97 protein-coding genes and 3 riboswitches (1 of these 100 running past the window's edge) are annotated in these 115,343 nt (G+C 44.9%); of the genes, 70 read left to right on the top strand and 27 right to left on the bottom strand.

Annotated elements, in window-relative coordinates:
- The 3 genes from RIN81_RS08030 to sinI all read left to right on the top strand — a co-directional run.
- Positions 1-1,155, top strand: partial view of an ATP-grasp domain-containing protein gene (locus tag RIN81_RS08030; protein ID WP_309089099.1) — the 3' portion only. It extends 66 nt beyond the left edge of the window; only the last 1,155 of its 1,221 coding nucleotides appear in the window; its start codon lies off the left edge, out of view; the stop codon is at positions 1,153-1,155.
- 236 nt (positions 1,156-1,391) lie between these two features.
- Positions 1,392-1,556, top strand: coding sequence for an anti-repressor SinI family protein (locus RIN81_RS08025; RefSeq protein WP_309089097.1), 165 nt, complete (start codon positions 1,392-1,394; stop codon positions 1,554-1,556).
- Positions 1,557-2,052: 496 nt separating this feature from the next.
- Positions 2,053-2,138: riboswitch (cyclic di-GMP riboswitch) on the top strand.
- Between the two features lie 19 nt (positions 2,139-2,157).
- A complete protein-coding gene (sinI, locus tag RIN81_RS08020; RefSeq protein ID WP_309089095.1) occupies positions 2,158-2,298 on the top strand; it encodes a DNA-binding anti-repressor SinI in 141 nt (46 codons plus the stop codon).
- Positions 2,299-2,385: 87 nt separating this feature from the next.
- Here sinI and RIN81_RS08015 read toward each other — a convergent pair whose 3' ends face one another.
- Positions 2,386-2,712, bottom strand: coding sequence for a helix-turn-helix domain-containing protein (locus RIN81_RS08015; protein ID WP_309089093.1), 327 nt, complete (start codon positions 2,710-2,712; stop codon positions 2,386-2,388).
- Positions 2,713-2,914: 202 nt separating this feature from the next.
- Here RIN81_RS08015 and RIN81_RS08010 point away from each other — a divergent pair, with 202 nt between their 5' ends.
- The gene (locus tag RIN81_RS08010; RefSeq protein ID WP_309089091.1) at positions 2,915-3,418 is read left to right on the top strand and encodes a VanZ family protein; all 504 of its coding nucleotides are present in this window, start codon (positions 2,915-2,917) and stop codon (positions 3,416-3,418) included.
- Positions 3,419-3,676: 258 nt separating this feature from the next.
- Here the strand turns inward: RIN81_RS08010 and RIN81_RS08005 are convergent, their stop codons facing one another.
- Positions 3,677-4,303 carry a DUF975 family protein gene (locus RIN81_RS08005; protein ID WP_309089089.1) on the bottom strand — a complete coding sequence of 209 codons (627 nt, stop codon included), beginning with the start codon at positions 4,301-4,303 and terminating at the stop codon, positions 3,677-3,679.
- Between the two features lie 148 nt (positions 4,304-4,451).
- Here RIN81_RS08005 and RIN81_RS08000 point away from each other — a divergent pair, with 148 nt between their 5' ends.
- Both RIN81_RS08000 and RIN81_RS07995 read left to right on the top strand, forming a co-directional pair.
- Positions 4,452-5,777: a M48 family metallopeptidase gene (locus tag RIN81_RS08000; protein ID WP_309089087.1), complete on the top strand. Its 1,326-nt coding sequence runs from the start codon at positions 4,452-4,454 to the stop codon at positions 5,775-5,777.
- The gene (locus RIN81_RS07995; protein WP_309089085.1) at positions 5,758-6,204 is read left to right on the top strand and encodes a YaiI/YqxD family protein; all 447 of its coding nucleotides are present in this window, start codon (positions 5,758-5,760) and stop codon (positions 6,202-6,204) included. The genes RIN81_RS08000 and RIN81_RS07995 overlap by 20 nt, the downstream gene beginning before the upstream one ends.
- Positions 6,205-6,236: 32 nt before the next feature.
- On the opposite strand, the gene RIN81_RS07990 is transcribed toward RIN81_RS07995, so the two are convergent.
- The 4 genes from RIN81_RS07990 to RIN81_RS07975 form a co-directional block, all read right to left on the bottom strand.
- Positions 6,237-6,566 carry a helix-turn-helix domain-containing protein gene (locus RIN81_RS07990; protein ID WP_309089083.1) on the bottom strand — a complete coding sequence of 110 codons (330 nt, stop codon included), beginning with the start codon at positions 6,564-6,566 and terminating at the stop codon, positions 6,237-6,239.
- 161 nt (positions 6,567-6,727) lie between these two features.
- On the bottom strand, positions 6,728-7,432 hold the full coding sequence (tatC, locus tag RIN81_RS07985) for a twin-arginine translocase subunit TatC (protein WP_375164525.1): 705 nt from the start codon (positions 7,430-7,432) through the stop codon (positions 6,728-6,730).
- Between the two features lie 68 nt (positions 7,433-7,500).
- The gene (locus RIN81_RS07980; RefSeq protein WP_050179753.1) at positions 7,501-7,695 is read right to left on the bottom strand and encodes a twin-arginine translocase TatA/TatE family subunit; all 195 of its coding nucleotides are present in this window, start codon (positions 7,693-7,695) and stop codon (positions 7,501-7,503) included.
- Between the two features lie 12 nt (positions 7,696-7,707).
- A complete protein-coding gene (locus RIN81_RS07975; protein WP_309089078.1) occupies positions 7,708-9,351 on the bottom strand; it encodes a PhoX family protein in 1,644 nt (547 codons plus the stop codon).
- 171 nt (positions 9,352-9,522) lie between these two features.
- Between RIN81_RS07975 and RIN81_RS07970 the strand changes: the two genes are divergently transcribed.
- From RIN81_RS07970 to RIN81_RS07940, 7 genes are all read left to right on the top strand, one after another.
- Entirely contained in the window at positions 9,523-9,687 is a 165-nt protein-coding gene (locus RIN81_RS07970) for a hypothetical protein (protein ID WP_242231970.1), read from the top strand.
- Positions 9,656-10,507 (top strand): prohibitin family protein, encoded by an 852-nt coding sequence (locus RIN81_RS07965; protein WP_309089076.1) that lies wholly within the window; start codon positions 9,656-9,658, stop codon positions 10,505-10,507. The genes RIN81_RS07970 and RIN81_RS07965 overlap by 32 nt, the downstream gene beginning before the upstream one ends.
- A 123-nt stretch (positions 10,508-10,630) precedes the next feature.
- Positions 10,631-12,076 (top strand): SpaA isopeptide-forming pilin-related protein, encoded by a 1,446-nt coding sequence (locus RIN81_RS07960; RefSeq protein ID WP_309089074.1) that lies wholly within the window; start codon positions 10,631-10,633, stop codon positions 12,074-12,076.
- Entirely contained in the window at positions 12,073-12,714 is a 642-nt protein-coding gene (locus tag RIN81_RS07955; protein WP_309089072.1) for a class A sortase, read from the top strand. Before RIN81_RS07960 ends, RIN81_RS07955 begins: the two co-directional genes overlap by 4 nt.
- Before the next feature lie 552 nt (positions 12,715-13,266).
- Entirely contained in the window at positions 13,267-13,656 is a 390-nt protein-coding gene (locus tag RIN81_RS07950) for a GntR family transcriptional regulator (RefSeq protein WP_309089070.1), read from the top strand.
- Positions 13,649-14,548, top strand: a complete 900-nt coding sequence (locus tag RIN81_RS07945; protein ID WP_309089068.1) for an ABC transporter ATP-binding protein — start codon at positions 13,649-13,651, stop codon at positions 14,546-14,548. Before RIN81_RS07950 ends, RIN81_RS07945 begins: the two co-directional genes overlap by 8 nt.
- A complete protein-coding gene (locus RIN81_RS07940; RefSeq protein WP_309089066.1) occupies positions 14,523-16,511 on the top strand; it encodes a hypothetical protein in 1,989 nt (662 codons plus the stop codon). Before RIN81_RS07945 ends, RIN81_RS07940 begins: the two co-directional genes overlap by 26 nt.
- Positions 16,512-16,551: 40 nt before the next feature.
- Here the strand turns inward: RIN81_RS07940 and RIN81_RS07935 are convergent, their stop codons facing one another.
- Entirely contained in the window at positions 16,552-17,277 is a 726-nt protein-coding gene (locus RIN81_RS07935; protein WP_309089064.1) for a hypothetical protein, read from the bottom strand.
- Positions 17,278-17,558: 281 nt separating this feature from the next.
- On the opposite strand from RIN81_RS07935, the gene RIN81_RS07930 reads away from it, so the two are divergent.
- The 7 genes from RIN81_RS07930 to RIN81_RS07900 all read left to right on the top strand — a co-directional run bounded on the left by RIN81_RS07930 (position 17,559) and on the right by RIN81_RS07900 (position 33,253).
- Positions 17,559-18,947, top strand: coding sequence for an O-antigen ligase family protein (locus RIN81_RS07930; RefSeq protein WP_309089062.1), 1,389 nt, complete (start codon positions 17,559-17,561; stop codon positions 18,945-18,947).
- A gap of 165 nt (positions 18,948-19,112) precedes the next feature.
- Positions 19,113-21,248 (top strand): 5'-nucleotidase C-terminal domain-containing protein, encoded by a 2,136-nt coding sequence (locus RIN81_RS07925; RefSeq protein WP_309089060.1) that lies wholly within the window; start codon positions 19,113-19,115, stop codon positions 21,246-21,248.
- Positions 21,249-21,406: 158 nt separating this feature from the next.
- Entirely contained in the window at positions 21,407-22,774 is a 1,368-nt protein-coding gene (locus tag RIN81_RS07920; protein ID WP_242231960.1) for an aspartate kinase, read from the top strand.
- Positions 22,775-23,187: 413 nt separating this feature from the next.
- Positions 23,188-24,432 carry an S-layer homology domain-containing protein gene (locus RIN81_RS07915; RefSeq protein WP_309089058.1) on the top strand — a complete coding sequence of 415 codons (1,245 nt, stop codon included), beginning with the start codon at positions 23,188-23,190 and terminating at the stop codon, positions 24,430-24,432.
- Between the two features lie 143 nt (positions 24,433-24,575).
- Positions 24,576-24,745, top strand: a riboswitch (cobalamin riboswitch).
- 141 nt (positions 24,746-24,886) lie between these two features.
- Complete coding sequence (locus RIN81_RS07910; RefSeq protein WP_309089057.1) at positions 24,887-27,112, top strand: ribonucleoside-diphosphate reductase subunit alpha; 2,226 nt, start codon at positions 24,887-24,889, stop codon at positions 27,110-27,112.
- A gap of 12 nt (positions 27,113-27,124) precedes the next feature.
- A complete protein-coding gene (locus RIN81_RS07905) occupies positions 27,125-28,165 on the top strand; it encodes a ribonucleotide-diphosphate reductase subunit beta (RefSeq protein WP_242231957.1) in 1,041 nt (346 codons plus the stop codon).
- A 147-nt stretch (positions 28,166-28,312) separates the two neighbouring features.
- Positions 28,313-33,253: a lamin tail domain-containing protein gene (locus RIN81_RS07900; RefSeq protein ID WP_309089049.1), complete on the top strand. Its 4,941-nt coding sequence runs from the start codon at positions 28,313-28,315 to the stop codon at positions 33,251-33,253.
- 34 nt (positions 33,254-33,287) lie between these two features.
- On the opposite strand, the gene RIN81_RS07895 is transcribed toward RIN81_RS07900, so the two are convergent.
- On the bottom strand, positions 33,288-33,416 hold the full coding sequence (locus RIN81_RS07895; protein WP_309089047.1) for a hypothetical protein: 129 nt from the start codon (positions 33,414-33,416) through the stop codon (positions 33,288-33,290).
- Positions 33,417-33,542: 126 nt separating this feature from the next.
- Between RIN81_RS07895 and RIN81_RS07890 the strand changes: the two genes are divergently transcribed.
- Positions 33,543-34,415 carry a CvfB family protein gene (locus RIN81_RS07890; protein WP_309089045.1) on the top strand — a complete coding sequence of 291 codons (873 nt, stop codon included), beginning with the start codon at positions 33,543-33,545 and terminating at the stop codon, positions 34,413-34,415.
- A 37-nt stretch (positions 34,416-34,452) separates the two neighbouring features.
- Here RIN81_RS07890 and uraA read toward each other — a convergent pair whose 3' ends face one another.
- Both uraA and RIN81_RS07880 read right to left on the bottom strand, forming a co-directional pair.
- On the bottom strand, positions 34,453-35,715 hold the full coding sequence (gene uraA, locus RIN81_RS07885) for a uracil permease (RefSeq protein WP_309089043.1): 1,263 nt from the start codon (positions 35,713-35,715) through the stop codon (positions 34,453-34,455).
- A gap of 557 nt (positions 35,716-36,272) precedes the next feature.
- Entirely contained in the window at positions 36,273-36,431 is a 159-nt protein-coding gene (locus tag RIN81_RS07880; RefSeq protein ID WP_309089041.1) for a hypothetical protein, read from the bottom strand.
- A 455-nt stretch (positions 36,432-36,886) separates the two neighbouring features.
- On the opposite strand from RIN81_RS07880, the gene serC reads away from it, so the two are divergent.
- The 3 genes from serC (at position 36,887) to RIN81_RS07865 (ending at position 42,705) form a co-directional block, all read left to right on the top strand.
- Positions 36,887-37,981 (top strand): 3-phosphoserine/phosphohydroxythreonine transaminase, encoded by a 1,095-nt coding sequence (gene serC / locus RIN81_RS07875; protein WP_309089039.1) that lies wholly within the window; start codon positions 36,887-36,889, stop codon positions 37,979-37,981.
- Between the two features lie 24 nt (positions 37,982-38,005).
- On the top strand, positions 38,006-39,166 hold the full coding sequence (locus tag RIN81_RS07870) for a phosphoglycerate dehydrogenase (protein WP_309089395.1): 1,161 nt from the start codon (positions 38,006-38,008) through the stop codon (positions 39,164-39,166).
- A 146-nt stretch (positions 39,167-39,312) separates the two neighbouring features.
- Positions 39,313-42,705: a S8 family peptidase gene (locus RIN81_RS07865; RefSeq protein ID WP_309089037.1), complete on the top strand. Its 3,393-nt coding sequence runs from the start codon at positions 39,313-39,315 to the stop codon at positions 42,703-42,705.
- Positions 42,706-42,757: 52 nt separating this feature from the next.
- Here RIN81_RS07865 and RIN81_RS07860 read toward each other — a convergent pair whose 3' ends face one another.
- From RIN81_RS07860 to RIN81_RS07850, 3 genes are all read right to left on the bottom strand, one after another.
- Positions 42,758-44,374 (bottom strand): M14 family metallopeptidase, encoded by a 1,617-nt coding sequence (locus tag RIN81_RS07860; RefSeq protein ID WP_309089035.1) that lies wholly within the window; start codon positions 44,372-44,374, stop codon positions 42,758-42,760.
- A gap of 103 nt (positions 44,375-44,477) precedes the next feature.
- Positions 44,478-45,734 carry an efflux RND transporter periplasmic adaptor subunit gene (locus RIN81_RS07855; RefSeq protein ID WP_309089033.1) on the bottom strand — a complete coding sequence of 419 codons (1,257 nt, stop codon included), beginning with the start codon at positions 45,732-45,734 and terminating at the stop codon, positions 44,478-44,480.
- Positions 45,735-45,752: 18 nt separating this feature from the next.
- Positions 45,753-46,415, bottom strand: coding sequence for a hypothetical protein (locus RIN81_RS07850; RefSeq protein ID WP_309089031.1), 663 nt, complete (start codon positions 46,413-46,415; stop codon positions 45,753-45,755).
- Positions 46,416-46,641: 226 nt separating this feature from the next.
- On the opposite strand from RIN81_RS07850, the gene RIN81_RS07845 reads away from it, so the two are divergent.
- From RIN81_RS07845 to RIN81_RS07835, 3 genes are all read left to right on the top strand, one after another.
- Positions 46,642-47,199, top strand: a complete 558-nt coding sequence (locus RIN81_RS07845; RefSeq protein ID WP_309089029.1) for a 3D domain-containing protein — start codon at positions 46,642-46,644, stop codon at positions 47,197-47,199.
- A 354-nt stretch (positions 47,200-47,553) separates the two neighbouring features.
- Positions 47,554-48,312 carry a LysM peptidoglycan-binding and 3D domain-containing protein gene (locus RIN81_RS07840; RefSeq protein ID WP_309089027.1) on the top strand — a complete coding sequence of 253 codons (759 nt, stop codon included), beginning with the start codon at positions 47,554-47,556 and terminating at the stop codon, positions 48,310-48,312.
- Between the two features lie 311 nt (positions 48,313-48,623).
- The gene (locus RIN81_RS07835) at positions 48,624-49,265 is read left to right on the top strand and encodes a protein kinase family protein (RefSeq protein WP_309089025.1); all 642 of its coding nucleotides are present in this window, start codon (positions 48,624-48,626) and stop codon (positions 49,263-49,265) included.
- Between the two features lie 23 nt (positions 49,266-49,288).
- Here the strand turns inward: RIN81_RS07835 and RIN81_RS07830 are convergent, their stop codons facing one another.
- Complete coding sequence (locus tag RIN81_RS07830) at positions 49,289-50,416, bottom strand: amidohydrolase (protein ID WP_242231945.1); 1,128 nt, start codon at positions 50,414-50,416, stop codon at positions 49,289-49,291.
- Positions 50,417-50,495: 79 nt separating this feature from the next.
- Positions 50,496-51,638 carry an MFS transporter gene (locus RIN81_RS07825; protein WP_309089022.1) on the bottom strand — a complete coding sequence of 381 codons (1,143 nt, stop codon included), beginning with the start codon at positions 51,636-51,638 and terminating at the stop codon, positions 50,496-50,498.
- Positions 51,639-51,833: 195 nt separating this feature from the next.
- Between RIN81_RS07825 and RIN81_RS07820 the strand changes: the two genes are divergently transcribed.
- The 3 genes from RIN81_RS07820 to RIN81_RS07810 all read left to right on the top strand — a co-directional run bounded on the left by RIN81_RS07820 (position 51,834) and on the right by RIN81_RS07810 (position 55,905).
- Positions 51,834-52,256, top strand: a complete 423-nt coding sequence (locus tag RIN81_RS07820; RefSeq protein WP_242231943.1) for a hypothetical protein — start codon at positions 51,834-51,836, stop codon at positions 52,254-52,256.
- An 80-nt stretch (positions 52,257-52,336) separates the two neighbouring features.
- The gene (locus RIN81_RS07815) at positions 52,337-54,334 is read left to right on the top strand and encodes a penicillin-binding transpeptidase domain-containing protein (protein WP_309089020.1); all 1,998 of its coding nucleotides are present in this window, start codon (positions 52,337-52,339) and stop codon (positions 54,332-54,334) included.
- Between the two features lie 125 nt (positions 54,335-54,459).
- Complete coding sequence (locus RIN81_RS07810; RefSeq protein WP_309089018.1) at positions 54,460-55,905, top strand: peptidoglycan endopeptidase; 1,446 nt, start codon at positions 54,460-54,462, stop codon at positions 55,903-55,905.
- A gap of 586 nt (positions 55,906-56,491) precedes the next feature.
- On the opposite strand, the gene RIN81_RS07805 is transcribed toward RIN81_RS07810, so the two are convergent.
- The 4 genes from RIN81_RS07805 to secA2 all read right to left on the bottom strand — a co-directional run bounded on the left by RIN81_RS07805 (position 56,492) and on the right by secA2 (position 62,540).
- Positions 56,492-57,535, bottom strand: coding sequence for a hypothetical protein (locus RIN81_RS07805; RefSeq protein ID WP_309089016.1), 1,044 nt, complete (start codon positions 57,533-57,535; stop codon positions 56,492-56,494).
- 12 nt (positions 57,536-57,547) lie between these two features.
- Positions 57,548-58,993: an MBOAT family O-acyltransferase gene (locus tag RIN81_RS07800; RefSeq protein ID WP_309089014.1), complete on the bottom strand. Its 1,446-nt coding sequence runs from the start codon at positions 58,991-58,993 to the stop codon at positions 57,548-57,550.
- Between the two features lie 292 nt (positions 58,994-59,285).
- Complete coding sequence (locus RIN81_RS07795) at positions 59,286-60,185, bottom strand: accessory Sec system S-layer assembly protein (RefSeq protein ID WP_309089012.1); 900 nt, start codon at positions 60,183-60,185, stop codon at positions 59,286-59,288.
- Between the two features lie 3 nt (positions 60,186-60,188).
- Positions 60,189-62,540 (bottom strand): accessory Sec system translocase SecA2, encoded by a 2,352-nt coding sequence (gene secA2, locus RIN81_RS07790; RefSeq protein ID WP_309089010.1) that lies wholly within the window; start codon positions 62,538-62,540, stop codon positions 60,189-60,191.
- A gap of 253 nt (positions 62,541-62,793) precedes the next feature.
- On the opposite strand from secA2, the gene RIN81_RS07785 reads away from it, so the two are divergent.
- The gene (locus tag RIN81_RS07785) at positions 62,794-63,861 is read left to right on the top strand and encodes a glycosyltransferase family 4 protein (protein ID WP_309089008.1); all 1,068 of its coding nucleotides are present in this window, start codon (positions 62,794-62,796) and stop codon (positions 63,859-63,861) included.
- A gap of 466 nt (positions 63,862-64,327) precedes the next feature.
- Here the strand turns inward: RIN81_RS07785 and RIN81_RS07780 are convergent, their stop codons facing one another.
- Positions 64,328-65,368, bottom strand: a complete 1,041-nt coding sequence (locus RIN81_RS07780) for an LCP family protein (RefSeq protein WP_309089006.1) — start codon at positions 65,366-65,368, stop codon at positions 64,328-64,330.
- An 83-nt stretch (positions 65,369-65,451) separates the two neighbouring features.
- Positions 65,452-66,090, bottom strand: a complete 639-nt coding sequence (locus tag RIN81_RS07775; RefSeq protein WP_309089004.1) for a YigZ family protein — start codon at positions 66,088-66,090, stop codon at positions 65,452-65,454.
- A 321-nt stretch (positions 66,091-66,411) separates the two neighbouring features.
- On the opposite strand from RIN81_RS07775, the gene RIN81_RS07770 reads away from it, so the two are divergent.
- The 9 genes from RIN81_RS07770 (at position 66,412) to RIN81_RS07730 (ending at position 75,199) form a co-directional block, all read left to right on the top strand.
- Positions 66,412-67,578 (top strand): sensor histidine kinase, encoded by a 1,167-nt coding sequence (locus tag RIN81_RS07770; RefSeq protein ID WP_309089002.1) that lies wholly within the window; start codon positions 66,412-66,414, stop codon positions 67,576-67,578.
- Positions 67,579-67,591: 13 nt separating this feature from the next.
- Positions 67,592-68,272, top strand: coding sequence for a response regulator (locus RIN81_RS07765; protein ID WP_242231933.1), 681 nt, complete (start codon positions 67,592-67,594; stop codon positions 68,270-68,272).
- 135 nt (positions 68,273-68,407) lie between these two features.
- Complete coding sequence (locus tag RIN81_RS07760; RefSeq protein WP_309089000.1) at positions 68,408-68,593, top strand: hypothetical protein; 186 nt, start codon at positions 68,408-68,410, stop codon at positions 68,591-68,593.
- Between the two features lie 127 nt (positions 68,594-68,720).
- The gene (locus tag RIN81_RS07755; RefSeq protein WP_309088998.1) at positions 68,721-69,275 is read left to right on the top strand and encodes a YybH family protein; all 555 of its coding nucleotides are present in this window, start codon (positions 68,721-68,723) and stop codon (positions 69,273-69,275) included.
- Positions 69,276-69,305: 30 nt separating this feature from the next.
- Positions 69,306-69,773: an S-ribosylhomocysteine lyase gene (locus tag RIN81_RS07750; protein WP_251274684.1), complete on the top strand. Its 468-nt coding sequence runs from the start codon at positions 69,306-69,308 to the stop codon at positions 69,771-69,773.
- Between the two features lie 143 nt (positions 69,774-69,916).
- A complete protein-coding gene (locus RIN81_RS07745) occupies positions 69,917-71,740 on the top strand; it encodes a sigma-54-dependent Fis family transcriptional regulator (RefSeq protein WP_309088996.1) in 1,824 nt (607 codons plus the stop codon).
- Positions 71,741-71,941: 201 nt separating this feature from the next.
- Positions 71,942-72,901 (top strand): thiamine pyrophosphate-dependent dehydrogenase E1 component subunit alpha, encoded by a 960-nt coding sequence (locus RIN81_RS07740; protein ID WP_309089393.1) that lies wholly within the window; start codon positions 71,942-71,944, stop codon positions 72,899-72,901.
- Entirely contained in the window at positions 72,898-73,926 is a 1,029-nt protein-coding gene (locus RIN81_RS07735; RefSeq protein ID WP_309088994.1) for an alpha-ketoacid dehydrogenase subunit beta, read from the top strand. Before RIN81_RS07740 ends, RIN81_RS07735 begins: the two co-directional genes overlap by 4 nt.
- Positions 73,927-73,939: 13 nt before the next feature.
- A complete protein-coding gene (locus RIN81_RS07730) occupies positions 73,940-75,199 on the top strand; it encodes a dihydrolipoamide acetyltransferase family protein (protein ID WP_309088992.1) in 1,260 nt (419 codons plus the stop codon).
- A gap of 176 nt (positions 75,200-75,375) precedes the next feature.
- Here RIN81_RS07730 and RIN81_RS07725 read toward each other — a convergent pair whose 3' ends face one another.
- The gene (locus RIN81_RS07725) at positions 75,376-76,317 is read right to left on the bottom strand and encodes an EamA family transporter (RefSeq protein WP_309088990.1); all 942 of its coding nucleotides are present in this window, start codon (positions 76,315-76,317) and stop codon (positions 75,376-75,378) included.
- A 100-nt stretch (positions 76,318-76,417) separates the two neighbouring features.
- On the opposite strand from RIN81_RS07725, the gene RIN81_RS07720 reads away from it, so the two are divergent.
- Positions 76,418-77,272 (top strand): DegV family protein, encoded by an 855-nt coding sequence (locus RIN81_RS07720; protein ID WP_309088988.1) that lies wholly within the window; start codon positions 76,418-76,420, stop codon positions 77,270-77,272.
- 57 nt (positions 77,273-77,329) lie between these two features.
- On the opposite strand, the gene RIN81_RS07715 is transcribed toward RIN81_RS07720, so the two are convergent.
- Entirely contained in the window at positions 77,330-79,624 is a 2,295-nt protein-coding gene (locus tag RIN81_RS07715) for an S-layer homology domain-containing protein (RefSeq protein ID WP_309088986.1), read from the bottom strand.
- Positions 79,625-79,771: 147 nt separating this feature from the next.
- On the opposite strand from RIN81_RS07715, the gene RIN81_RS07710 reads away from it, so the two are divergent.
- From RIN81_RS07710 to RIN81_RS07590, 25 genes are all read left to right on the top strand, one after another.
- Complete coding sequence (locus RIN81_RS07710) at positions 79,772-81,079, top strand: ATP-dependent helicase ComFA (RefSeq protein WP_309088984.1); 1,308 nt, start codon at positions 79,772-79,774, stop codon at positions 81,077-81,079.
- Positions 81,076-81,738 carry a ComFC family protein gene (locus tag RIN81_RS07705; protein ID WP_309088982.1) on the top strand — a complete coding sequence of 221 codons (663 nt, stop codon included), beginning with the start codon at positions 81,076-81,078 and terminating at the stop codon, positions 81,736-81,738. Before RIN81_RS07710 ends, RIN81_RS07705 begins: the two co-directional genes overlap by 4 nt.
- A 58-nt stretch (positions 81,739-81,796) precedes the next feature.
- Positions 81,797-82,210 (top strand): TIGR03826 family flagellar region protein, encoded by a 414-nt coding sequence (locus RIN81_RS07700; protein ID WP_309088980.1) that lies wholly within the window; start codon positions 81,797-81,799, stop codon positions 82,208-82,210.
- A gap of 275 nt (positions 82,211-82,485) precedes the next feature.
- Positions 82,486-82,755, top strand: a complete 270-nt coding sequence (gene flgM / locus RIN81_RS07695; RefSeq protein ID WP_309088979.1) for a flagellar biosynthesis anti-sigma factor FlgM — start codon at positions 82,486-82,488, stop codon at positions 82,753-82,755.
- 75 nt (positions 82,756-82,830) lie between these two features.
- Positions 82,831-85,008: a hypothetical protein gene (locus RIN81_RS07690; protein ID WP_309088977.1), complete on the top strand. Its 2,178-nt coding sequence runs from the start codon at positions 82,831-82,833 to the stop codon at positions 85,006-85,008.
- Positions 85,005-85,289, top strand: coding sequence for an EscU/YscU/HrcU family type III secretion system export apparatus switch protein (locus RIN81_RS07685; RefSeq protein WP_251274672.1), 285 nt, complete (start codon positions 85,005-85,007; stop codon positions 85,287-85,289). Before RIN81_RS07690 ends, RIN81_RS07685 begins: the two co-directional genes overlap by 4 nt.
- A 43-nt stretch (positions 85,290-85,332) precedes the next feature.
- Entirely contained in the window at positions 85,333-85,770 is a 438-nt protein-coding gene (locus RIN81_RS07680; RefSeq protein ID WP_309088973.1) for a flagellar export chaperone FliS, read from the top strand.
- Positions 85,771-85,773: 3 nt separating this feature from the next.
- Positions 85,774-86,586 carry a flagellin N-terminal helical domain-containing protein gene (locus RIN81_RS07675; RefSeq protein ID WP_309088971.1) on the top strand — a complete coding sequence of 271 codons (813 nt, stop codon included), beginning with the start codon at positions 85,774-85,776 and terminating at the stop codon, positions 86,584-86,586.
- Positions 86,587-86,605: 19 nt separating this feature from the next.
- Positions 86,606-87,043 (top strand): YaaR family protein, encoded by a 438-nt coding sequence (locus RIN81_RS07670; RefSeq protein ID WP_309088969.1) that lies wholly within the window; start codon positions 86,606-86,608, stop codon positions 87,041-87,043.
- A 14-nt stretch (positions 87,044-87,057) separates the two neighbouring features.
- Positions 87,058-87,498 carry a flagellar protein FlgN gene (locus RIN81_RS07665; protein WP_309088967.1) on the top strand — a complete coding sequence of 147 codons (441 nt, stop codon included), beginning with the start codon at positions 87,058-87,060 and terminating at the stop codon, positions 87,496-87,498.
- An 11-nt stretch (positions 87,499-87,509) separates the two neighbouring features.
- Positions 87,510-89,072, top strand: a complete 1,563-nt coding sequence (gene flgK / locus RIN81_RS07660) for a flagellar hook-associated protein FlgK (protein ID WP_309088965.1) — start codon at positions 87,510-87,512, stop codon at positions 89,070-89,072.
- 18 nt (positions 89,073-89,090) lie between these two features.
- Complete coding sequence (gene flgL / locus RIN81_RS07655; RefSeq protein ID WP_309088963.1) at positions 89,091-89,993, top strand: flagellar hook-associated protein FlgL; 903 nt, start codon at positions 89,091-89,093, stop codon at positions 89,991-89,993.
- A gap of 15 nt (positions 89,994-90,008) precedes the next feature.
- Positions 90,009-90,569 carry a DUF6470 family protein gene (locus RIN81_RS07650; protein WP_309088961.1) on the top strand — a complete coding sequence of 187 codons (561 nt, stop codon included), beginning with the start codon at positions 90,009-90,011 and terminating at the stop codon, positions 90,567-90,569.
- Between the two features lie 3 nt (positions 90,570-90,572).
- Positions 90,573-91,016 (top strand): flagellar assembly protein FliW, encoded by a 444-nt coding sequence (gene fliW, locus RIN81_RS07645; protein ID WP_375164520.1) that lies wholly within the window; start codon positions 90,573-90,575, stop codon positions 91,014-91,016.
- 3 nt (positions 91,017-91,019) lie between these two features.
- Positions 91,020-91,247, top strand: a complete 228-nt coding sequence (gene csrA / locus RIN81_RS07640; protein ID WP_309088957.1) for a carbon storage regulator CsrA — start codon at positions 91,020-91,022, stop codon at positions 91,245-91,247.
- Positions 91,248-91,611: 364 nt separating this feature from the next.
- Entirely contained in the window at positions 91,612-92,427 is an 816-nt protein-coding gene (hag, locus tag RIN81_RS07635; protein WP_309088955.1) for a flagellin Hag, read from the top strand.
- A gap of 96 nt (positions 92,428-92,523) precedes the next feature.
- Positions 92,524-94,458 (top strand): tetratricopeptide repeat-containing glycosyltransferase family 2 protein, encoded by a 1,935-nt coding sequence (locus RIN81_RS07630; RefSeq protein WP_309088953.1) that lies wholly within the window; start codon positions 92,524-92,526, stop codon positions 94,456-94,458.
- 14 nt (positions 94,459-94,472) lie between these two features.
- Positions 94,473-95,543, top strand: coding sequence for a glycosyltransferase family 2 protein (locus tag RIN81_RS07625; protein ID WP_309088951.1), 1,071 nt, complete (start codon positions 94,473-94,475; stop codon positions 95,541-95,543).
- A gap of 111 nt (positions 95,544-95,654) precedes the next feature.
- Complete coding sequence (locus RIN81_RS07620) at positions 95,655-96,953, top strand: glycosyltransferase family 2 protein (RefSeq protein ID WP_309088949.1); 1,299 nt, start codon at positions 95,655-95,657, stop codon at positions 96,951-96,953.
- A gap of 103 nt (positions 96,954-97,056) precedes the next feature.
- Entirely contained in the window at positions 97,057-97,764 is a 708-nt protein-coding gene (locus RIN81_RS07615; protein WP_309088947.1) for a WbqC family protein, read from the top strand.
- A gap of 26 nt (positions 97,765-97,790) precedes the next feature.
- A complete protein-coding gene (locus RIN81_RS07610; RefSeq protein ID WP_309088945.1) occupies positions 97,791-98,606 on the top strand; it encodes a sulfotransferase family protein in 816 nt (271 codons plus the stop codon).
- A 17-nt stretch (positions 98,607-98,623) separates the two neighbouring features.
- Positions 98,624-99,496 (top strand): glucose-1-phosphate thymidylyltransferase RfbA, encoded by an 873-nt coding sequence (gene rfbA / locus RIN81_RS07605; RefSeq protein WP_309088943.1) that lies wholly within the window; start codon positions 98,624-98,626, stop codon positions 99,494-99,496.
- Positions 99,497-99,614: 118 nt separating this feature from the next.
- A complete protein-coding gene (locus RIN81_RS07600) occupies positions 99,615-100,697 on the top strand; it encodes a DegT/DnrJ/EryC1/StrS family aminotransferase (RefSeq protein WP_309088941.1) in 1,083 nt (360 codons plus the stop codon).
- 97 nt (positions 100,698-100,794) lie between these two features.
- A complete protein-coding gene (gene rfbB / locus RIN81_RS07595) occupies positions 100,795-101,811 on the top strand; it encodes a dTDP-glucose 4,6-dehydratase (protein ID WP_309088939.1) in 1,017 nt (338 codons plus the stop codon).
- A 331-nt stretch (positions 101,812-102,142) separates the two neighbouring features.
- Positions 102,143-102,237: riboswitch (cyclic di-GMP riboswitch) on the top strand.
- An 82-nt stretch (positions 102,238-102,319) separates the two neighbouring features.
- Entirely contained in the window at positions 102,320-107,173 is a 4,854-nt protein-coding gene (locus RIN81_RS07590; protein WP_309088937.1) for an OmpL47-type beta-barrel domain-containing protein, read from the top strand.
- Positions 107,174-107,208: 35 nt separating this feature from the next.
- On the opposite strand, the gene RIN81_RS07585 is transcribed toward RIN81_RS07590, so the two are convergent.
- Positions 107,209-107,631 carry a hypothetical protein gene (locus RIN81_RS07585; protein ID WP_309088935.1) on the bottom strand — a complete coding sequence of 141 codons (423 nt, stop codon included), beginning with the start codon at positions 107,629-107,631 and terminating at the stop codon, positions 107,209-107,211.
- 366 nt (positions 107,632-107,997) lie between these two features.
- Between RIN81_RS07585 and RIN81_RS07580 the strand changes: the two genes are divergently transcribed.
- The 3 genes from RIN81_RS07580 to RIN81_RS07570 all read left to right on the top strand — a co-directional run bounded on the left by RIN81_RS07580 (position 107,998) and on the right by RIN81_RS07570 (position 111,109).
- Positions 107,998-109,035: a PTS sugar transporter subunit IIC gene (locus RIN81_RS07580; protein WP_309088933.1), complete on the top strand. Its 1,038-nt coding sequence runs from the start codon at positions 107,998-108,000 to the stop codon at positions 109,033-109,035.
- Between the two features lie 87 nt (positions 109,036-109,122).
- Positions 109,123-109,740, top strand: a complete 618-nt coding sequence (locus RIN81_RS07575; protein WP_309088931.1) for a histidine phosphatase family protein — start codon at positions 109,123-109,125, stop codon at positions 109,738-109,740.
- A gap of 190 nt (positions 109,741-109,930) precedes the next feature.
- Positions 109,931-111,109, top strand: coding sequence for an S-layer homology domain-containing protein (locus tag RIN81_RS07570; RefSeq protein WP_309088929.1), 1,179 nt, complete (start codon positions 109,931-109,933; stop codon positions 111,107-111,109).
- Between the two features lie 42 nt (positions 111,110-111,151).
- Here the strand turns inward: RIN81_RS07570 and mmuM are convergent, their stop codons facing one another.
- Positions 111,152-112,090 carry a homocysteine S-methyltransferase gene (mmuM, locus tag RIN81_RS07565; protein ID WP_309088927.1) on the bottom strand — a complete coding sequence of 313 codons (939 nt, stop codon included), beginning with the start codon at positions 112,088-112,090 and terminating at the stop codon, positions 111,152-111,154.
- Positions 112,087-112,923: a basic amino acid ABC transporter substrate-binding protein gene (locus RIN81_RS07560; RefSeq protein ID WP_309088925.1), complete on the bottom strand. Its 837-nt coding sequence runs from the start codon at positions 112,921-112,923 to the stop codon at positions 112,087-112,089. Before RIN81_RS07560 ends, mmuM begins: the two co-directional genes overlap by 4 nt.
- 181 nt (positions 112,924-113,104) lie before the next feature.
- On the opposite strand from RIN81_RS07560, the gene RIN81_RS07555 reads away from it, so the two are divergent.
- Positions 113,105-115,198: a methyl-accepting chemotaxis protein gene (locus tag RIN81_RS07555; RefSeq protein WP_309088923.1), complete on the top strand. Its 2,094-nt coding sequence runs from the start codon at positions 113,105-113,107 to the stop codon at positions 115,196-115,198.
- A gap of 51 nt (positions 115,199-115,249) precedes the next feature.
- Here the strand turns inward: RIN81_RS07555 and RIN81_RS07550 are convergent.
- A partial coding sequence (locus RIN81_RS07550; protein WP_309089391.1) for an IS3 family transposase occupies positions 115,250-115,343 on the bottom strand: 94 nt, incomplete at its 5' end.

Here is a 115,343-nt window from a genome sequence, read left to right as displayed (position 1 = left end):
GATATTTACGGAAAAGAATATGTCTATTCGCCGAAACTGTTTTCGCATGATTATGAGCACTTTGGCGGCGATTTGCTTAGTTTAGAAGCGTTAACTGGACGAGAATTGAGCGTGGTTGGAGAAATGCCCGTCATCTGCCATGAAGGTGCTGTAACCCCTGGAGCCGTCCGTCTGCTTGAAAAAGCAGGACTGAGGCTGCCATCCGTTCGTTATACGTATCGTAATGATCAAGAATATGTATCTATTTTAAATAAACTGTCTTTACAAGGAAAAAAAGTCATTTTTCAATATCCACATCCGCCAGAGGACGCCCCTGCTTCTCTTTACTGGGTAGATCCGTCTATTATTGCGTATTTAAGCGATAAACGAAGTATTCCGGCACTCGTACCAGCCGAGCATGTTCCGACAAGACGGATGGTCAGCTTAGAAGAACTGCTGGAGGATACACCTCCTATGCCATTTGTTTTGAAAACAGGAGATGGACGCCCAACCTCCGGCGGATGCGGTGTGCTTTTAATTGAAGAAAAGCAGCAGCTTTACGAGATTAGTGAAGACTTTGGGGATTTATCTACGATTATCTTGGAAGAATTCATTGATTATGACCGTAATTTCGGTTTTCATTACGTGGCTGACCAAAACGGGCGCGTACGTTTTTTAGGCAAATCTGAGCAGGTGGTCAATGAGGATAATTGCTTCCGTGGCAGCTGGGTCAGCACAAACACCGAACCGTTCGAGCGTGTGGTGGAAGCAGGTCTTCGGGTAATGGAAAACATTGCAGCAACAGGATACGTCGGAGTTGCCGGCTTTGATGTGCTGATGCGCGGTGATGATTTTTATTTTATTGACTTAAATGTTCGTTTTAACGCTTCCTCGTGCGCCCTTATGCTGCATGAAGAGGTGTTGAATGTATATGAGAAACCGACGGTTCGTTTGTCTTCTCTGGAATGGGATGGACCATTTAATGAAGGGCTTGCTGTCGTCGAAAAATACATGGATTTTGAACAATTTGTGCCGCTCAGCCTGCTTGATGCCGCTTATGTAGAAGGAGCTGTCGGATCTTCTAAAGTGATTGGCCTTGTCATGGGCCGTGATGAAAGAGAAGTAGAATCGATTTTAATGCATATGGAAAAGGACCGTTTAACAAGAAGGGAATAAAATAAAAAGCTGCTCCTAGAGGGGCAGTTTTTTTAGTTAAATCATTATCGGCTATATACCTATTTAAAGAAAAAATGGTGTGTTATTTTATATTACTTTTTAATATTATAAAATTTTAGTATATAGTTAAATAGCTGTAATAAAAAAGAACTAGGCTCATATACTACTTTATATAATTTAAAGAGAGAAAATATATACTTCTAGGGTCACAGTATGGCAGGAAGGAGATTAGACAAGTGGAGCGTAAAGCTAATATAGATTGGGAGTGGGTAGAATTAATGAAGGAAGCAAAAAATATTGGCCTCAAGATTGGAGAAGTCCGTCTTTTTCTATTATCGCAATCGACAAAAGGAGTTGTTTCTATGCAGCAAAAAATAGTAAATAATTTTCAATCCTTTTAATCATTTATCTATCTCGTTAATAAGGTAGTTTATCAAATTCAATATAAAGAACACGTGGAGAGGAAACAATTGCCTGATACGATTGGTAAAGCAATCATTATTTGTAAAATATAAATTCTTTTTCCCATTAGTGGATTTCTTTTGTTATGGTACAATCATACACAATCGTTCTTTTTAAAGAACGGAAAAGGGGGATGATCCTTTTATATTTTGTCCACAACTATTTTAAAGACTACTAGTTATAAGGTTACAAACAAAGAATCGTAAAATTAGAAAAGAAAAAAGAATGTAACCAGCTTGGTAAACACTTCATTTATTGTTTACTAGGTACAGGTATATGGAAAGAATGATGTCCTGCCTAATTCAAGCGGACATCAACAAAAAATGCAGAAAAATGTGATATAAAAAGTATAGTTTGAGGGTAAAAAGGATTATCCTGGAAAAATATTTTAAAAATTCAGATAAAATGGTACAATCGATGTACGCAAATAATCATAGGAGACAAAGGCAAACTTATCGAGAGGTAAGGACGCAAAGTTACAGATCCTAAAGCGATTGTGCTCGGATGGCTGTGCTGCCGGATGCGGGAGGAGAAGCTTTCATGGAAAGGCTTGATATTCGTACCGATGTTGAGGATGAATGGGTTGGTCTAATGTGGGAGGCAAAACAATTAGGCTTATCAATTCAGGAAATTCGTAAATTTCTGCAAGCAGCACAGCAGCAAGAAACGAAAGAAAGTTAACACATACAAACTCAGACCTGCACATATGATAAAAGCAGCTGCTCTACAAGAGTCAGCTGCTCTTTTTATCGGACAAGCAAGTGCACACTATTTGATTTTCTGCCGTTTTCGAAATGCAAGAAACGCTTTGAACTGCTCCTTGCTGACACCGGATTGTATGGCTTCCCGGGCCAGCGTTCTCCATTCTTCATTTAGTTCTTCTTCAATCGGCAGGCCGTGATGGTTGATTAGATGGTGAACTGGCACGTCAAGTTCTCTGGCTATTTTTTGCAAAACTCCAATCGACGGGTTTGTCTGGATTCCCCGTTCAACAGATGAAATATAGGATGTTGTGATGCCACAGCGGCTGGCCAATTCAGTTAGAGATAATTCTTTTTTTAAACGAAAAGAGCGAATGCTCTCGCCAATCGACATGTGTATCTCCTGCCTTCTTTCATATTTTGAAGCTTGATCTGTATAAAATGAATAAAGGGTCAGTTACTAAATTCATTTTACCATATATGGATATGATTGTATAATTGGTCGGGTTATAATTAGACATTTCTTTCCTACTCATGTATTCTATTCATTTATCAATGGTTTCCACAGCTGGACATGTTCACAACGAGGTGGTTTAGTGAAAAAAGCAATGCGTATTGTCGTTTTAATTGTGATTAGCGCCGTTATTTTTAACTTTTCGTCCCAAACCTATGAGGAACAGTCCCTCGTGCCGCAGCTTGAACGGCTTCTTCCGGGAGAGCCGTTTGCCGGGATTCTTGCGCCAATCGAAGTAACATACTGGGGCACTCCTATTTCTATTGAAACAAAAGGGTATTATTATTTTCTTGAATTTTTTATTCGGAAATTTGCACACCTTTTCTTGTTCGGCTGCTTAGCCGCGGCGCTGTTTCATGTACTGGCGCTGGCCCGTCCAAGACGAATTTGGCCGGTGTTCTGCCTGTCTTTTGCCGGAACGGCTTTGTACGCGCTGCTCGATGAGTACCATCAGCTGTTAACAGGAGGACGGACGCCGATGTTAAAAGATGTAGGGCTTGATTTGGTCGGCGCGTTCTTTGCGCTTGTTTTATCAGCATTTTTTTATAAAATCCGAAAGCGAAAAGAAAAAAACCGGCTCCCTTAACAGAGCCGGTTTTAGACTGTAGACAAACAAAATTTTTTGACAAAGTATCTCTTTATTTCTTGTTCATGCAAGGAGTGCGGGTGGCTGGGATGAGAGCCGATAAGGTGGCAAGCGCGCGGCTTCCCTTATCGGCTCTTTTTAAGAAACGGTGTTTCCCGAAAAGTTTCCTGTCTGTTTTAGACAGTGAAAGCTTTCGTAAAAAAAGACTGCCGACTTTGTCGATAGTCTCAAGCCGGCTCCCTTAATGGAGCCGTTTTTTTATAATGAATTTTTTTCTTCATACTCTGCACGGAGCGTATCGTAAAAGTGAGCATATGTGACGCTCATGTAAGGGGCAATCCACAAAAAGCCGATAAAAAGTGTGACAACTCCGAGTAAAATCCAGCCGATAAAGGAAAGGCCAAGGACCAATGCTTCGGCTTTATGGCCGTCCATCATCCGGCGTGATTTTGTGATCGCCTGAAGAGGAGACAGCCCCGGTTCATCACGCAAAATATAATAGGTCAGCAGATAAGAAAAAGATTTAATAATGCCAGGCACAATGAATAGAAGAGTCCATAAAAATAAGAACAGTCCCTGAAGAATTACGACGAGAATGCTTTTGCCAAACATCGTTTTGTATGGCTCAATCAAATGCCCGAAGCCGATTTTTTTGCCGCGTGACAGATCCACCCATGCCCATACCAGGCCAATGGAAACAGGAAGGAGAAGAACGGAAAACAAAAGGATCAACAGATCTTTCCATGTAAACTCATATTCGTCAGGATTTAAGACCAGATCAGGCGCACTGAACAAAAGAGTAGCCACTACAAAAAGGCCTATCGCTATCAGCCAGTTTCCGCGAAGAGAGTCACGTGCTTTTGCCCTTAATTTACTGTAATACATCGAGATTCCACCTTTCTTCTTTTCCTACGTACAACCATGCAAAAAGTTTCATGTTGTTTGAAAAATAAGCCATTTTTTCATCTTGACCCCTGTAAAAATGTGTCGTATGTTGGAAAGCATGAAAGAAAAATCAAAAGGAGAATGTGGATTGGAAAATCGAAATTTAGTGTATCCGAAAGAAACTCTTTACTTTATTATATGCTGCTTGGTGAGTATAGGATTTTATGTGGCATTATTTTTTTCTCTCATCCTAATCCCGATTGCGGCCGGCTTGTTTTTACTGTCTTTATTTTTTCACGCTGTGATGATTGGTTCTATTCGGGGGAATGGCGTAAAAGTAAGCAAAGAGCAATTTCCCGACGTGTACGAGCGGATTGATGCACTGTCGCTTGAGATGCGGCTGCGAAGAACGCCAGATGTGTATATTATCCAGTCGGAAGGAGCGTTAAATGCCTTTGCCACACGCTTTTTCGGCCGGGACGTTGTTGTCCTTTATTCAGAAGTGTTTGAATTGGCCCGCCAGCAGGGAGAAAAAGAGCTGGACTTTATCATTGCGCATGAACTGGCTCATATTAAACGGCGCCATTTGTGGAAAAGCTGGCTGACCCTGCCGGCTGCGTGGGTTCCGTTTTTAAGCAATGCTTACTCGCGTGCAGCGGAATATACGTGTGACCGCTACGCTGCCCATTTTATTGAAGACGGTGAAGCAGCCAAGCGCGCCTTAACGATTTTAGGTGTTGGGAAAATATTGTACACTGAAGTAAATGAAGAAGCGTACGTGAAACAAATCAAACAGGAAACAAATCCATTTGTGTGGCTGGCTGAGAAGCTTTCCACGCACCCGGCACTGCCGAAGCGAATCCAGCAGATCGGCCAGTTTTTGCGCCTGCCGACAGCAACCGATTACCGTACCCCAAAAGGAAAAATTATTGTGGGTGCTGGTGTGCTTACAGCTGCCAGTATTGCTTTAGCGGCTGGAGGAGCGTATGCGGTTGAGAAAATCGATACATCCAGCTGGTTTTCCGATCTGGCAGAAGAAGCCCTTATGGAAGAAGACATAGCAGCAGATGAAGAAGTGACGGGTGAGACGGATGTGATGCTTGCAGCCCTGTCAGGGGATACCTCTTCTCTCGGGCGCCTGATCGACGAAGGAGCAGACATTCATGCGTTAAACAGTAACGGTGAAACAGCGCTTCATTATGCGACTGGCAACGGACAGCTTGAGACGGCTGAAATGCTTTTGGAAGCAGGGGCAGACCCGAATATAGAAGATAATGCAGCTTATACACCGCTTTGGAACGCCTATGGTATGGAGGATTCCGACATGGCCCGCCTGCTGATCCGATATGGAGCAGATCCGAACCAGGAAGACATGTATGGAGACACAGTGCGGGAAGTAGCAGAAAGTGATGAAAACGACGTCTTCTTAACAATCTTTAACGAGGAAAAGCCGGATGCCAGCCTTGTTAATTGATGCAGACGGCTGTCCAGTTGTAGACCGGGCCTGCCAGGCTGCAAATGAATATGGCCTTCCGGTTGTGTTGATTTGTGACACTTCTCATGAAATGACCCGGCCTGGCGCAGAAACGATTATCGTTTCAAAAGGAGCGGACGCGGTTGATTTTGTGCTGGTGAACCGGGTTCAAAAGGGAGATGTGGTTGTCACACAGGATTATGGCCTGGCTGCCATGGTGCTGGCCCGTCAAGGATATGCGATCGACCAGAACGGCCGTGAATATACGCCGGAGAACATTGATCAGCTTCTGCTCAGCCGCCATACAGCAAAAAAAATCCGTCAGGCGGGCGGGCGGTTAAAAGGTCCATCTAAAAGACAGGAAAAAGACAATGAGCGCTTTTCGAACGGATTAGCCCTTCTTCTTCATCGTATTATGAATAAATAAAAAGCAGCGGGCCTCTGAACCGCTGCTTTTATTTATTCATCCGCTTGTTTTTTCCACTTTTGAAAAGCTAAAAATTCCCTGAATTGCTCTTTGCTAATGCCCGATTCCATTGCTTCTTTCGCCAAGTGAACCCATTCCTCATCAATCGACCCCGAGGACTGGTGCGGCTCAGTGATCAGAGACTCCACTGATACGTCCAGAACCGCCGCAATTTTCGATAAAAATTGAATGGAAGGATTCATTTGCAGGCCCCGCTCTACCGAAGAAAGATATGATTTTGCTACAGCTGCCCGCAAGGCCAGTTCGGTCAGGGAAAGCTTTTTTTCCATGCGTAACTTTCGGATACGTTCTCCAATCGACATCCTATCACCCTTACTCGTGTTTTCCTCTTTATTTTTAAATAGTATCAAAGAATTCGCTTCAATTATACAGATGAACAAAAAAAAGCACAAAACTTAGTAAATGGGAAGGGGAGTGCTGATCACCAGACCCGGAGAATAGTCACAAAACGAGCCGCACCGGTTTAGTTTGCGGCTGCGGCTAATTTTCGCTTATAGACCATTTTGGACAGGGATACGCTTATTTCGTACAGCAGGATGAGCGGAATAATGACCAGGACGTCTGATAAAAAGTCAGGTGGCGTAATTAAAATCGAGACGACAATCAGGGCAAAGTACGCGAATTTACGCGTTTTTTGCAGGTTATATGGATTTAAAATGCCAAGACTTGTTAAAAACATCATCACGACTGGCATTTCAAATAAAACGCCAAAGGGCAATGTCATATGAAGCAGAAATTTAAAATATTTTTCGGTTGTAAAAAAAGTAGCAAACAAGTCACCTGACAGTGACATTAAAAACGATAGGACAATAGGAAATAAAACGAAATAACCGAAGGACAGGCCGGCTATAAACAAGAAAAACAGCGCCGGAACATAGGTAACAGTTACTTTTCTCTCGATTGGTGACAGGGCAGGTCTAACAAACAGCCATGTTTGGTGGGCTGCGACCGGTATTGTTGCAGCGCTGGCTATAACTGCCGCGATCATCACATACACCATTATGATGTCGCTTGGACCGAGCAGCGCAAGCTTAAACGGGAGATCTTTTACAATGTACGCGTAAATGTCCTGAACGAATGTAAAGGATACAACGAAAAAAACGAGAAAGGCGGCAACAGTAATAATAAGTCTTTTGCGCATTTCTTCCAAATGCTCAAGTGCTTTCATGTTTTGATCTTCCACGATAGGACCTCCAAAAAAAGCCGCCCCGCAGCAGGCGGGGACAGCCGAAATGGTTAAACCAATGTTTTTTCTTTTTTCTTTTCCGTTTTTTCTTCGTCATCCGAGACAAGTTCACGGGTAGATTTTTTAAATTCTTTCAGCGTCGAGCCGAATGCACGGCCGATTTCTGGCAGCTTAGACGGTCCGAAAATAATTAATGCGATGACGAGGATTAAAATTAATCCGGGTACTCCGATATTTTGCAGCATAAAACATCCTCCTTAATATTTAAATCCAGTAATCGCGACAACAGATGGGCGCGGCTGGTTATCGCCTTTACGGTGCGGCCACATGCTCGTTGGATTGTTGATATCTTCTGTTTCTTCGCCTGGATGCTGAACAGCAAGGAACAGCGTTGTTTCATCGTCTGTGAAGCAAGGTCCTGTTAATTCTGCGTCAATTGGCGCAGATGCAAACTGGTAGGCTTCGCCCATTGCTGCCCCGCTTGTTGGAATAACGAAGACGCCGTTGTTTTTAAATGTTTCAAAAACGCCTTTATTCATTGAACCTGAAGACATATCTGTTACAGTCCAAAGGTTGCCTTCGCTGTCGAATGTTAGGTTATCCGGTGCGCTGAACCCGCTCTGGCGTCCGCCGCAAGCAAAAATTTCAAAGTCGAATGTTAATGAACCAAGGTCATCGTTTGTTTCAAGGAAACGGGTAATGTGACCATGAATATTGCCGTGTTTTGCATTGTTTGTGTGTGCAATAAATACAGACTTGTCAAACGGACTGATTTCCACGTCTTCTGGACGGTCTGTAGGTGTTGCTCCTAAAAGGATCGCTGCATCATGAGCATGAACAAGGACGTCAGCCTGCGTCTGGAATTTAGCAAGAATATCTGCATTTCCTTTTGCAGCCGCCCGGACTGCTTCAATGGTTAAAGCAACCCAAGTTCCTTTGCCCAAGTTTGCTGCATACAGTGTACCTTCTTCAAGCAAGTCAGAATTCGCTTGCTTGCGAGATTCAACATATTTGTTTTTACTAATGAATTTGTATACACACGCATCTTGTTTGTCATCACCCATATAAACGGCGATACGTCCATCATTTGTTAAGCCCATTGCCGCGTTTTCGTGGTGGAAACGGCCAAGTGCAGTATGCTTGCGTGGTGCGAAGTTCGGATCAAATGGGTCTACCTCAAGGATCCAGCCGTAATGCGTTTCATTTAAAGAAGCGGCCGCCGATGTGGATTCATAGTTTTCTTCTGCAGACAAAACCGTGTTCCAAAGTGTTTTTCCGCCGGAGCAGTTTGCAAACGTACCCTGAACAATATCTACACCGCCTACTGCTTTTGATCCGCGGGCAGGACCTGTTAAACGGAATGGTGTCAATCCGGAAATCCGGCGGGCATATTTTGATGACGTATCCATTTTCCATACACCGTCATCATCCTGGCGAATTTCAATAATGGAACCGCCTTGGTTATATAGAAGCTTTTGAATTTGAGAAGCTGAATATTTACCGTTTACCGGAGCGCCTGTTACCCACAGGTCACTTGTATATTCATGGTTAACCCAGAGAAGACCATGCTGATTCGATCCATCAATTGGGAAAAACACGGTAAAGTCATTGTTGTAGCCGAATGTGTCGCCAGATTTATTAATAATGTCTCCGTAAGATGCAATTACATCGTATTTATAGCCGCGTGGCAGAATAAGCTCGTCTTTTCCGGATGCTTCAATTGGTGTGAACTTTACGCCCGACACTTTTTTCTTGCGTCCGAACAAATGAGAAGCTGCTTTTGTCCCTTCTGCCTGTGTTTTCGGCGCGAATGCACCTAGCCCGGCAGATGCAACGGTTAAAGCGGTAACCCCTGTACCAACATATGTCAAAAATTTTCGTCTGTTTAAGTCTTGCGACATACCTGAACCCACCTTTATGTATTTTTGTTCCCCAGAGTTATGGTAGTAAAAAAGTATGAAGTGAATGTAGAAAATTTGTGTGAATTATGTAAAAGATTATTAAGTTTGTAAAAAAACTTGAAACCATTTCCTTCTTCGGTTCGTAGAAAGAAACAAAGAGGTGATCGATAAATGAAAGTATTTATTGGATCTATTATTGTGCTTCTTCTGATTGGGGCAGGCATTTGGCTTATGTTATCGCCTATGTTTAACAAAGTCGGGGAAACAGCAGACAAAGTAAAGAACAGGTTAAAGGAGGAAGAACATGGAGAAACTGACACCGAAAAAGAGAAGTAAGGGCCCAAATAGGAAAGTATTAGGTGGTTCGCTTGTTGCTTTAGCACTTATTCTCGGTTTAGCCCTTTTATCGATGTTTATTGAAAAAATTCCAAATGGCTATGTAGGGGTTGTGTACAGCCCGAACGGCGGTGTGCAGGAGGATACACTAGGGCAGGGATGGCATATTGTCGGCTTATTCGATAAAGTGACGATTTATCCGGTCCGCATGCAGACTGTGAACTATAAAGATATACAAGTGGCAACATCTGACGGCAAAAGCGTAACCGTTGATTTTGCCTACAACTACAGCATCCAGCCGGATAAAGTAGTAGATGTGTTTAACCAGTTCGGTCCAATTGAAGTAGAGCAGATTGAAGATTCGTATTTGCGTACGCGCTTATGGGATGCAGGCCGAAAAGGCATTGCCAAATACTCGGTTATTGACACATATGGGGAAAAGTCATCGGAAGCGGCAGTAGATGTACAAACGCTGTTTGCGGAAGATATTAAAGATTTAGGATTTGTTGTTGATAATATGACATTGGGTGTGCCAAAGCCGGATAAATCCACCCAGGCAGCGATTGACAAACGGGTAGAAGCCGCCCAGGAGCTTGAAAGAAAACAAATCGAGCTGAAAATAGCGGAAGCGGAAGCGCAGAAAAAGAAAATTGAAGCGCAGGGTATTGCCGAGTACAACCAAATTATTAAAGCGTCCATTTCACAGGAAGTCATTCAAAACAAATGGATTGAAAAATGGGACGGTGTGATGCCGAAAGCAACCGGGTCAAACCAGTTAATTTCCATCCCGCTGGATGAAGCAGCCTCCAGCCAGCCATAAGCCAAAAGGGTCTTACTGTTTACAGTAAGACCCTTTTTTTTGAAAAATCGTTCATGGTTTTTGTTTTCTTTTATGGTAAAATTGTCTAGTAAAAACAAGTGAAGAGAGCTGGAGGACAGAAAAATGAAAAAATGGTTAATGCTGCTCACGGCGTTGTTTGTAGTCATTGGTATCATGCAGCCTGCTCAGGCCGCGGCAGAAACGGCTTTTTATACAAAATCCGCGGTTGCACACACGGATGGGACCACTACACCGGTTTATGCATTGAATGAACCGATGACCCTTCAAATTGACTGGGTGTACAATGGGGAAGAGCCTGCTCTGTACAAAGTGCCGACTCCTTTTTACATTAGTAAGGACGGGGAAGAGCCGCTGAAAACATCGTCTGGAGAAACGGTTGGAACATTAAAGATGAACGCCGCGGATAATACCGCTATCGCTGTGCTGGAGGAAGATGTACAGTCAGGTGTAAAAGGCACCGCTAAAGTTCCAGTTGTATTCAAGGAAGACAAGCTGGCGAAAATAGGCGCCTACGGTGTAGCTTTTCCGACCGGAGAACAGCTTTCCTTTACGATTACGGAGGAAGCAGAGGGAGCCATCAAAATGGTGGCATTGGATGCCAAGTCAAAAGAAAAGCTGGCTGGTGCATCGTTTACGATTGTAAACGAGGGAGGAAAAGTAGTCGCTTCGCTCAAGACGAATGCAGCGGGAGAAGCATCGGTGCCTAACCTGCCGTTCGGTACATACACGGTCACTCAAACAGCAGCGCCCGAGGGCTATGCTGTTCCGCTGGAGCCCTGGAAGCTGGATTTAAACACCGTCCTTGTGACAAAAGAAATTATGCATGAAAAGTCTACAGGATTAACAGGAGCTTTAAACATTACAGCTGTTGAGAAAGGAACAGCTGTACCGATTGCTGGAGCTGAATTTGAGCTCAAAACAGAAAATGGTCTTTATTCAAAAAAAGTAGTGACGGATGCGAAAGGAAAAGCTTCGCTAACCGGTCTTTCCTATGGCACCTACGAGCTGACTCAAACAAAAACGAACAGTGACTATGTGCTGCCGACGGAGTCTTGGACAGTGACGGTCGGCCGTCAGACGCCGGTGGAACAAAAAGTGGAAAACAGCCTTGTGAATGCTTATGGTGCCTTGAAGGTTACGCTGACAGATGCTTCATCCGGGGCGGAGCTTAAGGGAGCGGAATTTTCTCTTTACGATGAAGAAAAGGAGCTCGTTTCCAAGGTTGTGACAGATGACGACGGAGTTGCTTCTTTTACAAGTTTAAAAGCGGGAAGCTATAAGTTAGAAGAAACGGATGCGCCAGATGGTTACACTCGTTCAACGGGCCAAACAGATGTCACGATCAAAAGCGGTGAAACAGTGGATGTAGAAATGGAGAATACAAAAACGGCGGATGCCTCTTCTACAACAACCTCTGTGAAAACAAAAGCAGCTGGAACCGGAACGCTTCCACAAACCGGAGATGAATCAGATGCTCTGTATCTGTTTGCTGGTGTGCTGCTTGCAGCCGGTGCCTGGCTGCTGATGAGAAAAGGAAAACGTGCGTGAAGATAAGACAGGTTATCGGCGTGCTTTGTATTCTGACAGCGATTGTGCTGATCGGGGCTCCTTTTTTAAAGTATGAACTGCTTGAAGCCAAATCGAGCCATGTAACGGCTCAATCATTGACACCGGAAAAAATCGAGCAGAACAACAAGAAGCCTGCAGAGTTTGATATGGAATCCATTGAACCGCCTTCTGTTATGGATACAGTCGTAAAGGAAGCCAAAGCAGACGAAGAATCGGTTGTCGGCCAAATGCGGATTCCCTCGGTAAACTTGGATCTGCCCATTTTAAAAGGGACGACGAACGAAAATTTAATGGCCGGCGCCACCACAATGCGGGAAAATCAATGGATGGGCGTTGGCAATTATCCGCTTGCCGGGCATCACATGAATCGGGAAGATCTCCTGTTTAGCCCCGTTTTGAAGGTGAAAAAAGGCGACCTCATTTATGTAACGGATTTAACGTATGAATATACGTACAGCGTCACCAAAACAGAAGTGGTGCATGAAAGCCGGACAGATGTGATAGAGAATACAATTGAACCGAACATTACACTGGTCACTTGCTATAATTCTGACGATCGTACAAAGCGGTTTATTGTAACCGGAGAACTAAAGGAAACCCATGAATATAAAAAATAAAGGCGCCTTTTATAGGCTCCTTCAGACTGTAGACAAATGATATGGGTGACTGTGCACATGAACGGGATGGTTCGGCGGCGTCCAGGCAGCTCCACCGGTCTTAGCCGCCCTGCTAGTCCCATAGAAGTCTGCGTCGCCAAGTGGCTTGCGACAAGATTGTATAGAGCTGATAAGGTCGTGTCTTTCTGTTTAAAAAAGAGAAAATGTCTATCCGGTCCTTGCTTATGGATCTTCCACGCCACTCAGTGAAGCCTGCCGGACGAAGACTCCTGCGGGAAGTACAGTGAGTCGAGAGACCCCGCAGGCGCAGCCGAGGAAGCTCCCGTACTGCCCTAAGGGGCGCAGAGTCCGGCCGGCTTCACTTATCGGCTTTTTTTAAAAGCGAAAGATTTTGTCTACACACTGAAGGTGCCTTTTATAGGTACCTTTATTTTTTTTGAGCAAAAAAGAAGGAAATAGTAAATTTTATGATTACATGTTGCATTTTTCCAGAAGTTCTGTATTATTTATGTTAGTACAGTTAATACGGTTTGGGGGAAAAGGAGGACGGCGATGTTTACGATTGACACGAGAAGTCGTGTGCCGATATACGAGCAGCTGACAGAAAAAATAAAGGAATTAATCATTCGTGAAGTCATGAAGGCAGATGAGCAGCTGCCATCAGTCCGTACGCTGGCGCAGGAATTAACCATCAATCCAAATACAATCCAAAAAGCGTATCGGGAGCTTGAGCGGGAAGGGTTTATTTACTCTATTCCGGGCAAAGGAAGCTTCGTGTCGCCGGTTAAAAACGAAATCAATAAGGAGCGGGTGGAGATGCTGAAACACGAACTTGAACGGATCGTCGGGGAGATTTTGTACCTCGGCGTGCCGAAGGATGAAGTGATCAAGCTGATTGAAACGATACAGGAGCCGGAAAGGGGAGCAGATAAAAATGATTAAAGCGGATCATCTGTCAAAGCGATTTGGCCGTTTTGAAGCCGTAAAGGGTGTACAGATGCATGTGAAAAAAGGATCGATTTATGGGCTGCTCGGCTCCAATGGTGCCGGAAAAACGACACTGCTCAAAATGCTGTCCGGGATTATGAGAGCTGATCAGGGCAGAGCTGTCATCGAAGAAAAATCGATTTTTGAACAGCCGGCAGTAAAAAAACGGATTTTGTTTATCCCAGACCAGCCATACTTCTTTCATCAAACTTCTCTGCTTCAAATGGCTCACTTTTATGCAGCGGTTTATGACCGGTGGAATGAAGAACGATTTCAACAGCTGTATCATCATTTTAATCTCAACCCAAAAGCAAAGCTTTCACGTATGTCTAAAGGGATGCAGCGCCAGGCCGCTTTTATTTTGACGCTCTCGGCGATGCCGGATGCGCTTATTTTGGACGAGCCTTTTGACGGGCTGGACCCTGTGGTGCGCCAGCAGGTTAAAAATCTTCTTATTCAAGATGTCAGCAGCCGTTCTATGACGGTTCTTGTTTCCTCACACAACCTGCGGGAAATGGAAGACTTTTGTGATGCCGTCGGTGTTATGCATAAAGGAAGCCTTTTGTATGAGCGTGATTTAGAGGAGCTAAAAACCGATGTGAGCAAGCTGCAGGTGGCATTTAAAAAGATGCCGGACGAGTCGTTCATTAAAGGCATGGATGTAATGCATTATGAGAAACGGGGCCGGGTGCTGACTTGTATTGTTCGCGGGAATGAGGGAGACATTGACCGGCACGTACGCTCTTATGAACCAGCCATTTACGACGTGCTGCCGTTAACACTTGAAGAAATTTTTACGTACGAAATGGGGAGTGTCGGCTATGAAATCCGGAATCTTATCGTTTAATAAAGGGCTGTTTCTACAGCATGTGCGCTCTGTGTTATGGATCGGCCTGTTTTTTCTTTTGTCACAGGTTGTCCTGCTGCCGCTTGGCATCTTTGTCATTCTTCGGGATGACTGGAGCGTAAAGTCGTTTTTAGAAACAAACACCGGCAATGTACTGCTTACGATTTCTTTTTCGGTTCAATATATAACGTATATGGTGTTCCCAGTTTTAGCTGGTATCGTGTTAACGAGCTACATGACCAAAAAAAGCTCGTCCGATTTTATGCACAGCCTGCCGTTTAAGCGCGAAACACTGCTGACACACGTATATGCAGCAGGGGCTGCCGCTCTTGGCCTGCCTATTTTAGTCAATGCTTTGATCTTGCTGGCGATACGGCCGACAGTAAAGCCGATTAACTATACAGTGGGAAATATTGCGGAATGGGCTGGTGTTTCCCTGTTTGTCGTTTTGTTTATGTTTATTACCACTGTTTTAATTGGCTTGTTTATCGGTCCGGCGATTTTGCAGGGGATCATGGCTTACGGCATCTTTGTATTGCCGGCTGCGCTTGTTTTCATGACGCTGACCAATGCCCGTTATTTTATCAACGGGCTGGCCGTAGATGCTTATGCGTCTAAAATTATGGAGGACGGTATTTTCTTAATTCGGGCCGCGAGCTATGAAACTCGCCCGTTTACCGGCACAGAGTGGGCGGTCTACCTAGTGATTGGGGCGGTCATGATAGCTGTTTCCTATTATGTATATAAAGTGCGGCCTGCCGAAGCAGTAGATGAAACGATCGTATTTCCGTTCTTTAGATGGGCATTTATCTTCGTTTTAACGTTTGCAGCGATGCTGATTGGCGGTATGTATTTTGCGGAGCTTCTTGGTGCTACATCCGGATGGATGATTGCCGGTTATGTGATCGGGGCAGCTGCCGGCTATACACTATTGCAGATGATTGTGCAAAAGTCGCTGCGGCTTACATGGCCATGGAAGGGATTTGTTTTCTATGCCCTGCTCGTTTTGATTTTGCTGCTGCCGGGAGCATTGTTTGCCCGGTCATACGAAAAAGCGATCCCGAATGTGAACGATATTGAAAAAGTATATATTGGCGATCAGGCAGAGCCGTTTTCAGGCCTGTTTTATGAGGAAGTGCAGAACAAGCTGAAAAAAGCGGATGCTGGATTTATGACAGACGGGTATTCTATTGAGCAGGGGCGACAGGTGCACCAAAAACTGATCGATGTTCAAAGTGAACACCCTGGTTTAAATGGCTACTCTATCTATATTACGTATAAGATGAAAGACGGGAGCCGGGTACTGCGTCAGTATTCTGTATCAACAACTGAGGCAGACAAAGCGACAAAGGAACTGCGAAAAAATGTCGAGTTTATTAAAGCATCGACGCCTATTTTTGCCCTGGCGCCAGAAGCTGCGATCAATTACCTAACGGTTTTTAACGACGTAACTCAAATTCAAATGGCAAATGTCGCGGAAAAGAAAGCCGTTGAAGCGATTCGCGCAGCGATTGAAAGCGATCTGTTGTCAGGAGAAGCGGATATGTTCAGCGCGAACCGCAATTCAATTGCCGGATCGATCGATTTTTGGGCAGGGAAAGAAAATGGCGTCAGTTTGTACAGCAACGTTCATTTGGATGATGAGCATACGATTGCTGCCATTCGGAAATATGTTCCAAACGGTGAGACATTCGCTTCTGCTTCAAATGTCGATAAAGCGTTCGTCGTGAACGCAGCAAGCGAGGAAGAAAAGGAAAAGCTGAGTCAATTTATTTGGAACAATGAAGGCCAGGAGCCGGACTGGAGTAAAATGCCGCTGAAATACAAGAGGGTAACAGATAAGGAGGAAATCCAGCAGCTGCTGAACCCGGCCTCTCTGACTAGAGATGGAGATCAGATGCTTGTGATTAAATGGAAGGGCGGAACTGAGCACACCATTATTTCAGCAGTCGGTTTAAAATAAGAACGATAAAAGCAGCCGCGCGTTATGCGGCTGCTTTCCTTTATTGGTTTGATAGAGTTTTCCAGGATTCAGCGTGATGAACAGCAACCTGGCAGCCGCACTCATTTTCGAGTGTTTCCAGCTCTTTCTCGAAGTAGGCGGCGCTTTTTCCGAAAAACGAAATACCGCCTGCTTCCGGATTTGCAATCGTCTCCACTGCAATCGACACGTTCTTTTCGAGCGAACGGCCAAGCGCACGTTCTTTGGCCGAAACATCCATAATTTTCTCGGCACTGTCTCGGTACGCCATAATCACCGTGTAATCCGTATGCTGAATCACAAACTCTGCTAATGTTGCTCCAGTAGAAGCGGACATTTCATCGTACCAAAAAGGAATATCGGCTCCGAATGTCCAGCTGCTGTCTGCTGCCCGCTTGATCAGCCTTTCGTACCGATAAACCGCCTTTTTCTGATCAGTTTTCCATTCACTGGACAAATATGGTTCAATATCAAGGTGAATACCGTCCCAATCCAGCGGACGTATCCGATCCAAAAAGGTGTCCAGATCTTTCTCCGTATATTCGGGTGATCCATCGAGCGCGTGAACCCGCATACCCTGCTCGTGCGCTTTCTCAATAAAAGATTGATAGACGGAATCTGAAACAGAAGCGTCGATTTGGACATATACATCTCTTACACTTTGTTTCTCAAAGAAGGACAGCATTTCTGTTGAATCTTTGAGCGTATGGGCATCCCATATCCATGTGGCTCTTTCTTTTTTCGACAATTCGCATCCTCCCCAAAAAAACGGAATGAAGGCCAGAAGTATTCCGCCAAACACAAACATGCGCATGAAAAATCCGCCACCCTATCATGAATGTAATTACAATGAGTATAACAAACAGGGAACTTCTTTTTCATTTGAAGGAACGATTCATTTTCCACTGGATTCTCAACGCTTTTCCGATATAATAGAAAAGATGCATTTTCAGGTTTACACAATTCTTTTACTATAAAATATGATAGTATAAAAATCTACGAAATTGGAAGGAAAGAGGACTTTTCAACATGAAGAATGAGAAGACATTTTGGCTGCTGGCCCTGGCTTTTATTATTTGGCAGCCGGTTATTGATGTGCTCACAAGCGCATCGCTGCTGCTGCTTAACATTAGTTTAACTGTCGGTGTAATTGTCCGCGTGCTGTTTATGGCCGCTATCGTATTGATGCTGTTATGGAAAGCGCGGCGAAGCGGACTGGCAAGGAAGTACATTCTTTATTTACTAGCCGTTGCGGCCGTCATTGCTATTAACATTGTGCTGAATATGAACTTAAAAGATCCTTACTACCTTGGGAGCGAATTAAAGTTTTTCAATAAGATTGTGTACTTCCCAATCCTGTTTACGGGCTTTAGTGTTCTGTACCTTTATTTAAAGCGGGAACAAGTGCCGTTTAAAGAAAAAACCACTTCTTATTTCTTGTACGCCTCGCTGATCATCAGTGCCGTGTTTCTTGTTTCCTTTGCAACTGGAACAAGCCTGTCGAATTACTCCCATACGAAAATCGGCTTTACCGGCTGGTTTTATGCCGGAAATGAAATTGGTGCCATCATGGCGATCATTCTTCCGGTGACGGCCCTTTACGCAATTGAGAAAACAAATCGTGTAAAAGAGTGGCGTTATTGGATTCCGTTTGTGCTGCTGGCTGTTTCGATGCAGTTTCTTGGAACGAAAGTTGGGTACGGCGGTATCGTAGTTGTGCTGCTGGCTGCTTTTTTCTCTATGCTCATTTTGCATTTCACCAAAGAGCGTTCGGGAAAAACGCGTTCTAATATGCTCATTTCGCTTGTGCTCATTGCGGTGCTCGCTGTGACAACGCCGGTTACGCCTGTGTTCCATAACATGTTTGCACACTTAAGTTTATTAAATATTGACTTCAGCAAGGAAAAAGAAAAAGAGGTTGATCCAGATACAGGTGAAGAACTGCCCGATGAAGAGCAGGACGACGAGCCTGAGATTACAAATGAACAAGTGCAAAATCTTGTATTCAGCAGCCGGGAAAAATATTTAGCTGAAATGAAAGACCAGTTTGCTGAAGCACCGGTTTCGCAAAAACTTTTCGGTATGGGATTTGCCGGAAACTATGAAGAACCAGAGCCAGGCAAAACACCAAGAATGATCGAGATGGACTTTTTTGATCTCTTTTTCTCACTTGGCATCGTCGGTTTCCTGACAATGATGTCATTGCCGCTTTACTATGCGATCCGTTTTGTGATTCACTTTGTTCGAAACATTAAACAAACCTTCACGCCGGTTAACATTATGTATGGAGTTGCCTTTATCCTTGGAATCGGGATTAGTGCAACGGCAGGGCATGTGTTAACGGCTCCTGCCGTCTCTATCTATGTAGCAGCCGTTATGGCACTGCTTATGGTGCAAGAAGGCATTATAAAAGAATAAAAGAGCAAGAAAACCGTCCCGGCATCAGCCGGGGCGTTTTTTTTTTTTTGAATTATAAACGTAATGTAATGATTTGTTAAAGTTTTTGTAATATTCTTGTTTTCGGGTTAAAGATCACCTATCCTTTGAATTAGAGGTTTTTATTTTATAAGGGGGGCAGGTTCATTGAAAAACAAACATAAGTTTATTGCGGCAGCGTCTGTTGCTTCTATTGGTGTATCCGCTTTTTCGGTTTCGGCTGCATCTGCTTTTACAGATGTACCGCCGCATTATGAGGAAGCGGTTCAATTTTTAACAGAAAACGATATTACAGCCGGCTATTCTGCAGACAAGTTTGGTACATCTATGTCCATTACACGCGTAGATGCAGCCATTCAATTGGCAAAGGCGCTTGGCTTTACAGAAGATGATACATATAAAGACGCAGGATTTACCGATGTACCAGAGCGAGGCCAATGGGCTGTAAATGCGCTGGCCGAAGTCGGGGTTACAGCAGGAAAAGCAAAAGGTAAATTCGGTGCGTTTGAACCCATCACGCGAGGCGAAGCTTCCTACTGGCTTGCGAATGCGTACGGGCTTGAAGTAGACGAAACAGTAACGGAGACGCCATTTACGGATGTGAACGAACGCTTTGGCCCTTATGTAAACGCCCTTGTTGAATCTGGTCTTTCTCTCGGCAAAACGGATACCACTTTTGGCGCAGCGGACAGGCTGCTTCGGGGTGAATGGGCATTATTTCTTCACCGCGGATCTCAGCTGCCGGAAGAATTCCTGCTTTCTCTAATCCACACGAACGATACACATGCACATATTGAAAATGTCGCGCGCAAAGCAACGGTTGTAGAAGCGCTGCGGGAAGAAAACCCGTCTTCCCTGCTCGTTGATGCGGGCGACGTGTTTTCCGGCACCCTTTATTTCAACCAATTCAAAGGGCAGGCTGATCTTGATTTTATGAATATGCTCGGCTATGATGCCATGACCTTTGGAAACCACGAATTCGACCTTGGGACAGGGCCGCTGGCTGATTTTATCGAAAATGCGAAATTCCCGTTTGTATCGGCGAACGTAAATGCGTCGGCGGATGCGAATCTTTCTTCTTTAATGAACGAAACGGTGACGGATGAACCGATGGACGGACGGGTATACAATGGCATTATTAAAGAAGTAGACGGCGAAAAAGTCGGCATTTTCGGCTTGACGACAGCAGAAACACAAACGATTTCATCCCCTGGCGACGACGTTGTTTTTGAAAACTATATTCAAGAAGCGAAAAAAGCGGTAGCGTCCTTTGAAGCAGAAGGGGTGGACAAAGTTGTAGCCCTGTCCCATATTGGCTTCCGGGATGGCGGCGGTGATAATGATGTTACGCTCGCAAAAGAAGTGGAAGGCATTGATGTGATTGTCGGCGGCCATACGCATGACAAACTAAGCGAGCCGTATATTGATGAAACAGGAGCAGAACCGACTGTTATTGTGCAGGCCAATGAGTATAACAAGTTTGTCGGTACACTTGATGTGATCTTTGACGAAGAAGGGGCCATCACGGAGTACGCCGGCGAACTGATTGAAGTCGATCAGAAAAATGAAGATGGCACCTATGTGTTTGAAGAAAACGAAGAAGTAAAAAACCGGCTGGCAGCCGCTTATACACCGGAAATTGAGAAAGTAAAAGCCCAGGTAGTAGGTTCAGCTGCAGCTGCTTTAGATGGCCAGCGGGCGAATGTGCGCACAAAGGAAACCAATCTTGGCAACCTCATTACGGATGCCATGCTTGCAAAAGCCAAGACGATTGATTCAGATACCGTCATTGCACTTCAAAACGGCGGAGGAATCCGTGCATCAATCGATGCCGGAGACATTACAATGGAAGAAGTGCTTACCGTGATGCCGTTTGGCAACGCACTCGCTATCATGGATTTAACAGGAGCAGAAATCAAAGCTGCGCTTGAACACAGCGTCAGCCTGGCGCCAGAACAAAATGGCGCGTTCCTGCAGGCGGCCGGCTTAAAGTTTACGTATGACTCCTCCAAAGCGGCAGGGTCCCGTGTAACATCGGTAGAAGTGAACGAAGGCGGCACGTTTGTTCCGCTGGATGAAGCGAAAACGTATGCTGTGGCAACAAACACCTTTACCGCAAAAGGCGGCGATAACTATTCAATGTTTAAAACAGCGTACGATGAAGGCCGTGTGAGTGAGCCAGGCAACGTCGACTGGGAAACCTTTACCGATTACTTAAAAGCGAATCCTTCGGTTAACACAGCGGTTGAAGGACGTATTACGGATACAAATACAGCACAATAAGGAAAGAACATGCCCGGGCCGCTTGCAAGCCCGGGCATTTTTCCTGTTTTCGCAACGAAATTCTGATTATTTCTTCTTTTTTCGCATGAACGGTGGTATAATTTTTTGGATAAAGCGCATTTTCGTCAAGGAATGCAAACCAGCAAGGAGTGGCAGACATGATCGTATGTAAATTTGGCGGCACATCCGTTGCCAGTGCAGAACAAATTAAAAAAGTAGCATCTATCGTAAAAGATGAACCGAAGCGAAAGGCGGTTGTTGTATCGGCACCCGGTAAACGTTTCAGCGAAGATACGAAAGTAACGGACCTGCTAATTGCGCTTGCGAATGCCTCTTTGCAAAAGCAGGATGCGGAAGCGGAACTTAAAGCCGTTGTTGACCGTTATGCAGACATCGCTCAAGGACTCGGTCTTGATGATACGATTGTTTATATTATTGAAGAAGATTTGCGCGGCCGTTTAACAGAAAACCGTGATAACCCGCCGCTTTTCATGGATCAGCTGAAAGCAAGCGGAGAAGATAATAATGCAAAATTAATTGCTGCGTATTTCACAAGCATCGGATTAGATGCGGAGTATGTAAATCCGAAAGAAGCAGGCTTAATTGTAAGTGATGAGCCGGGCCGCGCACGTGCACTTCCGGAAGCTTATGAAAATCTGGAAAAACTTCGTGAAAACGGAAAGATTGTCGTATTCCCAGGCTTTTTCGGTTATACAAAAGAAGGCGTGATGATGACATTCGCCCGCGGTGGTTCGGATATTACCGGTTCGATTTTAGCCGCTGCCTTAAAAGCGGAGCTGTATGAAAACTTTACAGATGTTGATTCTGTTTTTGCAGCGAACCCGAATGTTGTGGACAATCCGGCTGAAATCAAACGGATGACATATCGTGAAATGCGCGAGTTGTCATATGCCGGCTTCTCTGTTTTCCACGATGAAGCCCTTATGCCTGCATTCCAGCATTCGGTGCCTGTTTGCATTAAAAATACAAACAACCCATCCGCACCAGGTACAATGATTGTAGCAGAGCGTGAATACACGAAAAATCCGGTTATTGGGATTGCAGCAGACACTGGATTTTCTACTTTGTACGTAAGCAAGTATTTAATGAACCGTGAAATCGGATTTGGCCGCCGTCTCCTTCAAATTTTAGAAGAAGAAGGCGTATCATATGAGCACACGCCGTCTGGCATTGATGATTTGTCGGTTATCGTAAGAAGCCACCAGCTTACACCGGAAAAAGAAGAGCGCATTTTAGCTCGTTTCCGTAATGAGCTCGATGTAGACAAAGCAAATGTGGAGCATGGGTTTGCAATGATTGTGCTTGTCGGAGAAGGTATGCATAATACGCTTGGACTTTCTGCACGCGCCACATTGGCTATTTCCCGCGTTGGCGCAAACATTGAAATGATCAACCAGGGTTCTTCAGAAGTCAGCCTTGTGTTTGGCATTCAAGAAAAAGATACAAATAATGTATTGCGTGAGCTGTACAAAGAGTTTTTCAGCAAGAGTGCTGTTCTTCAATAAAAGAACATTTCAAACCCCGCCAGCCGCTGGCGGGGTTTTTTAACTTGTCCATATGAAAAAAAGACCCTATACAGGATCTTTTTTATGACGGATTAAAGTTTATCAAGAATGCTTTTGCCAGACATACGTGTTCTGTGGGAATCACTGTATGATTTACGCAAATTGTTTGTTCCTATGCGGTTTTTTACTTTCGGGTAAACGATTGGAGCGATAATAGCACCGTACTTGATCAGCTTTTTTAAATTCATTTCTGTCATCTCCGTTCTCAAATGTTCGTTACATTACTATACCCATTTAAAGCATGTTGAAACAACGTTTTCATTATACCACATTTCCTCATTTTTTCTAAGAAGTTCGCACGTACTGCCTCTTCACATGGTAAAATGGATAAAACGAGTGCGGGAGGAAAAAAAGTGAAAAAATACATATCAGCCCTTTCAGCCGGCGTATTGGGCATGGGCATTTTTCTTGTGCCGCCAGCAGACGCAGCTGCTTCGAAAATAGACTATGTCGCTTTCGGTGATTCTATTGCGGCCGGCCAGACGCCTTATAAAGTGCCAGTTGGAACGAGCTACACCGATTTAATTGCAGCGGAGCTGAAGGAAGAAGGCGTACTCTCTTCTTTTACGAAAGAATTTGCCGTTTCCGGTGAAACGAGCGCCCAGTTTTTAGCGAAGCTCTCTTTAACGGATGTACAGGAAGCGGTTCGGCAGGCAGAACTGATTACGATCTCAACAGGTGCCAATGATCTGCTTCAATTAGCGCTTGCCGGAAATACAGATCCCATTAAGCTGTTAGAAGCAGTCGCGCAGGTGGACCGAAATCTTACAGCCGGTATTCAGCAAATTAAAGCATTGAATCCAACGGTCGATGTGTATGTGACAGGCTATTATTTTCCGTTTCCACGTATGGAAGAAGGACAGCAAAAAGATCACTTAAAAGAATTTTTCACACTTTTTAATACGCAATTAAAAACGTCCGCTCAAAAGCAAGCCGCAACGTTTGTTGATGCCTCTGCCCAGTTCGGTGAAGAGTATTTGCCAAACCCGAGCGATATTCACCCGAATACAGCCGGCTATCAGCTGATTGCCAATCAATTTTTTGCGGTTTGGAAGGGAGCAGCGGACTCGGACCCGTTTTCTGATATTGCCGCTGTCGGCTCCCAAGCACGCCTGGCGATTATGAAACTGGCCGAGAATGATATGGTTAAAGGAAATGCGGACGGTACGTTTGCCCCTAAAAGCCAGATTACCAGAGCGGAAGCCGCGATTATTTTAGCGCGTATTCTTGGCAAAACGGAAGCGGCGCCGAATCCACGGTTTTCAGATGTTTCTGCACACATGAAATCTTACAGCGCGATTGCACAGCTCACTGAAGCGGGCGTTTTTGCGAAAGCGCCGAAATTCAATCCGGATCAGCCGCTTACACGGGCCCAGCTAGCACGTATATTAACAAAAGCATTGAATCTAAAAGCAGGTGCACCTGCCCATTTCACAGACGTTCCGGCTTCTCACTGGGCAAAGAATGAAATCGATGCTGTTTACGCAAACGGCCTGATGACCGGCGGTGCCTCTGCTAGATTTCTTCCAGAAGCAGGCATTACTCGTGAACAATTTGCCATGACCATTTTTAATGTGTGGAGCAGCAAGCAGCCATAACAGCCCAAAGAACTGCCAGGCGGCGGCAGTTCTTTTCTTGTGCACGAATAGACAAAGAAGACAGAACATTTCGAGCTGTTTTTTTAACTGTACATCTAGGATACAATATGCTAGTATTTACAACGTGAACAAACACAATATATAGTATGCGATGGAAAACAGGTACCAGTAATGGTGTAAAGGGAATCCGGTTGGATGCCGGAGCTGTCCCCGCAACTGTAAGTGCAGACGAATGCCGGGCCACTGCGAAAGCGGGAAGGCGGCAGGAGGACGACGCACGAGCCAGGAAACCTGCCTGTTTTTCTGTAAGCACCACTTTCTTCGGGGGCTGAGAGGTGAAGATGGCGTAACTCTGCCATTTTTCACGTTTACCCACCTAGAGCGCGGACTCAGTCGAAAAAACTTGAGCGATCGCTCTTTTTATTTTGCTCATATTAAAAGGAGGACATACTTCATGACCATAACTACTGCTTCAGGCATTGATCAACTTTTACATACGCTGACAACTGAATTCGGCGAAGAAAAAATCGGACCGCTTCTCCGCGCAAGCGAGCGCTGGACGGCAAAGCGCCCGGATGCGGATATGGATGCCTGGTCGAAAGCGATGACGCTTGAAGCGCTCAGCTTTATGGATGAAGAAGAGCCCTATTGGACGTTTGTAGCGGCACGTATTTATCTGCATCAAACATACCGTGCGATTGCAGCAAAAAGAGGCGTAGAAGCCAAAGACGTTTATACGGCTTTTGCTGACTATCTTCACCGCGAAACGGAAAAAGGACTTTATGATAACCGTCTGATCGAATCTTATACAAAAGAAGAGCTTGAAGAGATCGGCAAGCTTATTCAGCCAGAACGCGACCAGCTGTTTACATACATTGGACTTAAGATGCTGATGGACCGCTATGTGGTTCGTGATTTTGATAAAACACCAGTTGAGCTTCCACAGGAACGCTGGCTGACGATTGCCATGACGCTTATGCAAAACGAAACGGATAACCGTCTAGCGAAAATTGCCGAATCTTACTGGGCAATGAGCAACTTATATATGACCGTAGCAACACCAACGTTGTCAAATGCGGGCAAACCGTACGGACAGCTTTCAAGCTGCTTTATCGATACAGTGGATGACAGCCTGCAGGGCATTTACGACAGCAACACAGATGTTGCAACGTTATCTAAATACGGCGGCGGCATCGGCGTTTACATGGGTAAAGTACGCAGCCGCGGTTCTTCTATCCGCGGATTCAAAGGCGCATCAAGCGGTGTTCTTCCGTGGATTAAGCAGTTGAACAACACAGCGGTCAGCGTTGACCAGCTTGGCCAGCGCCAGGGTGCGATAGCGGTCTACTTAGATGTTTGGCACAAAGACGTTTTTGCTTTCCTTGATTTGAAATTAAACAACGGTGACGAGCGTCTTCGTGCGCATGATATTTTCACAGGCGTATGTCTTCCAGACTTGTTTATGGAAAAAGTAGATGCGCGTGAAGAGTGGCACTTGTTTGATCCGCATGAAGTTCGCACAGTTATGGGCTTCTCGCTTGAGGACTTCTATGATGAGTCGCGCGGCAAAGGCTCATTCCGTGAAAAATATGAGCAGTGCGTACAAAACGATCAGCTTTCCCGTGAAACGGTACAGGCGATCGACATTATGAAACGCATTATGCGCTCGCAGCTTGAAACAGGCGTACCGTTTATGTTCTACCGTGATGAAGTAAACCGCCGCAACCCGAACAAGCATGAAGGAATGGTTTATTCTAGTAATCTGTGTACCGAAATCTTCCAAAATATGAGTGCAACAGAATTCCAGTCTATTCAGCTTGAAGACGATGTGATTGTGACGCGCAAAAAGCCAGGTGACTTTGTTGTATGTAACTTGTCTTCTATCAATCTTGGTAAAGCAGTGCCGGCAGATGTATTGGAGCGCTTGATTCGCGTACAGGTGCGCATGCTGGATAACGTTATTGATTTAAACATGATTCCAGTACCGCAGGCAGAACGGACAAACAGCCGTTACCGCGGCATCGGTCTTGGCACATTCGGCTGGCATCACCTGCTGGCGCTGAAAAACATCCGCTGGGAATCAGACGAAGCTGTTCAGTATGCTGATGAGCTGTACGGAACAATTGCTCGTCTGACGATTCAAGCGTCTATGGAACTGGCAAAAGAAAAAGGGGCTTACCCATTGTTTGAAGGATCCGACTGGCAGACAGGTGCTTATTTTGATGCACGCGGCTATGAAGGAGACGAGTGGGAAGCACTTCGTAAAGAGGTACGGGAAAACGGTATGCGTAACGGCTACTTGATGGCCGTTGCACCAAACTCGTCTACATCGATCATTGCCGGAAGCACAGCGAGTATCGATCCAATTTTCCAAAAGAGCTACTCTGAGGAAAAGAAAGATTATAAAATTCCTGTAACCGTACCAGATCTAAACGCGGAAACAACATGGTTCTACAAATCCGCTTACTTTATCGACCAGCACTGGACATTGCGCCAAAATGCTGCGCGACAGCGCCATATTGACCAGGGTGTTTCGCTGAACCTATACGTGCAAAACACAATTAAAGCGAAAGAATTGCTTGATCTGCACCTGGCCGGCTGGAAACAAGGATTAAAAACAACGTATTATGTTCGTTCAACATCTGTGGAACTACTTGAGTGCGAATCTTGCTCAAGCTAAGGAGAGAACACCATGACACTTATTGAAAAACGAAAATTAATGGATAAAGAAGCACCAAACCGTTCGACGGCCATTGTAAATGGCCGTTCATCCAACGTTTTAAACTGGGATGACGTTAAGTTTGACTGGGCGTATCCAAAGTATAAACGGATGCTTGGAAATTTCTGGACTCCGTTTGAAATTAACATGAGCAATGACGTGAAACAATTTCCGAATCTCGAAGACAGCGAGCGGGAAGCGTTTTTGAAAATTATCGGCCTGCTTGCCCTCTTAGACAGCATCCAAACAGACTATGCAGGGAAAGTAGCAGACTACTTAACGGATTCAAGCCTGCAGGCGCTGATGATTATTTTGGCGCAGCAGGAGGTTATTCATAATCATTCTTACTCCTACGTACTGTCCAGCCTTGTTCAGAAATCAAAGCAGGACGAAGTATTCGATTACTGGCGCAGTGAGCCGGTTCTGGAAAAACGCAATGACTTTATCGTAAAAGGCTACCAGTCCTTTGCGGAAAACCCAACCGTGGAAAATATGCTGGAGTCAATCGTACACGATGTCATTTTGGAAGGCTTGTTTTTCTATTCAGGCTTTGCATTCTTTTATCACTTGGCGCGCCACCAGAAAATGGTCGCTTCAAGCACAATGATTAACTATATCAATCGTGACGAACAGCTTCACGTCGACTTGTTCGTGAAAATCTACCAGGAACTTTTAAACGAATATCCGGAGCTGGATACACCGGACCGCGCAGAAAAAGTACAGGCGATTTTCAAAGAAGCGGCTGAGCTTGAAGTGGAATGGGCACGTGAAGTCATTGGAGATAAAATTGATGGGCTTGATGTAGAAGATGTAGAAGCATATATCTACTTCTACGCCAATGTGCGCTGCGCACAGCTTGGCTATGAAAAGCCGTATCCGGATTACCGCAAAAATCCGCTTAAATGGATTAAAGCATATGAAGATGTGGATTTAGGTAAAACGGATTTCTTTGAACAGCGTTCGCGCCAATACGTAAAAGTAAACGTGCAGGATAACGGGTTCGACGAACTATAATAGATCAAAAAAGCTTCCGCCCGAGAAATCGGGCGGAAGCTTTTTTTTATTGACTTCTTTACATGATTTTTACATTTTATTTATATCCTCCATATATTCTTTCGCTACACTGACAAGAGATGTTTATTTAAAGGAGGATCAGCATTCATGAAAAGAAAGCCTTTTTATTCCCTTGTGCTCGCCAGCAGTTTATCCGTTTCATCTCTTGTGACGCCGCCACTTGCTGCTTATGCAGAAGAAACGCCTTCTGCGCAAGCGGTTACTATATCGCCTATCCTCATTACAGAGCTGCTGCCGAACAGTGACAATCTGAACGGATCAGATGCCTATGAATTTATTGAGCTGTACAATAACAGTACCCAGCCGTTTAGTTTAAAGAATTATAAACTGGTTTACGGCTATCCAGACGGAACAGCAGCCGATTGGGTATTTAAAGAAGATAAAGAGATTGCACCCGGCGAAACGATGGTCGTTTGGGTAAAGCTTGAAAACAAAGCAAACGAATCTCTTACATTAGCGGACTTTAATGCTGAATTCGGTACTTCTTTAACAGACGCACAGTTTACATACATAGAATCTGCCGGAATGGCAAATGGCTCCGAGCGAAGTCTGTCAGTTGCAGACACGGCCGGCAACTTATTAACAACTGCCGCTTATACACCAAATGAAGTAGAATTAAACAAAGGAATTCAATTGAAGCCAAACGCGGACGGGAGGGCAATGGACGTTCTTACTTCTTCGGAACCTGCAACACCCGGTATGCTGATAGAAGGACAAAGGCCGGAAGCTCCAATCGAAGTAGATATGGTAAAGCCGATTATTACCCATACACCGGTGGAATCGGTTGAAGCCGGTCAAGATATCGTGATCCGCGCTTCCGTCACAGATGAAACAAAGCTGGACAGTGTGAAGGTATTATATCAGCCGTTAGCAGGCGGTGACTGGCTTGAAGCGGATATGACAGCGGGAGAGGATGGATCGTATGAAGCCGTTATTAAAGCGTCTCAGCTTTTATCAGACCATTTCACATACCGGATTGAAGCGTTTGACGGCCAAAACAGGGCACGGACAGAAGACATTACCATTCAAGCAGCGGGACTGGATTACGATCCGCAGGCTGTCCCGGATCTGCTTGTAACCGAGATTGTGCCGGATTCAGCGAACATAGCCGGCCTTGATGGCTATGAATTTATTGAAGTATATAACAATACAGATAAACCTATTAATTTAAAAGACTATACCATCCGCTACCGGTATCCGGCTGACGGGCCGGAAGGAGACTTGATCTGGAGGGCAGACAAAGAAGACCTGGTGCTGCCATCCGGGGAAACGATGACGTACTGGATTAAAAACAGTACAAATCAATCCAAAACCGTTGCCGACTTTAATGCTCATTATGGAACAAACCTGGAAGAAAACAAAGATATTGTCCAAGTTCAAGCAGACGGCATGGCAAACGGAAGCGCCCGGGTCATCTCCATCGCAACAAACACAGGGTTCGACATTTCAACAGCGGCTTATTTGGATCAGCCGAATGTGGATGACACGGTGGCAGACAGGGGTATTCTGTACTCTTTTCCACGTGAAGCGGGAAGCAGAGAAATGTACAAATACAGTGCTGGAAAAGAAGCTGCTGCACCCGGAACTGTCGAAGCGGCCCAGGTTCCTGCGGTAAAAAAGAAAACGGCATTGGACGAAACGGAACCTGTCGTAACAGATTTAACAGAAACAGCACCGATTTCAGCCCGGCAAAATGTAACGCTGTCATTTGATGCTACAGACGATCAATCCGTTAAGACAATGCGCTTGTTTTACAAAACAAGCGAAACGGATGAATATAAGTCGGTCGATTTAACCGAGAACTTTGATACCGGCTTGTTTTCCCAAACCGTGTATTCACCTGATCTGCTCGGCAAAGAAAGCTTGCAGTACTATGTGAAAGCATCCGATGGAGCGAACGAAATCGAAACAGATGTGAAAACGATCCAAATTGAAAATGATATAAGCGCAGAAACAGGCTTGAATGTAGAGGATGGTTCTCTGCTAAGCAAAACGGCTGTGATCAAATCATTTGGCAAGGGGTCCACGCTGTCTGTCGACGGACGGGATGTGACAGGTGAAACAGAACCTTCCCTGCCGGCACACGCTTATTTTGCATTTGATGCGAAAAAAGTGAATTTGTATTTTAAAAACGGTGTAACGATCGGCGACGAAACACTGCATATTTTTGATGATACGATCAATACGTATGAAACGATTACCGTGCCGGTTGACCCTTCCCAGTTTAAGCAGGGAGAAGGAACGACGATGTCTATCCGTGCGGGCACAAAGGTATCGCCATTTGATACGAATTCCGAAGAAAACCGGGATGATTTTTACGTGAAAAATGTGCGTCTTGTGCTTGAAAACGGTACGACACTGTATGATCCCGCTTACAGCGACGCAGCTAAAGAAATTTCAGTCGGTGACGGAGCAAGTGCCAAGCCAGTTGTGGATTTTACTTTTCATGTGCCGGATGAAGCATTTACCGCGAAAGCTTACCAGTGGGAGACAACAGCAGTGGAAGACGGCCCTCATCTCATCGAATCTTCTTCGGCTCGTGCAGAAGTTCAAGTAGATAACAGCGCTCCTGTTATTATTCCTTCAGTTGAAGAAAACCGAGAATACAAAGGAGAATTTACGATTAATGCAGAAGCAGAGGATGCTTCCGATGTGGAAACATTAACAGCCCACCTGGATGGCGAAGAAATTTCTCTTCCACTCGACACGTCATCAGCAAAGCTGTCTCCGGGAGCGCATACTGTTCAATTTAAAGCAGTGGACCGGGCCGGCAACGAAGCCGAAAAATCGGTTGCTTTTACGGTAGTGGAAGAGCAGCCATATGCGCCGGAAGCGGTAACGCCTGCAGACGGACAGACAAATGTAAATGCGAATAACGCGGGCCTGGAGGTAAAAGTCACCGATCCGACGAAGGATACACTCGACGTGGAATTTTACCGCGGCTATGAGTACGCAGCAAATGATGCCGGCGTGCGTGTATTCCAAAACAATGCGGATCAAGAGCCGCCGAAAGAACTGGCGCCAGCGGATGAATCGGCTGTTTCGGATAAGGATAAAATGGCGAAGGCGGACGGCCAGTATGTAGAAACAAAGTCTGTTGAGAAATTTCCGTACCACCGCTTTGAAGTCGCCGTGGATGAAGATGTAGATGAAACCGATGAGATTGCGCTTCATTGGGAAGGGAAATCGTTAATTGGCCGGAAAGTGTCCATGTATGTATGGAACTACGCTGCTTCCAAATGGGAGCTTGAAGAATGGAAAGTGGCGGAAGATGACCAAAACTTCACCCTGACCGGACAGGTAAAAGGGCTTGATTACGTAAAAGACGGCAAGGTGCAGGTAATGGTGCAGGATGAGATCGCTTCTACGCCGGAATTTGATTATTCATTTGTTTGGATGTCAGACACCCAGTATTATTCGGAAAGCTATCCGCATATTTTTGACCGCATGACCAAGTGGGTTGCAGAACAAAAAGAAGCGCTGAACTTAAAGTATGTGTTCCATACAGGTGATCTTGTCGATGAAGCGGATCAGCCGTATCAATGGGAGCATGCGGATACGTATATGAAAACACTTGATAACGCTAAAGTTCCATATGGCGTTCTCGCCGGCAATCATGATGTCGGCCATAAAACAGGCGATTACAACGAGTACAGCAAGTATTTCGGGGAAGCAAGGTTTGCCGGGAAGGATTATTACGGTGAGTCCTATAAAGACAATCGGGGCCACTATGACTTAATCAGCTCGAACGGCAATGATTTTATTATGCTTTATATGGGCTGGGGTGTGGACGAGGAAGATATTGCCTGGATGAACAAAGTGCTGGCCGAGCATCCGGATCGAAAAGCGATTTTAAGCTTCCATGAGTATTTGCTTGTGTCAGGCAACCGCAGCCCGATCGGCGACAAAGTGTTTGCGGAAGTGGTAAAGCCGAATAAAAATGTCGTAGCAGTTCTATCTGGCCATTACCACGACAGTGAGACACTCGTAGATCAAATTGATGATAACGGCGATGGCACACCGGACAGAAGTGTCTACCAAATGCTGGCCGACTATCAGGGAGGGCCGGAAGGCGGACAAGGCTTTCTCCGTTTAATGAAAGTAAATCCGATCCAAAACAAAATCTATTTACAGACGTATTCGCCTTACCTCGATCAGTACAATTATTACAGTCCGGTCGACTATCCGGGCAAGGACGAATTTGCGATTGACGTAGATTTAACACCAAAAGAAAAAGTGGTCGCAACAGATTTCTTTAAAGCGGAAGTGTATACAGACCAAAAAATCGGCTCTCAATCCGGCATAAAAGATGGTGAAACAGCAAAAACCTCCTGGAAAGACCTGCAACGTTCAACCGAGCATGGCTGGTATGTGAAAGTAAAAGATTCATTTGGCGGAGAAGCCCAGTCGGACATTTGGTCGTTTACAACTGGCTCACAAGGCAGCGGAAATGAAGAAGGTGGCACGCCAGCGCCGCCGGCATCAAATCTGCCGGTTGTAGAGGTGACTGATTCGATGATCGAAAAAGGGCAGCAGCATTGGACGTTAACTGCAGATGGAGAAAGTGTTGAATGGAGACTGCCGTTGTCCATTATCGATTCCGCTGTTCAATCAGCGAAGCCGATTTTTATGCAGACGGCTGAAGGCAACGGTGTGCTTGTTCCGGAGAAAGTTCTTCTTCAACTGCAGGCAGCTGGGCAGGAAACGGTCTCTGTTTCATTAAATACGCTTCAGGCAAAAGATGTTTCACTCCCGCCTGGGCAGGTGCACAGCAGTGTACTCGACATAGCGGTCAAAGCAGGGGAGCATGCATTTGTATCATTGGAGGCTCCAGTCGAAATCAAATTGAAATTAAGAAAAGCTGTCAAAGCGGTTAAAACAAACGGTGCTTTTTACAATGAAGCAGTGAAACAATGGGAGACTGCCGGCGGGTATGAGGAAAATGGATATTGGATTCTGCCAGCTTCCCAGCTCTCCACTTTTACCGTTTTATCTGACAATGCGATGAAAGCCAAAAAAGAAAAATAAACAAAACGCCGGAGCATTTGCTCCGGCGTTTTACTTAGCGTGGACGGTATACTTTTGCCGCCCTGCGCTTGTCCAAATATTTTTTTACAATCGGGTAAATGATCGGGCCATATTTCATGCCCATTTTAATTAAGTTTGTCATACTTCGTGATGAACGAGCCATAATATTTTTCACCTTCCCGTTTCGATTTAGTACTACAAGTGTACCCGAACCTTGGATTATTAAACATTCAAGCGGGAAAGCTGATATAATGAGAAGCAATGAGAATTTTGGAAAGGACGTGCGTGAATGGCTCTAGAAGCTGGAACGATCGTAACACTGCGTGTAAAAAACAAACAAGAATATGGCTGGTTTCTTGAAAATGAAGAAGAAGAAGCCGTACTCCTTCATAATAGTGAAATAAGAGATGGTTTCGATCCGAACGAACCGATTGAGGTTTTCCTTTATCAGGACCACAGCGGCCGGCTTGCGTCTACGATGGACCGCCCGCTTATTACGCTTGGCGAATACGGCTGGGTGGAAGTTGTGGGGGAAGAAATAAAGCATGGTGTGTTTGTGAATATCGGCATTTCAAAAGATGCACTCGTGTCAGAAGATGACCTGCCGTATAAATTTGAGGTACGGCCGATTGCCGGTGACAAGCTGTACTGCACACTTAAGCTTGATAAAAATGGCCGGCTGTTTGCGAAGCCGGCAACAGAAGAAAAAATTTGGGACATTGCCAAGCGGGCCAATAAAACCGATTTAAACAAGGACTTTACCGGCAGAGTCTACCGGACAGGGAAAGCAGGTACGTGGATTATTACCGATGACTTGTACCGGGCATTCCTGCATCCGACTGAGCGTGAGGATGAACCGCGTGTCGGGCAGGAGGTTACAGGACGCATTATTGCGGTGCACGACGACGGATCGGTGAATGTTTCCCTTTTAGGACGTCGTGTGGAACGGCAAAAAGATGATGCGGAAAATGTGTATGACTACTTGATGAGCCGCGGCGGCCAAATGCCATACTGGGATAAAAGCCTGCCGGAAGAAATCGAAAAACGGTTCGGCATCAGCAAAGGAGCGTTTAAACGGGCGCTCGGCAAGCTGATGAAAGAAGGCAGAGCCTATCAGGAAAGCGGCTGGACCTACGCAGGCACAAAACAAAAAAGCGAATAAAAAAGGACGCTGCCTCAATTGGCAGCGTCTTTTTTTATTAATCATGGTCGTTTGATAAATTCAATTTTTTAATCAAGGCAAAGAACAAGCTTAAAATAATCGCAACAACCGTTGCTAACGCCATTCCTTTTAATTGCAGGTAGCCCCATGTGAACGTAGCGCCTGATAAACCGATCACAAGCACGATCGTTGTTAAGATCATGTTCGTTGTTTTAGAATAATCCACCCGTGAATCTACAAGCATGCGCAGGCCGCTTGCCGCAATAATACCGAATAGAAGCAGGGAGATGCCGCCCATAACCGGACCTGGAATCGTCGAAATAAGCGCAGCGAGTTTGCCGAAAAACGATAGCAGGATCGCCATAACCGCTGCACCGCCAATGACCCAAACAGAATACACTTTTGACAGAGCTAAAACACCAATATTTTCACCATATGTGGTGTTTGGCGTTGAGCCGACAAAACCAGAAATGACCGTTGAAATTCCGTTTCCGAATAAAGAAACACCGAGACCTGGTTTTTTCATTAAATCACGGTCTACGATATTTTGTGTAACTACAAGGTGCCCGATGTGCTCGGCGATTACGACAAGCGCGGCAGGAGCAATAATGGCAATACTCGACCAATGAAACTCCGGCGAATAAAATTGCGGGAGAGCGAACATTTTTGCTTCACGAACCGGTGTGAAATCCACCATTCCAAACATCGCCGCAATGATATACCCGGCAACAATCCCAACCAGAATCGGAATAATTTTTAAAAAGCCGCGGAACATCACGTTGCCAATAACCGTGATAAGAAGCGTCAGCATGGAAACGATAATCGTATTGCGGTCTGGTGACCAATCTGCTGAACCGTCCGAGATAATGCCCGCCATCTGTGCAGCTGTCGGTACAAGCTCAAGCCCGATTACGGCTACAATCGCGCCCATCGCTGCCGGCGGAAAGACTACGTCGATCCAGCCGGTGCCGGCCACTTTAATAATTCCTGAAACGAGAATGAAAATAAGGCCGACGACAATAAAACCGCCTAATGCCTGCTCGTAACTGCCGCCTTCAAGTACTAAAAAGACAGGCGATAAAAAAGCGAAGCTGGATCCGAGGTAAGCCGGAATCTGACCTTTACAAAGAAAAATGTACAATAATGTACCGATACCATTCATTAATAAAATCGTCGCTGGGTTTACGCCAAACAAAACCGGAACAAGGACCGTTGACCCAAACATGGCGAATAAATGCTGCAAGCTAAGCGGAATCAGAGCCGGAATTGGCGGCCGCTCGTCAACTTGATAAGTACGCAAATGATCTTCCTCCTAAATACACAAATTGTAGTCATTATACTTCAAAAATCGTCATCTGACTACAAAAAAAGAACCTGAATATCAGGTTCTTTTAGTCTGTAGACAAAGTCTTTCGCTTTTAAAAAGAGCCGATAAGTGAAGCCTGCCGGACTTCGCGTTCCGCGGGCAGTGCGGGAGCCTCCTCGGCTGCGCCTGCGGGGTCTCTCGACTCACTGTACTTCCCGCAGGAGTCTTCGTCCGGCAGGCTTCACTAAGTGGTTTTGAAGATCAATACACAAGGACCAAATAGAAACTTCTTTTTTAAAAACAGAAAGATACGACCTTATCAGCTCTATACTATACAATCTTGTCGCAAGCCACTTGGCGGCGGGAGGGCAGCGCAGACTCAGCGGGTAGCGGAGACCGGTGGAGCCGTCAGGCGAAGACGGGCTCAGTGCCTGCCCCATGGTAAGCGGAGCTGCCTGGACGCCGCCGATCCATTCTACTCATATGCACGGTCATCCATATCATTTATCTACAGTCTGAAAGAACCTGAATATCAGGTTCTTTGAAACATATTATGAAGCAGCAGGGAGTTCTTCTAGGTCCAGCTCGTTGACCTCGCCGTCTCCATTTAAATCGTCCAGCTCATCCATGATGCCATCCCCGTTTATGTCGATGAAATCCTCAACAGGAATTTCTTCTTCCGGCTCTTCTATGAGCAGTTCTTCCTCCATAGCTGGCACTTCTTCTACAACATCTTCTTCTACAAGCTTTTCATTATATACCAGTTTTACCAGGATAAAAAAGGGCTTTTGACGATAAATGCTGTAAGAGGCTGTTTGATGAACAAATGCTTCATTTTACAACAAATCTTTCGTTTTTTGGCGAATCTGCTCTCCTGTTGTCCATTCGCGGTTTCAACCGCCGGCGGGGCCCTCTCTGGTGCTGGCTGTCAATAAGCAGGGCAGCTTGTCTTTAAAAGCGAATGAATGTAAGGGAATTTAACAAAATGTTCGGAAATGAAAAGTGTGTACATACGTAGGGTTGTAAGCGATAACAATCTAATATTTCCTTGAAAATGAAAGGAAGGAGCCCTTGATAAGTACAGGATGTTATTTTATAATTCGGGTATTGATAAAGTAGTAAATTTTCAGATTATCGAAAATAACACGAATGAAGGAGTAGTATGATGACACGAGTTTATAATTTCTCAGCAGGTCCTTCCATGTTGCCTCTTGAGGTACTCCAAAAAGCACAAGCCGAACTGACAAATTACGCAGGTTCCGGCATGGCGGTGATGGAGCTGAGCCATCGCTCGAAATGGTTTACAGAAATCATTGAAACAGCGGAATCCGTTCTTCGCAAGCTGATGAATATTCCGGACAACTACAAAGTGTTATTCCTTCAAGGGGGCGCTTCCCAGCAGTTCGCCATGGTGCCGATGAACTTGTTTTCCGGCAGCAAAAAAGCGGATTTTGTGAATACAGGCTCCTGGTCGAAAAAAGCAATTAAAGAAGCGAAAAAATACGGGGAAGTACGTGTTATTGCATCTTCTGAAGATAAAAACTTCAGTTACATCCCAACCGTAACAGCGGATATGATCGATCCAGAAGCGGATTTCGTTCATATCACAACAAACAATACAATAGAAGGAACGGTTTTTGAACAGATTCCGGATACAGGCAATGTGCCGCTTGTGGCAGATATGTCTTCCAATATCTTATCAACGGAAATCGATGTGTCAAAATTTGGCATCATTTACGCAGGGGCGCAGAAAAATGTCGGTCCGGCCGGCTTGACGCTTGTGATTATCCGTGAAGATTTAATTGGAAAAGCGGATGACTCCGTTCCGACCATGCTGGATTACAAAACGCACGCAGACAGCGAGTCGCTTTATAACACACCGCCAACGTTTGCGATTTACATGGCGAAGCTTGTATTTGAATGGTTAGAAAGCTTAGGCGGTATCAACGCAATGGAAAGCATCAACCGGGAAAAAGCGGCTATTTTGTACGACTATCTTGATCAATCGGCTATGTTCAGTTCACCGATTGCGAAGGAAGCTCGTTCTCTGATGAACATTCCATTTGTATCACCAAGTGAAGAACTAGACGCACTGTTTGTGAAAGAAGCAAAAGCAAAAGGACTTGAAACATTAAAAGGACACCGTTCAGTTGGCGGCATGCGCGCAAGTATTTATAACGCTATGCCGGTTGAAGGCGTCAAAGCACTTGTCGCTTTTATGCAAGAATTCGAACAGACTCATTCAGCGGAAGGGAAGTAACGAGACGTGTATACTATTAAATCCATGAACAATATTGCCGATATCGGTATGAACGTATTCCACAATGCAGATAATTTTCAAGTAAACGACGACACAAACACACCAGACGGCATTATTTTGCGCAGTGCCAACCTGCATGATACAGAGTTCAGCGGCAGTCTTAAAGCGATTGCCCGCGCTGGTGCCGGTGTAAACAATATTCCTGTACAAGAATGCACAGAGCGCGGCATTGTGGTTTTCAACACGCCGGGTGCTAATGCCAATGCTGTAAAAGAATTGATCCTGACAACAATTATGGCTGTTTCCCGCAACTTGTTTGACGGCGTCAGCTGGACAAAAGAGTTACAGGGCCAGGGAGATGCGATTCCAAAGCTTGTTGAAGCAGGTAAAAAGCAATTTGTCGGCCGTGAAATAAAAGGCAAAACGCTTGGCGTTATCGGTCTTGGCCATATTGGGGCCTTGGTTGCGAACAATGCGCTTGACCTTGATATGGATGTAATCGGCTTTGACCCGTTCATTTCGGTTGACACTGCTTGGAACCTTTCTCGTAACGTACAGCGCGCTTTGACAATTGAACAATTGTTTGCGGCGAGCGACTACATTACAGTGCACGTGCCATTAACGGATAACACACGCGGCATGTTCAACAAAGAAGCGTTTTCTATTATGAAAAATGGTGCTACTATTTTGAACTTCTCACGTGGCGAGCTTGTGAACGAAGAGGATATGCGGGCAGCACTTGAAAGCGGCAAAGTCGGCAAATACGTAACAGACTTCCCGAACGAAAACGTTATTGGCATGAAAAATGTTGTTCCGATTCCTCACCTTGGCGCGTCTACAACAGAATCAGAAGAAAACTGCGCCGTTATGGCAGCACGCCAAATGAAAGAGTACTTAGAAACAGGAAACATTAAAAACTCCGTGAATTTCGGCAACGTAGAAATTCCGTTTACCGGCAAACGCCGTGTGACTGTAGCACATAAAAACGTGCCAAACATGGTCGGCCAGATCACAGGTGCTCTTTCTGACTATGACTTGAATATTGCGGACATGGTAAACCGCAGTAAAGGTGACTACGCGTACACATTGATTGATATTGACAATCAAGTAAACGGGGATGTGATTCCTGGTTTAACAGAAAAGCTGCTGAGTATTTCTGGCGTAATTACAGCGCGTATTATCTAAAACGAGAAAAAGAGATTCTGGGTTTTTACCCAGAATCTCTTTTTGTACTGGACAAAAATAAATTTCAAAACTTGAAAAAATTTGAAACCAATTGGTATTTTTTCCTGTATGATGAAGAGAAGGAAAATGTGAATGGGGGATCTACTTTGAAAAAATGGCAACAAATGATGGCTGCGGCTGTGAGTGTCTCACTTCTTATGCCGGGAGCCGCTTTGGCAGAGGTGCCGTCAGCTGACAAAGAAGCACAATATAAAGCAGCTCAATCGGACAAGCAGGTAACAGATTCTCGGACACTAGTGATTAAATATTCAAAAGCACTGCCGCAAAGTGTACATAAAAAAGCAGGTGTGTCTCTTGTAAAGCGTCTGTCCGGCTTGAAATATGACGTGGTGCGGGTGCCGGCGTCTAAAAAGCTGAGCGACGTGATCAGTGTTTATAAAAATCGTTCAGAAGTAACAGCGATTACGCCGAGCATTCAATACAAAGCATTTGCCGCTAAACCAGATCCAAAAGCAGCGAATATGGATCACTTAGCCATGCTCAATATAGGAAAAACTCTTTCGTATGCGGGGAAAAACAAAGTCACCATCGCGGTAGTGGACGGCGGGGTGGACTATAAGCATCCTGATTTAAAAGCAAATTTATTAAAGCCATATAATGCGGCTAATCCGGCGCGAAATCCGGTTCGTGACCTGCATGGAACACACGTAGCAGGCATTATCGCCTCCACGAAGGATAACGGTCTTGGCGGATATGGCGTGTTTCCAAATGCAAACATTTTGCCGGTTGATGTATTTAACGGTTCTATGGGAGCCAATGACTTTACGATTGCAGAAGGCATTACCTACTCTGTCGACCAGGGAGCAGATGTAATCAACCTGAGCCTTGGCGGCTTTATGCCTTCTCCTGTTGTAGAAGAAGCGATTCAATATGCGATTGATTCCGGGGTTGTCGTCGTTGCAGCGGCAGGCAATGAAGCAACGGATCAATATTCTTATCCGGCTGCTTATCCGGGGGTTATCAGTGTGGGGAATATCAATGGAGCAAAAACGTTATCTGACAGCTCTAACTACGGTTCCTCTGTTGATGTGGTAGCACCGGGTGAAAACATTTACAGCACATCCTACAATGCAGAGGCAGGATCTAAATTTGAACGGCTGACTGGTACTTCAATGGCATCGCCGATGGTCGCAGCTGCAGCGGGACTCTTAAAGTCTAAGTATCCAAATTTAACAGCTTTCGACATTGAATATATTTTGGAGCAGACGGCTACAGATCTTGGTGAAAAAGGCTACGATTTAACGTATGGAAACGGATTGATTAACCCGCTTAATGCGCTGAAATTTGATACGAAAAAGCTTCCGAAGCGCCCGGACGTATCCGGTGAAACGATCTTGAAAACAGCTAAAGAAATCAAGTCAGGAAAGCAGTCTTTTACCGGCGCTTTCAAATCACCAGAGACGATTCACTGGTTTAAAGCAAACGTGACAGAAGGCCAGCACGTACAGACGGTGCTGAACGGAAGCAAGGGATACGATTATGCAATGGAGCTCTATTTTGTACCGGAGGATGGAGATCCTCAGTATCTTCGTGATGTCGACCAAACAACAGCAAGCGGGCAGGAAGGTTATTTATACACGGCCAGCGAAGCGGGCACACTTGTCATTGGCGTGAAGGACACAAACGGCAATTACAGTGCAGCCGGCAAATCTGCTTTTACGCTTCAAGCTGAAAAGCGGGGTCCGATTGAACGGGATCAGGCAACATCTGAAAACCCAATTGCGATTACATCTCTTCCATATACAAAAAATAATTTTACACTTTATAGCGGTGAAGAAGGCGTGCCGGATTCAGACTTCTTTACTTTCTCAGTAGAAGAAGAAAAGTTAGTTTCGCTTTCCGTCTCCGCTCTTCCCGGGGTAAATTCAGCTATCAATGTTTATGTTGAGGAAGAAGGAGAAGAATACAGCATTGCAGACGGAAACAGCCAGCCGGTCAATAAAGGCGAAACCGTTTCATTCCAGGCTGTTCCAGGAATGAACTACCGGATTGAAGTGACAAATGGCGCATTTAGCGAAGATATTTTCCTGGATTCCCTTTTAGACCTTTTATCTTTGGATATGTCCATGCTTGAAGAACAAACAGCCGGCGAATCTGCTCAGCCTTACACGTTTAAAGTAGAAGAACGAACTATTCCGGCAGATGAAGACGGACTCCCGGAAGAAAGCACGCTCGAAGATGATTTAATGGATGGAAGTGTCACGCCGGCTGAATACGGTGAAATGAAAGAAGATGAGCTAATTGACGGCGGTGAGGGAGGCATGAAAAGCGGGGAAATTCTCGAAAAAGCCATTCCGTACACACTCGGCAGCAGCAAGAAAGGCTTCTTCCAGTCGGGATATGACGAAGACTACTACCGCTTTACACCGACAGTGGATGGCATTTACTCATTTAGTGCCAGTCAGGAAAATGAACGAAGTGCTTCTACGACACTGTTAGAAGCAGATTCGGAGACGGGTGAGCTGATCCCTGTTTCAGGCAGCGGCGGTGAAACGGATTTGATTGCGGCCCTTCTCGGCGGCTCGATGGGATCAGGAAATATCAATGTCGCCCTTACGAAAAACAAAACGTACGTTATGATGGTTTCGAGCAATGCGGAAAACGCATCCGCCGATCCGTATACACTCACATCAAAGAGGATTGCAGATGTACCGCCAGAAAAAGATACCGATTATAATCTTCCTGAAGAAGGGCAGAACTTAAAAGCCGGCAAAGCGGTTCAAAACTACTTTGTTCAATCGGGAGATGTTGATTACTATTATTTTATGAATGAAGGAAAACCGCGTGTTTATACGCTTGATATTACAGCGAGCGCTCTGACTGCTGCACAAAAAGCAAGCATCCCACTTCAGTTGCGCCCCGGACATATTTTTAGCGGTGCGGTGTATGAAGATGTAAATGGAGACAAAGTGCTTGATGAAGACGAATTGAGCCGGGTTACACCGTTTGGCCCGGATCTATTTTCGATGATGATTACAGAAACGGACGTACACACATCCTTTGCAGCGAAGGAAGATACCGGCTACTTTATTGAAGCAGCTCCGTTTCTATCAGCTGGACCGAACCTTCAGCCGTATGCAGTAAAGGTAGGAGCAACGTACAATGAATTTGCGGACGGCGACGCGAAAGTGGTCAATCATGTTCCAACCAAGCCGCTGCCGCTTAAAACGACAGGCGGGAAATACGGAGCACGCGGCTACTTTAATAGCGGTGTATCGTTTGGAGATGTAGATCACTTCGTTTTAAATCTTACGAAGCAGGGCACGGTTTCCCTTGCGTTCTCAGCCGGTCAAAACCTGGATGGCGTGATGGCCGTATACAATGCCAAAGGAGCGCTTGTTGCGTCCTTTGACCAGTACGGTAAAAATGATGAAGAACTGGCATCACTGAATTTGCCAAAAGGAAAATATTTTATTGAACTGAGTGAAGCGAGCGGCACTGCTTCAACGGCACCGTATCAATTAATTGTGAAAAAATAAAAAGCAGAGGGCTGAGCCCTCTGCTTTTTTATGAATCTGAATTCGTTTCATGTTACTGGATTGTTTCATTTGCCAGCATCAGGCCAACCGAGTTGTTTTGCTGCCAGATGCTTGAGAAATAAACAATAGGAACAGGGCGGCTGCCAACGTATGGCGACACTTCAATTGTCAAACCCGGCTTTTGCTCGTTTTGAATAAACCAGTCCGTGTAGCCGCCGCCGCTTGGGTTAGACTGTGGGGCGACTAAGCTATAGCCCGTTTTTTGGCTTACCCGCTTTGCTACAGCCAGGTCACGTGATTTGCGGGCACCTGACTGGTAATAATGCCAGTAAATAATTTGGCCGGAGCTGTGATAAGCTGCGCTCGCTTTAAAAGAATGCTTGAGCGTGAAGTCATACATCGCTTTTGATTCGGGTTCACTGAGTGGGCTTGGCCCTTTATAGTTTTGGGAAGAAGGCTTGCCAGGGTTACAGCAGATGTTACGCCAGTCTGCCGGGTATTGACGGTTTAAATCAACACCGCGTATATTCGCTTTCCAGGCAGAAAAATTCGTACTGCCGCCGTTTAACTTCAAAATGGCGTCTTTGTTTTTCGCACTGCCCGCTCCGAGCTGTACGAGAGAAACGCCGTCCGGGTTCACCATCGGCACCATATAAATAGAAGTTTTCTTTAAAATGGACCGGGCTGGATAGCCATGCATAGAGCCATTCGTGTGAAACAGATGGGCGTATTGATCGGCCATTTCCATTACTACGTTTGTTGTAATATGCTCACGCGCATGATGCGAGCCGTTAAGGAGCACTTCTTCTTTGCCAGTGCCCAGCCGGAGAGCATATAAACTACGGCCGTCCACCGATTTGCCGATCACCTCTAAGGAAGCGATATCCGAATGCCAAAGCGCAAGCTCTTTTAAGTCTTGCACCATTTGCTCATACGTCATCGTTTTAAACGGGTTTACATAGTTACCGGTATACAAGGTCATATCTGCTTTAAGAATATAAGCTGTCCGGCCGCCAATGTCGACAATGTAATAATCACGGTAAGCGGCGCGTGTTTGAAGCAGGGTGCCTGCCTGCAGGCGGCCAAGTGATGTTAACCGGCCGTTTTTCGAATAAAGCAGGTCGACTGTTTTCCGGGTAATCGCCCGCTTTTGAAACACATAGCCGGGTTGTACGCCGCCAGCGAGAGATGCTTCCGGCAAGTATGTAACAGCTGTTTCGGAAACATAAGCGGTTGTATTACCCAATACGAATGAAACGTACCCATTTTCCGTGCCCGTTTTTTTAAATATTTCTCCTGTTAAAAGGCGCCCCGTTTTCACGTAAGCTCCATTTTTCTTTTGAAATAATTCTGCATCGTGTTCGAGGCGAATGTAAGAGCTGGATGCCTCTGCTTGTCCATTCTCTTCTATTATTAAATCTTCTTTTGCAATAAAGCCATTGATCCCCTGCCAGGAAACACGGACTCTCGTTTCCTGCTCCTCTATTACTTTTACATTTGTGCGGGCGGGAATCGGTGTCAGCACAGCCTGCTGTTCAGCAGAGGAAGGTGGGGTGTAAATTGTTGTATCCACTTTTGTCAGTAAATATGAGGCAGCCTGTGCAGCAGTGGATGGCAACAGGGCGCTCAGGAGAAGAACGATGAGAGAAAAAGACAGCCACTTTTTCATTATAACCTCCAATTTATATATTATTTACCTCTATTTTAACAGGTTTGGAGAATGAAAGAATGCTGATTTGCAAATAAAAAAGACGCTTTTAAAAGCGTCTTTTTTAAGATAAAAAGCCCATAAGCGCGTATTTTATTTTTTCGGTACGAGACAGCTCGTTCCACGGTTTCTTTTTTATATGATCGGTGTCAATCGGCGTAATAAAAGGGCCGTGTTTCATCACGAGGCGGTACGGATCAATCACGATCGCTTCACCGTCTTCTACGCCTTTGGTTACTTGATACACACCATCCACGTGAAGGCCGGTTTCAATACGCCGGCGTTCAAGAAGACCTTCTTGATTCAGAACAATGGCATATGATTTTTGATTTTTTCTTAAAATAGCCGTGTTCGGAATCGTAACCACATCCGGCTGTTCATCCGTTATGACTTTCACACTCGCTTTTAAACCGGGATACAAATCACTTGATGCAGCGCCGCTCAGCTGAGCAGAGTATGGATATAAGCTTGCTCGTTTTACAGACGGCTCTTCTTCGGGATACGTGCTGACAGAGCTAAGCGATCCACTGAACTGCTCGAGAGTCGTATCTACAGTGACTTCAACCCGCTGATCTGGTGCGGACTTTGCCATCTGTTTTTCATCAAACACGCCTTTTACAGCCGGTACCGATGAATTAATGATCATCACCGGGTTGTTTAAGCTTGTATCAATTTTTTTTACATAGCCTTCGTTCGTGCTTTTTACAGTTAAATTATCTTTTTTCGCTTCCTGAGCGGCAATAAGCGTATCGTATTTTTTCACTTCTTCCTGCAGCTTCTGCTTTTCGGTTTCCTGCTGCAGGATGCTTTCTTCTACTCCCGTGCTCGCATCACCGCTTTGAACGATCGTCGTGTCGCCGTCACTATCACTGTCTGAAGAACCGTCCGTATTGGCCGTTTCGTTTTCCTCGTTCTCCGCTTCGGACAGGAGCAGACGCAGCTGGCTTAGTTGATTGTCAATCAACGAGATTTGCTGCTGAGTCTGATCTTTTTCGGCTGTTAAGCGGGCGATTTCATCCTCTATAACGTCCGGTGAATATTGAAATAATGGAGTGCCGGGCTGAATGGCTTCGCCTTCTTTAACAAAAACCTCTTCAAGCGACCCTTTGCTTTGATCAAAATAAATCGGGTACTCGTCAGAAGGAACGACAACGCCTTCTGCAGAAAACGACTTCACCACATCTCCTGTCTCAGATCGGTCCCAGTCGGTCAGCCATTCGCTTCGGACGGCTTTGCTGTCTTCCTTGAAAATTAAATATAAGTTACCGGCAATTACAACCGCGCTGGCTGCAAGCCATACTTGCTTCTTTATTTTTTTCACTGTCTTCACCTCTTTTCATTAAAACAAGTTTTCCACTTGGATCGATGTAAACAATGTCGCTAAAATCCAAAATGCCAGGCCTGTCAGGAAGACCATCAAGAAAACGAAAAGAGGTTTTCTAGCTTCTGACGCCCGCAGAAAACGGTATTGAATCGCTAAAATCCAAACTTGAAAAATTGTAATAAAGCTGAAAAAGCGAATGGCCATTGCATTGTCTGTGGCATATTGTGCGACAACCCCCAGTGAGAAAGGTGAAGAGTCACGCGGAATAGAGAAAAACACATTCCAGACCATAAGCAGGGCAAACTCAATTAAATAGATTGAGAAAGTAATACACTGCAAGGCGACAAGCTTTTTAAACTCTAATTCTAAGAATGTCCAAAAAAGAAGAGCCGGAACAAAGATATAGAAAAGAGGAAGCAGCAGTCCGGCAAGGCCAGCACCTCCGGTAAATAGCAGTTTCAGCCATTCATATGTATACATATCGGATTCGGCCATATAAGCAGATATGCCTTCGCTTTGTATGCCTAATGCGCCGGCAAGCAAAGACAGAAGCACACTGATCAGTAGTAATAGTGAAAATTTTGTCCATAAACCGCGAGTTTTTTCGGCCTGTGACAGCTGTGCGAGTTCATGGGAAGTGCGAAACAGCCCTTTTAAAAGCTGAAGCCGATAAGCCATTTTCAAATCTCCCATCAATTAGAATAAATAAAGTCAATTCTCATTATATACAACTATTGATATATGAACCAATAATATTCTAACATTATTGGTCTATTTGTTATTTGTCAGAATTATTAAACGATTGAAATGTGAATGTAATATAACGAACATCCTAGTGTAATAGTGTTGAAACAGAACCGTGTTACAATCAATCTCGTGTTACAAAACTAGGGGGTAATGATACGTGAAAAAAATGGCCATGTCTTTTCTTGCTGCAATGATGATTTTCTCAGCTTCTGCGGCACAAGCAGCCGCCGCAACTCACACAGTTCAAAAAGGGGACACGCTTTACAGTATTTCAAAACGTTACAGTACGTCAGTGGATCAAGTGAAGAAGTGGAACAACCTTTCCTCTAATACCATTAAAGTGGGACAAAAGCTTTCAATCGGCAGCACGGCAGCCGCAAGTTCTTCATCGGCACCGGCGCCAGCATCAAAAACAAGCAATGTTAAAAAAGAAATTACCGTTAAATCAACTGCTTATACAGCTTCTTGCAGTGGGTGCTCCGGCATCACCGCAACAGGCATTAACTTAAAGAAAAATCCAAACGCAAAAGTAATCGCCGTGGATCCGAAAGTGATTCCACTAGGTACGAAAGTATATGTTGAAGGCTATGGAGAAGCTGTTGCCGGCGATACAGGCGGCGCGATTAAAGGGAATAAAATTGATGTTCATATGGCTACAAACCAGAAAGCAAAAAACTGGGGTGTACGTACAGTAAAAGTTAAGATCTTAAAATAATCCAAAAGGAAGCTGATGGAAATCAGCTTCCTTTTTTGTTTTTTAATGGAGTCTTTATGTCAGGGTTATTACGAATTCAAGATAATGTTCTCCTTGTAACATTCACGTCACATTTGTACATCGAAGCGTAACGTCCTTTTAAAAACATTACATGGTTTGGCGTGTTACAATGAATCTCGTTAGGCCGGAGAGAGCCGGCTGGTCAAGAGGAACTGAATCCTCAATCGAGCGTTTATCGCGCTTTTATATAAATTAGCCGCTGTCCCTACAGTCACGGAGAAATACAGCTTTAAAAACTCTTGCGTACGTGTGCTTCGTCACACCGGCAGGAACATTCCAGGAGGTTTTTTTATTATGAAAAAGCACATCATGGCACTAGCAGCAACAACAGTAATCGGCGGAGGCGCATTCAGCACCGCAGCATCAGCTAGCTCATATACAGTACAACAAGGCGATACACTATGGAGCATTTCTCAAAAAACAGGTACAACTGTTGAACAATTAAAAGCAGCAAATGGCCTTTCTTCTAATATGATTTACGCTGGATCGACTATTCAAACATCTGGTTCAGCAGGTGGAACAGCTCAAGCTTCTTCAAACGGTACATACACTGTTAAAGCAGGCGACACACTATTTAAAATTGCTACAGCACACGGTATTTCAGTAAGCTCGTTAAAGGCTATTAACGGTCTTTCATCAGATATGATCTACCCGGGTGAGCAGTTGTCAACAAACGGTTCTGCTGCACCTGCTCAAGCAGCACCTGTACAGCAGGCTTCAACGCAAGCAGCTGCTGAGCCGGCTCAAGCATCAGCACCACAAGGCAAAACAATCACTGTGACGGCAACAGCATACACAGCACAATGTGCTGGATGCTCTGGTGTAACAGCAACAGGTATCGACCTTAACAACAATCCAAACAAAAAAGTTATCGCCGTTGACCCGAACGTGATTCCGCTTGGTTCACGCGTATACGTTGAAGGCTACGGTGAAGCCGTTGCTGGCGATACAGGCGGCGCAATTAAAGGAAACAAAATCGATCTTCATGTGCCAAACAACGATGCAGCATACAGCTGGGGCGTACGTACAGTTAACGTAACAATTCTTGATTAATCATTATATACCCCGTTTTTTTAAACCGGCCACAATATAGGCCGGTTTTTTCATTCATTCAATTTGAAGTGTTGCAGCAGGACGCTGCGCTTTTAGCCTTTGATCAATGATTGTGTATGATGTCTAGCTCCAGGCGCCAACGGCTCGAGGTCATAAGCCAAGCCCTCGTGGAGGCAAGAAGCGCCTCCGCAAGGACTAGTCTTATGCTGGTCGCCGATAAACGGGCGCCTTTCGCTTTTCTTTTATGCAAATGAATCGTTTTTGGGGGTCTGCCCGTATATAATAGAAGAAAGAAGAAATGAGGAGTGAGCATGAAACGGTATAAGCATTTGGCAGAAAGTGTCCGGTTTAATCGGCATGGCGGTCATTGGCGTCCGGTCATCACCAGTCACGGAGAATTAACGTTTGCAGGAGAAGGCAGAAGTGCGGTCGTATTTCGCATTGGAGGAACGGATCGGGCACTTAAAGTGTTTTATCCAGATAAAGTGCACATTGCAAAAGAAGAAGCGGATATTTACCGTCTTCTTTCGGGTGTTCCCCATTTCCCTCATTTGCATGAAGCCGGCGGCACCTATATTGTGATCGACTGGGTAGAGGGAAAAACCTTTTTTCAGTGCCTCGAAGAAGGGGTGGAAATTTCTGTCCGCCACATCCGTGAAGCGGACCAGGCGCTTCAAACTGCACGAAAGCGCGGATTAAATCCGTCAGATGTTCATTTAAGAAATATTATGATTACAGCAGAAGGCAGTACGATGATTATTGACGTAGCCCGTTTCCGCCAGACGAAAGATTGTATGAACTGGGAAGATATTAAAACGGCTCATTCCGCTTTTTATATGAAGCCCTTTTTTCCAAAGCGGTGGCCGAAACCGCTGCTTAATATGATTGGTATTTTGTATAAAAAACGGCTGCTGCCGGTTTCCCGGACAGCCCACGCAAAAAATCCGCAGTGACTTTGGTCTACTGCGGATTTTGCTTATGATTCGCCCTTTAATGCATGTCTGACGCTTGCAGCCAGCGCTTCAGCGCCAATTTTGATAATGCGCCTGTCAAATGTCATATGCGGATGGTGAAGACCGGGTGTAAGTCCTGCGCCAAGCCCCATCATACACGCTTTTATATGGGGGCGTTTAATGGTATAAAAGTGAAAGTCATCGCTGCCGGATGTGATGAGTGGATCGGCCAGTGCTTGTTCACCGCACACTTCAATGATTCCTTTCCGTAAAAATGCTTCTGCTTCTTCAGAGACTTCAGCGGCCGGAGTAAAATCCATCCATTCATAGTCAATCTGCACTTCATACAGCATACTGATTTGTTCAATTTTATGCTCGACGGCTTTTTGAAGATCAAGCAGTACTTTATTACGCTGTGCACGGACATCGAGCCCGAACTTACCCGAACCGGGAATGATATTTAAGCTTTGTCCGCCGGCTTCAATGTGCGTCATCTTAGCAGAATACGGCTCAAAAGGCGAGAAATTGATGGTGTTAAGCTGACGGCTCAAAGAAGACATCACTTCAATGGCATTCACTCCCTGGTGCGGCCGTGCGCCGTGTGCGTCATCACCAATCACTTTTCCATGTAAAAAAGCAACAGCTCCGTGGTGAACAGACGGTGTAATTTTTCCGAAAGGCACCTCTTCAATAGGGCGGAGATGAATACCGAACAAGTAATCAACGTCATCGACCACGCCTTTTTTAACCATTTTCAGTGCCCCTGTGCCTGTTTCTTCAGCAGGCTGAAAAATAAATCGAACGGTGCCGCCGCCTTCTGTTACCTGATCCTTTAATGTTAAAATCGTGCCAATCACGATCGACATATGGGCATCATGCCCGCATGAATGATTAGCGCGAAACTCTCCATCTACCTGCTGCCAAAGAGCATCAATATCGGCACGAACCGCCACAACCGGCGAACCGCTGCCAATTTCCGCAATTAATCCCGTACAATCGTCAAATGTATAAGAACGAACGCCTTCTTTTGTTAGAAGCTGTGATATATATGCGGTTGTTTCTGTTTCTTTCCAGCTGATTTCTGGATGCGCATGCAAATGTTCGAAAATCTCAAGAAGTCTATTTTCAAATGTTAATTCCGTTTGAGCCATCGCAAGCCCTCCCCCAGTCATTCTTTCTATTAGTATAAGCGAAAATAAACCTTTTGGCTTGGCAAATAACTGAAAATTCTTATCTTTTTCCTTTTCTCATCAAAAAGCTGATAAAAACAGCAGGAAGTGCCACGACTGCCATGCTTAAAAAAGCAAGGCGGGGCTCTATGTCGTATAAGAAGCCTGCCCCAAATGTTAAAACAGCCGTACTCAGCCCCATTCCAAGTGAAGAATAAACGCCCTGGGCGGCTGGAATTTCCGAAGAGTCGAATTCTTCATTCAGCAGCCGGATAAACGCATAATGTGCCAGCCCGAATGTAAAAGCGTGAAAGACTTGGGCAAAAATATAAACAGGGACCGAAGGAAAGATAAACATGAGAGCCCATCGCAAAACCGCTGCCAGTGCTGCCCACATAAACATGGAACGGACAGAGACGCGGCCAAGGAACCGATCGGCTACCATGAAAAAAAGAATTTCGGCCGCAACCGCAATGTTTAAAATAACCCCCGTCCAAATATTGTTTACCCCAAGATATTCTAAATACAGCACCCCATAATTATAATAAGCGGCATGAGCGCCTTGAATGAGTACGCAGATGAGGAGCGCAGTCACAAAACGGCGTGATCGAAACAGCTGGCGAAGGGGCACATGCCGCAGGTCTCCGCTTTGCTGGAGAACAGATGGTGTGCGGAAAGAAGCCACAGCCGCTGTGAAAATAAGGCTTCCGATTAACATATACAAAATCGCTGTATTGGTAAACATAGCAGTAGCGATGCCGATTAAAAAAACAGATACGGTGTAGCCGATTGAACCCCAGGAACGGCTTTTTCCATAATGAATGTGTTCTGTTTTCATTAACAGGGCACCCGCACTGTCGGCCATTGGCATAATAATCGGGTAAATCAAGCTGAATACAATCATCACCATCAGCAGCGTCATGTAGCTGGAGGCCGGGATAAAAAGAAGGGAAAGAAGGGCCGCAAGTATAGAAAACCATTTGAGAAGCGTGCCGGCTGGAAACTTAGCGCTCAACGCCGGATAAAGAAAAAAGGTAGAAGCTGCACGGATAAACAGTCCAATCGCAATAAGCGTAGAGGCGGTTTCAACAGGCAGCTGCTTTTCCGAAACAAGCCACGCGTTCCAGTAGGGCATAAAAATCCCCCATGAAAAGTAAAAAGCAAAAAACATTAAAGACAGCCAAAACTGTGAAGTAAAAATCATCGAATCTTCCTTTATTTTGTCAGTATTTATCCATTATAGCGAAAATATGATTTTTTTTGCGCGAAAAGAAAAGAATCTTTCTTATATCCTGTTTCTTTTTAACACTTGAGTTTTTCTGAGGGTTTTTGAAGGATATTGAAAAGTGGTGTCGAAATAGGAAAAAGGGACGACTAAGACGAGAAAAAGGAGAATCGGATGGAGAAACCAAATGAAGCAGTGGAAAGCTCGCTTATTTTTGTCAATGGACGGAAAGACGACTGCATGATTCGCTTTATGACGGTTTATCAGGAAGGACTCATACTCGATGCCGAATTTACCCCGTTCGCCCAGCCGGCTGAAAAAGAGTGGCATCTTGGCGAAAAAGGGGCCATTAAAATGATTGTGGCCCACAAGGGAGTGTGGCAGGAGGTCATCATTGATTATAACTTATCAGAAGGCTATTTATATATTACAGCTGTGACAGCATCCTTTTTATCAAAATCGGTGATGATGTCAATCGCCAGGCGTTTTTATATTCGCCGGGGGGAAGCTGTTCAATTCTTATCAGCCCGTGCCCTCCTCCATCATACAGAGGCACAGCCTGAACGCTGTCTCCTGATTGATATTCCGATTCTTTAAAGAACGGCTCTTTTACGGCTCTTTTCAAAAGAGCCGTTTTTTTCTGCTATACTAGTAGAAAAACAGGGGGGAGCGGAATAATGAAGCGTTTTGCAATGTTTTTGGCAGCGGGTTCAGCTGCGCTCATTAGCGGCTGCGGCGGACCGGAAGCACCGGAAAGTGAGCTGGAAGCGTATGTGAGCGAATGGCAGGACAACGATTATGGCGGGATGTATAAACACTTTACGCAGGAAACCAAATCGTCTATGACGAAAAAAGAGTTTACAGAACGATATAAAAATATTATGTCAGATATTGAAATGGACAAGCTTCAAGTAGAGCTGCCAACAGAAGAAGACGTGAAGATGGACAATGATCAGACGGTACGGCTGCCGCTTCAAATCCAAATGGAGACCATTGCCGGACCGATCTCATTTGAAAAAGAAGCGGTAATGAAGCTGGAAGAAACAGATGAGGGTGAAGAATGGCTGATTGATTGGGATCCTTCTTTTTTGCTGCCTGATTACGACGAGGGGGACAAAGTACGCATTCAAACGCTTGAAGCCCAGCGGGGGCGTATTTTTGACCGGAACGGCAGCTCGCTTGCCGTCAACGGAACAGCGGTGTCGATTGGTGTAAACGCCGGCGCCATTGATGAAGCAGGGAAAGCGCAGCTGGCCAAACTGCTTGGCTTAACAACAGAAGACATAAACAAGCAGCTCGGCCAAAGCTGGGTGCAGGACGGGTACTTTGTTCCGCTTCAAACCGCCGCTTCATCCAATAAGGATTTGATCGAAAAAGTGTCAGTTATAAAAGGAGCGGCCACAGCTTCCAAAGAAGTCCGTATTTATCCATACGGCGCTGCTGCCGGACATTTAACCGGTTATACGGGTGAGATCAGCGCAGAAGAGCTAAAAGAAAACAAAGGGTACACACAAGGTGATCAAATTGGGAAACGCGGCCTGGAGCAGCTGTTTGAAGAGCGGTTGAAAGAAACGGACGGCGTGCAGATTTTTATTGAAAAAGAGAAAGAAGAGCCGGTAGTCATCGCGAAGAAGGAGCCGAAAAACGGCCAGGATGTAAAGGTAACCATCAACGCAGAAATGCAAAAAACACTGTTTGAACAAATGGAAGGAGCAGCCGGAACCGCTTCAGCTGTAGAACCGGCTTCAGGAGATGTGCTGGCGCTTGTTTCCTCTCCTTCTTTTGATCCAAACGAATTTGCCCGGGGCATACCCGCAAACCGGTATACCGAGCTTCAAGATAATCCAAAGCAGCCACTCCTAAATCGCTTTGCGGCAGCTTACTCACCAGGCTCCACCATGAAGCCGATTACAGCGTCTGTTGCGATGAAAGCGGGGAAACTGGATCCAGCGGCCGGTAAAACGATTGAAGGGCTTCAATGGCAAAAAGATGCATCGTGGGGCAATTACCGGGTAACCCGTGTCAGTGAGTCGGCGGGTCCTGTAAATTTGGAATCCGCTATCGTGGCATCTGATAATATTTATTTTGCGATGGCGGCGCTTGATACGGGAGCAGATGGAATGAAAGCGGGACTCCAATCTTTTGGATTTGGCGTAGAGTATCCGTTTGCTTATCCGGTGCGTGAGTCGCAGATCTCAAATACCGGTACATTTGATTCAGATATTTTACTGGCTGATACCGGGTATGGCCAGGGAGAAGTACTTACATCAATGACGCATCTGGCTAATGCCTATGGAGCCTTTTTAAACAAAGGAACGATCATGAAGCCGCTCCTGCTTCTTGATGATGAGCCGTCTGTCTGGCAGAAAGAACTTGTGACAGAAGAACAAGCGTCCATCATTCGAAAAGGACTGCGCGGCGTAGTAGAACGTGGAACCGCCCGTGCTGCGAATATTGAAGGCATGGCCATCTCCGGAAAAACTGGCACAGCTGAAATCAAAGAGAAACAAGGAACGACTGGAAAAGAAAACGGCTTATTTGTTTCCTATGATGCAAACAACCCGTCTTTTGTCCTTGCGCTGCTTGTGGAAGACGCGGCGGAAGCGGGTGGAAGCAAAGAAGCGGTCGACAAAGCCCGTGCTTTTTATGTAAAATGGAAAACGTATCGTAAATAAGAAAATATAGGTTTTTATCTAGATCATTAGACTGAAAGAATAAAAGTTTACTAGAAGCGATAAAAAGCAAGAAAAACTAGACGATAGAACTAGAGAGTAGATACGGAGAGTAGAGGAGCGATCCAATGAATAAAACGGTTATTTCTTTAACAGCTGCAGCATTTATCGCAACCGGTGCCGCGTCGGCTGCACATGCTTCAGAACTGTACACAGTAAAAAAGGGTGACACGCTGTTCAGCATCGCCAACCAGTACAAACTATCAGTCGTTCAGTTAATGGAACTAAACAATCTTACGTCAGATGCGTTGTCCATTAATGACCAGCTTATCGTTTCCCAAACAGAAGAAAATGTTCAGGAAGAGCCGAATGAGGTCAAAGCAGAAACAGCGGAGCCGGCAGCAGTTGTGTATACAGCTGCCGCTTCTTCCTACACTGTTCAAAGCGGGGACTCGCTTGGTCTGATTGCTTCCCGCTATAAAACAAGCGTTTCAGCACTAAAACAATTAAACGGTCTTTCAAGCGATGTGATTTATATAGGGCAGAAGCTGAAGGTGAGCGGAAGTGCTTCTTCAAAGCCGGCCAGTACGTCCAAGCCATCGACCTCAACTTCAACGAGTACATATACTGTACAGAGCGGGGATTCTCTTGGCCTGATTGCTTCCCGCTATAAAACAAGCGTTTCAGCGTTGAAGCAATTAAATGCTCTTTCAACGGATGTGATTTACGTAGGTCAGAAGCTGAAGGTGAGCGGAAGTGCCTCTTCTTCAAAGCCGGCCGCTAATACGGGCACGTCGAAGCCATCAACTTCAACCAGCACATACACCGTACAAAGCGGAGATTCTCTCGGACTCATTGCTTCCCGCTTCAAAACAACGGTCTCATCACTGAAGCAATTAAATGGTTTAACAACCGATGTGATTTACGTTGGACAAAAGCTGAAAGTAAGCGGCAGTGCCACTGTTACTCAAAGTCCGTCTTCACCTAATCAACCATCGTCTCCCGTGTCTAATGGTTTATACGTTGTGCAAAGCGGAGATTCATTAGGCGCGATTGCTTCAAGGTATGGAATGACTGTGGCGGCACTGAAACAAATGAACGGCTTGAAATCAGACGTTATTTTCGTTGGACAGAAATTAAAGGTAGCCGGCAGTACGGGTACTGGCAAGACGCCGACACAGGTAAGCAATCCCGCTTCTTCCGGCGGCTACAGTGTCAACACGCTGATCAGTACGGCAAAGTCCTTGATGGGCATTCCTTACGTATGGGGCGGTGCGTCCACTTCCGGCTTTGATTGCAGCGGTTTTATTTATTATGTGTACAAAGCAGCGGGCAAAAGTATTGCCCGAACGAATACAGAGGGCTATTACAGCAGGTCCTATGAAGTTTCCAGTCCGGCAGTAGGGGATCTTGTGTTTTTCAGCAACACGTATAAAAAAGGCATTTCCCATATGGGGATTTATATTGGAGGCGGGCAGTTTATCCACGCCAGCTCTTCGTCAGGTATTACCATTTCAAGTTTAAGCAATTCTTACTTTCAACCAAGATTCACTGCTTTTAAACGATTCTATTAAAAAAACGGTCTCTATCTGAGGCCGTTTTTTAGTAGAATAATTTCCTTGAATATCCTTTTCATTCTTTTATTTGCAAGGAGTGCAGGCAGTTCAGACGAGAGTCGATAAGGCGGCGGACGCGCGGCTTCGCTTTCCATGAGGCAGGCGCTGAGCCCGTCTGCGGCACAGCTTGCCCAGCCGGTCTCAGCCGGCCCCGCTTGTCCCATAGGAGTCTTCGCCGCACATCCGCCGCCTGTGCGGTTAAACAGACTGTACAGCTTAATAGATACATTTTCTCTATCATCAAAGGTAAAAGCGCTTGTGGAGATGCCCTCTTTGTTGATTTTTCTAAACACATGGGGAAGCCGGCCGGACGAAGACTCCTGCGGGATGTACAGTGAGTCGGGAGACCCCGCAGGCGCGTGCGCTGAGGAGGCTCCCGCACTGCCCGCGGAAAGCGAAGTCCGGCCGGCTTCCCTATCGACTCTTCTTAAGAAGCGATGTTTCCCAGAAAGTCTCCAGCCCGCTTTCGGCAATGAAAGTCTTCACAAAAAAAGACTGACGACATTGTCGACAGTCTCGAACGATCCTCCTATAGGATCGTTTTTTAGTTCCGTTTTGGAAGAGCGTTTCGCACATCCTGCAGATGCTGGTCGATATTTTCTTTTGTTACATAAACACCAAATGAGCTTTCAGCCTGGGGACCGGCGTCGATCCGCTTGGCAATTTTTGTGCCGGTTTCCGGATAAAAGTGGTGGCCGTCAAAATAGTTGTTTAAATCGTTGGTCACTTCATTCGGGTACATAAAGTTATAAACCCCGCCATACACATCTACCAGGTCACGCAGCCATTGTTCATAGTCTTTAAGGTGGCCCGTTTCAACAAGTGCGTCAAACAGCTCCATTGAAATCGGTGTCGTATAAACAATTTTTTCTACATTCGGGTGGCGTTTGTTGAATATCGTTAAATATTCCTTGTACCTCGGGTTATACACATAGTGACTTCCATAGAATTCTTGTTTAAAGCGATCAACTTTTTTGGCTGTGTTTTCTTCACGCTCTTTTTGAGAAATTTCTTTAGCATCCGCTACATTTTCCCGATTATATACACGCTCAAGCGACACTTCATTTGTAATAGACATACGGGCATCTTTCAGCGAATACCTCAGCGTATCAAGTGACAGTAAGTTTTTAAACCGGTACAGCGGATCTTCAAACTGTTTCTCATAGTTGGTCAACGCATGTGGCTCGCTGCTTTCCTGTACCGACGATTTAAAGAAATCGACCCCCAAAATCACGCGCTGGATTGGCTGTTCACTATGTTTTTCCGCGAAAGCCAGGAAGGTATCGTACTCGCGAATCGACATATTGCTGACGGAATAATTGTATACCTTCATGCTTTTGAACTCGTGCTGGTCGATATAGGTAGACCGGCTGGACCCGAGCAGGATCGTATCATATAAAAACGGCCGAAAGTAAATCCGATTTGTTTTTTGCTGCCGTTCATTGATCACATCCTGGCGGTCGTTCCAGGCATGCTTCGGGCTGAATGTCCAAAGCGGATCCATTAGGTAGTTAAACGCAGCAAGCGGAACGAGTGTTAGAAACACAATCGAGAAAAAAACAGCTGTAAATCGCCTTGACTGATTCACGTTTATCACACCTTAAAAGTTAAAATAAAGAAACTCAGATACTTTTTGAAGCTGCACTGTACAGTAAATGAACATCACTGCTGCAGCGGCTGCTATCCATAGTTTCGGTTTAAATTCATCCCTCAGCTGAATGGAGTTTTTCCCTAAAAGAACAAGCATCATGACAGCCGCAGTCCACATAAGCACTTCGATAAATGGTGCTCCCAGTTCAAAATTAAATAATGTCTGGCTGCCAAGCGGCAAATGAAGGGCATGAACAAAATCTTTTGGAAGAAGCACACCGTTCAGTCCAATCATGCTGCCAAGGACATTCCAGGCAGTCTCCATATCTGGCGCCCGGAAAAATACCCAGGCAAAATGTACAAAGGTGAATGTTAAAAACCAGGCGAGTAAGCCAGGCATCTTTCGGCCAGACAATGTCCATGCCCGGTTAATCATACTGGCGGCACCATGCAGGATTCCCCACACAACGAATGTCCAGCCAGCTCCGTGCCAAAAGCCGCTGATTAAAAAGATGATAAAAATATTTAGATAGGTTCTGAACTTTCCATGCCGGTTACCGCCAAGCGGAATATAAATATACTGCGTTAAAAACCTGGATAGGGTAATGTGCCAGCACCGCCAAAAATCCTGGATGCTCTTCGCCTTATACGGAGAGAAAAAGTTACGCGGCAAGTGAATATTAAAAAGCAGGCCTATACCAATCGCCATATCTGAATATCCACTAAAGTCAAAGTAAAGCTGAAACGTGTACGCAAGTGTTGTCATCCAGCTGTCCACAAAAGTCAAGCTGTCCGCCATGGCGTAGCCTTGATTGGCCCATACAGCAAACGTGTCAGCAATCGCCACTTTTTTAAACAAGCCGATACTAAATATAAACAGGCCGACTGCTATATTTCTCGACTGAATTCGACGATTTTCCGCTTTTTCGAACTGATCCATTACTTCACTATGATGAACGATAGGTCCTGCAATAAGCTGTGGAAAAAACGTAACAAACAAGCCATAGTTTAAGAAATTATACTCGCTTGTTTCTTTTCGGTAAGAGTCAACTAAGTATGCAATCTGCTGAAAGGTGTAAAAGCTGATTGCCAGTGGCAGCAATAAATTTTTCAGCTCTATATCTGTCTGAAATACATAATTGATATTTTCGACAAAGAAATCGTAATATTTAAAGTATCCGAGCAGCACTACGTTAAAGATAATGCCGATCGTTAAAATGATTCTTCGGCGGCCTTCTGGGCTGTCTTTCCCCAGGTAGCTGCCAATCACAAAATTAATCACAAGAGAGATTAAGATAAGCGGCAGATAAACCGGATTCCAGTATCCGTAAAAAAACAGCGAGCTAAGCAGAAGCCAAACCTTCGCTGCTGTAAAATGCCATCGGCTTAAGAGAAAGTACAAGAGAAACACAAGAGGCAAAAACAGGAAAATAAATTCAAATGAGTTGAAAATCAACGTAATCTCCTCCAACGAGAAACGAATAACGACAGCACTAATCATACTACAGCTCTCAAATTTCGACAATAAGCCGTGAGGCTGCTTCAATAACGAAAATAACAGTTGTAAGTGCAAAAAGATATGATAGAATGGACTTATAGTTTCCGTTTTGTATGTAAATAACTCGTTTTGCTAGAACGTGGTTGGTACAAGCTGTGAGCATCTGTCCGATATGGCAGGTGCTTATTTTATTGTACTCCACTAAAAAAGTGCGCTTATCATCAGTCCAGCTGACGACAAGCGCACTTTTTTATTTGCTTACCCGAACACTCCATTTGGAGAAATCGGCATTTTCTTTTTGAATGAGCGAGGCTGGAAAAACAAATGACCATGGCTTTGTTGTATTCGCTTTTACTTCAAAATCACCGACGTTGAATTGGCCATGGGCAACAAGGTCGCCGGCTGCATCAAAAAGCTGCAAAGGCAGTTTTTCGATATTTACATTCCGTTCATATCCATTTCGAATCAGCAGGGAAATCGTTAAATCTCCATTATCAAGCGTGGCGGCGCTTAATCCCGTAAAATTAAGTTCGTTTTTAGCGGGATTTCCGAGCTTCTCCACAATACGCTTCAAGTTTTCTTTTTGCTCTTCAGGCAGGGTCTTGTCCCATTTTTCATCAAGATCAAGCTTATGCTTGCGCGATGTTAAATCAAACGCAACCGACCAGTTTTCTTTGCCCAGCTCGACCCGTGGATCAAGAGACGCGGCAGGAAAAAGAAACGTCCACGGACGGCTTGAGTCAGCCGGCAGTGAGCCGAGATCTTTTAAATTAAACGTATCCCGCGCTTTGAGTTCATTTTTTTCATTCAGCAAAAGAAGAGGGACCTCGCCGAGTGTAATCTCCCGCTCAACGGTATTGCGGACAAAAGCAGAAACCGCAATACCATTCGGCTGTTCGCTCCACTCAATGCCGGAAAGAGAAAGCTGATTTCGTTTAAGCGGCGGCAGTTCGTTATTTAAAAACCGGAGTACATACATTTGCTCTTGAGAAACCGTCTGGGACGGATGAAGCGACAAGTCTGTTGTTACTTCCTCAGTGCCGGCTTCTGTTTCTCCGCCAGTGACATCGGCGGCAGAAACAGAAGCTTCACGTCCATCATTTTTTAGTGTATCGTCATTTTTCCCTTTTCGTTTAAAGAAAGAAAACATCGGTTAATTCTCCTTTTTCGTTAATTCCGTCATTAAAGCGGCCGTTTTGGCAGAAATAGAACGAAGCAGGTCGCGGTAAGACGTTTGGAAAAGCTGTAGTCCTTCACGTGCATAAATGCGCATCGGATCTTCCTGCTGGTAATGGCGCAGGCCAATGCCTTCTTTTAAGCGGGTCATTTGTTCAAGGTGGTGAACCCAGGCAGTATCCAGATCGGCTGTCATGATCCGTTTAATGCCCTCATCCCAGGAAGGGTCATATTCACTGTTTACCCAGGCGAGATAGTCGGATAAAACAGGTTCAACTGTACGCTCCACTTCTTTTTTGCTGGAGACTTCTTCCGGAAGGGGAACCTCGCGTCCGCCAAACATCGCTTGAAGGTGGCTGGAAAGAATGTCGAGCGCCCATTCTTCGGGTTCCGCTTCCTCATGGCAATAGTGGTCGATTTCTTCCCGGACCGAACGTGTAATCATATCTGCAAGACGATCCTTTTGAGACTCGTCATCGATAATTGCGTTGCGAAGTCCGAAAATAACACCGCGCTGCTCATTAATAACGTCATCGAGCTTTAAGTTGTACTCGCGAATCGAATAATTGGAGCCTTCCACAATCCGCTGAACGCGGTCCACAAATTCGTGTATTTTTTTGTTTGTAACAAGACCTTCGCCGTTTGTCTGTATCTTTTTCTCAATCTTTGCTAAATCGTCCTTGGCAAAACGGCGGAACATCGCGTCTTCCAGTGAAATGATAAATTCACTTGACCCAGGGTCACCCTGGCGCCCGGCCCGGCCTTTGAGTTGGTTGTCGATGCGGCGGCTTTCATGTCGTTCAGTGCCGATCACGTGAAGGCCGCCGAGTTCCGGTACGCCTTCCCCAAGCAGAATATCGGTGCCGCGTCCGGCCATGTTTGTCGCAATGGTAATGTGGCCGCGCTGGCCGGAACGGGAAATAAGCTCCACTTCCTGCTCCACGCTTTTTGCATTTAGCAGCTCAAAAGACAAGCCGGCATCTTCAAAGTGCTGGGCAATTTTTTCGGACTGCAAAATAGAAGTGGTTCCGACTAATACAGGCTGTCCGTTTGCGTGGCGTTCAGCCGTTTCTGCTGTGACAGCGGCGTATTTTTCCTCGATTGTCCGGTAAATGCGGTCAGGCATGTCCACACGCTGCACCGGCCGGTTGGTTGGAACCGGGATGACCTGCATGTTATAAACATCGAGCAGTTCTTTTTCTTCTGTTTTCGCCGTACCGGTCATGCCCGATAAGAATGGATACATACGGAAATAGTTTTGAATTGTAATAGAAGCCTGTGTTTTATTTTCATCCGTTATTTCCAGGCCTTCTTTTGCTTCAATTGCCTGATGAAGGCCGTCTGACAGCGTTCTGCCTTCCATCGTCCGGCCGGTAAACATATCGACGAGGAGAATTTTTCCGTCTTTCACGATATAGTCCACGTCTTTTTCAAACATCACATGCGCCCGGACCGCCTGAATCATATAGTGATAAAGTGTTTGGTGTTCCAGTTCGTATAAATTGTCAATGCCAAATGCTTTTTCGACTTTTTCAATCCCGCCATCAGTTAAGCTGACCGCTTTTGTTTCATCATCTAAGTGATAATCCTCATCCCGGACAAAACGCTTGGCTACACGTGAGCCAATGTAATGAAGGTCAGCGGCAGGCGGCATTTTGCCGGCAATAATAAGCGGTGTTTTGGCTTCGTCGATTAAAACGCTATCTACTTCGTCAATAATAGCGAAATGGTACGGACGCTGAACACGTTGAGAAGGGTGCCAGACCATATTGTCACGCAGGTAATCAAATCCAAATTCTGTTCCAACTCCATATGTAATGTCCGCATTGTAAGCTTCCTGCTTTTCTTTACTGTCCATAAGCGGCACATTTAAGCCAACGCTCAGGCCGAGAAATTCATGAAGCGGCCCGATCGTGTCACGGTCGCGTTTCGCCAAATATTCATTTACGGTAATCACGTGAACGCCTTTGCTCTCAAGGGCGCGCAGGTAGCTTGGCAGGGAAGCGACGAGCGTTTTTCCTTCGCCGGTTGCCATTTCCGCAATGTTGGCATCGGATAAAATCAGGCCGCCAATGAGCTGAACATCGTAATGGCGCATGCCAAGAACACGTTTGGCCGCTTCACGTACAACGGCAAACGCCTCTGTTTTAATATCTTCAATGGAAGCACCGCCGGCAAGACGCTCTTTAAATTCCGCTGTTTTGCCGCGCAGATCTTCATCTGTTAAGCCCTCAATGGCTGCTTCCTGCGCATTGATAGCTGTTACAAGTTTTCGGTATGTTTTTAACTGCCGATCGGCAGCATCTTTTTTTCGAAATAATGAAACCAATTTATTTCACTCCCCAGAATACGTCCACGGGCCCGTCTCATGCGGTTCACAAAGGCATGATAGCTGGATGCCGTGCATGCAGCTGCCCATCCTTATCTTAACAGAAGACGGCATGAAAGAAAATATCAGGTCTTTTTCATGTTTATGGTGGATATAATGATGGTTTGGGCTTATAATGTTGAAATTGAGGGCAAATAAAAATAATGACGTTCATCATATACACTATGCTTCTGGCCAACAGAGGGAGGATCTTATGGTTGTTGCTTTTATTATCTGTGTACTGGCTTCTCTAGCCCTTACACCACTTGTGAAAAAATTCGCTATCGCCATTGGAGCTGTTGACAAACCAAACTACCGGAAAGTGCATCAGCGTATTATGCCGCGTATGGGCGGGCTGGCCATCTTTATCAGCTTCTTGATTGGCATGCTTGTTTTGCGTCCGGACGCACCGTACGATCTGCCGCTGATGAACCCCGCTATTATCATTGGAAGTTTTATTATCATCCTGACGGGTGTGTTTGATGACCGCTTTGAGCTTTCCGCAAAAGTGAAGCTTGCCGGCCAAATTGCAGCTGCTCTTGTGGTCGTTGTCTATGGAGATGTCCGCCTTGATTTCTTTAACCTGCCGTTTGGCGGGACCATTGAATTCAACAGTTTTTTAAGTATTCCATTGACGATTATCTGGATTGTGGCGATTACAAATGCCATTAATTTAATTGATGGTCTGGACGGACTGGCAGCCGGTGTTTCAACGATTGCTTTGTTTACCATCAGTTTTATGGCCTTTTTAAAAGGCGATGTGTACGTTATGAGCATTGCGCTTATTGTGGCGGCCAGCACAATCGGTTTTTTAAAGTACAATTTCCATCCTGCAAAAATCTTTATGGGGGATACGGGCGCGCTGTTTCTCGGCTTTATTATTTCCGTCGTATCCCTGCTTGGCTTTAAAAACATCACCGTTGTTTCCTTGATTATTCCGATTATCATTCTGGGTGTTCCGATTTCGGATACTATTTTTGCGATTATCCGCCGGAAGCTGAACAAGCAGCCCATTTCTGCACCAGATAAATCGCATCTTCATCACTGCCTGCTTCGGACAGGCTATACACATAAACAAACCGTTTTGATCATTTATATGATCGCGATGATGTTCGGTCTTGCGGCGATTATTTTCTCAATGGCCACGCTATGGGGTGCCATTATTATGATGGCTGTGATTACCATTGCCATTGAAATTTTCGTTGAAAGCATCGGGCTTATCGGCAACGACTATAAGCCGCTTTTGAACTTTGTCAGAGGCGGAACGAAAAAGAATATGTAATCAGGTAAAAACCGCTGTCCATAAAGATAGCGGTTTTTTACGTGAACAAAGCAAAACAACAGAGAGCTGTCGCAGTTCAAAAAATCCGCTATCAATTAGGATAGCGGGATTCAGACTGTAGACAAATGATATGAATGACCGTGCACATGAATGGGATGGATCGGCGGCGTCCAGGCAGCTCCGCTTTCCATGGGGCAGGCGCTGAGCCCGACTTCGCCTGGCGGCTTCACCGGTCTCAGCTGCCCGCTAGTCCCATAGGAGTCTGCGCTGCCTTCCCGCCGCCAAGTGGCTTGCGATAAGATTGTATAAAGCTAATAAGGTCTTATCTTGCTGTTTAAAAAAGAGAAAATGTCTATTCATTCCTTGCTTATGGATCTTCAACACCACTTATCGGCTCTTTTTTAAAAGTGAAAGACTTTGTCTACACACTGAAAACCCGCTATCAACAAGGATAGCGGGTTTTCTTTTATTCGGTGCTGTACGACTCATCTTCGGATTCGCCGTCTTCATCTGAATCATTGGATGGCTCGATATCAAGGTGGCGCTGTAATTTGCCTTTAACCACTTCAAGCTCTGTTTCATCCGGCCGGTAAATATAAGCGCCTGAAGGTAGGAAGTCGTCTGCTCCTTTAAGGGCAAGGGACTCATAATTTAAGCCTTGGTCAGTTTCTGCGTACGTAATGAGCGATTTCATTTCACTGAACGTCAGGTTTGTCCGCATGTTGGAACCAACGGCTTCTAGTAATTCATCATATTTCGTAATGGAGTTAAAGGAAGTCGCTTTTTTCGCAATGGCCTGAAGGATCTGCTGCTGGCGTTTGCCGCGCTCAATATCGCTGTCGGCATGACGTGTGCGGGCCACCGCTAATGCTTCTTCTCCGTTTAATGTTTGAAGTCCTTCTTTAACGTACGTATAGTGGACGTCGCTTGAATCTTTTTCTCTAATGTCGTACGGTACATTAAATTTAATGCCGTCTAATGCGTTGACGACGTCAACGAAAGCGTAGAAGTTTAAGCGCACGTAGTAGTCGACTGGTACATCAAGCAGTTCCTCAACCGCTTCAATCGTAGCCGTCGGGCCGCCGACAACGTGTGCATGGTTAATTTTATTGTAATCATCTTCTTCGGGGATGTACGCATACGTGTCACGTGGAATACTAAGCATTTTAATCGTTTTGTCTTTTACATTTAACGTAGCCAAGACAAGTGCATCTGTCCGGGTATTGTCCCCATATTTCCGTTTGTTGTTATCATCAATTCCCATAAACAAAATTGAAATATTATCCTCAAGCGGATGAACGTCCGCATCACGCAGGGCCGATTTTTCGCGTCCGTCTGTCATATAAGAATCTGATACAATCGTTTCGGCTTTCTTATAAAGAAAAGCGCCGTAGCCTGCACCAGTAAAAACAACGAGCAGCACCGGAAGAAAAAGCGTGAAAAATAAAATTCGGCGTTTTTGCGTTTTCTTTCGGCGCCGACCCATGCGTTGATTGGGTGAACTCATGTATTTATCTCCTTTTAGATGTAATATCAAATTTTAAACCATCTACTATTTTACTATGAAAGGATAAGTTCATTCAAATTTTTTTAAAATTCGACGTCTTTTTCCATGTATAAAACGTCGCCTTCTTTGAAAACAGCCTGCCCGTTTGTCAGTTCCGTTATCCATCCGCAAAAAGCGTCGGCTTGTCCTTCTTCCACAAACACGTCCACCTCCACACCTTCCGCATAACGGATTTCTTTTAATTCATAAATGGAGGCACGCAGTTCGTTTTCAATTTTGCCAAGCCATGTATAATCAATCGAGGCTGTCATAACCTTCATAAGACGGCGTTCGACAATGCCGGCTGCATTCAATCCTTCAGATGCAGCTTTGCCGTATGCTCGGATCAGGCCTCCTGCACCGAGTTTAATGCCGCCAAAGTAACGTGTCACCACGATCGCTGTATCTTTCAGTTCTCTTTTTTTAATGACTTCCAAAATAGGCAGTCCGGCAGTGCCGGACGGTTCGCCATCGTCGTTCGCTTTTTGAATATGGTCGTGCTCGCCAATCATATAAGCCGAGCAATTATGTGTTGCATTCCAGTGCTGTTTTTTAATTTGGTCAATAAACGCGATCGCTTCCTCAGCAGATTCTACTCTCGCGGTATGTGCGATAAAACGCGATTTTTGAATGACAATTTCATGAGTGCCGGCTGTTTTCACCGTTTTGTAGTAAGATAACAAAAAAATTCCTCCTTATTAGGTTTAAAAATGAAAAATAAGGGTACTCGGTATTGATAGTTTATCGTAAAGGAAAAAAGTCCGGATGAAAAGAGACATGCTTCGAAATACTTTTAAACGAATCGTAAATAAACTTTAATGTTCGTTTCCTGCTGTAATGATATAATGAGAATGTCCTTTCCGTGTGAGGTTTTCACCGGGTCTTTTTTGAGTGATTTAAGGTAAACTATGCATTATTTCCACCATCAAAAGATATATCTGTGTGAAATAGGTGCTGTATCTTTTGGACAGGTCCCATTCATTTCATTTGGAAGGAAACCGCTTATGTTAATGCGAAACTCGGATACCAAACTTCTTGATACAATTTTGGATAAAATGGTGGAAACCGTTGATCAAAGCAAAGGCCAAATTTTTTCAATTGCTGAACAAAGCAGGGTTGATTATGAAGGCCTATTGAAAGAGCTTCAGCAGATCAAAAGCCAAATTCATTCCTCCATTGTAGAACAGGAAGAACTGGAACGAAAAGTGAAAATGGCACGAAAGCGGCTTTCAGAAGTAAGCCGTGACTTTTCTGTACATTCAGAGGAAGTTGTGCGCAAGGCCTATGAACAGGCCCATGATTTACAAGTGAAGCTGCTCGTTTTGCGGCAAAACGAAAAGCAGCTCATAGACCGCCGCAATGAACTGGACCGCCGGCTTTTATCTGTACATACAACGATCGAGCGGGCGGAGCAGCTTATTTCACAAACCGCTGTTGTCCTGAATTATTTAACCCAGGATATGAAGGCGTTCGGCCGGGCGCTTGAAGATGCCCAGTCCAAGCAGGCTTTTGGCCTGCAGGTGATGGAAGCACAGGAAGAAGAACGAAAGCGTTTATCCCGCGAGATTCATGACGGGCCGGCTCAGATGATGGCGAACGTATTAATGCGTTCCGATTTAATCGAGAAGCTGTACCGCGAACGAGGCGTGGAAGCGGCCTTCAAGGAGATTCGTGATCTGAAAAAAATGGTCCGCTCCGCGCTTTATGAAGTGCGCCGGATTATTTACGATCTGCGTCCGATGGCGCTCGATGACCTTGGCTTGATTCCAACGCTTAAAAAGTATTTAGCTACTGTCAGCGAATACATCCGTTCTCAAAACGCTGCGCCGAACATCGCGTTTTCCAACATCGGTCTTGAAAAACGGCTTCCGTCCAATATGGAAGTAGCGCTGTTCCGGCTGATTCAGGAGTCTGTCCAAAATGCATTAAAACATGCAAATGCAACTGAGATTCAAGTAAAACTGGAAATAAAAAAAGAGCAGGTATTAGCTGTTGTGAAAGACAACGGCAAAGGGTTTGACGTAAACAAGAAAAAATCAGGCTCTTTTGGCATAATGGGAATGAAGGAGCGAATTGACCTGCTGGATGGAGACATTACGATTCGGTCGAAACCAGCGGAAGGAACAGTTGTTCTAATCAGCGTTCCAATAATTGAGCAGCCATTGACTTAGAGGAGGAAAGACGATGACAACGAAAATTGTTATTATTGACGACCATCAATTATTCCGTGAAGGGGTAAAACGTATTCTTGATTTTGAAGAATCGTTTGAAGTGCTTGCAGAGGGAGATGACGGAACGGAAGCACTTTCGCTCGTTGAAGAGTACAACCCGGATGTTGTCATCATGGATATTAACATGCCGGAAGTGAACGGAGTGGAAGCAACACGCAAGCTCGTGGATAAACACCCGGACACAAAAGTCATTATTTTGTCGATTCACGATGATGAAAACTATGTAACCCATGCTCTTCAGTCCGGCGCACTCGGTTACCTGCTGAAAGAAATGGATGCAGAAGAGCTCGTAGAAGCAGTTAAAGTGGTGGCAGATGGCGGATCATATCTTCACCCGCGTGTAACGCACAACCTGATTGCGGATTACCGCCGTCTTTCAACAGATGACGGAAAAGGAAAAGGTTTCCAACAAACGGAGGTTGTCCGTCCGCTTCACCTGCTAACACGCCGCGAGTGCGAAGTACTTCAGCTGCTGGCTGACGGAAAAAGCAACCGTGGTATCGGGGAAGCTCTATATATCAGTGAAAAAACAGTTAAAAACCATGTGAGCAACATCTTGCAAAAAATGAATGTAAATGACCGCACACAAGCGGTTGTAACAGCCATCAAAAAAGGCTGGGTGGAAGTTCGCTAAAAAAGTCCCTTTAGGGGGCTTTTTTTGTAGAAGAACGGCGGATAAACAAGGGGCGGCACCTTATTCACCACGATAACCGGGCACTCACCACCCTTTCTTTTGCTGCATACACTACAAGCGAAAGGAGCGATGAAGATGAGTCCGTTCAACGTACGCCCGCCTTATTATTATCCGTATCCGCCATATCCGCCGTATTACCAGCCTCCTTATTACTATGGCGGCTATCAAAATCCATTTTTAGGTGGATTTTTCGGCGGCTTAACAGGAAGCTTATTGTCGCCAATTATCTACGGCCGTCCGCCCTTCAGACGTTATTATTGAAAAAACGGCCTGCGCTGGTTGAGCGCGGGCCTTTTTTCTTTTACAATAAAAGAGAAATAAGGATCAAAGGCGGGAGGTGCGATGCCGCACTTCTTTCGGACAGGCCTTGGAAGGATGTGCACGGACGGTGAACCATAATTGGGCAGCTGCTCTTTTTTTAACCGGTGTACTGCTCGCAGGATGCGGCGAGAAAAACGACCGGGCCGCTTACTCAGCAGAGGACGGTGAATCAAGCCGCACCGAGCAGGAAACACACGGAACAGCCGAAACAGAAGAAAGTGATACAGTGCGGGCGCCTATTGAAGAAGCAAAAAATATTCCCCCCGAGGAAAGAGCGGCTATTCTGGCTGCGCTGAACCAGCAAATCCAGTCATTCAATCACAAAGATCTTGATGGCTATATGGCGGCTATTTCCAAAAATCCGAAGTCATTTGATTATGATGAAGAAAAAGCGTATGTACAAAAAGTATTTCAAACATTTGATGCTGTGATGGAGCCGGCGAATATAACGATTATCCAGTACGATCAAACGGCTCAAACCGCCAACATTTTTATGAATATGAAATCAACGTCGAAGGATATCAAAACAGGCAAAGAAGTCAGCCAGACTACCCGTCAGATGATGGTATTTCAAAAAGAAGAGGGCAGCTGGAAGCAAGTTTCCCTTTTTGCGATGGAATGATATAGTAAAAAGAAAAGAGGTTTTTTAAACATGACAAAAGAAATGAACGTAGAAAGCTTTAATTTAGACCATACAAAAGTAAAAGCGCCTTATGTCCGCCTTGCCGGCGTAAAAGAAGGCCAAAACGGGGACAAAATTCTAAAATACGATATTCGTTTCTGCCAGCCGAACAAGGAGCATATGGAAATGCCAGCTCTTCATTCATTAGAGCACATGATGGCGGAATTCAGCCGTAACCATTCGGATAAAATTGTCGACATCAGCCCAATGGGATGCCAGACAGGCTACTACATCGCTGTGATCAATCATGAAGATTACGATGACATTTTAAACATCCTTGAAAAAACATTACAAGACGTGCTGGAAGCGACAGAGGTGCCTGCCTGCAACGAAGTGCAGTGCGGCTGGGCAGCAAGCCACAGCCTGGAAGGCGCAAAAGAAATCGCGCGCAATATGCTTGCTAAACGTCAAGAATGGACAGAAGTATTTGCCGGGTAAGCCGTGGGCTGACAAGCGGATAAAAGGAATCGCCTTTTATCCGCTTTTTTTGTTTTGCAATGAGTGAGCGTACGAAAAACCGGAAGGAAAGGCTTTTAGGCGGAGGCAGGCATGTTTCATTTTCAAAACGGGGAGGTTTTTCAATGACCAATGAAACAGTAAATCGGAATGTATGGCAGCGCTTCGTGAGAGAAGGAGTGCTCGATACGGCACGTCTGCAAAAACGGATTGAAGAGTCCTGGTATTTATGCCAGAGAAGCGGGGTCAATCCATACGACGGCAAAGGAAGCGACATTTTAACACCGGATCAGCTTCGCACGCGGCTGGAGAAAAATGACCGGCTTGCTTCGATTGCAGCTCCCATTATGGATAAAATGATCACTTCAATCCGCCAGGCAAACACGATCATCCTTCTTATTGATAAGGACGGCTACATTTTAGCAGCGCGCGGTCCGGACCCGGCTTTAAAGCAGGCCTCTAAAATCAATTTTATAGAAGGCTCCAGATGGACAGAAGACGTCGTTGGCACGAACGCAGTTGGAACCGCTCTCAGAACAGGAGAAGCCATAACAGTGGTCGGCACGGAGCATTATTCGGTCGCCTCCCAGCACTTTTCCTGCTCAGCGGCTCCCATCCACACACCGGACGGTACGCTTTTAGGTGTATTGGACATCACAAGCCCTGTGGAGGATTCCCGTCATGAACATATGCTGGCGGCTGTATGTGCTGCTTCTTTTGCGGTCGAGCAGCAGTGGGCAGCGATGGAGAAAATGGACGAACAGTCGCTTATTATGACGGCCTCTTTTTATCGCCAGCACCCCGCTCCGATTGCGGCGGTTTCTTCATCTGGTCTGGTTATATGGATGAACGACACGATGAAAGAGAAGTGTCAAATGACCTTGCCGTTTCCGCTTGAGGATCTGCCGGACAGGGCATGGGTACAGGATGTTATGCGGGATGTATTCGATGAACCGCGCTCCTACCAAATCGGCCGTCTCGTTCAGTTTTCAGCTGCAAAAAAAGCACCGGCTGCGCCCGGCTGGATCAATACCTTTCATTACAATGGGGTCATTGGTACAGCAGAACCATTCCAGCATGTGCTTTGGCAGGCAGAACGCGTGGCCAAAACAGACGCAGCCGTGCACATTCACGGTGAAACCGGCACAGGAAAAGAAATTTTGGCGCGGGCTATTCACGAAAACAGCAGCCGCCAAAATGGGCCGTTTATTGCCGTAAACTGCGGTGCCATCCCGCCTTCGTTGATGGAAAGCGAGTTATTCGGCTATGAAGGAGGCTCTTTTACAGGCGCAAGCAGAAGCGGCCGCCGGGGGAAAATCCGCGATGCGGACGGAGGCACGCTGTTTCTAGATGAAATTGGTGATATTTCAGAGCAAATGCAGATTTCATTGCTGCGTGTTTTGCAGGAGCAGGAGGTCATGCCGGTCGGTGCTTCCAAGCCCGTCCCCGTTAATATCCGGATTATTACCGCTACCCACCGGAACTTAATGGAACTTGTAAAGAAAGGACAGCTGCGTGAGGATCTTTTTTACCGGATTTATGTGTTTCCATTGAGTCTGCCGCCGCTTCGCCACCGGCTTTGCGATCTTGAACGGTTTATCCAGGACTATCAGAAACGAACACATTGGAAAGGAATGGTTCCGGCATCTCTCCTGCATGTTCTGAAGCAGCATTCATTCCCGGGAAACTTCCGCGAGCTGTTTAATATTTTGGATCGTATTCGTATTTTGTATGGCGATGATGTACCAGCGGATTTATCACCGGCGGACTGCATGATCTCATTTGAGACAGAGGATGAGAAACAATGGACGAGCCGCCAGGAAATCGAACGGGAAGAATTTATGCGGGTGTTGAAAGAAGCAAAAGGCCATGCTCCCACTGCAGCAAAACAGCTCGGAATGCCCCGCAGCACTTTTTACCGGAAGCTGAAACAATATGAGATGAAATGAGACATGGTGGGACAGCGGCGGGAAAAATGACGTTTTGGGCGGGGATATTCCTTTATTCGGGTGTCCTTTCGAATTGGCACGATGTTTGCATTAGAGATACTGAAAGCGTTTTCTATTTCATTTATCAATGAAAGGGAGAGGGTACCAGTGTCACAAACGCAAACAAACCAGCCGACTATTTCGAAAGAAGAAGCCACATGGATGTTTCAAAAAATGCTTGAAATACGCCACTTTGAAGACCGGGTTCACGATATTTTCGGAACAGGGATTCTGCCTGGCTTTGTTCATTTGTATGCAGGGGAAGAAGCGATTGCAGTCGGCCTTTGCGCTCATCTCGACGATAAGGACTACATTACAAGCACCCATCGCGGCCATGGCCACTGTATTGCCAAAGGCTGTGATTTAGATGGCATGATGGCAGAGATTTACGGTAGAGCGACCGGGCTCTGCAAAGGCAAAGGCGGCTCGATGCATATTGCTGACGTGGAAAAAGGAATGCTCGGGGCGAATGGAATTGTGGGCGGAGGATTTCCGCTGGCTGTCGGGGCCGGCTTGACGCATAAATTGAAAAAAACAGACGGCGTGGCGGTTTGCTTTTTCGGGGATGGCGCCAATAACCACGGAACGTTCCATGAAGGCATTAACATGGCTGCGATCTGGAACTTACCGGTTATTTTTGTCGCGGAGAACAATGGATTTGCGGAAGCGACGCCTTTCCACTACGCTTCCAGCTGTAAGTCGATTGCTGACCGGGCCATCGGCTACGGCATTCCAGGCGAAACGGTAGACGGAAAAGATGTGATGGCGGTGCGGGAAGCAGCGCAGCGGGCAGTAGAGCGGGCCCGTAATGGTGAAGGACCGACATTAATCGAATGTATCACGTACCGGAACTACGGCCATTTTGAAGGGGATGCCCAGACATATAAAGGCGAAGAGAAAGTCAAGCATCTGGATGACCTCGATGCCATTAAAAAGTTTTACACATACTTAACGGAGCAGGGGATTATGACCGAAGCGGAGCTCGACCAAATGGATGACGATGTGCGGAGAGCCGTGGATCGTGCCGTCGAGTTTGCGGAAAAAAGCCCATATCCGCTTCCAGAGCAGCTGACGGAAGATGTGTATGTATCGTATAAAACAGATGGGGGTGCTGCACGATGACGCGTCAAATCACTTTTTCACAGGCCGTAAACGAAGCGATGGCTCTTTCGATGAGAGAAGATCAAGATGTGATTCTGCTCGGTGAAGATGTAGCGGGCGGCGCAGCGGTAGACCACCTGCAGGATGAAGAAGCCTGGGGCGGCGTAATGGGGGTTACAAAAGGGCTTGTACAGGAATTTGGCCGGGAGCGGGTTATTGATACACCGATAGCGGAAGCGGGCTACGTCGGTGCAGCGGTGACCGCAGCTGCTACCGGAATGCGCCCGATTGCCGAGCTGATGTTTAATGACTTTATCGGCAGCTGTCTGGATGAAGTGATGAACCAGGGGGCTAAGCTGCGCTACATGTTTGGCGGGAAAGCGAAAGTGCCGCTCACCATTCGGACGATGCATGGTGCAGGCTTCCGTGCCGCAGCCCAGCACTCTCAGAGCTTGTATTCCTTTTTTACGCACATTCCGGGCCTTAAAGTCGTCATTCCATCCACTCCGTATGATGCGAAAGGGCTCCTTCTCGAATCTATTTTTGATGATGATTTGGTCGTCTTTTTTGAAGACAAAACGCTGTATACGATGAAAGGGGAAGTGCCGGAAGGGTCATACCGCATCCCCTTTGGAAAAGCCGATATTAAGCGAAAAGGGGAGGACGTGACCATTGTAGCGATCGGCAAAATGGTGCACACCGCCATTAAAGCAGCGGCTGAGCTGTCCAAGAATGGAGTAGAAGCCGAAATTATCGACCCGCGCACTCTGTCACCGCTTGATGAGGATACGATCCTATCGTCGGTTGAAAAAACAGGGCGGCTTATTGTCGTCGATGAAGCCAATCCGCGCTGCAGTGCCGCAACCGACATCGCTGCTCTTGTCGCTGACAAAGGATTTGACTATCTGGATGCGCCGATCAAAATGGTCACCGCGCCGCATACACCGGTTCCATTTGCTCCATCTTTGGAAGACATTTATTTGCCAACACCAGATAAAATCATCAAAGCCGTTCAGGAAATGACCGGCAGCGAATTGGTGATATAAAGGGGGATTAGCGATGGCTGTAAAGTTGATTATGCCGAAGCTCGGTATGGGGATGGAAGAAGGAACGATCGTTGAATGGCTGAAGCAGGAGGGCGATGAAGTAAAAAAAGGGGATTCAGTCGCCGTGATCAGCTCAGATAAAATTGAGAAAGATATAGAAGCGCCGGCGGACGGGATTTTGCTGAAAATCGAGGCGTCTCCGGATGAAGTGGTAAAAGTCGGCGAAGCGATCGGGTTTGTCGGTGCAGCAGGAGAAGAAACGGAAGCGGTAAATGCGCCTCAAGCGGAGCTTCATCAGGAAGCACCTGATATGCCGGAAGAAATACCGGCTTCGATTGAACAGACACCTGAGCCGGCCGCCGCAAAAGTGCAAAGAAATGGCGGCAGAACCCGCATTTCACCGGCTGCCCGCAAGCTTGCCAGGGAACATGGTCTGGATGTAACCGGCATTCCGGGAACAGGGCCGAATGGACGGATTACCCGGTCTGACGTGGAACGCCATTTAAACCACAATACACAGCCAGCCGCCGCAGCCGTTCAGCCGGCGCCGGAAGCAGACGTAGAACCGATGTCTTCCCGCTCTTCTGCATCAGGCAAACCGCTTGCCGGTATGCGTAAGGTCATTGCGGAGCGCATGTTTGACAGCCTGCAGACAACCGCGCAGCTGACTATTACGATGAGGGCAGATGTAACGGATTTAATGACGATTCGCCAGCAGATGAATGAGTCGCTGGCAGAAAGCGGCGTGAAGCTTACGCTGACCGACTTTGTTGCTAAAGCGGTGATCGCTTCGCTGAAAAAGCACCCGGAAATGAACGCGACCCTTGAGAATGGCCAGCTTGCCCTGCACGACCGCGTCCATCTCGGAATCGCAGTAGCACTGGATAGTGGCTTGATGGTGCCGGTAATCAATGACGCGTGCCGCCTGTCGCTGAGAGACTTATCCAGCCGGATCCGCTCCAATGCGGACGACGTTAGAGGCGGCCGTATCCAGGCGGAAACGTTAAAAGGCTCAACGTTTACGATTACCAATCTTGGAAACTACGAGGTGGAGTTTTTTACACCTGTTTTGAACCCGCCGGAGATCGGTATTCTAGGCCTCGGCCGAGCGATGCCGGAAGCGGTATTTGTGGGAGATGAACTGCAAAAGCGGCACATTCAGCCGCTCAGCCTGACATTCGACCACCGTGCGATTGACGGCTCCCCGGCGGCCGCTTTCCTGCAGACGCTAAAAGGAATGCTCGAACAGCCGTATCGCATGCTGGCGGAATAATCCGAAGCGGGACACGTCAATCGAATCAAACAATCCCATCGATACTTTCCAGCAGGAAGCCTGGTGAATGGATAAGTTAGAATGCAGAAAGGGTGTCTCTAAGACGAAAAATCGGCTTATGAGACACCCTTTTTGTGCAGCTAGACTTTCAGGATGAACAGCTCGAAAAAAGAGAATTACAGTGTTTTTCGGTCCTCATTCCGATTTTCCGGGCTAAAAAACAGACGTTGGGACTTTGCTTTTCCTGCCGGGCGCCGCTCGATCGTGAACAGGACAGCTGCTAAAATACAAAGAATGCCGCCAGCCTGCCAGATCGTCAGCTTGTCTCCAAAAAGAAGAATGCCGATCCAAATGGCTACCACAGGTTCGGCCACTGCTAAAATAGCTGCACGGCCGGATTCCATTTGAGAAAGACCCGCTGTGTAGAAGCTATAAGCAAAAACCGTTGATAACACGGCCAGGCCAAACGTATTCCAAAGAACCGCCGGCTCCAGCAATTGCGCTTGTTTTGCCGCAAGCCCCGACATCGGTACGACGCAGAGGGAGGCCGTCAGCATCGCGTAAGCCGTGATGGTAACAGAATGATAGCGATGGGCGACAAATTTGCCGAAAATCGAATACAAGGCATAAAAAAAACCGGATAAAAGCCCGATGAAAATGGTGCCGGCCGACATGTCTGCATCACCGGCCGGCACAAGCCCTACCGCAAGCATACAGCCGAGCACGGTTAACAAAAGCGCAACCGCTTTGCCGCCCGTCATCGGCTCTTTTAAAAAAAGGCGCGACAGCAGCACAACAAAAACCGGCCCGGTATACAAAAGCACAACAGCCAGGGAGTTGGAGGATCGCTCCATCACGGTAAAAAAGCATAAATTAAAAAAGACGATGCTGACAATACCGCAGCCGGCGAAAAAAAATAAATCGCGCAGCTGAATGCGAAGCAGGTTACGCTTAAAAAGAAGCAGAAAAAGAAAGAGCACCAAAGCAGAACCGAGTACCCGTAATGCCACCACATCGATAGGCGAGAAACCGTATGTATAAAGTCCTTGCACAAACAAACCAATCGTGCCCCACAGTGTGGCACCCGTCAAAACAAGCCATGCAGATTTCAATATCATCCCTCCTCCTCTTTATCTTACCGGAAAAGGGGTGCAAAACAACCTCTATTGGGCTAAAATGTAAGGGATATGAAAAAATGAAAAAGGCAGGTATAAGCAGATGAAGACGGCCATTTTGACCGACAGCACCGCTTATCTTCCAAAAGCGCTGCGCGAGGAGCTTAATATTTTTATGATCCCGCTCAGCGTTATTTTTGGTGAGGATGTATATCGTGAAGAGCTCGATATCACGATGGAAGAGTTTTACGGAAAAGTGAATGAAGGAGGCAGGCTGCCCACCACATCTCAGCCGGTCATCGGCCACTTTGTTGAGCTGTATGAACAAATTGCCAAGGAGTACGATGCAGTCATTGGCATTTATTTATCAAGTGAACTGAGCGGCACTTATCAGTCGTCCATTACCGCCGCAGACATGGTAGAGAAGTTAGATGTGTATTCATTTGATTCGGAAATCAGCTGTGCACCACAGGCTTTTTACGTGCTGCGGGCGGCAGAATTGGTCAAAGAAGGAAAAGCGCCGGATACCATTTTGGCTGAGCTGACCGAAATGAAAAAATGGACGAAAGCGTACTTTATGGTAGATGATTTAAACCATTTAAAGCGGGGAGGACGCTTAAGCGGAGCGCAGGCACTGATTGGCGGCCTGCTTCAAGTAAAACCGATTCTCCATGTGGAAGACAAGCGGCTCGCGCCATTTGAAAAAATTCGAACAAGCAAAAAAGCGCTCAAGCGCATTGGCGATTTGTTCGGAGAAGATTATGAGGGCGGAGACATGCTGCAGGCATCTGTGATTCATGCGAACCGGGAGGACGAAGCCCGGAAATGGACAGCGGAATTAAAGCAGCGATTTCCGAAAGCCGAAATCAGCATTTCAAGCTTCGGCCCGGTTATTGCCACACACTTAGGAGAAGGCGCCTTGGCGCTCGGCTGGACAAAAAAAAGAACGTCCGAGTGATAAGTGGTCATCAAATAAAAAGAAAAAGCGCTCCAGCTTGAAGCTGGAACGCTTTTTTTATTTTGGAACGGAATTCAGCACATCTGTGATCATTTGCATTTCTTCTCTGTCGATTCGTTCCGTGCTTGCCGCACGTGTACCGTTGATCAGGTCGCCGAAGCCCTGTTCATTCAGCTTCTTCACCACTTCATCGATAAATGGACGGTTGTTTTCGACAAGATACGTTGTTTTTGACCGGATCATTTGATCAAATACAGCGCTGCGCGGCATACCGATTCGCTCTAACGCTTCCTGGTTCAACAAAAGATCTAAAAGCGTTAAAAGCTCATAGTCATTGCCGGCAAAGGTTAAATCAGGATTGACCTGATACCAGAAGTCGCCTTTTCGGGCGCTGTCGGTACGAATCCATTTTGGATATAAATTTTCAATACCGGCTTTGAATTCGCGCATCGGTTTCAAATACTTTTCATCACCGGTCTGCTCATAAGCGACGATCAAGAAACGCATGCCGCCTAGTGCATGGTTAAGCGACGAATGTGTCTGCTTGGAACCGGATTTATAGTAATCTGAAATCATATAGCTTGATGCGGTTACCGGAATGATATTGCCGAGTGATTTTTGGTTTACAAGGAAGTTCGCATACGTTAAGTTGTCATCCTTTAACGCTTCAATGCCAAGTGCTTCGCCTGTGTTTTTCAAAAACATTGCGGCATTTTCATTTAAACGTGTATCTACATACGGCGCTGTCGTACCGTATGATTTTTTCAGCCACGTGCTTGTATATTCCGTGTAGAAAAGCGGCTGGGTTCCTTTCGTTACTTCACCACCGGAGAATACATCCAGATCCGCGACTCCATTCAACACAAGGTCATATAAATAACGATCGTTATGTTCCTGGTAAGCCGTTAAATAAATTCCAGCCTGCATCCGGTTGATGCTGCGGCCGTAGCCCATTTGATAACCCGGTTCGATCGACCAAGGCAGCTTTGTGTAGGCACCGTCTGCTGTGAGCCAGTTATTGATCGAGATATACTCGGCAATTGTGCGTTTAAACCATTCATCGCGTGTAGATGAGCTCTGGAACAAGGACTTGTCCGACACAAGTGCCCATGAATCTGAAATGGCGTTGCCTTTTACCGTTATGTTCATATTTGCCGTAACGGTATTGCCAGCCTGCTGAACGTCATAACCTGCATACTCTTGATCAAGCACACGAATGCGTGAAACGGTGCCGTCTGCATATTTCTGCTCTTTCGGAACGGCTACATAGTTTTTGCCCATCATGACTTCGCCTGTGACCGCCGACCCTTTTTTAGCAGAAAGCACGCCGATTGGGTGGCTCGTTTCATCAATGCCAAATACGTCATGGTGTTCACGAACAACGGTCCCCTGATCGCTGTATTTAGCAAGTGAATAGTTATCAGACTGTGAAAACGGCAGGGAAACAGTAGCGGAATATGTATTGTCCGCATTGTGAATAAACTTCGTGAAGACGAATGTATCGCCGTTTGTCAGCTTGCGAAGGGTTACACGAAGAGATCCGAGTGGTTTAGAAGCATAACCCATATGGTAGTAATAATGATAGTCTGTTGATTCAATATGCTTGTCCGTTTCCTGACGGTCATATGAAAGCGGCACGCCGCGTGAGTTCATACGAACCTTTACATATTGATAATCGTTGATCGGAACGATTACTTCCTGATTATCAGCCGGTTTTGGCACTTCAATCGGCTCTTTAACGGTGCCAAGAAGTCCAAGCTTTGTCATCATCCGGTGAATAAATACAGCTGATTCGCCGCGTGTCGCTACTTTCTTCGGCAGGAATGTATTATCTGCCGTTCCGTAAATCAGTCCGTAATGCGTCATTCGCTCAACCGATGCATACGCATAAGCGCCAATTTCTTTCGCATCCGTAAAGGTTAACGGTGTACGCTCCATGTAATCGCCTTTATACTGCATGGCACGATCCAGCATAACTGCTACATCAGAACGGGTAATGGCTTCGTTCGGGAGCGCTTTTCCTTCGGTTGTCCCCTGGATGATACCGGCTTTTTTCGCGGCGGCAATTTCAGGGTAAAGAGTGCTGCCAGGACCTACATCCACAAAAGCAGAATCGCCGGCAGGCAAATCAAGCGCCCGGGCAAGATACGCTAAAAACTGGCCTCTTGTTACACTCGCATAAGGACGAAAGGTTCCATCCTCATAACCCGCAATGACACCATCTGCCACAAGATCCTCGATCTCTTTTTTTGCCCAGTGGCTTGAAATATCGCTGAAGCTCTGTGCTGACACGTTAACCGCGAATAGGATCACGAGTAAAAGTGCCGTCAGGCTTCCTCCAATTTTTCGCATAAAATCCCCTTTCTTTTTTGTTTCAATGTTACAAAGAAAAGTATAACATACCGGAAAAATGACCCAATGTTAAATTATCATGACATTCTGATAACGGTTGTAATATTTATCCAGATAAAGTATACTGGGGCTGAAAGGATGTGACTTATGAAACATGCTCACTTTTTTTCAGGTCGTGAATTGACGGATGAAGAAATTCCGATTCTCTCCGATGTTCATTCTCTCGCTGTCCGCCCCGGCTTATCCCATCCGCTTCTTTGCCACCGCTGCGGAAATACCTCGAACTTCTCATCCCATCCATGTGCCCGGTGCGGCAACCAATGCGCCTACTGCCGAAACTGCATTCAAATGGGCAAAATCTCTTCCTGTACAACCCTTTACCGTTGGATTGGCCCCGAGCCATTGCATTCGAAGCGAGCCGGAGAGATGCAATGGTCCGGCACATTGTCAGCCGGCCAAAAGAAAGCTTCCCAGCATGTTCGGCTTGCGGTAGAAAATGATCTTGAACACACGGTCTGGGCCGTTGCCGGTGCCGGGAAAACAGAAGTGTTATTTGAAGGTATCGCTCAAGCTCTTCAAAATGGAAAACGTGTCTGCATTGCGGCACCAAGAGCCGATGTTGTCCGGGAACTGGCTCCGCGCCTTCAAAACGTGTTTCCCGATACACCACCTGCCGCACTGTATGGAAGCAGTCCAGACCGCCATACGTATAGTCCGCTTGTGATCTCTACGACCCACCAGCTGCTCCGCTTTTTTGAAGCGTTTGACGTCATGATCGTTGATGAAGTCGATGCTTTTCCGTACACGTTTGATGCTTCGCTTCAATTCGCCGTTCAAAAAGCACGCAAACAGAAATCCTCTCTTATTTATTTAACAGCTACGCCTGAACCCTCCTGGCAGGAAGACATTCACTCTGGCAGGAGGGAAGCGACCGTGATTCCGGCCCGCTACCACCGTCACCCGCTGCCCATACCGGAAATGAAGTGGTGTGGAAATTGGAAAAAGTCCATTGTACCGGCACCCGTTTTGGATTGGCTGAAAGAAAAGGAGAAAGTACTTCTTTTTTATCCCCATATTGAAACGATGGATAAAGCTCTTTTGACATTAAAAGAAGTGGATACACGTATCCAAAGTGTGCATGCCGGGGACCCTCTCCGCAAAGAAAAAGTCGAAGCGATGCGCAGAGGGGAAATACCGGTTTTGCTTACCACCACAATTTTGGAGCGGGGTGTGACATTCTCGGGTGTAGATGTAGCCGTAGTCGGTGCAGAAGACCGAATTTTTACGGAAAGCGCCCTTGTGCAAATAGCCGGGCGTGCCGGACGAAGCGCAGACTGCCCAACCGGCATTGTGACCTTTTTTCATTATGGAAAAACAAACGCCATGGTGCGGGCCGTCAGCCAGATTAACAGGATGAACAAGCTTGGAGAGGAAAGGAGGCTGCTGGATGTATGAGCCGGTGCCTGCTTTGTGAAAGTGAAACAGCGATTCAGTCATGGGCTGCTTTTTTCGGTGCAAAGGCTCCGCTTCTGTGCGGAAATTGTTCCGAACCACTCAAAAAACTAACAGGGCCTTTTTGTACAATCTGCTGCCGGGAAATGAAAGAAGCTGAAGTCTGTCCAGATTGCGCAGCCTGGGAGGAGGGCATCTTTCATTCCAATTATTCTTTCTATCAGTATAATGACGCCATGAAGGAGTTGATCGCCCGCTTTAAGTACCGGGGAGATTATGCACTGGCGAACCTTTTTGCACAAGATATCAGGAGGATGGCCAGGCAATTGGAGTATGACATCATCTGTCCGGTCCCGCTGTCTCTTTCGCGTCTTGCAGAGCGGCGATTTAACCAGTCAGAAGCGCTTGTTGAGCGGGCGAGGCTGCCGCAAACTGCGCTTCTTGGGCGGCGTGAATCCGACAAGCAGTCTAAAAAAACACGTGCCGAGCGGATAACCGCTAAGCAGACGTTTTATCCGATTGGAGATGCAGCAGGGAAAACGATTCTTGTGATTGACGATATTTACACGACCGGCGCAACGATGCGCCTTGTGTCCGATGCACTCCAAAAGGCAGGTGCCGTCTCGGTAAAAAGTATCACGATTGCCCGCAGCGGCTCTTGACAATTACCCATCCCGCGCCGAAAATAAAACAAACGAATGACAACATGAGGTGAATGGGATGAACGAAATCGTTGACTGCCCGCGCTGCGGTGCATTGTATGCTAAAAATGCCTTTCGTGATGTATGTCCAGCATGTTCCCGATCAGAAGAAGAGCTTTATCAAGCTGCTTATACATTTTTAAGAAAAAGAGAAAACCGCGCCGCGACGATGGAACGCATTGTAGAGGTAACCGGTGCGACCGAAGAAATGATTTACAAGTGGGTAAAAAAAGGGCGCCTGCAGGCGGCGCAGTTTCCGAACCTCGGTTATCCATGTGACCGCTGCGGCGCAATTATTCAGCGCGGCAAGCTGTGCAGTAAATGCGTTGATGAAATCGAGTCTGACCTGAAGCAGCATGACCGCGAGCAGCAATTTGCGAGTGAGCGCCAGGATGACCATCAGAAAACCTATTTAGGCAAACGGTTTAATTAAACGTCTTCAGGCTGTTGGCAAACGCCCGCTTTCGGCTTCACTTGCCGGCTGTGAATGCTCATGACCCCCAAAAGGTCACTCAGCTTCCCAGCCGGCGGCGTTCCTGGAAAGTCAGACGTTTTCAACCAGCCTGCTTTCTTACTTTGTCTACAATCTCAAACCCGTCTTTTGGCGGGTTTTTTTGATTCGAAAATTACGCCAAATTCCTCACTAAACATTTCCCCTGTCTTGACGATATAATAAGCACAAGTACAAAAGAAAGCGAGGATACGGAGATGAAAATTAACCATACACCTGGCGTAAATGGAATCAATCCGTATCAGAAGCAGCTAAAAAGAGTAGATGCGGCAAAATCAACCAGCCCGGCAGCCGGCGATAAACTTGAAATTTCAAGCGCCGCCAAAGAGATGCAAGACTCATCCAGAATACTAGCTGAACGCCGCGAAAAAATCGCGCTTCTGAAGGAAAAGATCGCGGATGGCACATACAAGCCGGATGCAGATGCAACCGCCAAAGCCATGCTCGACTTTTACGGAAAGCTGTAACTGTCACCGGATCGCCCACAAACTATTGTTGGGCGATCTTTCTTTATGTGTAAACCAAGGAAAGGAGACCGACTGATGAAGATTCAGCCACAACTGGCACCCTCACCAAGTCAAACAGCGCCCGCAGCCGTTCAAGGAGAAACGAAAGCAGCGCCAGCGTCAAACACAGTCCCCGCCGCATCCGCACCGAGTACAGACAAGCAGCCTGCGGAACTTGCGGTATTTACTGAAAAAGGAGTTACTCTTACAAAAGAAGCCGCACAGGCTGTTCAAACGTTTATGGAAACAGCACCGGGAACGGAAGCGGACAAGCTTGCGACAGTCAAAGCTTTAGCGGACAAGGGAATCATGCCGTCTGAGGCATCGCTCAAAGCGGTTCATGCCGCACTGACGGGTACGCCATTTGGCAGACAGGCAGCCGAGTGGCTGGCGCAGTCGGGCATCGAATTTCCGGAAAACATCCGCGCGGCAATCGATAAAGCACTCCAGCTTGGCCGGACACAGGAAGCCATTACTGCCATAAAATCTTCGCCGCTTCCTGAGCAGGTTGTGAAGCAAATTGAAGTATTAATGAAGCAGACAAGCTCGCCTGCCCAATTGGTTCAGGCATTAAAAAAACTGGCGGCCGAGCAGAATCTCCCGGCCGCCCAGCTGATCGAGCGGGCAGGCGCTATTCAAGCAGAAACCATTCAAAACACGGCTAAGCAAAAGCTTGGAGAAGCACTAAACGCACTGTTAAAGCAGCAGCCTGCCGATACCCTTCTTCAAGCGCTCGCCCAAAAGCTCGACCAAAATGGTTCCCTGGAGGAAATTGTCCAGGCACTGCGCACCTCTTTTACTGGGAACCGAACCACTGTTTTGAAACCCATCGCAGAAGCCCTGCAGCTGGCTAACCTGGCAAAGGAACGAGTAGCGGGAACTTTGCAGCCGTCAGGCATTGTCCTGCCGGAAACAGATGAAACGGAGCCGTCCCTGCCGCAAAGAGCAGCCGCTATGATCCAAAAAGAACCCTCTTTTGAGCGGGTCGCTGCTTTTGTAAGGGATACTCTGCCGGAATTACATGAGGCAGTCGAGTGGGCAGAGACACTGGCTACATCAGGAAAAGAGCTCGCTGCGCGTAGCGAATTAATGAAAGCCGTTGAACCGCTTATTCAGCCAACTGTTACAAATGAGACGGCCAGCCTGCCGGATGATTTATTTGTTCACGTCCCGCCCGCTTCCAAAACCGTTGTGATGACGACGATTACCGAAAAAATGTCACAGTCGGCGATTGATTTTAAACAATTCAAGCGGGACATTGTACGCAATTTGCAGACCGCTGAACTGCTCGTCAAAACACCGCAGCAGGCGAAGCCGGTTATTGAAACCGCCATTAAAACATTGGATAACGCCATTTTAAAGGGCAATTTTATGCTTTTTACCGACATGAAAACAGAAAAAGAGCTGATGCAGGCATCCCAGCAGCTCGCGGATGCACGCAAGCTGCTTGCTAAAGGAGATACGCAGTCCGCCGCCCGGATTGTGTCGGATGTAAAGATGCTGATCGATAAAATAACGTTTAAACCGTCCGATGCCCGTGTTGTTCATATGGCCGCGCAGGAGCTGGCCGATACGCCGCAGCGCCATTTGGCCGGCGCAATGGCCGGTCTTTACGATACGCCGGGCGCCCGTAACGCTTTTGAACTGGTCCGCGCCGCTGGCTTGAACTATGAGCATGAACAGTCCGCTGCTCTATTAAAAGGAAAAGCGGAAGTGCCGAATGCCGTGAAGCAGGCACTGCTTGCCACGATGGGCAGCCAGTCCGGCGATCAGGCCGCTTCGAACTTAACCGGGCAGCAGCTGTTAAGCAAACCGGAAACCGGCCTGCAGTCGATGATGATGTCCCTGCCGTTTTTACTGGGCGGCCAGGCAGATAACGTGAATGTGTTTATCCGCTCAAAAAATGGCGGCCAGCAGGTAGACTGGGAAAACTGCTCGCTCCACTTCCTATTTGAAACAAAAAAACTGGGACCGGTCGGCATGACCATCACAGCCGCCGACCGAAACCTTTCTTTAAAAGTACAAAACGACCAGGAAGGCTTTGAGCAAAAAATTGCGCCGCTCGCCGCCGTGCTGAAAAACCGGCTTTCCGATATTGGCTACCGGGTCGGAGCGGTTCAGTTCGGCCCGTTTGCTCAAGAAGAAAAGAGCGGGACAGCTGTGAAGCAGGCAGCCACCGCTGCTTCCGCGAAAGGATTTGATTTGACGATATGAGTTATTACAACCAAATAAAACGCCGGAAAGTAAACGGTCCGTCTGCCGCCGTGATCCGCTATGAAGAAGGAAGTGCGCCAACGGTCGTCGCACAGGGAAAAGGCGCGCTCGCTTCAAAAATTTTGGAGCTCGCCAGCCAGCATGGCATTCCGATGGAGCAGGATTCGTCGCTTTTATCAGAGCTGATCGATATTGATCTTGGTGATTCGATTCCGCCTCAATTGTATTCGGTTATTGCTGAGATGCTCATTTTAATCGAAGAAATGGAATCTGCGTATTAAAATTCGGCAAATGTTGCCGATACATTCACATGAGGTGACAAATGTGATCACAAAAGAAATGATTTATCAAAAAACACCACAGCAAATTACAGCCCTTTTATATGAAGCAGGACTGACGCAATTTGACCGTGCGATCACTTTTTTAGAAGCAAAACAATATGCAGAAGCCAACAAGGCGATGCAGAAAATTAACGATATTACGGAGCGGCTCGGCGCGGGCCTGAACTATGAAGCTGGCATTATCGCCGACCAGCTCGATCATGTGTATAACTTTATTGCCGACACCGTCGTTCAAGCCAATTTGTACAAAGACGCTGAAAGGCTCCAGCAGGCGCGCCAGCTTTTCGAGACAATTGCAGAAGCGTGGAACGAAGCATTGAGAGCAGCACCGGCCAGGCCGGCTGCACGCAAAAGAAATGCGTATGAACAAAACATCTTTGTCGAAGCCAGACCGGCCAATACATTTGAAACGGGGAACTGATCAATGAGAATTAACCATAACATTCAAGCATTGAATGCGTACCGTAATCTGGGAAATACAAACAATGCCACATCAAAAAGCCTTGAAAAGCTGTCATCCGGCCTTCGCATTAACCGGGCAGCGGACGACGCAGCAGGTCTTGCCATTTCGGAAAAAATGCGTTCACAGGTGCGCGGTTTAGATATGGCGGAGCGCAACTCACTCGATGCGATTTCACTCATTCAAACAGCAGAAGGAGCGCTTGCGTCTACACATGATATCTTGCAGCGAATGCGCGAGCTTGCAGTACAGGCGTCAAACGATACATTGGAAGGTACAGACCGCCAGGCCATTCAAGACGAAGTAACAGCTCTGACAGCTGAAATTAATCGTATTGCTGAGACAACGGAGTTTAACCAGAAAAAATTATTGAATGGTGATCTACAAGAGGCAACTTTCCAAATTGGTGCCAATGCCGATCAGACACTGGCACTCTCTATTGGCAATATGGACGCTGACACGATTGGAGCAGGCTCGTTAGATTTTTCTACAAATGCTGGAGCGCAGGCAGGCATTAGCGCAATTGATACAGCCATTGCAAAAGTTTCAGAGCAGCGAAGCAAGCTTGGTGCCGTTCAAAACCGTTTGGAGCATACGATCACAAACCTGCAGACAGCGAATGAAAACTTAACAGCCGCAGAATCACGTATCCGCGACCTGGATATGGCTGAAGAAATGACCCAGTTTACGAGAAACAATATATTAAACCAGGCAGGACAGGCAATGCTTGCACAGGCGAATCAGCTTCCGCAGGGCATCCTGCAGCTTCTTCAATAACTAAACGGAGTGAATGATGATGGAAATCCAGCGCGTAAATAGAGTTTCCGCGTCCCGGGCTGAACGAAAAGAAGAAACCGCGAAAGCATCCGTAACATTCACGGATGTGATCGCAAACAAGCGTCAAAATGCTGTACTTGAGAAAATGAACGGCATGATGAAAGAGATTGAGGCACAGGGGGAAAAACTCTCCGAGCACCGAACGATTGACGACCTGCGTAAATACAAAAAAATGGTCAAAGAATTTATGCAGCAGGCAGTAGACAGCGGTCTTCAGCTGGAAGAACAGCGGGGCTTTAACCGCCGCGGACGAACGAAGGTCTATAAAATTGTGAAAGAAGTAGACAGCCGTCTCACCCAGCTGGCCAATGACGTCATTAATAAAGAAAAATCACAGCTTGATATTTTGAGCAAGGTTGGCGAAATTCAAGGGCTGTTAGTTAATATTTACACATAAAAAGGGGGAGCGTCATGCTCATCGAAACGCTCGAAAAACAGCTGGCGCTTCATAAAAGCCTGCTTGCATTAGCACAGGCGAAAACAGAAGCGGTCAAGCAAAACAAGATGGACGAATTGAACCGGATTGTCCGGGATGAACAAAAACATGTCAGTGCCATTACGATACTGGAAAAGAAACGAACGGAGCACTCCAGTCAAACATTAACGGAGCTTCTGGCATCTCTTTCAGCAGAAGAACAGCGAAAAGCAGAAGAACTCCGCGGCCAATTGGTCGATGTGCTTGGAGAACTGCAGCACACGAACCGGCTCAATGAAGAGCTACTGGACCAGTCGCTTCAATTCGTTCACCTGCAGCTTGACCTGCTTTCCCCGCCGGAAGCAGGGAATTACGCAGCGGACGGGGAATCAAACCAGCCGCCGTCGACTGGACCCATTTTTGACTCGAAAGCATAGGAGAGAAGAATATGAGATCAACCTTTATGGGGCTGGAAACCGCCAAGCGCGGCATGTTTACCCAGCAGAGTGCCCTTTATACAACGGGGCATAACATTTCAAATGCCAATACACCAGGCTACTCACGCCAGCGAGTAAACTTTCAAACGACAACTCCTTACCCGGCTGTCGGCTTAAATCGTCCAAATATTCCCGGCCAGATGGGAACAGGTGTAGAGGCGGGCTCTGTGCAGCGTATTCGGGACGCTTTTGTTGACGTGCAGTACCGCAATGAAAATAACAAGCTTGGCTACTGGAGCGAGCGGGCAGATGCGCTTACAAAAGTTGAAGACATTATCAATGAACCGTCCGAGCAGGGACTTGCCAAAACCTTTAACGAATTATGGGATTCCCTGCAGACGCTTGGCGGCTCGCCGACAAATGATGGGGCACGTAGTGTCGTCATCGAACGGCTGCAGTCTGTGACGGAAACATTTAACTATATGTATGACTCACTGAAGGCAATGAAAGACGATTACGGCAATCAGCTGGATGTGACCGAAAAAGCAGTCAATTCCATTCTGTCACAAATTAATGATGTAAATCAGCAAATCAAAGAAACGGAGCCGAACGGCTACCTGCCAAATGATTTGTATGACAAGCGGGATGCGCTTGTGGACGAGCTGTCTCAATATGTCAATATTTCAATTGAACGCGTGCCAAACGGTGGCAACTCACTGCCTATCGCGGAAGGAACGTATAAGATCTTTTTGGCAGATGCAAACGGCGCAGCAACAACAAATGAACTCGTGAATGGCGAAGGCTACACGCAGCTTGATATTCAAACAGACGGTGACAAAGTTACACAAATTGTATTTGCCAGCTATACAAAAGACGGAGCGGCTGGCGGAAACGCTTATAGCGGAACGACCGCTATCTCCGGAACAAAAGATGCGGTTATCTTTTCAAGAGGAGAAATCCGCGCATTAATTGAAGCATATGGCTACAGTGACGGTACCAAAACCGTTGGGATGTATTCCAATATGCTTTCCGATTTAAACACACTGGCTGAAGCTTTTGTATCAGAATTTAATGAAGTAAACAGCGCCGGTAAACGAACGGACGGCACAGCACCGGGAGCTATTTTAGAAATCACAGATGCAGCAAACGCGGCCGGCAGTATTCAGCTTGTAGCGGGCACTACCGGCAAAGACATTGGTGCTTCTTCAAACGGTGAAGCAGGAGACGGGGCCAATGCTTATAACCTGGCAAACATCTTTACCGATAAAAGTTTAATTGTGACAGACAGTACGACTACGCCGGCTACAACCACATCAATCAATGAATTTTTCGAATCGGTCATCGGTCGCCTTGGTGTAGACTCCCAGCAGGCCAGCCGCACTGCAATGAATGTGGAAGTGCTGCGTACATCCGTGGAAACAAACCGCAATTCTATTTCGGCGGTGTCACTGGATGAGGAAATGACCAACTTAATTCAATTCCAGCATGCTTATAATGGCGCTGCTCGTATGATTACGGTAGTAGATGAAATGCTTGATAAAATTATTAACGGAATGGGCACAGGCGGCCGTTAATAGAGGAGTGAAGAGATAATGCGCGTAACACAGTCGATGTTGTCCGGCAATTCTTTAAAAAGTCTGCAGGCGAGCCTTGCTCGTCTTGATCAATTAAATACGCAAGTATCTACACAGAAGAAAATCACAAAGCCTTCAGATGATCCGGTAACGGCGATGAAAGGAATCGTATACCGACGCAGTTTATCGGAGGTTGAGCAATACCAGCGCAATTTCAGCGAAGCGTACAACTGGGTGGAAACGTCTGATTCTGCTTTAGACAAAGCCAAGCTTGCATTGGATCGGATTCGTGAATTAACGGTTGAAATATCAAATGATACGTATGACGCACAGCAGCGCCAGGCGGTCAGCGCAGAGATCAAGCAGCTGAAAGAACACTTGGTCGAAATTACCAATACAAAGTTCAATGACCAATATTTATTTAACGGTACAAAAACAACGACACAGCCGTTTAACGAAGATGGGACAGTCAGTGCAGGCGGATTAAGTACTGGGAAAGTAGAACTAGAGCTGTCCAAAGGGGTTATGATCCAAGTCAATATTGACGTAAGTAGTGTATTCGGAGCTGCTAACAATTCGGGAGAGTCCGTATTTGATACGATTGATCAGCTTATTACACAGCTTGATACGGGTACAACAACAGGAAAAGACTTGACCGGTTTTTTAAGCACGCTTGATACCCATATTTCTTCTAACACAACGGCTCGTGCTGAAATGGGGGCACGTTATAACCGTATCGAATTGATGGAAGGGCGTATGGCTGAGCAGCAAGTCGTCGCGTCACGAATTATGTCCGAAAACGAAGACGTAGACTTTGAGAAAGTAGTGACAGAGTTAACAACTCAGGAAACGGTTCATAAAGCGGCACTCTCTGTTGCATCACGAATTATTCAGCCGACCTTGATGGATTATCTCCGTTAATAGGAGGGGCGGGCGATGCAAATTACAACGCTTGATTATACGATTACGAATGCCAGGCTGGGTATCCAAACAACTTCCGCCAAGCAGTCGATTCAGCAGCCGGGTGCCACACTCGATATTCGCCAGCCGAAAGCGGAAATGACGATCGAAACAACTCCGGGCCAGCTTCGCATTGATCAGTCACAGGCATTTGCCGAAGCGGGACAGAAAGATGTTTTTCAATTAACACGCGAAGCCGCAGCAAAAGCGCGCCAGCAGGCACTAGAAGGCATAGGCCGCCGTGCGATGGAAGGCAGAGAGCTTGCTGATATTCATACAGGCGCAAATGCCATTCAGCAGCAGGCACAGCGTGCATCCACCCGCAGTTTTGAAACTGGGCTTGCCTGGATTCCTTCCTATGGCAGCGTGAAGATTGACTATCAGGTAGGGGACGTTACAATGAATGTACAGACGCACCAGGTTGAAAACAATACCCGGGCCAACAAGCCGATTATTCACTATCAGCCAGGTGAGGTCCGCTTCCAGGTGAATGAATACCCGTCCGTCCACTTTCAGGCGGTCAATAAAACGATTTAAAGGATGATCAACGTGAAGATCGAAACAAAATACCACGGTGAAAAAGAAATCGCAAAGGAAGATATTATTACTTTTTCAAGCGGCATTCCGGGATTTGAATCGGAAAAAGAATTTGTTCTTTTGGCCTTTCCGGATAACGATGTTTTTTATGCCCTTCAATCGATTTCTACACCAAGCTTAAGCTTTATCGTCACAGATCCATTTTCCTTTTTTATTGACTACAACGTACAAATTGATGACGCGACCATTGAAGCTTTGTCGATTGAGAAGGAAGAAGACGTCACACTCTTAAACATTTTAACAGTGCGTGATCCATTTGAAGAAACAACCGCCAATCTTCAGGCTCCGCTTGTGATTAACAAAAAAACAAACAGTGCCCGTCAGCTTATTTTAACCGGCACACCGTATGAAACACGCCACAGCTTGTTCCAGGCAAAGGAGGCGTAATCCATGCTTGTTTTAACACGAAAGTCCGGTGAATCGCTGATGATCGGGGATGATATTGAAATCACCGTTATCTCCGTTTCCGGCGATCAAGTCAAAATAGGTATTAACGCACCAAAGCAAATTGATATTCACCGGAAAGAAATTTACTTCCAGATCGGCAATGAAAACAAATCAGCATCCGCTGGTGTAGCGGACTTATCCGGCCTATTTAAACTCCCGCCATTAAACTAATGGACGGGAGTTTTTTGTTAGGGTAATTACAAATAAAATGACGGACAGCAAGGCTCATATTCTTAATGCTAAGGTGGGCAAAGAGATAATAAGTAAAATAAAAGCATCTGCAGTGATGGCGATAATCATACAAGGGGATCAGCCCCAGGAAAGTATCTTGCAGCTTTAAAAAAATAACGGCGTTAGAAATTCTTTCAAAAAAATAATAAAAAAACAATCGAAAATCTATTAAACATTTTTTCAATAGGCCGATAATAGTAGTGTAAGCAAAAAGGAACAGGGCGGCCGACCTGGTACGGATTGCTGAACAAAAGGAAAACTGTTTACACGGACGTGAACAGTCACAATCAAGGAGGAAAATGAAATGATTATCAATCACAATAACGCAGCAGTTAACACATACAATAAATTTAGCGCTGCAAACAACGCGCAAGCTAAAAACATGGAGAAACTATCTTCAGGTCTTCGCATTAACCGTGCTGGCGACGATGCAGCAGGTCTTGCAATCTCTGAAAAAATGCGTGGCCAAATCCGTGGTTTGGATATGGCAACTAAAAACTCGCAGGATGGTATCTCTCTAATTCAAACAGCTGAAGGTGCGCTTAACGAAACACATGCAATCCTTCAACGTATGCGTGAACTAGCCGTACAAGGCGGTAACGATACTAACGTTACGGCTGACCGTGAGGCTATTCAGGATGAATTAAACCAATTAATGTCAGAAGTAGACCGCATCGCTGACACTACAGAATTCAATACGCAAAACTTATTAGGCGGAAGCTTCTCTGGAACTCTTCAAATTGGAGCAAACGACGGTCAAACAATTAACATTGCTATTTCTGATATGGGAGCAAGTGCATTAAGCCTTACAACGGCAGACATCTCTGTTGGTTCTAATGCAGCGGCAAGCGCTTCAATTCAAACTTTAGATGCTGCAATTGAATCTGTATCTAAACAGCGTTCTAAACTTGGTGCTACTCAGAATCGTCTAGAACATACTATTAACAACCTAAGTACATCTAGCGAAAACTTGTCAGCTGCTGAATCTCGTGTTCGTGACGTTGATATGGCGAAAGAAATGATGTCTCAAACGAAAAACTCAATTCTTTCTCAGGCAGCTCAAGCGATGCTTGCACAAGCAAACCAACAGCCTCAAAACGTACTTCAATTGCTTCGTTAATTGCTATATAAGTAATAGATTTAAAGAAATATCGTGCTTTGATAACAAAGCACGATATTTTTATTAAGTGTATTAATTATAATAGGAGACGATAAAATGAATCCGTTTATTTCATTATGTATGATTGTAAAAAATGAAGAGAAAGTAATCGAGCGTTGCTTATCTTCTATTACTCACTTAGTAGATGAAGTAATTATTGTAGATACAGGTTCGACAGATAAAACAAAAGCAATTTCAGAAAAATATACATCTAAAATTTTTAATTTTGAATGGGTAGATGATTTTTCAGCAGCACGAAACTTTGCGGCATCCAAGGCATCGGGCAAATGGCTTTTAGTGTTGGATGCTGATGAATATGTAGATGAAGAGAATTTTAAAGGCTTTATTCAAGAATTAAAAGAAGACAAAGGACAGTTTGATGCTTATACGGCAAAGATACTTAATTTTACCGGTAATTTTGGAGAAAGTCTGGTCCAAAACCTTCATGATAGAATTTACAAAAATACTGGAGAAATTTTATACTACCGTAAAATTCACGAGCAGTTTAAACATGTAGAAGGCAAGTCATTAAACATAAAAAATTCCAGTTTGCTGCTTTTTCACTCAGGCTACCTAAATAAAACTGTGAATGAAAAACAAAAAAGTATTAGAAATAAAGAGCTCTTACAAAAAGAAATAAACGTTGGACCTAATAAGGCATTTGATTATTTTAATTATGGGAATGAGTATGCTTCCACAGGCGATTATGCCAAAGCGTTAGAGTGCTATTTAGAAGCATACAAAGGAAAAAGCGATTTTAGATTATCGTGGGTTTCGACTACACTTATACAAATCATTGTTTGTTTAATGCAACTAAAGCGGTACAACGATGCCTTAAGTGTGATTAAAGACGCGGAAAGTATTTATGACTCCTCCGCTGAAATTCTTTTCCTGAAAGGTGAAATCTTCTTTTTAAGGGGACAATTAGAAGATGCGAAGCAAGCCTTCAAGAAAATAGTAAATAACCAGCCAAAATATAACCATATTATCTTAAGACCAGATTTGAAAGATCAAAAACCGCATACTCGATTGGCGGAAATTTATCTTTGTGAGGAAAATTATAATGATGCTATTTTTCATTATACAAGTGTGTTAAATATTAATAAATTTAATAATGAATGTATTAAAAAAGTGATCTATATACTGAGTAAGTTTCATTCCAGTGAAGAAATCGCCGGTTTTCTTTTTTCAAAAGAGCTGGTGAATTCAAAGAATATCAAAAACTATGTTAGGGCTTGTTTTGAAGCTGGGAATCCTCAATTGGCATTAAACTTACTGGAGAATTTTTATGAGGAAAACAAATTTTTATACCAAATAGCGCTCTTGAAGAAAGCATGTATCACAAGTGAAGAAAACTTTGAATACATGCATGACATCTTGGAATATTCCATTGTAAAAGAGTTAATTCAAGCAAATTGGATCAATCTTATTGATCTTTTTCTGTTGAGAGAATTCTCTGAAAAGGATAACAAAGTATTAAGCCTTATAAAGCAGTTTGAAAAAGAAGAAGTATTTAATGCACTCATTAATTTATTCAAAGTTAAAGTACCTAAAGACGACATTGAAGAGAATTTATTCCTGTTTTCTTTACAAACACTTATTGACTATAGAAAAAATGCTCTTTGTCAGGTCTTATTAAGCAAAGTTGATTACTTAGATAAAAAAAGTGTCCGTAAAGCAGCAGCTTTATTATTTTCAAAAGGCTACAAGGTTGAAGCTTTGCAACTGTATGAAAAGACAGAATGGAGTTATTTTAACGAGCAGGATTTTGTAAACATAATAAACAGTATGCTGCAAACCAATAATGCTGTTAATGCGGTAGAAGTAGCTAAATATGCTCTTTCTATTTACAATCAAGATTTTCGGTTTTATCAAGTGATTTTAGAAAATACACAGGACGAGAACTTAATTATTACAACATTGCAAAAAGCAACAGAATTATTTATAGAAAGCTCATATCTACGGCAATATAACGTAGAACGTTCTATATAGAAAGAGGAATGAATTTGAAAATCTCTTTAGCGATGATTGTGAAAAATGAAGAAAAATACATCGAAAGATGCATAAACAGTGTAGAAGATCTAGTAGATGAAATTGTGATAGTAGATACTGGTTCAACAGACAGAACAATTGATATTTTGAGGAAATACCCTAACGTTCACCTATATAATTTTGAATGGTCTGATGACTTTTCGGCTGCCCGCAACTTTTCCATCGAAAAAACAAAGGGTGACTACGTTTTAGTATTAGATGCTGATGAGTATATTACTGAGGGATCAAGGGATGAATTAGAACTAGTTATGAACCAAAACTACATTGGCCGACTATTAATTCATAGTCCTTTTCAAAAAGATCAACAAACCTATGAATCTAAAGAGTATGTATCAAGATTTTTTCCACGTGAAGTAAGCTATACCGGAGTAATCCATGAACAACTCAATAGTGATAGACCTAGAGTTAAAATTAATATAAATGTTAAACACGATGGTTATTTTAATAAAAATAAGGGCGAGCGCAATATCCCTTTATTACTAAGAGAAGTGAAGAAAAACCCCAGCAATTCCTACTATCTGTTTCAATTAGGTAAAGAATTACGAATAAACAAACAATACAAAGAAGCTTTCTCTTTTTTAAATAAAGCATATGTTCAAATAATTAAAAATAGTCCGTATTATAATGAGTTAGTAGTAGAACTGATTAATAGCGGAAAAGAATGTAGTAAAGAAGAAGTCTTGGAGATAATTAAGCAAAATGACACACTTTTAAAGAATATCCCTGATTTTCATTTTGCTAAAGGGCTGTTTTACTTGGATTATTGTTTAAGATGTCCTGAAGAAGCAGCTAATTATATTCCTCTTATAGAAAAAAGCTTTTTAGAATGTTTAGTTCTGAATGAAAGACCAGATTTGGAGATTGTTAAAGGAACAAGCAGTTTTATGGCAGCGTATAACCTAGGTGTATTTTATGAAGTTACAGGTCAGTTAAATAAGGCGTTGCCTTATTATAAATACTCGTGTGAAAAGGGTTATAATCCAGCCGAACAGCGTTTTAAAAAATTAAGTAAATTGAATCAATAGGGGAAGAGTCTCATTGATTTGCCTTTTAAAGATAAAACTAATTTAAATTAGATTTATTCATGAATAGATTAGTAGATTGAATGATGAAATGAAAGGTGAGGCGTCGAGTATATGGCTGAGCTTGAACAGATAGAAAATTATATAAAGAGTAACCAAATAGAAGAAGCCTTTAACTTAATTATTGCAAGTGAACCAGCATTTTTGCATAATGCAGATTACTGGAATTTAAGAGGTGTACTATGCATAAAAGTAGGGGAGTATAAAACTGCTTTAGGATGTCTTGACAGAGCATTGATCATAAATGTGAAAAATAGAGATGCTTTATATAACTATGCGTACATTCTTGAAAATATTGGAGACGTAACGGGAGCGGCCAAGTACTATGGCTTGGCTTATCTTTCTTCTACGGAAGAAAGTATGAAAAATGCATTGTTAGAAATGTATGAAGAAAATATAGATTTAAAGAGAGAATTTGATTTCGCTGTATCAGGAAACTTCAAGCCATACCAGGAACCGCTTGTAAGTATCATTATTCCTACCTACAATCAAAAGAAATTTCTGAAAGAAGCAGTAGAAAGTGCGCTTGCTCAGGATTATTCTAATCTAGAAGTAATAGTTGGAGATGATAACTCTACAGATGGTACAGATGAATTAATGCAAGTGTATTTAGAACACCCTAAATTAAAGTATATTAAGCGAAAAGAGAATCTCGGAGCTGGAAATAATTCAAGAGAGATATTATATAATCGTAGCAACTCTAAATACGCTATGATTTTAAATCACGATGATTATTTGATAAAGCCTAATTATATCTCGGAAGCAGTAAAGCTGTTAAAGCTCAATCCTAATTTGTCCCTGGTATGGGCAAATTGTTATATGAAAGATGAAGAAGATCAATATTTGGGCAAAACTGAATATGACTTGCCTGAAGTAATAAACGGACTAGACTATTTTATAAATTATGAAACAGAGGACTATAAACATATAACAGGTCTACTAACAACAGTTTTTGATCGGGAAAAAGCAGTGGCTCACAACTGTTTTAATGAACAAACTAAAGCAAAGGATTTGTTTTTATATTTAAAATTAATGCTTGTTGGAGATGTTGGATTTATTAAAGAGAAAGCAGCAGTGTACCGTGTAAACAGACAAAGCATAAGCTTTAATATGCCAATTGAATATGATTACACTACCATTACTGAATTAGAAAACTTAAAAGAAAAGGCTATTGAAAAAGGATTTAGTGAATTTATTCTGGAAAAATGGTTTCTATTAAGGATTACTCATTATTTGCGCTGGCGCTTGAATACTTTAAAATCCATGGGAGAAGATGAGAAAGCTAATGAACTGTTGAAAAATGTTCTAAAAGAATATCCTGAAGTTAATAAATATATTGCTGTAGTAAAATAAAGAGAATTTATTTTAGTAGATATAACCTTTTTTAAATATTCAATAATAGTTTTATGGGTATTTAGTAGAACGCGTTTTAATTTATAAGTTTAGGTGAATAAAAATGAAAATAGCAATCATGCAACCTTATTTGTTTCCATATATAGGGTATTTCCAACTAGTAAACGCAGTGGATACTTTTGTGATTTTTGATGATGTGCAATATAAACAAAGAGGTTGGATCAATAGAAATAGAATTTTGATTAATAATCAAGATCATTTATTTAGCTTTAGTGTGAAAAAATCTTCGAGAGATACTCTTATAAAAGACAAGTTTTTTTCAGATCAAGTTAACAACGATAAAAAGGAATTTTTAAAAAGTATTGAACATAGCTACAGTCGTGCTCCTTATTATCAAAAAGTGATATCTATTATTGAAGAAATTACTTTGTTTAATGAAGAGAATTTATCAGATTTTATTACAAATTCTTTGAAAGTAATTTGCGGATATTTAGATATAGAAACTAACTTTATAAAATCCTCTTCTTTATCAAAAGAGGAGGGGCAGGTCATTGGCGCGGATAAAAAAATTATTTCTATCGCCAGACATTTAGGTGCTAGAACATATGTAAATTTAATTGGTGGAATAAGTTTATACACCAAAGAAATATTTCACGAAAATGACCTTGATATTTATTTTTTGAAGTCTAAAGATATCATATATAGGCAATTTAAACAGGAATTTATTCCTTCACTTTCTATAATAGATGTCTTAATGTTTAACTCGGTTGATGAAATAAAAATAATGCTTAACGAGTGTAAATTAGTGTGAAAATAGTAAGTAAAGGAAAATCTGAAATGGAATTCAAAGACATTATCTCTATACACGGAGCACCAAGATCAGGAACTTCATGGCTAGGGCAGATATTTGATAGTTCTCCAGAAGTAAGGTACAAATTTCAACCATTATTTTCTTATGCTTTCAAAGACCGCTTAAACTTACAAAGCAGTGCAAAAGAAATTGATGAATTTTTTAATGAGGTCTACTTAAAGAAAGATCCTTTTTTAGATCAAGAGGATAAAAAAGAGAAAGGGAGCTATCCAGTTTTTGAAGAGAAAGACGAAAAGCCTAATTTTTTAATAACAAAAATGGTAAGATATCATTTTTTAATACCCCATTTTCTTTCAAACATGCCTAGTATAAAAGTAATTGGGATCGTTAGGCATCCTTGTGGGGTTTTAAATTCCTGGTATAAAGCACCAAGAGAGTTTCGTCCGGAATGGGACTTTAAGAAGGAATGGCAATATGCTCCATCTAAAAATCAGTTTAGACCTGAAGAGTATTTTGGTTATAATCGTTGGAAGGAATTGACACAGATTTTTTTGTATTGCCAAGAGAAATGGCCTGAGAAATTTTATCTGATTCGTTATGAAGATTTAGTAGAAAATACAATTCAAGTAATTGGGGAAGCATTTTTGTTTTCAGGAATAGAAATGAACAAGCAAACTAAAGAATTTTTACTTAAGTCAAAAAGTGATCATCAGAATGATGAATATAGTGTATATAAAGGAAACAAAGATCATAGAGATTGGGAAAGTGAATTAGACAAAAATATTATAAAACACATATATAAAGATTTAGCAGGAACAAACATGGAAATATTTTTAAAGTAGAAATTCAGGAGGGTATTGTGAAAGGAATAATATTAGCTGGAGGTAGTGGCACAAGACTTTATCCAATTACTGAAGCAGTCTCCAAGCAGCTGCTTCCAATCTATGATAAACCAATGATATATTACCCTTTATCTGTTTTAATGTTAGCAGGAATTCAAGAGATATTAATTATCACTACTCCAAGAGACAGATGCCAGTTTGAAAAATTACTTGGGTATGGAAAAAAATGGGGAGTAAATATCCAATATGCTATTCAAGAACACCCTAAAGGACTTGCGGAAGCATTTATTATTGGAGAAGAGTTTATTGGAAAAGAATCTGTCTGCCTAATCTTAGGCGATAATATTTTTTACGGTCAAGGCTTTAGTCCAGAATTAAAAAATGCTGCAAAAATCAAGAGTGGAGCCGTAGTGTTTGGTTATCAAGTGAAAGATCCGCACCGGTTTGGTGTCGCAGAATTTGATTCTGCTCTTAATGTGATTTCTATTGAAGAAAAGCCGCAGAAACCAAAATCTAATTATGCTGTTACTGGTCTTTACTTTTATGATAACGATGTAGTGACAATTGCTAAAGAAGTAAAGCCTTCTGAGCGTGGAGAACTAGAAATTACGGATATCAACAAAATATACCTAGAAAGAAAAAAACTGAAAATAAAGTTACTTGGACGAGGATTTGCTTGGTTGGACACAGGAACCTTTGAAAGCCTTATTGATGCGGGAAAATTTGTTCAAACAATTGAGGAAAGACAAGGATATAAAATTGCTTGCCTTGAGGAAATTGGATACCGAAATAATTGGATTACAAAGGAAGAAATTTTGAAAATTGCTAATGAATACACAAAAAATAATTATGGTGAGTATTTAATAGATTTAGTGAAAGGAGTGTTTTAGTCAGTTACATCAAATTATTTATAAGTAAATACTGTAAGAAATATATTTGATTTATAGTCTACTGAAAATATTTATAAATAAAGAAATGAATGATTTCACGGGAAGGTATTGGTAACCGATGATTAATGTTTCACTCCCGTTTTTGCCGCCTGAAGAAGAATATAAGCAATACATTTCGCAACTATGGAAAACAAAATGGTTGACAAATAATGGAGTGTTAGTTCAGGAATTAGAAAAAGCACTTGAGCAATACTTAGGGATTGATTCTCTCTGCTTTGTGAGTAATGGAACAGTTGCTTTACAACTTGCGATAAAAGCTCTTGATATTAAAGGTGAGATTATTACCACGCCTTTTTCTTTTGTGGCAACTACTACCTCAATTATATGGGAAAGTTGCAAACCAGTTTTTGTAGATATCGATCCAAGAACTTTATGCATTGATGTTGATAAGATCGAAGATGTTATTACGGATAAGACGGAAGCAATTTTAGCGACCCATGTTTTTGGAATTCCGTGTGATGTTGAAAGAATCGAAAAAATCGCCAAGAAATTTAATTTAAAGGTTATTTATGATGCTGCTCATGCGTTTGGGGTTAGATATAAGGAGAGATCTTTATTAAGTTTTGGAGATATATCTACAATTAGTTTTCATTCAACTAAGCTTTATCATACAGTTGAAGGAGGAGCAATCGCTAATAATGTTTCCAAAGACATTACTGACAAAATAAAGAGGTTAAGAAGCTTTGGGATAGAGGGAGACATTCACTATCTTCCGGGGATAAACGCTAAAAACTCTGAATTTCACGCAGCCATGGGCCTGTGTAACCTGAAGTATATTGATGAGATTATTGAGAAAAGAAAGAAACTAACTGAAACATATAATATAATTCTTTCAAATTTAGTTGAAAGACCGTCTATAGCAGAAGAGGTAATTTACAATTATTCATATTACCCAGTAATCTTAAAAACTGAACAAGTTCTGTTGAAGATTAAAAATATGCTTGAAGAGGAAGAAGTTCGAACAAAGCGGTATTTTTATCCTTCACTAAATACGCTTCCTTACTTAAAAGACGCCTCTTTCTGTCCGGTTTCGGAACATCTTTCGAGAAGAATTCTTTGCTTGCCATTATATTCAGATTTAGAAATTGAGAACGTTGAAAGAATCGGAAACTTAATTAAGAACTGTTTACTACGTTTATGACCTTAAATGCAATCTAAAGTTAATAATAGTCTTTAGTAGTAAATTGAGTAACTAATATCTTTGCAAAAGTGAATCAGTACATTAGTGAGGAATGAACATGAGTAAAACTAAAATCCTTGTTACGGGCGGAGCAGGCTTTATTGGATCAAACTTTGTTCCATTCCTGTTAAGGAAATATAATAATTATCAGGTTATTAACCTAGACCTACTGACTTATGCAGGTAATTTGTCTAATCTTGATGAAATAATACATGATGAACGCCATATTTTTATTAAAGGCGATATTCGAGATAGAGAACTTATTGAAAGTGTATTTGAACAATATGGTATTCAGCATGTTATACACTTCGCTGCTGAATCGCACGTGGATAATTCGATTGAAAATCCAACTGTCTTCGCAGAAACTAATGTGGTTGGTACATTAAATTTGCTTGAAGCAGCACGATCAAACTGGATGAAGGCACCATTTCAATATAAAGACGGGAATCTACAGTCAAGGTTTCACCATATTTCAACTGATGAAGTATACGGTACACTTGGAGAAACAGGGTATTTTACAGAGCAAACGCCATACGCACCTAATAGCCCTTATAGTGCCAGCAAGGCTGGCTCTGATATGCTGGTACGCAGCTATTTTCATACCTACGGCTTAAATACCGTAACCACAAACTGTTCAAATAATTATGGGCCAAGACAATATGATGAAAAGTTAATTCCTACTTTGATTCAGAAAGCATTGTATGGAGAGAAACTTCCCATCTATGGAGATGGACAAAATATTCGAGATTGGCTTTATGTAGAAGATCACTGTCGGGCCATTGACCTTGTATTTCATAATGGCAAAGCGGGAGAAACATACTTGGTCGGTGGGAATAACGAGCGAACAACCCTACAGATTGCTGAAACTGTTTGTACTTATTTGGACAAACGAATCCCAAAGACAAAAAGCTATTTAGAGCAAATAAAGTTTGTGAGAGATCGTCCAGGTCACGATTTTCGATATGCGATTGATTCTTCTAAATTAGTAAAAGAGCTTGGCTGGAAAGCAGAAGAAGAGTTTTATACCGGTATTCGCAAAACAATTGATTGGTATATTAAAAAATATACACAATAAGATATGGAAGGTTAGTTTGTAGAAATTGTATGCCTTTTGTCATTCATTAAAATATGCTAAGTAGCTTTCCTATGAAGTCACCTGAAATTTTAAAAAGCTCAATAACCCGCCTTGATATGTACAAGGCGGGTTAAATATTGTGTAAAAGGCATTAATATTTTATAAGGAACTCTTTAAGAGAATCTGTATAAATAGAACGTTAGCCTAACTAATTCTCTAATATTAATGAAAAATACAAATATCCAGTTTGATGGATCATGTATTATAGTGCTATTTTACTATTCATATAAATACTTATCGGAATTATAATAGACTTATATCACATAAAACCAAGTGAAAAAGGCAAACTATGGGAAACTATAGGACGCAAAGCCATGGGCCTGTGTCATGTTGACTAGTTAACATGATTGGCAGCCGGTTGCCGCAAGGGATCATAGTCTCATGGACGGATGAACCTTGTTAAGGTTCTTTTTTTATTTGGTTTAAATAAGAAAGGTGAGACTTTTATATGAGTAAACAGGTAGGTAGGAAGTTATCGGTTCTGGTTGTTCTTCTGCTTATGCTCCAGTTGGTATCTCCGGCAGTTAATGCATTTGCGGAAACCAATAGCAGCATGCTGCCGCCGAGTAATCTGGCCGCGCAGATGGTGACACCGGATGACGTGAAGTTAACATGGAGTACCGTTTATGGAGCTACAGGATATCAAGTGTATGAAATTAAGGATGGGCAGCTGACTCTTCTTGGAAAGACAACAGCTGCAAGCTACAGTTTGAATAATAAGGAGGAAGGATCGTACCGTTATGTGGTCTCTACCTTAAGCGCTGATGGAGAATCGGGTCCTTCCGCGCCGGTAACAGTGGAAGTCGTCTATCCAGAGATGGCAGCGCCGGCTTCTTTAACGCAGACAATCAAAAACGGTAATGACGTGGTTCTCAGCTGGGGTGCATCCGCCTATACAGAAAAGTATAATGTGTACCAAATTTCTGAAAGTGGAGATAAAACACTCCTTACATCTACAACAGCAAGAACCTATACGGTAACGAACGCACCGGAAGGGAAAGGTGCGTATGCTGTTTCAGCGACAAATTCGCTGTACGGTGAATCACCTCTTTCTAATCCTGTGCAGACAGAAGTAGTGTATCCAGTCATGACGGCACCGACGGGCTTTGCTTATACAGTCGCAAACGGCAATGATGTGACACTCAAATGGAATGCAGTTCCGTATGCAACCAGCTACAAGCTCTATCAACTTGTGGGTGGCGAGGCAGTCTTGAAAAGTACAGTGACGACAACCACCACTAAAATGACCAACGTTCCAGCCGGGGATTACACATATGAAATCCGGACGAACAGCGACCGGTTCGGCGAATCAGCGGAAGGCAGCAAGCTGTCTGTATCCGTTGGCTCTGTAACCATGACAGCACCAGAGAATTTTGCTTTTAAAATTCAAAATACAAATGATATTGTACTGACCTGGGGAGGCGTTCCATATGCAAACGGCTACAAGGTATATCAAATTGTTGATGGTGAAAAAGTACTGAAAAGCACGGTAACAGGCACATCTGCCACTTATACAAAGGTGCCGGCGGGTGATTACGTATATGAAGTCTATTCATACAGCGACCGTTTTGGCGAGTCGGCAGAAGGCAGCCGTGTTTCGTTAACAATAGAAGGAATTGCGCTTGAAGCACCGCAAAATGTCACTTCTAAAATCCAAAACGGCAACGACATTGCTTTGGCCTGGAGCAGCGTAACAAATGCAACAAGCTATAAAGTGTACCAAATTGTCGATGGCGAGAAATTATTAAAAAGTACAGTGACGGGTACAGCTGCGACTTATACAAATATGAGTGCAGGTGATTATACGTACGAAGTCTATGCATACAGTGACCGGTTTGGTGAATCAGCAGAAGGCGGCAAGGTATCTGTAACGGTCGAACAGATTATGATGTCAGCACCAGCCAACGCTGCGTCTGATGTGAAAAATGGCAATGACATCATTCTAAGCTGGGACAGCGTACCGTATGCAGACAGCTATAAAGTGTATCAAATTAGCGCTACGGGACAGAAAACCTTAAAAAGTACGACTGCTGCAACCACTGTAACATTGACAAACCAGCCGGCGGGTGACTATAAGTATGAAATTCACTCTTACTCCAGCCGGTTCGGCGAGTCAGCAGAAAGAAGCACTCTTTCTCTTACGCTTGTTCATCCAGTGATGCAGGCACCCGCTAATCTTAAAGAAACGATTAAGTCTACTACTTCTTTTACGTTAACATGGGATACAGTAGATTATGCGACAAGCTATAAAGTGTATCAAGTAAGCGGTGGGCAGAAAACATTAAAAAGCACGGTAACAAGCCCGAGTGTCTCGTATTCAAGCATGCCAGCTGGTGAGTACACATATGAGGTTCATGCTTTCTCTTCGCGTTTTGGTGAATCGAAAGAAGGGTCAACAGCAACCTTCACATTAGAAGGCGAAACGATGCAGGCACCTGAAAATGCCACATACAGCATTGTGAATGGAAATGATATTCGTTTAAGCTGGACCGCAGCGGCGAATGCAACAGGCTATAAAGTTTACCAAATAGTTGACGGCCAAAAAGTATTGAAAAATACGGTAGCAGGCACATCTGCTGCGTATACAAATCAGCCGGCTGGAAACTATCAATATACCATTCACTCTTACTCGACGACACATGGGGAGTCAGAAGCGGGATCAGAGGTTAATGTTGAACTCATTTACCCAGTGATGCAGGCACCGAAAGATTTAAAATATGCATTTCAAAACGGCAACGATGTGAAATTAAGCTGGGCAGCTTCTTCTTACGCGAACAGCTATAAAGTATACGAAGTAATTGATGGGGAAAAAGTGCTGAAAACAACGGTTTCTTCTATATCCGCAGTTATTCCGAAAATTTCATTTGGACAGCATAAATATATTGTTCATTCTGTGAGTTCACGCTTCGGGGAATCGCCTGAAGGAAGTGAAATGGATGTTACAATGAATGAATACACAATGCAGGCACCGGAAAACGTAACGAGCAGCGTTGTAAATGGGAATGACATTGTATTAAAATGGAATGCTGTTATCTATGCAACAGCTTATAAGGTGTATCAAGTAAATGGCGATGAACGCCAGCTTGTTAAAACTACGACTAGCACCACTGCAACGTTCACAAATGTAAAAGAAGGCGACTACACGTATGAGATTTATTCGTATAGTGACCGCTTTGGCGATTCACCGGAGGCTGGTCAAGTGTCCTTAAATATTACGTACCCAGTAATGCAGGCACCGGCCAATGCGACATTTTCTATTACAAACGGCAACGATATTGTATTAAAGTGGACTGCTTCAACCTATGCAACAGGATATAACGTTTATGAAGTGAAAAATGGCCAGAAAGAATTGGTTAAGGCCGTAGCTGGCACGTCTCTAACGCTTACTAATAAAGCGGAAGGCGATTATACATATGAGGTTCACTCTTATAGCAGCCGGTTTGGTGAGTCACCAGAAGGAAGCGACATTGAGTTAACATTAGTATGGCCTGTTGTGCAGCCTCCGCAGGTAAGCGGCAATGTATTTAATGCTAACAACATGACTCTTACGTGGAATGGTGTTACATGGGCAAATGAATACCGTCTATATCAAATCACAAATGGCGAAAGAAAGCTTGTTTACAAAGGAACAGCAAAAACCTATAAAGTATACAATTTAACAGAAGATACCCATTCGTTTGAGGTAACAGCTTACAGTACCCGCTTCGGTGAATCTACGCCTTCTGAGCAAGTCACGGAGAAAATCGTGTATCCAGTCATGCAAGCTCCGGAAGCGACTCTTACGTTAACAAGTGAGACAAGCGCACGTATTGTCTGGGATTTCGTAACGTATGCGAATGGCTACAACATTTACGAGCTTATTGACGGGAAAGCAGTATTGGTAGCAGAAAAAGTAAATAACCTATCTTACACTGTTTCCAATCTCTCATACGAGAATCACGAATACTTTGTTACATCTTACAGCAACTCGTTCGGCGAATCTGACCGCTCAAACGTCGTACTGGCGAAATTGATTGTTGATACAGAAGCACCAGTTACGAAAGCGGAAGCACCAGCGGGCTGGACGAATCAAAAAGCCTCTGTTACGTTTTCTGCAACAGACAATGAAACAGGCGTCGCCGATACTTACTATTCAGTGAACGGCGGCGAATACAAAGCCGGTACGTCCTTCACGATTGAAGAAGAAGGCGTGCATAACATTTCATTCTACTCGGTTGATAAAGTGGGAAACAAAGAAACTGCCCAAACGATTGAAGTGAAGGTTGATCAAACAGCGCCTCTGACAAGAGCAAATGCAACAGACACATGGAGCAAAGAAAATGTAACGGTGAAGCTCGCAGCCTCTGATGAAGAGAGCGGCATCGCGCAAACCTTCTATTCGATCAATGGCTCTGACTATGCAGAAGGTACAGCTTTCAATGTAGAGAAAGAAGGAATCAACAAGATTTCATTCTACTCTGTGGACAAAGCAGGTAATAAAGAAGCGGTGCAGACGATTGAAGTAAAAGTCGATCAAACGGCACCTGTTACACAGTCTGATGCCACAGACCAATGGCTGAAAGACGATGCTGTGATTCATTTAATGGCAACAGACTATGCAAGCGGTACGGCGAAAACGTATTACTCAATCGATGGATCAGTGTACAAGGAAGGTACAAGCTTCAGGATCAGCAAAGAAGGCATCACTGCTGTTTCTTTCTATACGGTAGACCAAGCTGGAAATGCAGAGGAAGCCAAAACAATCGAAGTGAAAATCGATAAAACGGCTCCAGTCGTATCTATGAATCTATTAGAAGAATACGCACTTGGCGCTTCGTTGGATTTGACTTATAAAGCAGAGGATACAACATCCGGCGTCTCCGTTGAAACGTTAACATTTAATGGCCAGACATATGAAAATAGCGATGACGTTACACTAGGCCAGCCAGGTACTTACACAGCATCTGTGACGGTTACAGATGAAGCGGGCTGGATCACAACGGTTGAAAAAACGATTGTCGTATACATCCCAGCTTCTATTGATGTAAATCCAGGCGTGATCAAGCAAAATACTGGGGTGATCACTGTACAGGTGACAGTGCCGAAAGAATTTAATCCAGCCGGGTTCGATCTTAGCAGCGCTCAATTAAACGGTGTTTCTGCTAATAACGGAACGAACGGACTGGAGCAGCAGGCGAAAAAAGGACAGTTCAAGTTTAACCGGGAAGAATTTTCTTGGAAGCCTGGAACTGCCAAAGCAGAATTCCGCGGCATGCTGAATGGCTACCTTGTCGTTGGAAGCAAAAACGTCGAAATCAAATAAGTGTATGTAGGGTCCTGGCTCAGCCAGGACCCTTTTTATGTTGCCTGAGGCTCGCCCTTTTGATCATTTCCTTGAAACCAGGCCGTTGCCAGCAATGACACAATGAGCACCAGCTCAAACAAGTTTGTCACAGCTCCACTTGCCACAGGCAGCGGCACGGCACTCCCCACAATCATCACAAACGAACTAATGAAGAACCACACCCAACCTTGCTTTCGCCATATCACAATAGAAGCAGCCAGCAACACAACGGAGACGACTAGGATCATAAGCGGCGGTCCGCTCGATGGCTCGACGTTTGTATAGCTTAGTGTCCCGTATTCCCATCTCGGCTGGAGTGAAAGGCCCCGCACTTCTGTGAGAAATTCTAGCAGTACAAGGGCTGCAGTTAAAGCGATTGCCGCCCAGCGAAACCAGACCGTCTGTGCCCAGGAAACACCTGCTTGCTTTAACGACATCCACGCATACAAAACGAGCAGTGGAGTAAACAGAGCATGTAGCCAGAATCGGGCAGCATTCAGGACTTCTAATACAGTACCTTCACCAATGAAGCGCCCGGCAGCAGAAGGGCTGTGCTTACTATGCGCCTGTTCTTAAATAAACGGAGGGCAAGAATGAAAAGAATAAGATACGCAGCGGCAAAACAGCTGAATAAAAGGGTATCCATATAATCTCCTTTTTCTTTTATGTTTTACCTTTCTCTCTAAAATCAAACTATATTGCTTTAATGCTTATATGCGGTAAAGCGGTAAAAACTTTCGTTGCTTTCTATCAGAATATTGTATACAATTGTTAACAACATCGAGAGTAAGGAGACTGGCAGAATGAAAGATTTTTTCAGTAAGCTGTTAACGGGCATGAGCATGGGAATTGTAGTAGCGTTGATTCCAAATGCGCTGCTGGGTGAAATTTTAAAGCTGATCATTCCACACGCTCCAGCGCTGCAGGCGGTTTTGGATATGACAGTTGTAGTAATGAGCTTATTGCCAATTTTAATTGGCATGATGGTCGGGATGACGTTTAAATTAACACCGATTCAAACGGCGAGTGTTGGTATTGCAGCGATGGTTGGCGGCGGATCAGTGCAGCAAACGGCTGACGGATTGTTTGCCCTAAACGGGATTGGTATTGTCATTAACACAGGTTTAACGGCAGCCCTGGCAGTTCTGTTTGTACAGTGGATCGGCGGGCGGTTAAAAGAATATTCAATTTTACTCATGCCAACACTTTGTATTTTGGTGCCGGGCATGATTGGTGTAATGACCCTTCCGTATGTGAAGTCGTCAGCGGGCGTAGTGGGTGTGGCAGTGGATAACGTAACGACATGGCAGCCAGTGTTAATGGGAGCGATTATTGCGGTTATTTTTTGTGTCATTATTTTATCTCCTATTTCAACGGTTGGCGTTGCGACTGTCATTATGCTGTCAGGCATTGGCTCGGGTGCGGCAAACCTTGGCGTTGTAGCGGCAGGCGTCGGCTTTGCGATTGCGAGCTACCGGGCGAATTCATTAGGCACCGCACTGGCACACGTACTTGGTTCACCAAAAATCCAAATGCGCAACTTTTTTATGAAGCCGAAAATCGGGCTGCCGATGCTGATTACGGCAGCGGTTCTGGGCGCGCTGGCAGGCATGCTGAATGTGCAGGGGACACCGTACAGCGCTGGGTTCGGATTGTCTGGTTTGGTTGGTCCGCTGAACTACATTCACCTGGCGGAAGGCGGCTGGTCGGCGAAAAATGTATCGGTCATGCTCAGCTTGTTCCTGGTGCTGCCGGTTGTATTAAATCTTGGCTTAATTTATTTGTTCGCAAGAAAATTAAAAATGATCAAAGCAGACGATTATAAACTGCAATTTGATTAAGAAGGAAGCGGCCAAATGTTTGGCCGCTTTTTTCATTGTGGAGAGAGGAGCACAATGGTATGCTTTTGGAAAAAAGGGGGGCTGCGTATGATTCATCTTGTACGCCACGGAGAATCAGAATGGAATGCGCTCGGGCGCCTACAGGGGCAAATGGACATTGGGCTGAGTGAAGAAGGAAGAAAACAGGCAGCCGCGCTCGGAGGCTATTTTGAACGGGAAGGGATTTCGTTTGATTATGTATTTTCAAGTGATTTGGACCGCGCTTTTCAAACCGCGAAGCTCGCCACAGCCTGGATGCCGGTTGAATCGATCACCGCAAGCCGGCTGCTCAGAGAGCGATTTTACGGAGAGCTTCAAGGACAGCTGCTCACGGATATCCTGAGGCAAGTGCCGAACTATGCGGATAATTTCGGCATTCCGATGACACATGGCATGGAATCGATAGAAGACATGCAGGAGCGGATGGTAAAGGTACTCATCATGATTTCGAAAGAAACAAATGGGGCTCCTGCTCTTGTCGTTACACACGGCGGCGCCATCAATGCTCTCGTTCATAAGCTGACAGACAGGCAGGAAGGAACCGGACAAGGCAAAATCGACAACACCTCCATCACAAGAATTGCCTGGGACGGTAAAACATTGTCGGTTGTATCGGTCAATGAGATACCACATTTAAAAGAGGTCCGGGATACATTTGAAGGATAAAAAGGATATCTTCCTGGAAGATATCCTTTTTGTTCTAGTTTAATAAATCTTTTTGGCTATTACTATATCACTGAAAAGGGAATTATAGTATAATTTGGATGTACGTTGCCGGGGGGCAGAATGAACGGAAAGAGCTGCCGGTCCAGCTTTTGCTGGCTGGCAGCCATCATAATAGGAAAGAGGGGTTCAGGTGAAAAAGTACTCATTTATGACGATTTTAGCAGCGCTGTTGGTTGGGTTATCAGCAACACAGGCAAACGCGGCGACTTTTACGGATGTACCGCCAACGCATTGGGCTGCAAAAGAAATTTCCTATTTGAGTGACCGTGGCATTATTAAAGGCGGCTCGAATGGAAAGTACAATAAAGACGCTTCTGTTACAAAAGCACAGGCGGCTGCGATTTTGGTGCGGGCGAAAAAACTGCCGCTTACAAACGTTCCGAATCCAAAATTTTCGGACGTTCCAACGTCTCATCCTTTTTATAAAGAAATCGCCGCAGCGGTAAACGCAGGCTGGTTTTCCAAAGGAACATCGTTTCAGCCGGACAATCAGCTGAAGCGGGTAGAGATGGCTAAAATTACACAGCTGGCTTTTGGCATCAAGGGGTCTGTACCGGTGCAGTGGGAAGATATGAACACTTCTTATTCCGGCAATACATACATAACGCCGCTTCTGGCAAGCGGTATTACATCCGGCTATACATCCACAACGTTTAACCCGTCCGCCAAAGTAACACGTGCCCAGTTTGCGGTATTTGTAGCCCGTGCGATGAATGCGAACTTCCGCCTAAAAGTGGTGAATTATCCGAAACGGGCAGCAGAGGATATTTATTACCCTCAGTTTGCAGACACAACGAACCAGCATGAGTTTTCTTACTTGAATAGCTATTTCCGCGAAGCAGGAGCTGATCTTGTGGCAGAGCGGAATGAAATTATGGAGCTGGCTCAGGAAGATGATTATTTAGGTGAATACTATGAATTTGTTGTGGATTACACGGTACCACGGGCTGATTTGCATTATATCAGTGTGTTGTTTGAAAGCTACCAATATACGGGCGGTGCCCACGGATATGAACAGCTTTTTGCGGATAACTATGATGTGAAAAGCGACTCGTTTATCTCACTAGATGATCTAGCTACTCAGTACTATTACGAAGATAACGTGATCGATCGGATTAACGCGCAGGCATATGCGATGCAGAACAGAGGACAGCTTACGTTCTGGGACGGACTGTACAGTTTAGACGAGCATCAGTATCAGTTTTACATGAAACTAGGCGGCTTCGTGATGTTCTTTAATCCATATGAATATGGTCCATATTCAGACAGCATTCGTCAGTTTACTATGCCATACTCATTGATTCGTTAATGGAAAAAGCGTTCAGGATACAAGTTCCTGAACGCTTTTTTATTAAGCTCTCACCCAGTGGGCAATCGTTTCGATATCTGACGGCTTCGTGCGGCAGCATCCGCCGATGAGCTGGGCACCGCATTCGTGCCAGTGGCGTGTATGCTGGCTGTATGCTTCCATGTCCGGTGCGCCGGACCATGTTTTCGTTTCAGCGTCATACACTTCGCCAAGGTTTGGATATACGATAACGGGCTTGGATGACGCACGTTTAATTTCTCCAATAAGTTCCGGCATAAATTCCGGCGCGGTGCAGTTTACACCAATCGCTGCAATTTGAGAAACAAATTCGAGTTCCTGGGCACAGTCCGCGATTCGCTCACCGCTGCTAATATGCTGCCCGTCTTTGGCGCTGAAGCTGATCCATGCATACGTCTCCGGGAATTCTTCCTGCAGAAGACGTGCAAGTGCTTTTGCTTCTGTAAAATTCGGAATGGTTTCATAGGCAAGCAGGTCGGCGCCTGCTTCGATCAGCGCTTGAATGCGCGGTCGGTGAAACTGGATCAATTCTTCCTGCGTCAGTTTGTAGTCGCCCCGGTATTCGGAGCCGTCTGCGAGGAACGCCCCGTAAGGACCGACAGAAGCTGCAACAAGCGGCTTCGGCCGGCTCGTTTTGTCATCGAGCGACTGCCAGAATTCATCCCGTGCCTGGGCAGCAATGCGCACGGAAGCCTGAATGACGTTAATCGTTTCTTTGGCAGTAAGGCCGTACTGGGCAAACCCATCAATGGTCGCCTGGTAGCTTGCGGTAATGGCACAGTCTGCTCCAGCGCGGAAATAACCAAGGTGCACTTGTTTAATGAGTTCCGGCGTTTCCATTAACACGCGGGCAGACCAAAGGCTGTCGTTTAACTGGCATCCATGGCGCTCAAGCTCTGTTGCCATCGCACCATCCAGCACGATCACTGGGAACTCTGTTAAAATCGATTGAATTGGGTTCATGATGCCGCTACCTGCTGGGCTGCTTTTTGTAAAACGTCTGTGTCCGGCTTTGTGCCAATCCATTTTTCATAGATTTCAGCATAAGTACCGTTTTCGATAATCGTCTTCAGCGCTGCATCCAGGTCATCCGCGACTTCGCTTCCTTTCGGGAACATGAAACCGTAAAACTCAGAGCCGAATGTTTCTGGGTCTGTCAATGTATTGTACTTCTCGTTCGGATTGTTTTTCATATATTCTGTGACAACTGTATTATCGGCAACAGATGCCTGTACCGCGCCGTTTTTCATTGACATAATGGAAACAGCGTCGCTTTCATATTTTTTTAAGTTTGGGCTGTTTTGGCCCATCACTTTCTCGGCGGCGATCTGGCCTGTGGACGCATTCAGGACGCCAACCGTCATGTTTTTCAAATCATTGGCGCTGTTTACTTTCGTTTCTTCTTTGGTCATAATCATATGAGTAGATTGATAGTAAGGTGATGAGAAATCGAATGTTTCTTTCCGGTCGTCGCTGATGGTAATCGCACAGACGGCAAGATCAAGCTGCTTCTGGCGCGTGCTTTCAAAAAGGCCGTCCCAGCCCATATTTTTAATTTCGTATTCGTAACCGGCTTCTTCCATCACAGCGTCTACGATGTCAATATCAAAACCGACGATTTCCCCTTTATCCATATACGTAAAAGGGGCGTAGGCGGCGTCTGTGCCGACCACTAATGTTTTCTTTTCGGTTCCGCTTCCACCGACGATTTCCCCTTCCTGGCTGCATGCAGATGTGAGGGCAAGAACGGCTGCCAGCCCTGCACCTAATAATCCCTTTGATGTCCATTTTCTCACTGCTTGTTCCTCCCAATCTCTTTTTATATGTATTATTCTCTTAAATCATACCTGAATACTATGAAATTAACAAAACAAATTTCGAATTTTTTAACAAGAAAAAATATCAGCATCCCCACTTGAAGATGAGGAGGAAACGCCGATACATAAGTTATAGAAACAAAGGACAGGAGCAATGAGGATGGGAAAAATGAAAAGCATCGCCTGGAAGCTGTCGGCTTTAATTATTGGACTGTTTTTGCTTTTATTCGCTGTCTATGCGGTTATGACAAATATAAAGCTGTACGATAAAAGCTTAAAAGATGCGGAAGCTTATACAGTCCGGAATACTCAGCTGTCCGCAGCAAAAATTGGGGAACGTATCAATGAAACGGGAGAAATGCTGCGCACAACAAAATCCATTTTGGAATCTCTTCATGCAGAAGAAAAGCTGACGGAGGAAGCGGTACTGCGCAGTTTACAGGCGAACTTAGCCGAGAACGAGCATTTATTTGCCGTTGGCGCCGTCATAGAGCCGAAGGAAGCTTTAAGCAGCAACACGGCTGCCGCGCTTAGAGACAAAGCGCAGCGGTTTGTCCCTTATGTATTCAAAGAAGAAAGCGGGATCAAAACAGAAGACATCGCCGGCTATGAGGATGAAGTCAGCAGCTGGTATCAGATTCCGAGAACAGAACATCGGACTGTTTTAACAGAGCCATATGAGTATGAAGCAGGCGGGAAAATGATTAATATGGCGACACTTGCCGTACCGCTTCTTGATAAGTCCGGGGCATTCATAGGTGTTTTAACCGCTGATTTTTCTGTTGATTTTATGGCAGAGCTGGCAGCCCAAAGTGCACCGGAAAATGGGTTTGATCGTATTTTAACGGATCAGGGAGCCATTATAGCGGACAGCATGAGCAAAGAGCAGATCGGCCGTAATATTGCCGAAACGCGTGACTGGAAGTCGATTAAGCCGGAAATTGATAAAGGAAAAGAGCTGGCGCTGTATACAGAATCGGAAAGCCTCAATGAAAACTCCTTTAATGTATTTGCCCCGGTGCTGGTGGAAGGGGTAGATGAAAAGTGGTCCGTTTTAGCGGTCGTTCCAAAATCAAGTATTCTGCAAGCCTTTAACCAGACACTTCTTTTTACTATCATCTCGGCTGCCGTGATGATTTTAATCATGACCGCCGCGACGGTTCTTTTTATTCACCGTCAATTAAAGCCGCTTCATGCGCTTCGTGCATCCATTGAAACAGCTGCGACAGGAGATTTAACGCAAAAAGTTGATGAAACAAAGCTTCGGGACGATGAGATTGGGGCTGTAGCGCTGGCGTTTAACCACATGCTCGGCCGGGTAGGCGCGGTTGTGCAAACAGTTCGTTCGTCAACGGTAAATCTGAATGAATCGACGAGCCGTGTCCATCACATATTTGAAGAAGTGGTGGCATCCAGCAGCGAGGTATCCGTTGCTGTCGATGAAATCGCGCAGGGTGCTTCCAAACAGTCAGAAGACACGGAAGACACGGGGAATCAAGTAGCTCATCTGTCTGAGCGGATTGATGCACTGTCTGAATTGTCCGGTGTCATGAATGAGCTGTCCCAGCAGGCAGGGAGCCGGGCACACGATGGAATGGCGCAGGTTGAACAGCTTCAAGAGCGAAATGAAGCCGCAAACAGAATGAATGAGCGGGTAAAGGAGCAGATGCAGGGACTTGCCGAAAAAATCGGTGAGATTGAACGCGTGATTGAATCGATTCACAGCATTACCGCTCAAACCAACTTACTGGCACTCAATGCCTCTATCGAAGCGGCACGGGCTGGAGAGCACGGCAAGGGGTTTGCTGTAGTAGCGGAAGAAGTGCGCAAGTTAGCCGAGCAGTCCCGGCGTGAAACAGAAGTGATCCAAAAAACGGTGCAGGATATTTTAGAAGCATCCAGCCAGGCTTCTGTTGTGGTAGATGAAAACTTGTCACTGATGCAGGAACAAAATGAATCAGTATCCAGTACGCAAGAAGCATTTGAAACGCAGGCGGAGATCGCCAGCCGGATTACCGGGACAGTCGGCGAGCTGACAGAACGATTAGAAGAAATGATGGGCCAGAAAGAGCAAGCTCTTCTTTCGATTCAAAGCGTGTCGGCTATCTCGGAAGAAACAGCCGCATCTGCCGAAGAAGTGAGTGCTTCGGCGGCGGAGCAGCAAAATGAGCTGGAGCGCGTTGCAGATGCAACTGACAATTTGAACCGGATCGCCGGTGAACTTCAGGAAGCTGTTAACCAGTTCCGGCTATAATGAAAAGGACTGCCTTTTGTTGATCTGAACCCAAAAAGTTAGACACGAGTATTAGGCAGCTTCCTGGGCATGAATCCGGTATTGAACCGGAGTCATGCCCTTTAATTTTGCCTTGATTCGTTTCTGGTTATAATACGTTATGTAG

Origin of the sequence: Domibacillus sp. (assembly GCF_031181085.1) — a bacterium.
Lineage (GTDB): Bacteria > Bacillota > Bacilli > Bacillales > Domibacillaceae > Domibacillus.
The sequence above is the reverse complement of the archived record's forward strand: the minus strand, read 5'-3'. Positions and strand labels throughout refer to the sequence as shown.

What these genes read in the sequence shown, in the direction of transcription:
- RIN81_RS07690 (WP_309088977.1), top strand. Translation starts at nt 82,831, where the DNA reads ATGAAGATTCAGCCACAACTGGCACCCTCACCAAGTCAAACAGCGCCC.
- RIN81_RS07970 (WP_242231970.1), top strand. Translation starts at nt 9,523, where the DNA reads ATGAAAGTATTTATTGGATCTATTATTGTGCTTCTTCTGATTGGGGCA.
- RIN81_RS07990 (WP_309089083.1), bottom strand. Translation starts at nt 6,566, where the DNA reads ATGTCGATTGGAGAACGTATCCGAAAGTTACGCATGGAAAAAAAGCTT.
- RIN81_RS08015 (WP_309089093.1), bottom strand. Translation starts at nt 2,712, where the DNA reads ATGTCGATTGGCGAGAGCATTCGCTCTTTTCGTTTAAAAAAAGAATTA.
- RIN81_RS07750 (WP_251274684.1), top strand. Translation starts at nt 69,306, where the DNA reads ATGACAAAAGAAATGAACGTAGAAAGCTTTAATTTAGACCATACAAAA.
- RIN81_RS07810 (WP_309089018.1), top strand. Translation starts at nt 54,460, where the DNA reads ATGAATAAAACGGTTATTTCTTTAACAGCTGCAGCATTTATCGCAACC.
- RIN81_RS07585 (WP_309088935.1), bottom strand. Translation starts at nt 107,631, where the DNA reads ATGTCGTTAAAGCAAGCAGGTGTTTCCTGGGCACAGACGGTCTGGTTT.
- rfbB (WP_309088939.1), top strand. Translation starts at nt 100,795, where the DNA reads ATGAGTAAAACTAAAATCCTTGTTACGGGCGGAGCAGGCTTTATTGGA.
- RIN81_RS07735 (WP_309088994.1), top strand. Translation starts at nt 72,898, where the DNA reads ATGACGCGTCAAATCACTTTTTCACAGGCCGTAAACGAAGCGATGGCT.
- RIN81_RS07685 (WP_251274672.1), top strand. Translation starts at nt 85,005, where the DNA reads ATGAGTTATTACAACCAAATAAAACGCCGGAAAGTAAACGGTCCGTCT.
- RIN81_RS07555 (WP_309088923.1), top strand. Translation starts at nt 113,105, where the DNA reads ATGGGAAAAATGAAAAGCATCGCCTGGAAGCTGTCGGCTTTAATTATT.
- RIN81_RS07575 (WP_309088931.1), top strand. Translation starts at nt 109,123, where the DNA reads ATGATTCATCTTGTACGCCACGGAGAATCAGAATGGAATGCGCTCGGG.
- RIN81_RS07590 (WP_309088937.1), top strand. Translation starts at nt 102,320, where the DNA reads ATGAGTAAACAGGTAGGTAGGAAGTTATCGGTTCTGGTTGTTCTTCTG.
- RIN81_RS07840 (WP_309089027.1), top strand. Translation starts at nt 47,554, where the DNA reads ATGAAAAAGCACATCATGGCACTAGCAGCAACAACAGTAATCGGCGGA.
- RIN81_RS07650 (WP_309088961.1), top strand. Translation starts at nt 90,009, where the DNA reads ATGCAAATTACAACGCTTGATTATACGATTACGAATGCCAGGCTGGGT.
- RIN81_RS07610 (WP_309088945.1), top strand. Translation starts at nt 97,791, where the DNA reads ATGGAATTCAAAGACATTATCTCTATACACGGAGCACCAAGATCAGGA.
- RIN81_RS07930 (WP_309089062.1), top strand. Translation starts at nt 17,559, where the DNA reads ATGAAGAATGAGAAGACATTTTGGCTGCTGGCCCTGGCTTTTATTATT.
- RIN81_RS07780 (WP_309089006.1), bottom strand. Translation starts at nt 65,368, where the DNA reads ATGAGTTCACCCAATCAACGCATGGGTCGGCGCCGAAAGAAAACGCAA.
- RIN81_RS07700 (WP_309088980.1), top strand. Translation starts at nt 81,797, where the DNA reads ATGAACGAAATCGTTGACTGCCCGCGCTGCGGTGCATTGTATGCTAAA.
- RIN81_RS07960 (WP_309089074.1), top strand. Translation starts at nt 10,631, where the DNA reads ATGAAAAAATGGTTAATGCTGCTCACGGCGTTGTTTGTAGTCATTGGT.
- RIN81_RS07765 (WP_242231933.1), top strand. Translation starts at nt 67,592, where the DNA reads ATGACAACGAAAATTGTTATTATTGACGACCATCAATTATTCCGTGAA.
- RIN81_RS07665 (WP_309088967.1), top strand. Translation starts at nt 87,058, where the DNA reads ATGCTCATCGAAACGCTCGAAAAACAGCTGGCGCTTCATAAAAGCCTG.
- RIN81_RS07600 (WP_309088941.1), top strand. Translation starts at nt 99,615, where the DNA reads ATGATTAATGTTTCACTCCCGTTTTTGCCGCCTGAAGAAGAATATAAG.
- RIN81_RS07860 (WP_309089035.1), bottom strand. Translation starts at nt 44,374, where the DNA reads ATGAAAAAGTGGCTGTCTTTTTCTCTCATCGTTCTTCTCCTGAGCGCC.
- RIN81_RS07615 (WP_309088947.1), top strand. Translation starts at nt 97,057, where the DNA reads ATGAAAATAGCAATCATGCAACCTTATTTGTTTCCATATATAGGGTAT.
- flgM (WP_309088979.1), top strand. Translation starts at nt 82,486, where the DNA reads ATGAAAATTAACCATACACCTGGCGTAAATGGAATCAATCCGTATCAG.
- RIN81_RS07825 (WP_309089022.1), bottom strand. Translation starts at nt 51,638, where the DNA reads ATGATTTTTACTTCACAGTTTTGGCTGTCTTTAATGTTTTTTGCTTTT.
- RIN81_RS07995 (WP_309089085.1), top strand. Translation starts at nt 5,758, where the DNA reads ATGCCAGCCTTGTTAATTGATGCAGACGGCTGTCCAGTTGTAGACCGG.
- RIN81_RS07910 (WP_309089057.1), top strand. Translation starts at nt 24,887, where the DNA reads ATGACCATAACTACTGCTTCAGGCATTGATCAACTTTTACATACGCTG.
- RIN81_RS08005 (WP_309089089.1), bottom strand. Translation starts at nt 4,303, where the DNA reads ATGTATTACAGTAAATTAAGGGCAAAAGCACGTGACTCTCTTCGCGGA.
- RIN81_RS07710 (WP_309088984.1), top strand. Translation starts at nt 79,772, where the DNA reads ATGAAACATGCTCACTTTTTTTCAGGTCGTGAATTGACGGATGAAGAA.
- RIN81_RS07785 (WP_309089008.1), top strand. Translation starts at nt 62,794, where the DNA reads ATGGTTGTTGCTTTTATTATCTGTGTACTGGCTTCTCTAGCCCTTACA.
- tatC (WP_375164525.1), bottom strand. Translation starts at nt 7,432, where the DNA reads ATGAAAGCACTTGAGCATTTGGAAGAAATGCGCAAAAGACTTATTATT.
- csrA (WP_309088957.1), top strand. Translation starts at nt 91,020, where the DNA reads ATGCTTGTTTTAACACGAAAGTCCGGTGAATCGCTGATGATCGGGGAT.
- RIN81_RS07815 (WP_309089020.1), top strand. Translation starts at nt 52,337, where the DNA reads ATGAAGCGTTTTGCAATGTTTTTGGCAGCGGGTTCAGCTGCGCTCATT.
- RIN81_RS07945 (WP_309089068.1), top strand. Translation starts at nt 13,649, where the DNA reads ATGATTAAAGCGGATCATCTGTCAAAGCGATTTGGCCGTTTTGAAGCC.
- RIN81_RS07835 (WP_309089025.1), top strand. Translation starts at nt 48,624, where the DNA reads ATGAAACGGTATAAGCATTTGGCAGAAAGTGTCCGGTTTAATCGGCAT.
- RIN81_RS07870 (WP_309089395.1), top strand. Translation starts at nt 38,006, where the DNA reads ATGAACAATATTGCCGATATCGGTATGAACGTATTCCACAATGCAGAT.
- RIN81_RS07950 (WP_309089070.1), top strand. Translation starts at nt 13,267, where the DNA reads ATGTTTACGATTGACACGAGAAGTCGTGTGCCGATATACGAGCAGCTG.
- RIN81_RS07580 (WP_309088933.1), top strand. Translation starts at nt 107,998, where the DNA reads ATGAAAGATTTTTTCAGTAAGCTGTTAACGGGCATGAGCATGGGAATT.
- RIN81_RS07770 (WP_309089002.1), top strand. Translation starts at nt 66,412, where the DNA reads ATGTTAATGCGAAACTCGGATACCAAACTTCTTGATACAATTTTGGAT.
- sinI (WP_309089095.1), top strand. Translation starts at nt 2,158, where the DNA reads ATGGAAAGGCTTGATATTCGTACCGATGTTGAGGATGAATGGGTTGGT.
- RIN81_RS07830 (WP_242231945.1), bottom strand. Translation starts at nt 50,416, where the DNA reads ATGGCTCAAACGGAATTAACATTTGAAAATAGACTTCTTGAGATTTTC.
- RIN81_RS07895 (WP_309089047.1), bottom strand. Translation starts at nt 33,416, where the DNA reads ATGGCTCGTTCATCACGAAGTATGACAAACTTAATTAAAATGGGCATG.
- RIN81_RS07730 (WP_309088992.1), top strand. Translation starts at nt 73,940, where the DNA reads ATGGCTGTAAAGTTGATTATGCCGAAGCTCGGTATGGGGATGGAAGAA.
- flgL (WP_309088963.1), top strand. Translation starts at nt 89,091, where the DNA reads ATGCGCGTAACACAGTCGATGTTGTCCGGCAATTCTTTAAAAAGTCTG.
- RIN81_RS07965 (WP_309089076.1), top strand. Translation starts at nt 9,656, where the DNA reads ATGGAGAAACTGACACCGAAAAAGAGAAGTAAGGGCCCAAATAGGAAA.
- RIN81_RS07675 (WP_309088971.1), top strand. Translation starts at nt 85,774, where the DNA reads ATGAGAATTAACCATAACATTCAAGCATTGAATGCGTACCGTAATCTG.
- RIN81_RS07705 (WP_309088982.1), top strand. Translation starts at nt 81,076, where the DNA reads ATGAGCCGGTGCCTGCTTTGTGAAAGTGAAACAGCGATTCAGTCATGG.
- RIN81_RS07740 (WP_309089393.1), top strand. Translation starts at nt 71,942, where the DNA reads ATGTTTCAAAAAATGCTTGAAATACGCCACTTTGAAGACCGGGTTCAC.
- RIN81_RS07880 (WP_309089041.1), bottom strand. Translation starts at nt 36,431, where the DNA reads ATGGAGGAAGAACTGCTCATAGAAGAGCCGGAAGAAGAAATTCCTGTT.
- fliW (WP_375164520.1), top strand. Translation starts at nt 90,573, where the DNA reads ATGATCAACGTGAAGATCGAAACAAAATACCACGGTGAAAAAGAAATC.
- RIN81_RS07920 (WP_242231960.1), top strand. Translation starts at nt 21,407, where the DNA reads ATGATCGTATGTAAATTTGGCGGCACATCCGTTGCCAGTGCAGAACAA.
- RIN81_RS07980 (WP_050179753.1), bottom strand. Translation starts at nt 7,695, where the DNA reads ATGCTGCAAAATATCGGAGTACCCGGATTAATTTTAATCCTCGTCATC.
- RIN81_RS07820 (WP_242231943.1), top strand. Translation starts at nt 51,834, where the DNA reads ATGGAGAAACCAAATGAAGCAGTGGAAAGCTCGCTTATTTTTGTCAAT.
- serC (WP_309089039.1), top strand. Translation starts at nt 36,887, where the DNA reads ATGACACGAGTTTATAATTTCTCAGCAGGTCCTTCCATGTTGCCTCTT.
- RIN81_RS07620 (WP_309088949.1), top strand. Translation starts at nt 95,655, where the DNA reads ATGGCTGAGCTTGAACAGATAGAAAATTATATAAAGAGTAACCAAATA.
- RIN81_RS07975 (WP_309089078.1), bottom strand. Translation starts at nt 9,351, where the DNA reads ATGTCGCAAGACTTAAACAGACGAAAATTTTTGACATATGTTGGTACA.
- RIN81_RS07795 (WP_309089012.1), bottom strand. Translation starts at nt 60,185, where the DNA reads ATGTTTTCTTTCTTTAAACGAAAAGGGAAAAATGACGATACACTAAAA.
- hag (WP_309088955.1), top strand. Translation starts at nt 91,612, where the DNA reads ATGATTATCAATCACAATAACGCAGCAGTTAACACATACAATAAATTT.
- RIN81_RS07760 (WP_309089000.1), top strand. Translation starts at nt 68,408, where the DNA reads ATGAGTCCGTTCAACGTACGCCCGCCTTATTATTATCCGTATCCGCCA.
- RIN81_RS07745 (WP_309088996.1), top strand. Translation starts at nt 69,917, where the DNA reads ATGACCAATGAAACAGTAAATCGGAATGTATGGCAGCGCTTCGTGAGA.
- RIN81_RS07630 (WP_309088953.1), top strand. Translation starts at nt 92,524, where the DNA reads ATGAATCCGTTTATTTCATTATGTATGATTGTAAAAAATGAAGAGAAA.
- RIN81_RS07670 (WP_309088969.1), top strand. Translation starts at nt 86,606, where the DNA reads ATGGAAATCCAGCGCGTAAATAGAGTTTCCGCGTCCCGGGCTGAACGA.
- RIN81_RS07850 (WP_309089031.1), bottom strand. Translation starts at nt 46,415, where the DNA reads ATGGCTTATCGGCTTCAGCTTTTAAAAGGGCTGTTTCGCACTTCCCAT.
- mmuM (WP_309088927.1), bottom strand. Translation starts at nt 112,090, where the DNA reads ATGAACCCAATTCAATCGATTTTAACAGAGTTCCCAGTGATCGTGCTG.
- RIN81_RS07940 (WP_309089066.1), top strand. Translation starts at nt 14,523, where the DNA reads ATGAAATCCGGAATCTTATCGTTTAATAAAGGGCTGTTTCTACAGCAT.
- RIN81_RS07720 (WP_309088988.1), top strand. Translation starts at nt 76,418, where the DNA reads ATGAAGACGGCCATTTTGACCGACAGCACCGCTTATCTTCCAAAAGCG.
- RIN81_RS07900 (WP_309089049.1), top strand. Translation starts at nt 28,313, where the DNA reads ATGAAAAGAAAGCCTTTTTATTCCCTTGTGCTCGCCAGCAGTTTATCC.
- RIN81_RS07725 (WP_309088990.1), bottom strand. Translation starts at nt 76,317, where the DNA reads ATGATATTGAAATCTGCATGGCTTGTTTTGACGGGTGCCACACTGTGG.
- RIN81_RS07715 (WP_309088986.1), bottom strand. Translation starts at nt 79,624, where the DNA reads ATGCGAAAAATTGGAGGAAGCCTGACGGCACTTTTACTCGTGATCCTA.
- flgK (WP_309088965.1), top strand. Translation starts at nt 87,510, where the DNA reads ATGAGATCAACCTTTATGGGGCTGGAAACCGCCAAGCGCGGCATGTTT.
- RIN81_RS07890 (WP_309089045.1), top strand. Translation starts at nt 33,543, where the DNA reads ATGGCTCTAGAAGCTGGAACGATCGTAACACTGCGTGTAAAAAACAAA.
- RIN81_RS07905 (WP_242231957.1), top strand. Translation starts at nt 27,125, where the DNA reads ATGACACTTATTGAAAAACGAAAATTAATGGATAAAGAAGCACCAAAC.